The 112438-nt window shown below is 60.9% G+C and carries 111 protein-coding genes, 1 tRNA gene and 1 riboswitch (2 of these 113 cut by a window edge); of the genes, 55 read left to right on the forward strand and 57 right to left on the reverse strand.

Translation table 11 applies throughout. The annotated features are described in order from the left end of the window. The 6 genes from BLW66_RS06690 to BLW66_RS06715 form a co-directional block, all read right to left on the reverse strand. Window positions 1-197 carry the 5' end (the start) of a flagellar basal body P-ring protein FlgI gene (locus BLW66_RS06690; RefSeq protein ID WP_089946326.1) on the reverse strand. 904 nt of this gene lie to the left of the window's left edge, so 197 of the gene's 1101 nt are visible here — the first part of the coding sequence; it begins with the start codon at window positions 195-197; its stop codon lies off the left edge, out of view. Continuing rightward, complete coding sequence (locus BLW66_RS06695; RefSeq protein WP_089946328.1) at window positions 194-1204, reverse strand: flagellin; 1011 nt, start codon at window positions 1202-1204, stop codon at window positions 194-196. Before BLW66_RS06695 ends, BLW66_RS06690 begins: the two co-directional genes overlap by 4 nt. A gap of 1 nt (window position 1205) precedes the next feature. Continuing rightward, on the reverse strand, window positions 1206-2654 hold the full coding sequence (gene flgK / locus BLW66_RS06700; RefSeq protein WP_089946330.1) for a flagellar hook-associated protein FlgK: 1449 nt from the start codon (window positions 2652-2654) through the stop codon (window positions 1206-1208). A 24-nt stretch (window positions 2655-2678) separates the two neighbouring features. Further along, a complete protein-coding gene (locus tag BLW66_RS06705; RefSeq protein ID WP_089946332.1) occupies window positions 2679-3986 on the reverse strand; it encodes a flagellar hook protein FlgE in 1308 nt (435 codons plus the stop codon). A 97-nt stretch (window positions 3987-4083) separates the two neighbouring features. Beyond that, complete coding sequence (locus BLW66_RS06710) at window positions 4084-4899, reverse strand: flagellar motor protein MotB (protein ID WP_089946334.1); 816 nt, start codon at window positions 4897-4899, stop codon at window positions 4084-4086. Window positions 4900-4983: 84 nt separating this feature from the next. Further along, entirely contained in the window at window positions 4984-5406 is a 423-nt protein-coding gene (locus BLW66_RS06715; RefSeq protein WP_089946336.1) for an Lrp/AsnC family transcriptional regulator, read from the reverse strand. 134 nt (window positions 5407-5540) lie between these two features. On the opposite strand from BLW66_RS06715, the gene rocF reads away from it, so the two are divergent. The 3 genes from rocF to BLW66_RS06730 all read left to right on the forward strand — a co-directional run bounded on the left by rocF (window position 5541) and on the right by BLW66_RS06730 (window position 8252). Beyond that, window positions 5541-6470 (forward strand): arginase, encoded by a 930-nt coding sequence (rocF, locus tag BLW66_RS06720; protein ID WP_089946338.1) that lies wholly within the window; start codon window positions 5541-5543, stop codon window positions 6468-6470. Between the two features lie 33 nt (window positions 6471-6503). After that, on the forward strand, window positions 6504-7550 hold the full coding sequence (locus tag BLW66_RS06725) for an ornithine cyclodeaminase (protein ID WP_089946340.1): 1047 nt from the start codon (window positions 6504-6506) through the stop codon (window positions 7548-7550). Window positions 7551-7594: 44 nt separating this feature from the next. Beyond that, window positions 7595-7742, forward strand: a riboswitch (FMN riboswitch). 75 nt (window positions 7743-7817) lie between these two features. After that, window positions 7818-8252 carry a 6,7-dimethyl-8-ribityllumazine synthase gene (locus BLW66_RS06730; protein ID WP_089946342.1) on the forward strand — a complete coding sequence of 145 codons (435 nt, stop codon included), beginning with the start codon at window positions 7818-7820 and terminating at the stop codon, window positions 8250-8252. Here the strand turns inward: BLW66_RS06730 and BLW66_RS06735 are convergent. Beyond that, window positions 8249-9013 carry an SDR family oxidoreductase gene (locus BLW66_RS06735; protein ID WP_089946344.1) on the reverse strand — a complete coding sequence of 255 codons (765 nt, stop codon included), beginning with the start codon at window positions 9011-9013 and terminating at the stop codon, window positions 8249-8251. The two genes, BLW66_RS06730 and BLW66_RS06735, sit on opposite strands and share 4 nt — an antisense overlap. 58 nt (window positions 9014-9071) lie before the next feature. On the opposite strand from BLW66_RS06735, the gene kce reads away from it, so the two are divergent. Beyond that, complete coding sequence (kce, locus tag BLW66_RS06740; RefSeq protein ID WP_089946346.1) at window positions 9072-9995, forward strand: 3,5-dioxohexanoate:acetyl-CoA acetone transferase; 924 nt, start codon at window positions 9072-9074, stop codon at window positions 9993-9995. Here the strand turns inward: kce and BLW66_RS06745 are convergent. The 9 genes from BLW66_RS06745 to BLW66_RS06785 form a co-directional block, all read right to left on the reverse strand. Next, a complete protein-coding gene (locus BLW66_RS06745) occupies window positions 9992-11191 on the reverse strand; it encodes an NAD(P)/FAD-dependent oxidoreductase (RefSeq protein WP_089946349.1) in 1200 nt (399 codons plus the stop codon). The genes kce and BLW66_RS06745 overlap by 4 nt on opposite strands. Window positions 11192-11294: 103 nt before the next feature. Further along, window positions 11295-11684 (reverse strand): Cu(I)-responsive transcriptional regulator, encoded by a 390-nt coding sequence (cueR, locus tag BLW66_RS06750; protein WP_089946351.1) that lies wholly within the window; start codon window positions 11682-11684, stop codon window positions 11295-11297. Further along, entirely contained in the window at window positions 11681-14125 is a 2445-nt protein-coding gene (locus BLW66_RS06755) for a heavy metal translocating P-type ATPase (RefSeq protein WP_089946353.1), read from the reverse strand. The genes cueR and BLW66_RS06755 overlap by 4 nt, the downstream gene beginning before the upstream one ends. A gap of 69 nt (window positions 14126-14194) precedes the next feature. Further along, window positions 14195-15217 carry an ABC transporter ATP-binding protein gene (locus BLW66_RS06760; protein WP_089946355.1) on the reverse strand — a complete coding sequence of 341 codons (1023 nt, stop codon included), beginning with the start codon at window positions 15215-15217 and terminating at the stop codon, window positions 14195-14197. Then, window positions 15205-16629, reverse strand: coding sequence for a mannitol dehydrogenase family protein (locus BLW66_RS06765; RefSeq protein WP_089946357.1), 1425 nt, complete (start codon window positions 16627-16629; stop codon window positions 15205-15207). The genes BLW66_RS06760 and BLW66_RS06765 overlap by 13 nt, the downstream gene beginning before the upstream one ends. After that, window positions 16626-17519 (reverse strand): helix-turn-helix domain-containing protein, encoded by an 894-nt coding sequence (locus tag BLW66_RS06770; RefSeq protein ID WP_089946359.1) that lies wholly within the window; start codon window positions 17517-17519, stop codon window positions 16626-16628. Before BLW66_RS06770 ends, BLW66_RS06765 begins: the two co-directional genes overlap by 4 nt. Beyond that, window positions 17519-18349, reverse strand: a complete 831-nt coding sequence (locus tag BLW66_RS06775) for a carbohydrate ABC transporter permease (protein ID WP_089946361.1) — start codon at window positions 18347-18349, stop codon at window positions 17519-17521. Before BLW66_RS06775 ends, BLW66_RS06770 begins: the two co-directional genes overlap by 1 nt. A 2-nt stretch (window positions 18350-18351) precedes the next feature. Beyond that, entirely contained in the window at window positions 18352-19212 is an 861-nt protein-coding gene (locus BLW66_RS06780) for a carbohydrate ABC transporter permease (protein ID WP_089946363.1), read from the reverse strand. 114 nt (window positions 19213-19326) lie between these two features. Then, a complete protein-coding gene (locus BLW66_RS06785) occupies window positions 19327-20634 on the reverse strand; it encodes an ABC transporter substrate-binding protein (protein ID WP_089946365.1) in 1308 nt (435 codons plus the stop codon). A gap of 340 nt (window positions 20635-20974) precedes the next feature. Between BLW66_RS06785 and msrB the strand changes: the two genes are divergently transcribed. Both msrB and msrA (BLW66_RS06795) read left to right on the forward strand, forming a co-directional pair. Beyond that, complete coding sequence (gene msrB / locus BLW66_RS06790; RefSeq protein ID WP_089946367.1) at window positions 20975-21421, forward strand: peptide-methionine (R)-S-oxide reductase MsrB; 447 nt, start codon at window positions 20975-20977, stop codon at window positions 21419-21421. Then, complete coding sequence (gene msrA, locus BLW66_RS06795) at window positions 21418-21924, forward strand: peptide-methionine (S)-S-oxide reductase MsrA (RefSeq protein WP_089946369.1); 507 nt, start codon at window positions 21418-21420, stop codon at window positions 21922-21924. The genes msrB and msrA (BLW66_RS06795) overlap by 4 nt, the downstream gene beginning before the upstream one ends. A gap of 47 nt (window positions 21925-21971) precedes the next feature. Here msrA (BLW66_RS06795) and BLW66_RS06800 read toward each other — a convergent pair whose 3' ends face one another. The 4 genes from BLW66_RS06800 to BLW66_RS06815 are packed head-to-tail and all read right to left on the reverse strand — an operon-like array spanning window position 21972 to window position 25472. Next, window positions 21972-22712 (reverse strand): iron ABC transporter ATP-binding protein, encoded by a 741-nt coding sequence (locus BLW66_RS06800; protein WP_089946370.1) that lies wholly within the window; start codon window positions 22710-22712, stop codon window positions 21972-21974. Beyond that, complete coding sequence (locus BLW66_RS06805; RefSeq protein WP_089946372.1) at window positions 22709-23653, reverse strand: iron chelate uptake ABC transporter family permease subunit; 945 nt, start codon at window positions 23651-23653, stop codon at window positions 22709-22711. The genes BLW66_RS06800 and BLW66_RS06805 overlap by 4 nt, the downstream gene beginning before the upstream one ends. Further along, a complete protein-coding gene (locus BLW66_RS06810) occupies window positions 23643-24581 on the reverse strand; it encodes an ABC transporter permease (protein WP_089946374.1) in 939 nt (312 codons plus the stop codon). Before BLW66_RS06810 ends, BLW66_RS06805 begins: the two co-directional genes overlap by 11 nt. Before the next feature lie 9 nt (window positions 24582-24590). Further along, complete coding sequence (locus tag BLW66_RS06815) at window positions 24591-25472, reverse strand: siderophore ABC transporter substrate-binding protein (protein WP_089946375.1); 882 nt, start codon at window positions 25470-25472, stop codon at window positions 24591-24593. 153 nt (window positions 25473-25625) lie between these two features. Here BLW66_RS06815 and BLW66_RS06820 point away from each other — a divergent pair, with 153 nt between their 5' ends. Next, window positions 25626-25922, forward strand: a complete 297-nt coding sequence (locus tag BLW66_RS06820) for a DUF2218 domain-containing protein (RefSeq protein WP_089946377.1) — start codon at window positions 25626-25628, stop codon at window positions 25920-25922. A 102-nt stretch (window positions 25923-26024) separates the two neighbouring features. Next, window positions 26025-27968: a TonB-dependent receptor domain-containing protein gene (locus tag BLW66_RS06825; RefSeq protein ID WP_089946379.1), complete on the forward strand. Its 1944-nt coding sequence runs from the start codon at window positions 26025-26027 to the stop codon at window positions 27966-27968. 162 nt (window positions 27969-28130) lie between these two features. On the opposite strand, the gene BLW66_RS06830 is transcribed toward BLW66_RS06825, so the two are convergent. From BLW66_RS06830 to BLW66_RS06845, 4 genes are all read right to left on the reverse strand, one after another. Continuing rightward, window positions 28131-28206 (reverse strand) — tRNA-Thr (locus BLW66_RS06830). A 42-nt stretch (window positions 28207-28248) separates the two neighbouring features. Beyond that, complete coding sequence (locus tag BLW66_RS06835; RefSeq protein WP_089946380.1) at window positions 28249-29745, reverse strand: heme biosynthesis protein HemY; 1497 nt, start codon at window positions 29743-29745, stop codon at window positions 28249-28251. Window positions 29746-29754: 9 nt separating this feature from the next. Further along, the gene (locus tag BLW66_RS06840; protein WP_139254538.1) at window positions 29755-31032 is read right to left on the reverse strand and encodes a COG4223 family protein; all 1278 of its coding nucleotides are present in this window, start codon (window positions 31030-31032) and stop codon (window positions 29755-29757) included. A 101-nt stretch (window positions 31033-31133) separates the two neighbouring features. Then, a complete protein-coding gene (locus tag BLW66_RS06845) occupies window positions 31134-31805 on the reverse strand; it encodes a uroporphyrinogen-III synthase (RefSeq protein ID WP_089946382.1) in 672 nt (223 codons plus the stop codon). A 48-nt stretch (window positions 31806-31853) separates the two neighbouring features. Between BLW66_RS06845 and tsaD the strand changes: the two genes are divergently transcribed. The 8 genes from tsaD to BLW66_RS06885 all read left to right on the forward strand — a co-directional run bounded on the left by tsaD (window position 31854) and on the right by BLW66_RS06885 (window position 38511). Continuing rightward, window positions 31854-32951, forward strand: coding sequence for a tRNA (adenosine(37)-N6)-threonylcarbamoyltransferase complex transferase subunit TsaD (gene tsaD / locus BLW66_RS06850; protein WP_089946383.1), 1098 nt, complete (start codon window positions 31854-31856; stop codon window positions 32949-32951). After that, window positions 32948-33919, forward strand: coding sequence for an NAD(P)H-dependent glycerol-3-phosphate dehydrogenase (locus BLW66_RS06855; protein ID WP_089946384.1), 972 nt, complete (start codon window positions 32948-32950; stop codon window positions 33917-33919). Before tsaD ends, BLW66_RS06855 begins: the two co-directional genes overlap by 4 nt. Then, window positions 33891-34163, forward strand: coding sequence for a YciI family protein (locus BLW66_RS06860; protein ID WP_089946705.1), 273 nt, complete (start codon window positions 33891-33893; stop codon window positions 34161-34163). The genes BLW66_RS06855 and BLW66_RS06860 overlap by 29 nt, the downstream gene beginning before the upstream one ends. After that, entirely contained in the window at window positions 34163-34576 is a 414-nt protein-coding gene (locus BLW66_RS06865; RefSeq protein ID WP_089946385.1) for an EVE domain-containing protein, read from the forward strand. The genes BLW66_RS06860 and BLW66_RS06865 overlap by 1 nt, the downstream gene beginning before the upstream one ends. Window positions 34577-34837: 261 nt before the next feature. Further along, complete coding sequence (locus BLW66_RS06870) at window positions 34838-35833, forward strand: TRAP transporter substrate-binding protein (protein WP_089946386.1); 996 nt, start codon at window positions 34838-34840, stop codon at window positions 35831-35833. Window positions 35834-35924: 91 nt separating this feature from the next. Then, entirely contained in the window at window positions 35925-36455 is a 531-nt protein-coding gene (locus tag BLW66_RS06875) for a TRAP transporter small permease (protein WP_089946387.1), read from the forward strand. A gap of 2 nt (window positions 36456-36457) precedes the next feature. After that, complete coding sequence (locus BLW66_RS06880) at window positions 36458-37738, forward strand: TRAP transporter large permease (RefSeq protein WP_089946388.1); 1281 nt, start codon at window positions 36458-36460, stop codon at window positions 37736-37738. Between the two features lie 92 nt (window positions 37739-37830). Then, window positions 37831-38511 (forward strand): GntR family transcriptional regulator, encoded by a 681-nt coding sequence (locus BLW66_RS06885; RefSeq protein WP_089946389.1) that lies wholly within the window; start codon window positions 37831-37833, stop codon window positions 38509-38511. Between the two features lie 276 nt (window positions 38512-38787). On the opposite strand, the gene BLW66_RS06890 is transcribed toward BLW66_RS06885, so the two are convergent. The 4 genes from BLW66_RS06890 to BLW66_RS06905 form a co-directional block, all read right to left on the reverse strand. Then, window positions 38788-39129, reverse strand: a complete 342-nt coding sequence (locus BLW66_RS06890; protein WP_089946390.1) for a DUF2853 family protein — start codon at window positions 39127-39129, stop codon at window positions 38788-38790. Between the two features lie 139 nt (window positions 39130-39268). After that, entirely contained in the window at window positions 39269-39961 is a 693-nt protein-coding gene (locus BLW66_RS06895) for an extensin-like domain-containing protein (protein WP_170833416.1), read from the reverse strand. A 48-nt stretch (window positions 39962-40009) separates the two neighbouring features. After that, the gene (ahcY, locus tag BLW66_RS06900) at window positions 40010-41395 is read right to left on the reverse strand and encodes an adenosylhomocysteinase (RefSeq protein WP_089946392.1); all 1386 of its coding nucleotides are present in this window, start codon (window positions 41393-41395) and stop codon (window positions 40010-40012) included. A gap of 74 nt (window positions 41396-41469) precedes the next feature. Next, complete coding sequence (locus BLW66_RS06905) at window positions 41470-41772, reverse strand: hypothetical protein (protein WP_089946393.1); 303 nt, start codon at window positions 41770-41772, stop codon at window positions 41470-41472. Window positions 41773-41845: 73 nt separating this feature from the next. Here BLW66_RS06905 and BLW66_RS06910 point away from each other — a divergent pair, with 73 nt between their 5' ends. Further along, a complete protein-coding gene (locus tag BLW66_RS06910; RefSeq protein ID WP_089946394.1) occupies window positions 41846-42439 on the forward strand; it encodes an HD domain-containing protein in 594 nt (197 codons plus the stop codon). 168 nt (window positions 42440-42607) lie between these two features. Here BLW66_RS06910 and BLW66_RS06915 read toward each other — a convergent pair whose 3' ends face one another. Further along, window positions 42608-43480, reverse strand: a complete 873-nt coding sequence (locus tag BLW66_RS06915) for a LysR family transcriptional regulator (RefSeq protein WP_089946395.1) — start codon at window positions 43478-43480, stop codon at window positions 42608-42610. A gap of 103 nt (window positions 43481-43583) precedes the next feature. On the opposite strand from BLW66_RS06915, the gene BLW66_RS17880 reads away from it, so the two are divergent. Together BLW66_RS17880 and BLW66_RS06920 are read left to right on the forward strand one after the other, a co-directional pair. Next, a complete protein-coding gene (locus BLW66_RS17880) occupies window positions 43584-43748 on the forward strand; it encodes a hypothetical protein (protein ID WP_170833417.1) in 165 nt (54 codons plus the stop codon). Then, on the forward strand, window positions 43742-43990 hold the full coding sequence (locus BLW66_RS06920; RefSeq protein WP_089946396.1) for a DUF6552 family protein: 249 nt from the start codon (window positions 43742-43744) through the stop codon (window positions 43988-43990). Before BLW66_RS17880 ends, BLW66_RS06920 begins: the two co-directional genes overlap by 7 nt. On the opposite strand, the gene BLW66_RS06925 is transcribed toward BLW66_RS06920, so the two are convergent. The 3 genes from BLW66_RS06925 to BLW66_RS06935 all read right to left on the reverse strand — a co-directional run bounded on the left by BLW66_RS06925 (window position 43980) and on the right by BLW66_RS06935 (window position 45571). After that, on the reverse strand, window positions 43980-44312 hold the full coding sequence (locus BLW66_RS06925; RefSeq protein ID WP_139254540.1) for a hypothetical protein: 333 nt from the start codon (window positions 44310-44312) through the stop codon (window positions 43980-43982). The two genes, BLW66_RS06920 and BLW66_RS06925, sit on opposite strands and share 11 nt — an antisense overlap. Beyond that, a complete protein-coding gene (locus tag BLW66_RS06930; RefSeq protein ID WP_089946398.1) occupies window positions 44309-44863 on the reverse strand; it encodes an ActR/PrrA/RegA family redox response regulator transcription factor in 555 nt (184 codons plus the stop codon). Before BLW66_RS06930 ends, BLW66_RS06925 begins: the two co-directional genes overlap by 4 nt. A gap of 87 nt (window positions 44864-44950) precedes the next feature. Continuing rightward, window positions 44951-45571: an SCO family protein gene (locus BLW66_RS06935; RefSeq protein ID WP_089946399.1), complete on the reverse strand. Its 621-nt coding sequence runs from the start codon at window positions 45569-45571 to the stop codon at window positions 44951-44953. 98 nt (window positions 45572-45669) lie between these two features. On the opposite strand from BLW66_RS06935, the gene regB reads away from it, so the two are divergent. From regB to trxA, 8 genes are all read left to right on the forward strand, one after another. Further along, the gene (gene regB, locus BLW66_RS06940) at window positions 45670-47052 is read left to right on the forward strand and encodes a sensor histidine kinase RegB (protein WP_089946400.1); all 1383 of its coding nucleotides are present in this window, start codon (window positions 45670-45672) and stop codon (window positions 47050-47052) included. Window positions 47053-47117: 65 nt separating this feature from the next. Then, window positions 47118-48686 (forward strand): PAS-domain containing protein, encoded by a 1569-nt coding sequence (locus tag BLW66_RS06945; RefSeq protein WP_170833418.1) that lies wholly within the window; start codon window positions 47118-47120, stop codon window positions 48684-48686. A gap of 43 nt (window positions 48687-48729) precedes the next feature. Beyond that, entirely contained in the window at window positions 48730-49260 is a 531-nt protein-coding gene (tsaE, locus tag BLW66_RS06950; RefSeq protein WP_089946402.1) for a tRNA (adenosine(37)-N6)-threonylcarbamoyltransferase complex ATPase subunit type 1 TsaE, read from the forward strand. After that, entirely contained in the window at window positions 49257-50273 is a 1017-nt protein-coding gene (locus BLW66_RS06955; RefSeq protein ID WP_089946403.1) for an aminoglycoside phosphotransferase family protein, read from the forward strand. Before tsaE ends, BLW66_RS06955 begins: the two co-directional genes overlap by 4 nt. Continuing rightward, window positions 50266-50961, forward strand: a complete 696-nt coding sequence (locus BLW66_RS06960) for a nucleotidyltransferase family protein (RefSeq protein ID WP_089946404.1) — start codon at window positions 50266-50268, stop codon at window positions 50959-50961. Before BLW66_RS06955 ends, BLW66_RS06960 begins: the two co-directional genes overlap by 8 nt. Next, a complete protein-coding gene (gene addB, locus BLW66_RS06965) occupies window positions 50954-53890 on the forward strand; it encodes a double-strand break repair protein AddB (RefSeq protein ID WP_089946405.1) in 2937 nt (978 codons plus the stop codon). Before BLW66_RS06960 ends, addB begins: the two co-directional genes overlap by 8 nt. After that, complete coding sequence (gene addA / locus BLW66_RS06970; RefSeq protein ID WP_089946406.1) at window positions 53887-57225, forward strand: double-strand break repair helicase AddA; 3339 nt, start codon at window positions 53887-53889, stop codon at window positions 57223-57225. Before addB ends, addA begins: the two co-directional genes overlap by 4 nt. Before the next feature lie 66 nt (window positions 57226-57291). Continuing rightward, window positions 57292-57612, forward strand: a complete 321-nt coding sequence (gene trxA / locus BLW66_RS06975) for a thioredoxin (RefSeq protein WP_089946407.1) — start codon at window positions 57292-57294, stop codon at window positions 57610-57612. Window positions 57613-58522: 910 nt separating this feature from the next. On the opposite strand, the gene BLW66_RS06980 is transcribed toward trxA, so the two are convergent. Both BLW66_RS06980 and BLW66_RS06985 read right to left on the reverse strand, forming a co-directional pair. Then, a complete protein-coding gene (locus tag BLW66_RS06980; protein ID WP_089946408.1) occupies window positions 58523-59857 on the reverse strand; it encodes an ammonium transporter in 1335 nt (444 codons plus the stop codon). A gap of 24 nt (window positions 59858-59881) precedes the next feature. Continuing rightward, window positions 59882-60220, reverse strand: coding sequence for a P-II family nitrogen regulator (locus BLW66_RS06985; protein ID WP_089946409.1), 339 nt, complete (start codon window positions 60218-60220; stop codon window positions 59882-59884). 257 nt (window positions 60221-60477) lie between these two features. On the opposite strand from BLW66_RS06985, the gene BLW66_RS06990 reads away from it, so the two are divergent. Beyond that, complete coding sequence (locus BLW66_RS06990; protein WP_089946410.1) at window positions 60478-62679, forward strand: transglycosylase domain-containing protein; 2202 nt, start codon at window positions 60478-60480, stop codon at window positions 62677-62679. Here the strand turns inward: BLW66_RS06990 and BLW66_RS06995 are convergent. Next, a complete protein-coding gene (locus BLW66_RS06995; protein ID WP_089946411.1) occupies window positions 62676-63269 on the reverse strand; it encodes an MlaC/ttg2D family ABC transporter substrate-binding protein in 594 nt (197 codons plus the stop codon). The genes BLW66_RS06990 and BLW66_RS06995 overlap by 4 nt on opposite strands. After that, window positions 63262-64005 (reverse strand): MlaA family lipoprotein, encoded by a 744-nt coding sequence (locus BLW66_RS07000; RefSeq protein WP_244508569.1) that lies wholly within the window; start codon window positions 64003-64005, stop codon window positions 63262-63264. The genes BLW66_RS06995 and BLW66_RS07000 overlap by 8 nt, the downstream gene beginning before the upstream one ends. Before the next feature lie 204 nt (window positions 64006-64209). On the opposite strand from BLW66_RS07000, the gene BLW66_RS07005 reads away from it, so the two are divergent. The 6 genes from BLW66_RS07005 (at window position 64210) to BLW66_RS07030 (ending at window position 70748) form a co-directional block, all read left to right on the forward strand. Next, on the forward strand, window positions 64210-65946 hold the full coding sequence (locus BLW66_RS07005) for a type I secretion system permease/ATPase (protein ID WP_089946413.1): 1737 nt from the start codon (window positions 64210-64212) through the stop codon (window positions 65944-65946). Continuing rightward, a complete protein-coding gene (locus tag BLW66_RS07010; protein WP_089946414.1) occupies window positions 65943-67244 on the forward strand; it encodes an HlyD family type I secretion periplasmic adaptor subunit in 1302 nt (433 codons plus the stop codon). The genes BLW66_RS07005 and BLW66_RS07010 overlap by 4 nt, the downstream gene beginning before the upstream one ends. Window positions 67245-67256: 12 nt before the next feature. Continuing rightward, a complete protein-coding gene (locus BLW66_RS07015; protein ID WP_089946415.1) occupies window positions 67257-67721 on the forward strand; it encodes a RidA family protein in 465 nt (154 codons plus the stop codon). Next, a complete protein-coding gene (locus BLW66_RS07020) occupies window positions 67718-68473 on the forward strand; it encodes a glycerophosphodiester phosphodiesterase family protein (protein WP_089946416.1) in 756 nt (251 codons plus the stop codon). The genes BLW66_RS07015 and BLW66_RS07020 overlap by 4 nt, the downstream gene beginning before the upstream one ends. 51 nt (window positions 68474-68524) lie before the next feature. Then, window positions 68525-69709, forward strand: coding sequence for a GNAT family N-acetyltransferase (locus BLW66_RS07025; RefSeq protein ID WP_089946417.1), 1185 nt, complete (start codon window positions 68525-68527; stop codon window positions 69707-69709). A gap of 193 nt (window positions 69710-69902) precedes the next feature. Then, window positions 69903-70748, forward strand: coding sequence for a mechanosensitive ion channel family protein (locus BLW66_RS07030; protein WP_244508570.1), 846 nt, complete (start codon window positions 69903-69905; stop codon window positions 70746-70748). A gap of 53 nt (window positions 70749-70801) precedes the next feature. Here the strand turns inward: BLW66_RS07030 and BLW66_RS07035 are convergent, their stop codons facing one another. Then, window positions 70802-71290, reverse strand: coding sequence for a peroxiredoxin (locus tag BLW66_RS07035; RefSeq protein WP_089946418.1), 489 nt, complete (start codon window positions 71288-71290; stop codon window positions 70802-70804). Between the two features lie 79 nt (window positions 71291-71369). Between BLW66_RS07035 and BLW66_RS07040 the strand changes: the two genes are divergently transcribed. After that, window positions 71370-72572 carry an NAD(P)/FAD-dependent oxidoreductase gene (locus BLW66_RS07040; RefSeq protein ID WP_089946419.1) on the forward strand — a complete coding sequence of 401 codons (1203 nt, stop codon included), beginning with the start codon at window positions 71370-71372 and terminating at the stop codon, window positions 72570-72572. Continuing rightward, a complete protein-coding gene (gene rsmD / locus BLW66_RS07045; RefSeq protein WP_089946420.1) occupies window positions 72569-73135 on the forward strand; it encodes a 16S rRNA (guanine(966)-N(2))-methyltransferase RsmD in 567 nt (188 codons plus the stop codon). Before BLW66_RS07040 ends, rsmD begins: the two co-directional genes overlap by 4 nt. A 63-nt stretch (window positions 73136-73198) precedes the next feature. Here rsmD and BLW66_RS07050 read toward each other — a convergent pair whose 3' ends face one another. Next, window positions 73199-74224: a TRAP transporter substrate-binding protein gene (locus BLW66_RS07050; RefSeq protein ID WP_089946421.1), complete on the reverse strand. Its 1026-nt coding sequence runs from the start codon at window positions 74222-74224 to the stop codon at window positions 73199-73201. 197 nt (window positions 74225-74421) lie between these two features. On the opposite strand from BLW66_RS07050, the gene recQ reads away from it, so the two are divergent. From recQ to BLW66_RS07080, 6 genes are all read left to right on the forward strand, one after another. Further along, complete coding sequence (gene recQ, locus BLW66_RS07055; protein WP_089946707.1) at window positions 74422-76461, forward strand: DNA helicase RecQ; 2040 nt, start codon at window positions 74422-74424, stop codon at window positions 76459-76461. Between the two features lie 45 nt (window positions 76462-76506). Continuing rightward, window positions 76507-77301: a peroxide stress protein YaaA gene (yaaA, locus tag BLW66_RS07060; protein WP_089946422.1), complete on the forward strand. Its 795-nt coding sequence runs from the start codon at window positions 76507-76509 to the stop codon at window positions 77299-77301. A gap of 124 nt (window positions 77302-77425) precedes the next feature. Beyond that, window positions 77426-78910 (forward strand): FAD-binding oxidoreductase, encoded by a 1485-nt coding sequence (locus BLW66_RS07065; RefSeq protein ID WP_089946423.1) that lies wholly within the window; start codon window positions 77426-77428, stop codon window positions 78908-78910. 4 nt (window positions 78911-78914) lie between these two features. After that, window positions 78915-79322 (forward strand): DUF4383 domain-containing protein, encoded by a 408-nt coding sequence (locus BLW66_RS07070; RefSeq protein ID WP_089946424.1) that lies wholly within the window; start codon window positions 78915-78917, stop codon window positions 79320-79322. After that, window positions 79319-80374 (forward strand): hypothetical protein, encoded by a 1056-nt coding sequence (locus tag BLW66_RS07075; protein WP_089946425.1) that lies wholly within the window; start codon window positions 79319-79321, stop codon window positions 80372-80374. The genes BLW66_RS07070 and BLW66_RS07075 overlap by 4 nt, the downstream gene beginning before the upstream one ends. Beyond that, on the forward strand, window positions 80375-80635 hold the full coding sequence (locus BLW66_RS07080) for a hypothetical protein (RefSeq protein WP_089946426.1): 261 nt from the start codon (window positions 80375-80377) through the stop codon (window positions 80633-80635). It abuts the gene before it with no gap. A 50-nt stretch (window positions 80636-80685) separates the two neighbouring features. On the opposite strand, the gene BLW66_RS07085 is transcribed toward BLW66_RS07080, so the two are convergent. Continuing rightward, complete coding sequence (locus tag BLW66_RS07085; protein ID WP_089946427.1) at window positions 80686-81306, reverse strand: hypothetical protein; 621 nt, start codon at window positions 81304-81306, stop codon at window positions 80686-80688. Between the two features lie 133 nt (window positions 81307-81439). Then, a complete protein-coding gene (gene typA / locus BLW66_RS07090; RefSeq protein ID WP_089946428.1) occupies window positions 81440-83257 on the reverse strand; it encodes a translational GTPase TypA in 1818 nt (605 codons plus the stop codon). A gap of 476 nt (window positions 83258-83733) precedes the next feature. On the opposite strand from typA, the gene BLW66_RS07095 reads away from it, so the two are divergent. Then, complete coding sequence (locus tag BLW66_RS07095; protein ID WP_089946429.1) at window positions 83734-84357, forward strand: class I SAM-dependent methyltransferase; 624 nt, start codon at window positions 83734-83736, stop codon at window positions 84355-84357. Window positions 84358-84365: 8 nt separating this feature from the next. Here the strand turns inward: BLW66_RS07095 and BLW66_RS07100 are convergent, their stop codons facing one another. The 5 genes from BLW66_RS07100 to dapE form a co-directional block, all read right to left on the reverse strand. Beyond that, entirely contained in the window at window positions 84366-85139 is a 774-nt protein-coding gene (locus BLW66_RS07100; protein WP_089946430.1) for an L-iditol 2-dehydrogenase, read from the reverse strand. A 17-nt stretch (window positions 85140-85156) separates the two neighbouring features. Further along, on the reverse strand, window positions 85157-86515 hold the full coding sequence (locus tag BLW66_RS07105; protein WP_089946431.1) for a lytic murein transglycosylase: 1359 nt from the start codon (window positions 86513-86515) through the stop codon (window positions 85157-85159). Window positions 86516-86579: 64 nt separating this feature from the next. Beyond that, window positions 86580-88823: a ribonuclease R gene (rnr, locus tag BLW66_RS07110; RefSeq protein WP_089946432.1), complete on the reverse strand. Its 2244-nt coding sequence runs from the start codon at window positions 88821-88823 to the stop codon at window positions 86580-86582. 31 nt (window positions 88824-88854) lie between these two features. Further along, window positions 88855-89454, reverse strand: a complete 600-nt coding sequence (locus BLW66_RS07115) for a TIGR04282 family arsenosugar biosynthesis glycosyltransferase (protein WP_089946433.1) — start codon at window positions 89452-89454, stop codon at window positions 88855-88857. After that, complete coding sequence (gene dapE, locus BLW66_RS07120) at window positions 89447-90595, reverse strand: succinyl-diaminopimelate desuccinylase (protein ID WP_089946434.1); 1149 nt, start codon at window positions 90593-90595, stop codon at window positions 89447-89449. Before dapE ends, BLW66_RS07115 begins: the two co-directional genes overlap by 8 nt. 296 nt (window positions 90596-90891) lie before the next feature. On the opposite strand from dapE, the gene BLW66_RS07125 reads away from it, so the two are divergent. Continuing rightward, entirely contained in the window at window positions 90892-92472 is a 1581-nt protein-coding gene (locus tag BLW66_RS07125; protein ID WP_089946435.1) for a Hint domain-containing protein, read from the forward strand. Between the two features lie 135 nt (window positions 92473-92607). After that, on the forward strand, window positions 92608-93255 hold the full coding sequence (locus BLW66_RS07130) for a Hint domain-containing protein (RefSeq protein WP_089946436.1): 648 nt from the start codon (window positions 92608-92610) through the stop codon (window positions 93253-93255). On the opposite strand, the gene BLW66_RS07135 is transcribed toward BLW66_RS07130, so the two are convergent. Then, window positions 93252-93587, reverse strand: a complete 336-nt coding sequence (locus BLW66_RS07135) for a hypothetical protein (RefSeq protein WP_089946437.1) — start codon at window positions 93585-93587, stop codon at window positions 93252-93254. The two genes, BLW66_RS07130 and BLW66_RS07135, sit on opposite strands and share 4 nt — an antisense overlap. Before the next feature lie 126 nt (window positions 93588-93713). Here BLW66_RS07135 and BLW66_RS07140 point away from each other — a divergent pair, with 126 nt between their 5' ends. Next, window positions 93714-94760, forward strand: coding sequence for a transporter substrate-binding domain-containing protein (locus tag BLW66_RS07140; protein ID WP_089946438.1), 1047 nt, complete (start codon window positions 93714-93716; stop codon window positions 94758-94760). 5 nt (window positions 94761-94765) lie between these two features. On the opposite strand, the gene dapD is transcribed toward BLW66_RS07140, so the two are convergent. Then, complete coding sequence (gene dapD, locus BLW66_RS07145) at window positions 94766-95593, reverse strand: 2,3,4,5-tetrahydropyridine-2,6-dicarboxylate N-succinyltransferase (RefSeq protein WP_089946439.1); 828 nt, start codon at window positions 95591-95593, stop codon at window positions 94766-94768. An 87-nt stretch (window positions 95594-95680) separates the two neighbouring features. On the opposite strand from dapD, the gene BLW66_RS07150 reads away from it, so the two are divergent. Continuing rightward, window positions 95681-96493, forward strand: a complete 813-nt coding sequence (locus BLW66_RS07150) for an LOG family protein (protein WP_089946440.1) — start codon at window positions 95681-95683, stop codon at window positions 96491-96493. A 2-nt stretch (window positions 96494-96495) separates the two neighbouring features. On the opposite strand, the gene BLW66_RS07155 is transcribed toward BLW66_RS07150, so the two are convergent. The 4 genes from BLW66_RS07155 to BLW66_RS07170 form a co-directional block, all read right to left on the reverse strand. Further along, window positions 96496-97380 carry an esterase-like activity of phytase family protein gene (locus tag BLW66_RS07155; RefSeq protein WP_089946441.1) on the reverse strand — a complete coding sequence of 295 codons (885 nt, stop codon included), beginning with the start codon at window positions 97378-97380 and terminating at the stop codon, window positions 96496-96498. Continuing rightward, window positions 97353-98234 carry a penicillin-insensitive murein endopeptidase gene (mepA, locus tag BLW66_RS07160; protein ID WP_089946442.1) on the reverse strand — a complete coding sequence of 294 codons (882 nt, stop codon included), beginning with the start codon at window positions 98232-98234 and terminating at the stop codon, window positions 97353-97355. The genes BLW66_RS07155 and mepA overlap by 28 nt, the downstream gene beginning before the upstream one ends. Further along, window positions 98216-99619, reverse strand: a complete 1404-nt coding sequence (locus BLW66_RS07165; RefSeq protein ID WP_089946443.1) for an MFS transporter — start codon at window positions 99617-99619, stop codon at window positions 98216-98218. Before BLW66_RS07165 ends, mepA begins: the two co-directional genes overlap by 19 nt. Window positions 99620-99722: 103 nt before the next feature. After that, the gene (locus BLW66_RS07170; protein WP_089946444.1) at window positions 99723-100250 is read right to left on the reverse strand and encodes an acyl-CoA thioesterase; all 528 of its coding nucleotides are present in this window, start codon (window positions 100248-100250) and stop codon (window positions 99723-99725) included. A gap of 127 nt (window positions 100251-100377) precedes the next feature. On the opposite strand from BLW66_RS07170, the gene BLW66_RS07175 reads away from it, so the two are divergent. Beyond that, window positions 100378-100665 carry a YggT family protein gene (locus tag BLW66_RS07175; RefSeq protein WP_089946445.1) on the forward strand — a complete coding sequence of 96 codons (288 nt, stop codon included), beginning with the start codon at window positions 100378-100380 and terminating at the stop codon, window positions 100663-100665. A gap of 17 nt (window positions 100666-100682) precedes the next feature. Here the strand turns inward: BLW66_RS07175 and msrA (BLW66_RS07180) are convergent, their stop codons facing one another. The 3 genes from msrA (BLW66_RS07180) to BLW66_RS07190 all read right to left on the reverse strand — a co-directional run bounded on the left by msrA (BLW66_RS07180) (window position 100683) and on the right by BLW66_RS07190 (window position 103546). Beyond that, complete coding sequence (msrA, locus tag BLW66_RS07180) at window positions 100683-101333, reverse strand: peptide-methionine (S)-S-oxide reductase MsrA (RefSeq protein WP_089946446.1); 651 nt, start codon at window positions 101331-101333, stop codon at window positions 100683-100685. An 85-nt stretch (window positions 101334-101418) separates the two neighbouring features. After that, complete coding sequence (locus BLW66_RS07185) at window positions 101419-102477, reverse strand: M48 family metallopeptidase (protein WP_170833419.1); 1059 nt, start codon at window positions 102475-102477, stop codon at window positions 101419-101421. 4 nt (window positions 102478-102481) lie between these two features. Next, window positions 102482-103546: a YjgN family protein gene (locus tag BLW66_RS07190; RefSeq protein WP_089946448.1), complete on the reverse strand. Its 1065-nt coding sequence runs from the start codon at window positions 103544-103546 to the stop codon at window positions 102482-102484. A gap of 145 nt (window positions 103547-103691) precedes the next feature. On the opposite strand from BLW66_RS07190, the gene BLW66_RS07195 reads away from it, so the two are divergent. From BLW66_RS07195 to BLW66_RS07205, 3 genes are all read left to right on the forward strand, one after another. Continuing rightward, window positions 103692-104600, forward strand: a complete 909-nt coding sequence (locus tag BLW66_RS07195; protein ID WP_089946449.1) for a D-amino acid aminotransferase — start codon at window positions 103692-103694, stop codon at window positions 104598-104600. Beyond that, window positions 104597-105298 (forward strand): sulfotransferase-like domain-containing protein, encoded by a 702-nt coding sequence (locus BLW66_RS07200; protein WP_089946450.1) that lies wholly within the window; start codon window positions 104597-104599, stop codon window positions 105296-105298. The genes BLW66_RS07195 and BLW66_RS07200 overlap by 4 nt, the downstream gene beginning before the upstream one ends. 244 nt (window positions 105299-105542) lie before the next feature. After that, complete coding sequence (locus BLW66_RS07205; RefSeq protein ID WP_089946451.1) at window positions 105543-105959, forward strand: DUF7282 domain-containing protein; 417 nt, start codon at window positions 105543-105545, stop codon at window positions 105957-105959. 60 nt (window positions 105960-106019) lie between these two features. Here BLW66_RS07205 and BLW66_RS07210 read toward each other — a convergent pair whose 3' ends face one another. Then, window positions 106020-107246, reverse strand: coding sequence for an argininosuccinate synthase (locus BLW66_RS07210; RefSeq protein ID WP_089946452.1), 1227 nt, complete (start codon window positions 107244-107246; stop codon window positions 106020-106022). A gap of 155 nt (window positions 107247-107401) precedes the next feature. Here BLW66_RS07210 and BLW66_RS07215 point away from each other — a divergent pair, with 155 nt between their 5' ends. Both BLW66_RS07215 and ilvA read left to right on the forward strand, forming a co-directional pair. After that, complete coding sequence (locus BLW66_RS07215; RefSeq protein WP_089946453.1) at window positions 107402-108172, forward strand: hypothetical protein; 771 nt, start codon at window positions 107402-107404, stop codon at window positions 108170-108172. Next, window positions 108169-109416: a threonine ammonia-lyase IlvA gene (gene ilvA, locus BLW66_RS07220; RefSeq protein ID WP_089946454.1), complete on the forward strand. Its 1248-nt coding sequence runs from the start codon at window positions 108169-108171 to the stop codon at window positions 109414-109416. Before BLW66_RS07215 ends, ilvA begins: the two co-directional genes overlap by 4 nt. Here ilvA and BLW66_RS07225 read toward each other — a convergent pair. Beyond that, window positions 109413-109715, reverse strand: coding sequence for an Hpt domain-containing protein (locus tag BLW66_RS07225; RefSeq protein ID WP_089946455.1), 303 nt, complete (start codon window positions 109713-109715; stop codon window positions 109413-109415). The two genes, ilvA and BLW66_RS07225, sit on opposite strands and share 4 nt — an antisense overlap. Window positions 109716-109849: 134 nt before the next feature. On the opposite strand from BLW66_RS07225, the gene BLW66_RS07230 reads away from it, so the two are divergent. Next, window positions 109850-111166, forward strand: a complete 1317-nt coding sequence (locus BLW66_RS07230) for a SpoIIE family protein phosphatase (protein WP_089946456.1) — start codon at window positions 109850-109852, stop codon at window positions 111164-111166. 18 nt (window positions 111167-111184) lie between these two features. Here BLW66_RS07230 and BLW66_RS07235 read toward each other — a convergent pair whose 3' ends face one another. Continuing rightward, window positions 111185-111625, reverse strand: coding sequence for an NUDIX hydrolase (locus BLW66_RS07235; RefSeq protein ID WP_089946457.1), 441 nt, complete (start codon window positions 111623-111625; stop codon window positions 111185-111187). A 100-nt stretch (window positions 111626-111725) separates the two neighbouring features. On the opposite strand from BLW66_RS07235, the gene hslO reads away from it, so the two are divergent. Beyond that, window positions 111726-112438: the 5' portion of an Hsp33 family molecular chaperone HslO gene (gene hslO, locus BLW66_RS07240; RefSeq protein ID WP_089946458.1), read on the forward strand. 286 nt of this gene lie beyond the right edge of the window; the window shows 713 of its 999 coding nt (coding positions 1-713); the start codon lies at window positions 111726-111728; its stop codon lies beyond the right edge, outside the window.

The following is a 112438-nucleotide window of genomic DNA, read 5'->3' on the forward strand; positions in this document are numbered from 1 at the left end:
TTGATCATCATCTCTTCGGTGAAAGGGGAGTTTCGCAGCCCGTCCCCCGTCCCGTTCAGGCCCACGACCAACCCGTAGCCAACCAAGTCATTGCCACGTACGCCATCGAATTCGACCAGATCTTTCAACCTAACGCTGGAGCCTAACCCGACAGACGGGACAAGCAAGATCAGCAGGAACAGCGCGGCCCGGATCATCGCAGATAATCCATCAACCGCAGTTGAGACGTCCGCGCGGTCAGCACATAAAGCGCCTCAACTTGAAATTGCACGGCTTCCAACGCGCTCGCGGCTTCGTATTGATCGACGCCCGTTATCTTCGACTTGGCCGCCTCCAGAACAGCCCGCTCAACGCCGCCTGCTATGCTGGCCTCCAAGATCAACCCCTGTGTCACCCCCGTATCGCGCTGCATATCGATCAACGCTTTCTCGGCCGCAATCATGGCCAACCCGGCGTCTGACACCAGACTGCGCTTCTCGGCGGCGGTCACAGCGACCCCTCCCTCCGAGATCACCGCCGCAATTGCCAGGTTTTTCAAAGTTGCACGAAAGGCGGCATCATCGGCTTTGAACGGCAAACCGACAGACAGCGTGTCCGACAACGCGATCCCCGATTGCGCCACTGCGTCCCCACCGTAAACCAGCGTCTCGAATCCGCCGCCCGCATCACCAAACCAGGCGTCTATTTGGGTCATGAAATCTGCCGGTCCACTAGAGCCACTTGCTATGCTGCGCACATGGCTTAGGATAGTTGCTCCGTCCGGAAGCGGTTGCTGGCGCGTCGCCACGCCCGAAAACAGGAACTCGCCCGAAAGCTGCGTGTTCAGATACGCAGTGACCTGGCTTAACCGACTAGCCGCACTGGCCAGCTTGGCATCAAGCACGTCTGATTGCTCTAGGCTGGCTGCGGCGAGCATGTCGGTCCCGAACGTCGAAATTGCGCCCTGCATGGCCTCTAGGCTTGTTTGGATTCCTGTCACGCGAAGGTCGACAGATTCCCGCCCGAGGGCAAAACCATCAAGCCTGCGTAGGGACCGCTCCAACCCCGCCAAGGGGCCAAACTCCCCACGGACATGGCCGCTCAGATCAGACCGCTCCCCCGTGGTCAGCTCATTTGTCAAATGAGCGAGCGTCGTCTTCAACCCGGCACCTTGGCGCCGCAGCATCATGCTTTGTCCTAAATCGCTAATACTACTGTAGTTCATGTTATATCCTCAGCAGCGATTGGAGCATTTCGTCGACGGCTTGAATGACCTTTGCGTTTGCCGCGTAACTTCGCTCAATCAATAGTAGCTTTTGCATTTCATGGTCCGTATCGACGCCACCCGCCTGCTCTGCGTCGCGGAAGGCTTGAACACGTGCCGCTTCAAACCCTTGCCTTTCAACCGATGCCTGTCGGTCTAACCCAACCTGCGACAAGAACTGCCCTGCCAATGCGGAGCTGGAACCAGCGTCGAAGCCCACACCACTGGAGGGCAGACGCGCGCCGGATATCGACGTTCTGTATGCGTTCAAAATGTCATTGGCCGAAGCGGGGCCAGCGGTTGCCGCATTCAAGCCATCGCGTAATCTCCAGACTGCGCCGCCCTGCTCGATCAAAACAGCCGAATTAACCGAAAGTCGTGACGCAAGCCCCGCCTCCAACAACGGGTCTAGGGCGCCGCCCGCATCCGTGAATAGCCCAGCCTCTCCCGCTAATAGTGTGGGGTCAGCAGCATTCGCCCGCTCGATGAGGTCTCTCGACAAGGCGTCCAAGTTAGATTGAATCCTAGGTAGATCATCGTCTCTCAGGGCAAAGGCCGCCGCCAGAGAACCACCGGAAATTGCTTCAAGCGGGCTACCATTTACGCTTGAGGCGCCAATAATTTGCAAGTCAGACACTGCGCCGCTGGCAAGTGTCATATCCGGCGTGATCAGGTTGGTCGCCGTGAAGGTAAACGTCGCCGCTTGGTAATCTACGAGGGTTGTGCCATTTGGCGTCAGCAAAGCAATTTGACCGTGTTCGCGCGGTACGGCCTGTACTCGGATGAACGTCCCGATCTCGTCGACAGCCCGTTGGCGCTGATCCATAAGGCCCGATGGGTCACCGCCGGAGTTGACCTGCTTTCGGATTTCCCTGTTCAACCGATCAACATCCAAAAGCGCAGTATTCAGCTGCTCCACTTGTGTCGAAATTGATCCGTCAGCGACTTGGCGTTCTTGTTGAATCCGTCCAGATATCTCGTTGATTTTTCGTGCCAAGCCAACCGCACTATCCACGACGCGGCTTAGCATCGTGCTACTAGATGGGTTTGCCGCCGCGGTGATGAGGCTTTGCTCAAACCTGTCAACAAAAGCCGACAGCGACGCGTCAGAGTTGGGGGCTCCTATGACCTGCTCCACGCGCGTCAGCACTTGCGCACGCGCATCATGGTACCCCAACTCCGCTTCCGCTAATCGCCTGTCAGCGACCGCAGCTTCGTTCACGATCCGCTCAACCCCGTTGACGCGCACGCCCGCGCCGCGACCGCCGACTGTTTCCGCACTCAGGGATAGCTCCCGCCGACCGTAGCCCTCGGTCATCGAATTCGCCACGTTGGCCGACACAAGTTCAGCCGCGCGCGACACCGCGTTCAGGCCAGACAGCGCGTTGGAGAGGGATGCGGATATGCTCATCGGAGTGGTCCTTCACTACGCAAATTAACGTTTGATGTTTGTTGTTTCTTGCAGCATCTCATCAACGGTTTGGATGACCTTGGCGTTTGACGAATACGCCCGTTGGGTCTGGATCAGCGCAGTTAACTCGCCCGCCACATCCGTCGTCGATTCCTCTAACGCGTAGCCAACAATGTCGCCCGTTGGGCCATCGCCCGCGTCCCAAAGGAAAAACGACCCGCTGTCATTTGACGGAACATAGGTTTGGTTATCCATCGCGGTCATGCCGTTCGGGTTGGGCAGGTCAACAAGCGGGATTTGGTAGATCGTGCGGGTAATCCCGATATCGAAGGTCGCTTGCACGTATCCGTTGGCATCCACCTCCACCGACGTCATATTGCCCACTGGCGATCCGTCTTTGGTGATCTGGGTCGGTGCGAAACTGTCGGACAGTTGCGTCACCCCGGCCCCTGATCCCAGCTCCCCGATGGTGATTTCTAAAGGTCCGCCGTCGAGCGTAACCGGAAAACTGCCCGTGACCGGATCATAGTCCCCGCCGACAGCCGATGTCCGCGTCACGGACGCCAACGTGCCGCCACTGCCACGGGTGGCATCGAAGGTCATGGTGTATTCTCCCACGACCGCGCCCCCGCTTGCGGAGTCGCGCATTTCCATTGTCCACTGGTTGGACGCGCCCGAGGCAGGAACCACCGGCGTATAGGTGACCAGCAAGTTTTGCGACGTGCCTAGATTATCAAAATACTCAACCGAAAGTTCCAATGTTTCCCCGCTGGCCCCCGCTTCGGTCTCGGTCGCGGGTAGGTTCACACCCAAGCCCATGCGGGTCGTAGGCTCGCCTGCGAACTGGTTCGCGTTGATCTGAATCGGGCGAAGGCCGTCAGCTGTATCGCGCGGGAAGGTCGGAACCGTTCCATCAGAATCCGCGGGCCACCCCATCAGAACCATCCCCGTATCAGTCGTCAAAAACCCTTGGGAGTCTGTGCGGAATGACCCGGTGGTGGCCAACCGGAACGGAATATCTTCGCCCTGCAGATTGACCGCTGACTCTGTGGTAATGGGAAGAAACCCGCGCCCACGAACCGCCAAGTCGGTGGAGTTGTTCGTGGTTAACAGCGATCCCGCCTGATCAATCAACCGTTGTGTGGTGACCCGCACCCCGCCCGCCGAATAACTGCCACGGCCGTTCGATATAACCATCGAGTGAAACTCAGTATTCGCCCGCTTGTATCCGTTCGTCCCCGAGTTGGCGATATTGTCGGAAATGGTCGAAAGGCGGCTCGCGTTGGCCGCAAGGCCGGCCACGCCAGCGTTTAAGGAGGATGAAATTGTCATTTTGCGCCTTTCTGCAGCATATGTCTTAGCGCTCACTATGGGGGCGCTGCCTTAACAGCGCGCTAACAGGTAAAATTGAAGGTAGATTTGCATCGCTTCAGCGATCAGACCGCAGCAGTACAACCTCCAGCCGGTTGTTCCGCAGCGCCATTGGGTCCTTCAGCAGCGGTTTGCTTTCTCCGAACCCTGTAACCCGCTCCAGCCGACCGGTCTCAAGCCCATACCTCTCCATCAACTCTCTGGTGTGATGCGCACGTGTCGTTGTCAGATCCCACGCAGGGTTTTCACGGATCACGCTAGGATAGGCACTTGAGTGGCTGGCGATAGCGACACGGTTGCCCACCAATGAGAAGACCTCAACCAGCATTTTGGCAATCTCGCGCAGCACCGAATTGGGCTGTCCGGTTCGTGGGTCAAACAATGGCGCGCCTTCCAGGTCGAACACCTCAACTACGAGCCCCTCATCAGTGACATCAGTTATAATGTGCTCAAGCGCCATTTCTTTAATCAGGCTGTCACCGCCTTTGCCAACGATGCCGGTTGCAAGCTTCTCGAAGGTCAGCTCATCCTGTTCCGCCAATGCGCGCTCTTCATCGCTCTCTTCGGTCGGGATTGTCGGCATTCCGCCTTGGCCGGATTGTGGCAAACGACCCTTAATCATGATCGAATCCCCGCCAAACGCACCGTCCCCGCCGCCGGACACCCGCGCGACAGCGATGGTTGGGGTGAAGTAGTCGGCCAGGCCTTTGCGCTGCTTTTCTGTCGTCGCGTTCAAAAGCCACATCAGCATAAAGAACGCCATCATGGCGGTCACAAAGTCGGCGTAAGCCACCTTCCACGCGCCGCCGTGGTGCCCCCCGCCGCCGACAACTTTCTTACGTTTGATGATGATCGGGCGGGTGTTGTCGGCCATAGTGTCCCCGTGAAGTGTTACGCGGGGACTAAAGCAGGTTCGATTGAAACACCGGTTAACAAATAGAATTGTCCGGAGTTTTCCCTAACCGCGCGCGCGGTCCAACAGCAAGGATGTTTCGCTGCCAGTCACAGCTTGAACTTCACGCACCTGACGCAGCACACGGTCAAAATCTGGCAGGCTCGCGGTCTCTATATGCGCCACCAAATCCCAAACTCCATTGGTGGTGTGAAGATCAACGATTTCGGGCATACGGCGGAGCTGTTTGATAACCGTCGCCGTTTGGGCGCCCTTCACCTCAATCATCATAATCGCATGGATCAGGTCATCCGCCTCGCCTGCGCCCATCTCGACGGTAAAGCGCCGGATCGTGCCGTCGCGGCGCATGCGATCCATGCGCGTTTGCACCGTCACCCGCGAGACGCCCAACTCCCCCGCAAGCGTCGTCACCGATGCCCTGCCGTCGCGCTTAAGAAGCGCTATCAACTTTTGGTCTGTTGTATCCATGCATTCAAATTACTAGTCAAATTAGCAAAGGGATATAACAAAATGATAATTTAATCGCACATATTTTACATAGTGATTGTCGCAAATGTCGAAGCATCTGCCTACCATCGCCGAAACACCAAAAGGAGAGCGGAATGACCTCGAAAACTTGCACACTCATCGGCGCCCCCGTTCAATCCGGCGCCAGCCAACCTGGCTGCGTGATGGGCCCCGATGCCTACCGCACCGCACGCCTGGCCGAGACCCTGCGCGACCTTGGACATGAGGTCAGTGACCTCGGAAACGTCGCGCATGAGCCGCTGCAAAACGTCACGCACAAGAACGCCGCTATCCACGATCTGCCACAAACGGTGGCGTGGGCCGTCGCGTTGGAACAGGCCGCTTTCGATGCCGCCCAGACGTCCGAGATGCCGATTTTTCTTGGCGGGGACCATAGCCTCTCCATCGGCACGGTGCCCGGCGTGGCGCGCCACTGGCAGCAACACGACCGCCCGCTCTTCGTACTCTGGCTCGACGCGCATCCCGATTTCCACACGCTAGAGACAACAACCAGCGGCAACCTGCACGGCACCCCTGTGGCGTACTTCAGCGGGCTGCCCGGTTTCGAGGCTTACCCGAAACTCGCCGCGCCAATTGATCCGGCTAACCTTTGCATGCTTGGCATTCGCTCCGTCGATCCGGCAGAGAACGCCGCACTTGATGCAAACAGCGTCGACGTCAGCGACATGCGCGCCATTGACGAGCACGGCATCGCCGCCCCGTTGCGCGCCTTCCTAGAGCGCGTGCGCGCAGCTGACGGCGCGCTACATGTCTCCCTTGATGTGGACTTTCTGGAGCCATCCATCGCGCCAGCAGTCGGCACCACTGTCCCCGGTGGCGCAACCTTCCGCGAGGCGCATTTGGTCATGGAAATGCTCTGCGACAGCGGTCTCGTCACATCCCTCGACATGGTGGAGCTGAACCCGTTCCTTGATGAACGCGGCCGCACCGCAAGCCTGATGGTCGATCTTTGCGCCAGCCTGATGGGCCGCAAAGTGCTCGACCGTCAAACGCGGCGTTTCTGATCCAGCCCCGCCCAGAACAGAAAGAATGATACTATGACGACACCTTCAAAACTCGCTCTCGTCCCCTTCGTGTCAGTCGACAACATGATGAAGCTGGTAAACAAAATCGGCCCCGCGCAGATGATCGCGGAGATCGCCGACTACATCGAGGCAGATTTCAAACGGTGGGAGTTGTTTGACAAAACTCCGCGCGTGGCCGCCCATTCTGAGGAGGGCGTAATTGAGCTGATGCCAACCTCTGATGGCGAAAGCTACGGCTTCAAATACGTGAACGGCCACCCCGCCAACATGGCGCGCGGCTTCCAGACGGTGACCGCGTTCGGCGTGTTGGCGCGCGTGGACAATGGCTACCCGATCCTATTGTCGGAAATGACAATCCTGACGGCATTGCGCACCGCCGCAACCTCTGCGCTGGTGGCTAAATATCTGGCACCCAAAGGTTCCAAAACCATGGCGATGATCGGCAACGGGGCGCAATGTGAATTCCAAGCGCTCGCCTTCAAAACCATTGTCGGCATCGACACAGTGCGCCTCTATGATATCGACCCCGACGCGACCGCCAAGGCCGCCAAGAACCTCGCGGCGACGGGGCTTGAGGTCATTTCCTGCACCTCCCCCGAGGATGCGGTCGCAGGAGCGCAAATCATCACCACCTGCACTGCCGACAAACAATGCGCGACCATCCTGACCGACAATATGGTTGGCGCGGGCGTGCACATCAACGCCATCGGCGGCGACTGCCCCGGCAAGACGGAACTGCACCGCGACATCCTGCTGCGCTCGGACATCTTCGTGGAGTACCCGCCGCAAACCCGCGTTGAGGGCGAAATTCAGCAGCTTGACGACGACCATCCCGTGACCGAGCTTTGGCGCGTAATGCTTGGGCAGGCCGAAGGGCGACGCGATGACAAGCAAATCACCCTGTTCGACTCGGTTGGATTTGCCACAGAAGACTTCTCCGCCCTGCGCTATATCCATGATCAGTTGGCCCACCACGACACATTTGTCGAATTGGACATGTTGGCCGACCCCGACGATCCACGCGATTTGTTCGGGATGGTCGCACGCGCGGCCTCCTAGGGCGTATTTACGCTTGCACGCCCCGCAACAGCCCTGCATCTTGGGGCTGTTCTCAGGGCGGGGCGAAATTCCCCACCGGCGGTAAGCGGGTCACACCCGTAAGCCCGCGAGCGCCTTTCCACCGCGAAAGGGTCAGCAGATCAGGTGCGACTCCTGAGCCGACGGTCATAGTCCGGATGAAAGAGAACGAGCATATGGCCCCCGCATGGGGGCTGTTTGCCCGTGATCGCCTTGGGTGACGTGTCGTTGCTATAAGGAGAAATCACTATGACACCCACCCGATACGCGTTCGTCAAAGCCAACTGGCACTCGGATATTGTTGACCGAGCGTTGGAAGGTTTCTGCGAATTAATCCCCGCGTCTCAAGTCGACGTCTTCGATGTGCCCGGCGCATTCGAGATGCCCCTGCTCGCCCGCGATCTGGCGTCCACGGGAAATTACGCCGCCGTAGCATGCGCCGCGCTGGTCGTGGACGGCGGGATCTACCGGCATGACTTCGTGGCGCAAGCCGTTGTCGACGGGTTGATGCGCGCGGGGCTCGACTCTGGCGTGCCTGTGCTGTCGGTATCCCTGACACCGCACCATTTCCAAGAGACCCCGCATCACATGGCCATTTATAGCGAGCATTTCGTAACAAAGGGCCGTGAGGCCGCGCAGGCCGCATTGATGATCGGCAAAGCGAGGGCCGCTGTCGCCGCCTAGGCCAGCTTTTGCGTGTCCCCGCAGATTGAGATCGCCTGCCCAGACGTCGTTCGCCCCCGATAGGAGGCAAGAAACAAGCACTGGTCGGCAATCTGTTGCGGGGTCACGTATTCCTTTATCGACACGTGGGAAAACGCCTGCGCCTCGGTCTCCTCAAACGTTTGGCCCAGCCGCTGCGATTTGGCTTCCAAAACGCGGCGCTGACGGTCCCCCGCGACCAACCCCGGCAATATGGCGTTGGCACGAATACCATGCGGCCCCAACTCCAGCGCCAAAGACTTGGTAAACCCGATCACCCCCCATTTGGCCGCAGCGTAAGGGCTGCGCATCGCAAACCCCACGCGGCCCGCAAGCGACGACAGGTTCAGGATTGACGCGTTTCCGCTCGCCTTCAGCGCGTCAACCGCGCAGCGGGTGGTGTTGAACTGGGACGTAAGGCAAACCGCCAATGTGTCGTCCCAACCATCAGGCGCGATGTCCTCTACCCCGCCGGTTGGCCCCGCGATCCCTGCGTTGTTCACCAGACAGTCCAGCCCGCCCATGGCCTCAATAGACTGCGCCATGAACGCGGCTACGGCATCACGGTCCGCCACGTCGACCTTCGCCGCCGCCATTCCCTCCACCGTCGCCAACGCAGCCTCATCCACGTCGCAGACCGTCACAACCGCGCCCTCGCTGCGAAACGCGTCTGCGATAGCGCGCCCGATACCGCTGGCCCCTGCTGTCACGATCACACGGTGGCCCTTCAACCCTAAATCCACAGCTATCCCTTCCCTGAACCCGTTCCCTGCGACAGTATCAGCGAAAAGGAGTCCCGCAATGTCTGATCCCGTTATCATCACTGCCGCCATCACCGGCGCGATTCACACGCCCACCATGTCAGAGGCCCTACCTGTCACGCCGGAACAAATCGTTGACGCAGCTGTAGATGCCGCCGAGGCGGGCGCCGCCATTGTTCACCTGCACGCCCGAAATCCCGAAACAGGCGCCCCAGACCAAAGCCCGGAGGCCTTCGCCCCAATCCTTGGCGCGATCAAGGCGCGGGCCGATGTGGTGATTAACATCACGACCGGCGGCGCACCCACCATGACCGTGCAGGAACGCGTGCGCCCTGCGGAACACTGGCAGCCGGAACTGGCCTCACTCAACATGGGGTCAATGAACTTCGGGCTGTTCGGAATGCTGTCCCGCTTCCCCAATCTGAACCACCAGTGGGAGGCCGATTATCTAGGCAACCACGACATCATTTTTCGCAACACCTTCCAAGATATCGGCTTTGTTCTAGATACGCTTCAAAGTGCCGGAACGCGGTTCGAGTTTGAATGCTACGACACCGCCCACCTCTATAACCTCGCGCATTTCCGCGACGCGGGTAAAGTTAGCGGCCCGTTGCTGATCCAAACCGTGTTCGGCCTGCTGGGTGGCATCGGCCCACACCCCGACGATGTGGCCCACATGAAGCGCACCGCCGACCGCCTGTTTGGCGATGAATACGTCTGGTCAGTGCTGGGCGCAGGACGTCACCAAATGCCAATCGCCGCGATCTCTGCCGCGCAAGGTGGCAATGTTAGGGTCGGTTTGGAGGATTCCATCTGGTTGGAGAAAGGCGTGCTCGCGCCGTCCAGCGCGGCGCAGGTCACCAAGGCACGTGAGATTATCGAAGGCTTGGGCCGTCGCGCCGCCACCCCCGCAGAGGCCCGCGCGAAGCTGGCCCTGAAAGGTGGCGACAACACCGCGTTCTAGATCACTGCGCGCTCCACAAAGGTGTCGCGGTTCTCGATCCGCTCGAACCCGAACGACGACAGGTCAAGCGACCGGTACTCCCCGTAGGTGATCCACTCCGCAACACCGCGCCCCATCGCAGGGCTTTGCTGCAACCCGTGCCCAGAGAAGCCGTTCACGAAGATAAAGTTGCTGACCCGCGTGTGCGGACCGATAATCGCGTTTTGGTCAAACACGTTGTAATCGTAATGCCCCGCCCATGAGTTCATCAACTTGATCGCCTCAAACGCGGGCACGCGGTTGGCAAGGGTAGGCCAGACTTTCTCCTCCCAAATCGAATGATCCTGCACGAAGTCATCAAACTCCACCGCTGGGTCATCGTCAGGTGGGCACCCCGCAAGATAGTATTTCCCCTCGCTACGCATGTGAACGCCGCTAGGGTCGATGGTCAGCGGAAGGTCGCGGTCCAACGGCGTCTGGGCCGAGAAGATGAAGGTGTAGCGCTTGCGCGGCTCCACCGGAATGTCCAAGCCAGCCATACGTGCGGTGTGCGCCCCGCGCGGGCCAGAGCAGTTTACCAACATGCCACAGGACACCACATCACCCGACGCCAAAGTGACGCTTTCGATACGGTCGCCCGTTGCGTTTTTGGTTATCTCCAGCACTTCGTTGTGTAGGTACTCCGCCCCTTGGGCGCGCGCCTTTCGCCGCCACCAATCAAAAATGGTGCCGCCGTCAAAGTAACCCTCGTTGATCAGGTTGTGATTGCCGCCAATGATCCCGTCTAGGTTGTAAAACGGATAGGCGGCGTGAATTTCATCCGCCGTCATATACTTGGTCCCCGCCCCCAACCGTTGCTGGGTTTTCTGGCTGTCCTTCAGCGTGGCGGCGAACGCTTCGTTGTCAGCTAGATACAGGTAGCCGTAGCTTTGCAAAACGATCTCCGGCGCTTCATCATCTTGCATAAACTCTTGAAAGCCATGAATAAACTCGGCCCCGAACTGCGAAATCTTGATGTTCACTTCCGCAGAAAACTGTTGGCGGATGCAGCTGTTGGTGTGCGACGTCGACGAAAACTCATACGTGGGGTCGCGCTCCACCACGAGGATAGAGCCGTCAAAATCCGGATTGCGCGACAACCACCACGCGACCGAGGAGCCGTACATAGCCCCCCCCACGATAACCACATCATAGCTTGTTTTCTGGGGTGTCTGCATCGCCAATCATCCTTTGGAACCCGCGGCCAATCTTAGCCGTCACCAAAGCATCAAACAGACGAAGAAACGGTTTGGCAATACTCTGTGAACACCGCCCTAACGATTATCTAGGCTCCTCTAGGCCGCGCAGGATCGGGCAGTCTGGCCGCCCGTCGCCCGCACAATTTTGCACAAGGCTGCCCAACGTGTCGCGCATGGATTGCAGGTCCGCGATCTTACGGTCGATCTCGGCCAGATGCTCTCCCGCGATCCGTTTCACGTCAGCGCTGGCCCGTGACTGATCTTCCCACAACGCCAACAGCGCGCGGCAGTTCTCAATCGTAAACCCAAGCGCGCGTGCGCGGCTCAGGAATGTCAGTTTGTGCAAATCCTTGTCGTTGAACGCGCGGTAGCCGTTGGCATCACGGTCGGGCCGGATCAGCTTGATGTCCTCGTAGTAGCGAATGGTTTTTGCAGGCAACCCTGCCCGTTTTGCGGCGTCGCCGATGTTCATGACATATCTCCCATGCGCCGTAACCGCAGCGCGTTGCTAACCACGAAAACGCTGGATAGCGCCATTGCCCCTGCCGCCAACATCGGTGACATCAGCACGCCCCAAGCCGGATAAAGAATACCCGCCGCAACGGGGATAAGTGCGGTGTTATACGCGAATGCCCAAAACAGGTTCTGGCGGATATTGCGCATGGTCCGTCCGCTCATCTCGATAGCACGCAAAACACCCGAAAGCGCCCCAGACATCAGCACCACATCCGCCGTCTCAATCGCCACGTCCGTCCCAGTGCCAACCGCAACCCCAACGTCAGCCGCCGCCAGCGCAGGCGCATCGTTGATCCCGTCCCCGACAAAGGCGAGTGTGCCGGACTTTTTCAACTCTGCTATCGCGTCGGCCTTGCCGTCCGGCATCACGCCTGCAACCACCGTCTGAATACCGATCTTACGCGCTACCGCATCTGCCGTGTGCTGCGTGTCACCGGTGATCATAGCCACCTGAATGCCCATTTCGCCCAATTTAGACACGAGGTCCGCCGCCTCGGGCTTGATGGGATCCGCCACGGCAATCGCACCAGCGATCACACCGTCCAACGCGATGAACACGGGTGTCTTGGCCTCTTTCGCCCATTCGTCCGCCTGCGCGGCGAACGTGCCCAGATCAATGCCCTCTCGCACCATGAGACGGTCCGCGCCGACCAAAACCTCGCTGCCACCCACACGCCCGCGCAGCCCCAACCCCGTGATCGACGCCACATCCGTGGCGCTCAGGATGTCCAAGCCACGCGCCTGCGCATCGCGTACGATAGCTGCGGAAATCGGATGCTCGGACACCGCTTCCACCGCGGCAACTTTCGCAAGCACGTCCACCTCACTCTGGCCTTCTACGACCTGCAAATTGGTAACCTCTGGGCGCCCCTCCGTCAGCGTTCCTGTTTTGTCAAAAGCCACCGTTTTCGCCTGTGATAGGGTCTGCAATGCGGAGCCTTTGCGAAACAACACACCAAGCTCAGCCGCCCGCCCCGTACCGACCATGACGGAGGTAGGCGTGGCCAACCCCATGGCACATGGGCAGGCCACAATAAGCACGGAGACCCCAGCAACCAACGCGTGGCTCAGCGTCGGCCCAAAGACCAACCACGCCACAACCGTCGCGCTCGCCGCCAGCAAAACCGCTGGCACAAACCAGCGCACGACTTGGTCCACCGTGGCTTGAATCGGCAGTTTGGCGCCCTGCGCCTGCTCCACCATGCGCACAATGCCCGCTAGAACAGTGTCGCCCCCGACGGCTGTTGCCTTTACCTGCAACGCCCCCGTGCCATTGACCGTACCGCCAATTACCGTATCACCGATACCGTGGCTCACCGGAACCGGCTCCCCCGTTATCATGCTTTCATCAACGAAGGATTGCCCCTCCACCACATCGCCATCGGTCGCGATGCGCGCGCCGGGGCGGACCAGAACAATGTCGCCACTGGTGATTTCCGAGATCGGTACCTCCACCCAGTCGTCGCCACGCCGCACATCAACCACGGTGGGCTGCAGCCCCAGCAAGGACCGTATGGCCGAACCCGTTTGCACCTTAGCCCGCGCTTCCAGCCAACGCCCCACGAGGATCAGCGTCACGATGACCGCCGCCGCCTCGAAATACACGTTCCGGCTGCCCGCTGGCAGCAGAAGTGGTGCGAACAAGGCCACCGTCGAAAACAGCCACGCCGCCGAGGTTCCCAATGCCACTAGCGCATTCATCTCTGGCGCGCCGCGCAACAAGGCCGGAAAACCCTCCCTGAAAAAGCGCTGCCCCGGCCATGCCAGGACCAGTGTGACCAACACCCATTGCAACATCCAGCTCGCGGGTTGCCCGATGGTCCGCGCCACCAAATCCGCCATTCCCGGGACAAAGTGGCTGCCCATCTCCAACACAAACACCGGCAACGTCAGTGCCGAAGCAATAAGCGTGTCGCGCCACAAAGCCTGCGCCTCCGCCTCGCGTTTGTCGTCAATGGTTGGGGTGTTGTTGCCCGCGTCCAATGCGGTCGCGGGGTAGCCCGCCGCAGTCATCGCGCGGGCCACATCCTCCGTTCGCTGGCTGCCCTTGAGCCATGTCACCGAGGCGGTAGAGGTCGCTAGATTAACCGATGCCGCGACGACGCCTTGCAAGGCCAGCACCGCGCGTTCTGCCCGCCCGACGCAGGAGGCGCATGTCATGCCGTCCACGCTAAACTGCGCGCTCTGTGTCACCGCTGGGTAGCCCGCCGCGTCCAGTGCTGCCGTCAGAGGGGCAGCATCAGCGCCATCCCAAGTTACCTCCGCGCGCGATGTTGCAAGGTTAACCCCAGCAGCCGCAACGCCCGGCACCGATTGCAACGCACGCTCCGCCCGCCCCACGCAGGACGCGCAAGACAGGCCTTCAATTTCGAACGATAGACTTTGGGACGTCGCCATATTGCGAGACCTCTGAAAAGTGTCAGGGACTCGCAATATGGGGCTTCCATTAACTGGAAGGTCAAGGCCTCAACCGCGTTTAGAAAGCCCATCCGGCGAAAAGACGTGCAAACGCTCTGGGATCGCGGTGAAATGCAGCGTGTCGCCATAGGCTTCTGCTGGCGGTTTCTCCATTTTGGCGATGAATTCCGAACCTTGAGCTGTGATCAGATGCGCCAGCGCGTATTCGCCCAACTGCTCCACCAGCTCCAGCTTGCCCGACACCAGTGCAGCGCCCGCGTCACAGGCAATCAGATGCTCCGGACGGATGCCCAGCGTGTCGCCGTCCACATAACCCGCAGGCCCCGTGGCGACATCGCCACCCGTGAAGAAGTTCATCTGTGGGCTGCCGATAAATTGCGCCACAAATGAATTTGCGGGCCGCTCGTACAGCTCAATCGGGGAGCCCACCTGCTCCACTCGCCCATCGCGCAGCACCACGATTTTGTCTGCCAAGGTCATTGCTTCGACTTGGTCGTGCGTCACATAGATCATCGTCGACTTCAAACGCTCGTGCAGGCGTGCAATCTCCAGTCGGGTCTGAACGCGCAAAGATGCGTCCAGATTGGACAACGGCTCATCGAACAAAAACACCTCTGGGTCGCGAACGATGGCACGGCCAATTGCAACGCGCTGGCGCTGACCGCCCGACAGGTTGCGCGGGCTGCGCTCCAGATAGTCGTTGATCTGCAAAACCTCTGCGGCAGAGGTCACGCGGCGGTCGATTTCGTCCTTCGGCGTCTTGGCCTGTCGCAACCCGAAAGCCATATTTTCATAGACCGTCATATGCGGGTAAAGCGCGTAGGTCTGGAACACCATCGCCACGCCACGCTTGGACGGGGCCACATCGTTCACTTCACGGTCGCCAATGGACACCGTCCCGTCAGAGATTTCCTCCAAGCCCGCGATCATGCGCAGCAGCGTGGATTTACCACAGCCCGACGGCCCCACGAACACAACGAACTCGCCGTCCTCAATATCAAGGTCGACCCCGTGCATGACCTGCACGTCGCCATAACGTTTCACCAGATTGCGAATTGTTAAACCGGCCATGTTAGCTCCATTTCTGTGATTGCGCCGCGCAGGGCGGTGGAGAAGTCTTGAAAGCGTTCAGGCATATCCGCCCAAAGAAGTCGCGATGTGCAAAAGGCGTCCAGTCCGGAATCGCCCTGCAACATAGCGTGAAGCGTGTTCCAGCTTGGCTCAAGGTAGGTAAACGGCATCTGCCCCGCAGCTGTGTGCTTGGCAAAGACATACCAGCTTGCGACCGACCGCAGCCCTGCATGGGGGATGATCCCCTGCTCAAAGCAGCCTTCCAGCGTGGGCCGGATGAAAATCGGGAATTTGGCCATACCATCGGCACAAATACGCTCCACAGAGTCCGCGATGGCGGCGTTGCCGAAGCGGTCCGCAATGCTTTGCAGATAGGCGGCACGGTCGAACGGCAGGTCCAGCGTCAGCGCGGGCAATACTTCGTCCCGCTCATAGGCCCAGAAATGTGCCTTCAACTCTGGGTCATGCATCGCGGCGTCAAAGGTTTTCAATCCACGCAGCGCCGCCATATACGTCAGGCAGGTGTGGCCGCCATTCAAGATGCGTATCTTGGCTTCCTCGAACGGGTGAACGTTCGGCGTGACGGTCACGCCCGCAGCGGCCAAGTCCGGCATCACGCCCGCAAAGTCATCCTCCAGCACCCATTGAACGAAGCTTTCGGCAATCACTGGCGATCCCGCGTCAGCGCCAAACAGCGCTTTGATTTCGGCATGCAGATCAGTAGTGCTGCGCGGGGTAATCCTGTCCACCATCGAGCAGGGAAACGTCACATTCGCCGCCACCCATGCCGTCAGGTCCGCGTCGTCGCGCAGCGCAAGATACGCCAGAAAGTTCGCCCGAAGCTTGATTCCATTCTCGCGAATGTTGTCGCAGCACAAAATGGTAATCGCTTCGCCGCCCGCCGCCATGCGCGCCCGTAGCCCTGCCGCCAGATAGGCGTAGACTGTCGTGGGATCGCCGCCAGCCACTTCCGCCGAAATTGTGGGATCAGACGGGTTCAACGCGCCCGCGTCGTCGGTGTAATACCCGCTCTCGGTTACCGTGATCGTAACGACGTGAACGCTTGGCAATGCTAGCAGCGCCTCTGCGTCAGCTGCGTTCTTGCTCCAGTCCTCGAAGGCCACATGCGACCGCACACGGCGAAAGCTCACTTGCCCGTCGGGTGAGATGGACTTGATGATATACCCATCCGCCTCTGCCGAGTGCTGCGCGAAGCTTTCCGCCTCAGCAGCCCGCAAGTTTACTGTGGCGATGCCCCAGCGCAGATCGCCGGTGGCCTCCATCATGTCGTCCACATATTGGGCCTGATGGGCGCGGTGAAACGCGCCAAACCCCAAATGAACCATGCCAACAGCACAGGCCGTCCGGTCGTAAGTGGTGGTATAAAGGGCCGCTTGGCTAGGTTTATTCATGACGCACGCGCCCCGTTAGAAACCAGTTCCCGCCGCGCAAACTCGCGGTAGGACGAAGGCGTCATGTCCTTCATCTTCAAAAACTGGCGGTTGAAATTGGCAAGGTTCTGAAACCCCACGTCGTAGCAAATTGAGGAGATCGGCTCGTCCGTCGCATAAAGCATCCCGCAGGCTTGCCCGATACGTACGCGGTTCACAAACTCCACGAAACGGTGGCCGGTAACAGCCTGAAAGTTGCGCGAAAATGAGGTCGCACTCATGCGCGCCCTTTGCGCCGCAAGCTCCACCGAAATGTCATCAGCATAATTCGCGACGATATGGTTGATCACATCCGCAATCCGCGTCTGCTTGCTGCTGCCCTCGGGCTGCACAATCTTCATCACAGACAGCGCTTTCTTTTCGGCATGCTCGTTCACGCGGATCAAGAAGCGCAGCAGCGCAACAATGCGTTCCGGCCCTTTGGAATCGCGGATCGCCTCTAGATGCCCCTTGGCGAACGTCGGGTTAAAGCCGACGAACTCGATGCCCGACTGGGCCAGCGTCAGCATTGGCCGCAGGTCCAAAAACTCTGGGAACGCGGTGGCGAGGCGGTCCAAGCTGCCCTGACTGAATTGCACCATCATGTCGCGCACCTCGACGGGCTTTTTATAAACCTCGTCGGTGATCCAGTTGTGCGGTAGGTTGGGGCCGGTCAGGAACAACGCGCCAGCGCTAAAGTCACCGATATAATCCCCGACAAAAGCCTTGCCACGGGTGGCGGTGATCAGGTGCAGCTCGTACTCGCGGTGGCTGTGCCAGCGGCACAACTCCGTGGGCCAGCCGTGCTCCAGATAGCGCACGCTTTGCGTGGCGCGATCAACGACTTCGATTTCCGGTTGGATAATCGACATTACTTCACCGCCCCGAAGGTCAAGCCTTGCACCAGCTGCTTTTGCGCCATCCAGCCGAACACCACGATGGGCGCGCAAGCCAGCGTCGACACAGCGGAAACCTTGGCCCAGAACAGACCCTCCGGTGCTTGGAAAGATGCCACAAAGGCGGTCAGCGTGCTGGCGTCCGTGGTGGTCAGAACGATCGACCAGAACGCTTCGTTCCAGCACAAGATAATCGACAGCAACGCGGTGGAGGCGATCCCGCCCCACGCCAGCGGCAGCACGATCTGGCGGATTTCGTTAAAGGTTGATGTGCCGTCCATCCGCGAGGCTTCCAGAATTTCCTTCGGGATTTCGCGGAAGTAGTTGAACAAGATCAGCATCACGATCGGCAGGTTCATCATCGCATAGATGACCACCAGCAAGGTGCGCGTGTCGAACAGGTCAAACTTCTGCGCCAGAAAGTAGATCGGCATCATCACGCCAACCGCTGGCAACATTTTGGTCGACAGCATCCACATCAGCACGTCTTTGGTGCGGTGCGTTGTGTTGAAGGCCATCGCATAGGCCGATGGCACAGCGATCAAAAGCGCCAGCAAGGTGCCGCCAAACGCAGTCACGACAGAGTTCATGGCGAATTTTGCGTAGTTCGTGCGCTCTTGGATTTCCAGATAGTTCTCCAAGGTCGGCTCAAAGATCAACAGAGGGGGCACTTGAATGGCCTGCCCTTCGGTCTTGAAGCTGGTCAAAACCATCCAGAAGATCGGGAAGAAGAACACGAGCGCGGCGATCCAGGCAGCCGTAACAGCGGCGCGGTCGATCCAGATTTGGCGTTGTCTATCTGTCATGATTACACCGTCAATGTTTTGCCAACGGCGCGGATCAGGAACAGCGCGACAATGTTGGCGAGGATGATTGCAAAGACACCACCGGCAGAGGCAACGCCCACGTCAAAGGCTTGCTGCGACTGGATGTAGATCAGGTATGTCAGGTTGGTTGACGACACGCCCGGCCCACCGGAGGTGGTCACGAAAATCTCGGCGAAGATCGACAGGTGAAAGATCATCTGGATCAGCAGCACGATAGAAATGGGGCGCGCAAGATGCGGCAGCGTCAGGTTCCAGAACTGGGACCAGAAGCCAGCGCCGTCCAAAGTGGCGGCCTCCTTCTGCTCTTGATCTTGAGATTGCAGCGAGGTCATGAAAATCAGGATTGCAAAAGGCGTCCACTGCCAGCTGACCATTACGATGATGGAAAACAGCGGGTATTGTGCCAGCCACTCAACGGGCTGCAATCCAAGCGCTTGGGAAAACGCCGCGAACAACCCGTTGTTGGGGTCCATCAGCATGTTTTTCCAAACCAGCGCCGACACGGTTGGCATAATGAAAAACGGAGAGATCAGCATCACGCGGGCAATGCCGCGGCCCCGAAACGGGCGGTCGATCAGAATGGAAATCGCCAGACCCAGAACGATGGTGATCACCAGAACGGACCCCACAAGGATCAGCGTGTTGATCAGCGCGGGACCAAACGACGGGTCCGTCGCAAAGAACCGGTAGTTATCAAGCCCGATAAAGCCCGTCCGCTCTGGGTACAGAAGGTTGTACCGGATGGTAGAGAAGTAGACCGTCATGCTCAGCGGCACGATCATCCACAACAACAGCACGAAAATGCTGGGGGCCTGAAGCCATCTAACAAGTGTCGGGTTCATGGGTATGTCCCTTGGTTGGGCGGGGTATAGCGGGGATGGGTAAGGCGGCACGTTGTCCGCCTCACGGATCTTGAATGTAGGGTGGGGGTTGCCCCACCCTACGGGTGCCTGGGCTTAGTAGTAGCCGGCTTTCTTCATCTCACGGTCCGCAGCCGCTTGGCTGTTCGCCAAGGCTTCTTCAACCGTGATGTTGCCTGCCAAAGCGTCGGTCATTTGCTGACCAACAGCCGTACCAATCGCTTGGAACTCAGGGATCGCAGCGAACTGAACGCCCACATATGGGGATGGGTTCAGGGTGCTGTCTTCTGGGTTCGCCGACAGAATGGCTTTCAGCTCTGCTTCGTCAAAGGTGGCAGCTTCTTGGAAGTTCGGGTTGTCGTATGTCGACTGACGTGTGCCTGTCGGCACGGCGCCCCAACCGTTCTTTTCAGCAACCATTTCGATGTAGGCTTTGGAAGTCGCCCACTCTACGAAGGTTTTCGCGTCTTCGCTTTGCTTGGTGCCAGCCGGTACAGCCAAGGACCATGCCCACAGCCAGTTTGCACCTTTGGTGGTCGCTTTTTGTGGCGATTGAGCGAAGGCGATCTTGTCTGCAACTTTGGACTGCGCAGGGTCGGTCACGAAGGATGCCGCAATCGTCGCGTCAATCCACATGCCGCATTTGCCTTCGTTGATCAAAGCAAGAATCTCGTTGAACGAGTTACCTTCAGAGCCGGGAGGGCCCGATTCATTCAGCATATCAACATAGAAGGTCACAGCGTCATTCCATGCGGCGGAATCCAGCGCTGGTGTCCAGTCTTCGTTAAACCACTGCGCACCGAAGGAGTTCGCCATGGTCGTGATGAACGCCATGTTGTCGCCCCAGCCCGGCTTGCCGCGCAGGCAGATGCCGTAAACGCCTTCGTCTTTGTTGGTGATCGCTTTGGCAACTTCGCGAACGTGGTCCCAAGTCGGGTTGTCCTCGATTGTCATGCCAGCCGCGTCGACCAGGTCCTTGCGGTACATGATCATCGACGATTCGCCGTAGAACGGTGCCGCGTACAGTTTGCCTTCATGGCTCAAACCGCCGCGCATCGCTGGCAGGATGTCCTCAACATCGTACTCAGCGTCGAACGTCAGCTCTTCCAGCCAACCGCGTGCGCCCCAGATCGGCGCTTCATACATGCCGATTGTCATAACGTCGAACTGGCCACCCTTGGTGGTGATGTCCGTTGTGACGCGGGACCGCAGGGTGCCTTCGTCCAAAGTCACCCAGTTCAGGGTGATGCCGGGGTTGGCGGCTTCAAACTCCGGGGTGAATTTTTGCATTTCGACCATGTGGCCGTTGTTTACAGTTGCGATTGTCAGCTCGCCGGCGGCTGCGACAGAAGCGCCAGCTACACCAAGGGCCAAGCCCAACGCGGTATTGCGAAGAGATTTCATGTTTTCCTCCCTGAAATCACGGTCAATTAATTCCGTAGTCCTATGGTGCTGGGTTCGCCTTGCGTCAGCCAATACCATTTTTTCAAGTCATGATACTTTTTCGACTCTATCAGGTCAAAAAAGCCGTATATAGCGCTATAATAATACAACTCTGACATTCAACTGCCTAAGTATAGCCTGATTCTCACCAATCCCCGCGCCCGAATTCGAGCCACTTAGTGCCCCGATATGTGGGGCCATGAGGGGCCGGTCACAAACTCTTGAAATGGCAGAATGGTAAATCAGACGCCAAGCCCCTACTTTCGGTACAACCAACGACAAACACCCTAGGAGCCGCGCAATGAAGTACGCAAAATCCGACGAAGCCATATCCAAGCTGTCCCCCGAACAATACCGCGTCACTCAGGAAAGCGGCACGGAGCGCGCGTTCACCGGCCCCCTGAATGACAATAAGGAACCTGGCATCTACGTTGATATCGTCTCGGGTGAGCCGCTGTTTGCCTCCTCCGACAAATACGATGCCGGCTGCGGCTGGCCAAGCTTCACCAAGCCTATCGTCACCGAGCACGTGACGGAACACACTGACGACACCCTCGGCATGGTGCGCACCGAAGTGCGTTCCCTGCACGGCGATAGCCACTTGGGCCACGTGTTTCCGGACGGCCCCGCCGACCGTGGCGGGCTGCGCTACTGCATCAACTCCGCCAGCCTGCGGTTTATCCATCGTGACAACATGGTCGCGGAAGGCTACGGCGACTTACTGAACCAAGTGGAGGAAGTAGAATGACAACTCGTGCTGTACTCGCAGGCGGCTGCTTTTGGGGTATGCAAGACCTGATCCGTAAGAAACATGGCGTGATCTCTACCCGTGTCGGCTACACCGGCGGCGACGTGCAAAACGCGACATACCGCGACCACGGCACCCACGCCGAGGGGATCGAGATCACATTTGATCCCGACATCATCAGCTACCGCCAGCTGCTGGAGTTCTTCTTCCAGATCCACGACCCGACCACAGAAAACCGCCAAGGCAACGACCGCGGCATGTCTTACCGCTCCGCGATCTACTACGTGGACGAGGACCAAAAAGCCGTGGCGCTGGACACGATCGCGGACGTGGATGCCTCCGGCCTCTGGCCCGGCAAGGTCGTGACAGAGGTAGAGCCGGTTGGCGACTTCTGGGAAGCGGAGCCAGAGCATCAGGATTATCTGGAGCGCCTGCCCAACGGTTACACCTGCCACTTCGCCCGCCCCGATTGGGTCTTGCCCAAACGCGCGGCGGCTGAATAAGCGAGCAGTTACCACAGAACACTTAGGTTAGGGGCACCGCCTCTAACCTACACCTGAACCAAAGGCCGCCCGTCGATCTGATGCACGGTCGCCCGCGTCCCGAAAACATCCGCCAGCAAGTCTTCTGTCACCACGTCAGCAGGTGTGCCGACCGCGTGAATGCGGCCATCCTTCATAGCCACGATCTGATCCGCATAGCTGCTGGCGTAGTTGATGTCGTGCAGCACGATCACCACCGTGCGCCCAAGCGCCCGCAACATCCGCATCAACGACCGCGACGCCGCGATATCAAGGTTGTTCAACGGCTCATCCAGCAGCACATAATCGGTGCTTTGCGCATGGATCATCGCCACCTGTGCCCGCTGGCGTTGCCCGCCCGACAGCGTGTCCAGCTGTCGGCCTGCCAGATCATTCAACCCGAACCGGTGCAACGTCTGCGCCACGATCTGCGCGTCTTCCTCCGTGCCGCGCCCCTTGTGGTAAGGGTAGCGCCCAAAGCTGACCAAATCGCGCACCGTCAGACGCGGCGCCGCATCCGCACTCTGCGGCAGGATCGCCAGTTTGCGCGCCAGTACATCCGACGGACAGGCCCCGATGGTCAGATCATCCACCGTGATCGACCCGCTTTGCAGCGGGATCAGCCGCGCAATAAGGGACAGCAACGTCGACTTGCCCGCGCCGTTAGGCCCGATCAGCGCGGTCACCCCACCCGCTGCCAGCTCGACACTGACATCAGACAGGATCGTGGCCCCGCCAATCCGGTGCGTCACATGAGAGACCTTAATCACCTGCTCATCCCCTTTAGAAGTAACCCCAAGAACACCGCCCCGCCGAGCAGGTCGATCACCACCGAAAGCGGCGTCGACAACGCCAGAACCCGCTCCAAAACCGTCTGCCCCCCGATCAAGGTGATCGCGCAGATCAACACGGCGCAGGGCAGCAAAACCGCGTGGCGCGCGGCGGGGGTGACTTGATGCGCAAGGCTCACCACCAGCAGTCCAAGGAACACAATCGGCCCGACCAAGGCCGTCGACACCGACACCAAAGCCGCGACGATTACCAAAACCTGCAACGTTGCCCTCTGCGGGGTTTCCCCCAAATTCGTCGCCGTATCGTGCCCAAGCTCCAACACGTCCAGCCGGTGCCGCATGCGCCACGCAAATGCCAAGGCGATGCCCGCAAGGACCGCTGCAATCAGCAGCAGGTCAGTCTCGATCCGGCCAAACCGTGCGTAGGAATTCACCTGCACCACCGCGTACTCGTTCGGGTCAATCATGCGTTGTAGAAAACCCGTGACCGCACGAAACAGCACCCCGAATATGATCCCCGTCAGGATCATCCGCATTATGTCTTGGCGGGCTTGCGACAGCAGCGTGCCGAACAGCACCAGCGCCGCCCCCATCAGCAGCCCCACGTTCAGAACGAACTGCCCGATCACAGGCAGCCGCACGTACTCCTGCCCGCCCAGCACGAAAATCAAGGCCGTCAGTATCAGCACATACAGCGCGTCAAACCCCATGATGGAGGGCGTCAGAATTCGGTTCTGAGTAATCGTTTGAAACAACACCGTGGATGTCGGAACAGCCAATGCCACCAGTAGCAACGCCGCCAGCTTTGCGCCCCGAAACGGCAGGACAAACCCCCAGCTGCCCTGCGCCCCAAGGGTCATATACCCCGCAACGCAGATCGCCAGCACCGCCGCTAAACCGATTAAACGCCTAGGGTACATGACGCCTCGGAACGTACAGCAGCCACAGAAACACCCCTGTCCCGATAATCCCGAACACGGTGCCAACCGGTATCTCATAAGGGTAGCGCAGCAACCGGCCCAGAATATCGCTCGCCAACACGAAAGCCGCCCCCGTGAAGGCAGTCACGGGCAAGGTGGTGCGCAGGTTTTCACCGTAGAGGCGCGAAATGATGTTCGGCACCACCAGCCCCACAAACGGGATCATTCCGACAGTCACCACGGTCAACGCGGTCACAACCGATATGGCCACCAGCCCGATGAGCACAACCTGACCGTAGTTCAAGCCAAGGTTCACGCTGGCCACTCGCCCCATGCCAACAATTGCAAACTGGTCGGCTGCAAAGTAACTGGCGGCGGCGACAATGGCGGCGACCCACAACAACTCGTAACGCCCCTGCAAAACGCCAGAGAATTCTCCGTTCATCCAAACATCGATGTATTGCAACAAGTCCGCCTGAAACGCGACATAGGTGACCCCTGCCCCGATGATGCCCCCGTAAATAATGCCCACCAAGGGCACCAGCAGCGGCTGCGTCGGTGGCAGGCGGCGCACGATGGCAAGAAAACCAAGGCTACTTCCCAACGCCGTCGCAGAGGCCAGCACCATCTTCACAAAGATGGAGGCCTGCGGCGCGAACAACGTCACCAGCAAGATACCCAAAGCTGCGCCTTGCCCTGTGCCCGACGTCATCGGCTCCACAAACCGGTTGCGCACCAGCATCTGCATAATCGCCCCGCAAATGGCCAGCCCCGCACCCGTGATAAGCACCGCGATGGTGCGCGGCACGCGACTGATCACCAGCACCTGCCACGCCTTGGCGTCGGCGGTCAGATCAATGACCCCGACGCCAAGCGACAACAGACACAAGATTAGCAGCGCAAACGCCGCCCAGAAAACGCGGAGCACCTAGTCGCCTCAGAACGCGGATTCGATGTCTTTCAGGGTTTGCGTCATAGACTGGATGCCGCCCCCTGCGATGTAAATCGGGGCGGGATTCAGATAAAGCACATTGCCGTTCGCCCACGCCTTTGTCTCATGAACCAGCGCGTTATCAAGCGTCGCCTTGGCATTATCGCCGTCCGTCCCGATGGCAGCGAGACGGTCGACGATCAGCAGAATGTCAGGGTTGGCATCGCGAATAAATTCGAAGCTGACCGCCTCGCCGTGGGTGGATTGCGCCACCCCGTCCACGGCCTCCGGCAGGTCCAACGCGCTATGCAGCCAGCCAAAGCGCCCACCGACACCGTAGGTCGACACCTTTGGCCCGTTGGTCATCACGATCAGCGCCGTGCCCTTATCCGCCACCGCATCCTTGGTCGCTTGAAGTTGAGCCTCAAAACCCGCCTTCAACGCGGCCGCCTCATCTGCCTTGTCAAAAATGGCACCGTAAGCTTCCAGTCGCGCCAACCCTTCGCCAACGACGTCATCATAGATTGTCATGTCGAGTGTCGGCGCAATTTTGGCCAGTTCCGGCACCTGCTCGGACGACCGCCCGCCCGCAATAATCAGGTCCGGCTGCATGGCGTTCACCGCCTCGAAATCCGGCTCGAATAGTGATCCCACGGCGGTGGTGCCCGTCGCCGCGCTTTCCAGATAGGGCAGATAGACCGGCGAAACCAAGCCGTCGACCGCGACGCCCAAGGCCTGCAATGTGTCCATCGCCGCAAGGTCGAACACGGCGATCTTGTCGGGGCTCGCCTCGACACTCACGGAGCCTGTGAAGGTTTCCACCTCAACGGTTTGTGCGATGGCTGGGCTGGAAAGCCCAATAAGAACAACGGCTAGCTGCTTTAGCATAGGACAACTCCTGTCATGCTGCATGGCTAGCACCGGACCCGTTTGGCTGGGGTGGCTTGGCTTTGCGTTAACGATTTGACCTTCCTTAGAACCTGCCATATGTGGTGTCCAGAGATTCCTTACTCTTTTAATCAGTTACTCAAGGAGACCCACATGCCCAAGACAATTGGACGGGTTGAGACGGCGAATAGCTCCAAATACCTGCAACAGCTTTGCAAGCATTTTGCGCATAAAATTACCGTCGAGCATGACACCCATTCCGGCCGCGCAGAGTTCTCGCTTGGTACGGCAACGCTGAAGGCAGACGACGATGTGCTGACCGTGGAATTCGACCTTAACAGCGCCGAAGACACCGCCATGGCCCACCGCGTCATCGACAGTCATCTCGAAAAATTCGCGTTCCGCGAACAAATCACTGGGCTTGATTGGTCCACACCAGCCGCTGGGTAACCCCAGCGCCAAATCAACCCACGACCCCCTAACTCTCGGCAGCCAAGGCGACGACGCCCCAGCAACCTATACCTCCACTTCCTGCGTATAAGGTGCCGCACCATGAAGACCCTTCCCATATTTATTCTGACCTCCACGGGTCTGGCCGCGACCGGCGCATTCGCGCAGTCCGGTGAGCCGTTTGAACTCAACACAATCACCCTAGGCGTCAGCGCTGAAACCTCGGTCGACGTCACCGCCGAAGACATAGAGCGTCAGAACCCCGCCGACCTACAGGATCTCTACAAAAGTGAGCCATCCGTCGCCGTTGGCAGCTCCATCCCCGCATCTCAGAAACTCTATGTAAATGGGGTGGAGGAAACGAACCTGTCGGTGTCTATCGACGGCTCCCGCCAGAACAACAAAATCTTCCACCACAATGCGACAACCCTCATTGATCCGGCCCTGCTGAAAGCCGTCCGCATCGAACCCGGTGTAGCGGCGGCGGATGCCGGTCCCGGCGCGCTTGCCGGCTCCGTCGCCTATGAAACCAAAGATGTTGCTGACCTGCTGGACCCAGACCTGACATTCGGCGGTTTCGTCAAAGGCGAATACGACAGCAACGGCAACGTGTTTACCAACAGCACGTCCCTTTACGGGCGCAATGGCAACTTCGAATACCTCGGCTTCTTCAAGGTTGCGAACGGGGGCCTGCGCAAAGATGGCGATGATCTCGATATCATCGGTTCCGGCACCGGCATGTTCAGTGGCTTGGCCAAGGCTGCCTACACCACGGACACCGGCCACCGGTTTGAGTTGTCCTACGAGAAGGTCAACGACGACGAAGCCCGCCCCTACCGCGCCAACATCGGGCAGATCATCGGCGGGCGCCCCGTGCCGCTGACCCGCAATTACGACTTGTCCCGTGAGAACGTGGTATTCACCTACAGCAACGACCAGCTGGGTGGCATCTGGGATCCGACCGTCACGCTGGCCTATAGTGCCACTGATCTGGATATCGTGGAGACAAGCCAAACCAGCCGTGGCACCACACAAAGCTTCAATGGCTCGATTAAAAACCGGTTCGCGTTGGACGGCGGCTCTGTCACGGCGGGGCTCGACTTCTATTCCGATCAGGCGGAGCTGGACTACCGCTCCGCCTCAGCCACGCAAACCCCGTCGGAGAAATCCAGCAACATCGGCATTTTCGCGCAAGCGCGCTTGGACCTGTCGGACCGCGCGCGCGTGTCGTTCGGCGGGCGCGCCGACTTTCAAAGGCACACCGGCATAGACGGCACCAAGTCTAACGACAACGGCCTGTCCGGTAACATCAGCGGTGAGTTTGACCTCAACGACGTCGTCACCCTCAGCGCGGGCTACTCCCATGTTTGGGGCGGGGTAACGCTGGCCGAAAACTTTATCATGAACCCCGCATGGACCTACCCCACGGACGGCATAGAGGCGGCCACATCCGATAACCTGTTCGTCTCGGCGCGGGCCGACTTTGGCCACTGGGATGTGAAGGGTAAGCTGTTTAAAACCGACGTAGATAACGCGCGGACACCGTCCTATAGCGGCGGGCCAGACGGCACCACCAGCTTCACCTCTCGCGGGTTCGAGCTGGGGTTCGGCTACAACTGGGATAACGGCTTCCTGCGGCTGGGTTACGCGAACATCGACACAGAAATCGAAGGGCGCGTCGCGGATTCCTACACCGGCAATTACCTGACCACCCCCATCGGCGAAATCATCACCATTGAGGCCGTGCACGCCCTGCCGCATCATGGCCTCACCTTCGGGGCAGACGCGCAGATCGTGCTGGAGGAAACCAACACCTATAGCTCTGCTGGTGGAAATGGTCCGGCCTTGCCCTCCTACGAGGTGGTGAACGCATTTGTTGAGTATAAGCCAAGCCGGGTAAAGAACCTGTCCCTCCGCGGCGAGATCAACAACATGTTCGACGCAAGCTACGCCAGCCGCGCCACCTACGGCCAAGAGTACGGCACGGTCGTGCCACTCAACGAGCCGGGCCGGTCCGTCAAAATCAGCGCGACGCTGAATTTCTAAACACGCAGAGGTGGGGGCACCCCCACCTCACACCCGCGACAACTACTTAAGAGCCGCTAGGGGACCAAGCCGGTTGACAGAAACCACTGTGAGGCAAAGGATCACCGAAAACCCCTTAAAGAAGGGCGTATCGCATACCATCGGTCAAATTGTGCAGCAAACTGGTGCCCCATGACGGACTTGAACCGCCGACCTTGTCCTTACGAAGGACCTGCTCTACCAGCTGAGCTAATGGGGCTTCGGCGCGGGAAATAGCACCCTGTGCGCCGTGGGGGAAGTGTTATTTTTGCCCCTGATCCGCAGCTTTTTCGGCCGCATCATCATCCAGCTCCACGACGATCACCTCGTGGTCAGGAACCACTTCGGCGTCCTCCGCCGCAGGCGCGTCGGGCGTGTTATCCAACGCCCCGACAATCAGCGGCAACATCGCCGTACCGGCTGGCATAGAGACTGAGGTTTCCGGCGCATCCGTCCAGCTTAGCGTGTCCAAGCTGCCGCAGCCCGCGCAGGTCGGCGCCCAATGCGCATGCACGTTCTGGCACTTCTCGCAGACCCATTGCGGACCGCGCGGTGCCGACAAAGCCCGCGTCAGCCAGCCGCGCACCACGGCGTCGTCGGCACCCTCGCCGCGTTCCACCGCCGCCATGATCGTCAGTACCCGTGCGGTCGGCGCGGTCTCGACTAAATCCCCGATAGCGCGACGCGCGGCGGGGAAGTCTTCGGCGGCAATGTTCAGCTCTGCCAGCAGCATCTTGGTTTCCGCATGCTCCGGCGATACCCGCGTCAACACGCTGAACCGTTTGATACGCGCCTCCGGCGACTCGTCAGGGGCAATCTCGGCAAAGACGGCGGCCAGATCGGGATGCGGCTGCGCGCCCCATGCCTTCTTGATCACACGGGCCGCGTATTTCGGTTTGCCCTGCTCGATATAGCCCCGCGCGGCCAGAACCGCGGCAGGGATCAGATCCGGCGACAGGCGGTTGGCCTCGATCGCGGTTTCGCGCGCCTCAATGCTGGAGCCCTCCAACATCACGTCCTTTGCCTCCGACAAGGCCAGCACCGCGTCACGGCGGCGGTGCACGTCGCGTGGCAGGCTGCCGTGCTTCAGCTTCGCGTTCAGCGTCTTGCGCGCGCCGGTCCAATCCTCGGACTTCGCTTGCAGCGACAGCAGCACGTCTTGCGTGTCTTCATGTTTCGGCTTCAGCGCAAACGCTTTCTCCGCCAGCTTCAGCGCAGTGTCTGTGTCGCCCTCCGCCAGCTTCTGCTTCATGATCCCGCGCACCCCGACAAAGCGCGTGCGCTCGTCGGTCAGCAGACGTTTGTAAACCTCTTGCGCCTTCTTGCTGTCGCCCGCCGTCTCAGCCGCCTGCGCGGCCAGAAGGTTGGTCAACTCGGGGCGGGCCAGATATTTCTCCGCTTTCGCCGCCTTCGCCATCGCGGTGCGGCCTTCGCCGGACGCCACCGCCATCAGCCCATCCGCCAAAGCCTCAAAGCCTTTGCGCTCGCGGTTACGGGTGAAGTAGCGGCTGATCGCGGTCTCGTCGCCGTTCAGGAAATGGAACGTGGCGCTCAGCAGTCCGATGACCTTGAGCAAAACCCAAAACGCCGCCAGCATCGCGACAAGGCCCAGAATGGTCATCAACGGGGTGAAGGTGAACTCCGTGTTGGCCACCGAGACCCGCACACCGCCGCTGGTTTCCAGCAACATGCCCAAGCCCCAAGTGATTGCCACGATGACGCCCACAAACAGCAGAATTTTAATAAGAGACCAAAGCATATAACTATCCTAATTCGCGTTCAGCGCGTCTGTGAGACCTTCAAATGCGACAAGCGCATCACGCCGCGTCGCCGCGACACCCGCCCAATCGTCCAGCTTGGCCCGACCGGCCTCCGGCAGGGCGTCAATCGTTGTCAAAGCAGTGTCCAGATCACCGGCTTTCGTCGCAGCTTCGGCGCGGGACAACACCGCGTCAGGGTCATCCCCGTCGCGCGGCGTCAAGGAGCGCGCACCAAGCTGGTCCTTCAAGAAGAACGTCAAACGCTCCGTCGTGCTGTCGCCCGCCGTAGCCTTCAATGACGCCGATAAGGCCGCACGCGCACCGTCCGCAAACTGGCCCTCCACGGCGGCGGCGGTTGGAATGCCCGTCTCCGCGTTGGCGCTCAGCACGTCCGGCACGTTGGTCGCGGCGGCAATGTCTGGGATCACGGACGCATAGGGCGCGCCCGTCTCTAGGGCGGATCGCAGCGCGTTCAGCGCGCCCCTTGCCTTCACACGCGCTTCAGCTTCGGCGGCGCTTTCCTGTTGTGCCTGCGCGGTGGCGATCTGGTCTTGCGTCAGGGACCGCATCTTTTCCAGATTGGCCTCCAGCGCTTCCATCTCGGCGCGCTGCGCGTCCAGCATGGCTTGCACATCGTCTGGCAATGGCGCGGCGCTTTGGGTCGGCAGCGCGTCGATACGCGCGCCTAGCGCTTCGTCGGCGGTCACGCTGTTGGTCTGCGCCACGTCCAACGCGGCTTGCAGGGCGGCAATGGTTTTGGCCTGCTCTACGAACATCGCGTCGACGTCAGCGCCGTCGTTGAAAATCGGCCACTCCGCCGCTTTGAAATAGATCGCCCCGCCAAAGCCGATCACCGCCGCCAAGGCGCCGCCCATCAACGTCGCCCAAAAGCCGCCGCGCCGCTCCACCACGGTGGGCGGGGTGGGCACAATCGGGGCCGTGATCACAGGCTCTGCTTCGGGCCTGGCTTCGGGCTTCTCATCGCCCTTATCTTCAGGCATGTCCTCGACGATCTCCGCCTCCGGCACGTCCTCTGGCTCAGACTCCGGCTCAGACTCAGACTCATTCGAAGCCGTATCCACCTCGACATCCTGCGCCACACCGTCTTCAGGCGCATCTTCCGGCCCGCCTAGCGCCACGCCCTCCACCTTGGTGTCGGCCATCGCGGCGTCCAACTCGTCAAATTCCGCGCCTTTTACAACGCCGGATATCGCGCCAGCTTTTGACGACCCCGCTTTTGCATCGGTTGCACCAGTCTTGGACGGGGTATTCTTCTTACGGGCCAAGCGCATATTCCTTTTCGCTTCAATCGCGGGGCGACTCTCTAAAATATGGGCCGCCACGTCTGACCTTAGACCAACAGCCCGCTAACGCTCAAGCAGAACACCTACCCTCGGGCGTCCTGAATGGCGTGTAACATCGCCACGGCATCTGGCGCATCCGCTACCCGCGCCACGGTCAGACCAGCGCTCCGCGCCACCTCTGCCGCTGCGTCGCTGATCACAATGACATGCAGCGCCGCAACCTCGTCACCCGTTAACTGTTTCGCAAACAGCGCCACGCTTCGCGGGGAAAACAACGGCACGATAACCGTGCCCTCCGTTCGCAGCACGCCGCGTGCCTCTGCCGATAGGGCCAGCGGGCGTTGCTCATAGACGGTCAGGGGCGTGGCCCCCATGTCCACATCGCCCGCAACATGCCGCCCGCGCGGATGCACAAGGCGCAGCCCTTCGGCGCGTGCCGCCAGCAGCCGGTTCAAGTCGCGCAAATCGCCATCCGCACTTTCCGCGTCGAACCCAGCGCCCTCAGCCTCCGCTGCGGTTCTGCCGCCCACGCAAAACGCCCGCCCGCGCCATGCGTGGCCGCGCACAAATCCGCGCACGCCGTTCTCCGAGGTGAAAACCACCGCATCCGGCGCTTGCTCCAAGGGGGCGAAATCAAGAAACACGGTTTCCATCAACGGCGACAAGATCACCGGCGCGTCCAATTCGGCGGCAAAGCGCGTCGCAGCCGCCAAGGGCCGCGTCAGAAGCACGGGGGGTGGGATTGTCTGGGCCATGCCAAAGGTGTTACCCGTTGCCAAAGCCCCGCACAACAGGCCGAACCCTTGGCAAAAACCCTCACCATCCTAGGCATCGAAAGCAGCTGTGATGACACCGCAGCCGCCGTGGTCCGCCACACTGACGGCCAACCGCCCGAAATCCTGTCGAACGAGGTGTTCGGCCAGACAGACCTGCATGCCGACTTCGGCGGCGTGGTGCCTGAAATCGCAGCCCGCGCCCACGCCGAAAAGCTGGATGTGATGGTGGAGGCCGCCCTTGCAACGTCCACCCTGTCCTTGGCCGATATAGACGCCATCGCCGTCACCGCTGGCCCTGGCCTGATCGGCGGTGTCATGTCCGGCGTGATGTGCGCCAAGGGGCTGGCCGCAGGGGCTGGCAAGCCCCTTATCGGGGTGAACCATCTGGCGGGGCACGCCTTGACGCCGCGCCTGACCGATCAGTTGGAGTTTCCCTACCTGATGCTGCTGGTCTCCGGCGGTCACTGCCAGTTCCTGATCGCCCATTCCGCGACCAAATTTCAACGCCTCGGCGGCACCATCGACGACGCCCCGGGAGAGGCATTTGACAAGGTCGCCAAGCTCATCGGCCTTCCCCAACCCGGCGGCCCGTCGATTGAACATGCCGCAAAATCCGGCGATGCGAAATCCCACAAGCTGCCCCGCCCCATGCTGGACCGCGACGGCTGCGATATGTCCTTCTCCGGCCTCAAGACCGCAGCCCTGCGTGCCCGCGATGCGTTGGTTGGGGCGCAAGGCGGGCTGCACCCGCAAGATCAGGCCAACCTGTCCGCCAGCTTCCAAGCCGCCGTCACCGACGTGCTGGCAGAGAAGACCCGCCGCGCCTTGGCGCTCTATCTCGAACTTGAACCCAAGGCCCCCGCCATCGCCGTCGCCGGTGGCGTCGCCGCCAACCAAACCATACGCGCCAGCCTGCAGGCGCTGGCCACGGACCACGGCGTGCGCTTCACCGCGCCGCCGCTAAAGCTGTGCACCGATAACGCCGCCATGATCGCATGGGCGGGGATGGAGCGGTTCCGCCTTGGCCTGATAGACGATCTGGCTCTCGCCGCGCGTCCGCGCTGGCCGCTGGACACCGCCGCCCCCGCCATGCTGGGATCCGGCAAAAAAGGAGCAAAGGCATGAGCAAGATCACCGTCGCTGGCGCAGGGGCGTTCGGCTCCGCACTCGCTGTCGCGCTCGATATGGCTGGGCGCGAGGTCACGCTTGTGGGCCGCAACGTCGATGCCTTCCGCAGCAGCCGCGACAACCCGCGCCTGAAAGGCGTGCCGATCCCCGAAAGCATCACGCTGGCCACCGAGTTGAACGTGACGCGCGACGATATCCTGCTGCTGGCTGTGCCTATGCAGGCGCTGTCGGGGTATCTGGAGCAAACCCGCCCCACCCCGAAGGCCGCTGTCGCGTGCAGCAAGGGTGTGGACCTCGCCAGCGGACGCGGCCCCACCGCGATCATCGACGATCTGCTCGACGCGCCCTCCGCCATTCTGACCGGACCCAGCTTCGCCGCCGACATCGCGCGCGGCCTGCCCACGGCGCTGGTCATCGCCACGCGAAGCGACACGGGCGCGGACCTGCAAGAAACACTGTCCACCGACACGCTGCGCCTTTACCTGTCCGACGATCCCATCGGCGCGGAACTTGGCGGGGCGCTCAAGAACGTGATCGCCATTGCCTGCGGCATCTGTATCGGCGCGGGGCTTGGGGAAAGCGCACGCGCCGCCCTGATGACACGCGGCATGGCGGAAATGCTGCGCATGGCCGTCGCGATGGGGGCCAAGCCGGAAACCCTTGCCGGTCTGGCGGGCTTCGGCGATTTGGCGCTGACCTGCACATCCGCGCAATCGCGCAACTTCTCCTTCGGTCTATCGCTAGGCGGAAAAGGCCCCGCGCCCACCGCCACCACCGAGGGCCGCCACACCGCGCGCGCCATTGTGAAGCTGGCCGAGACCAAAGGCGTAGATATGCCCATCGCCAAAATGGTAGCAGGGATGGTAGAAGGGGACTTAACACTGCAACAGGCGCTGTCTTTGCTCCTGTCGCGCCCGCTGACAAAGGAATGGCCATATGCTTATCGCACTGATCTGCACCGATAAACCCGATCACTTGGAGACGCGCAAAGCCAACCGTGACGCGCATGTGGCTTATCTGAAGTCGTCGGGATGCGTGGTGCAGGCTGGCCCGTTTCTTGATGAAAGCGGCGATATGTACGGCTCCCTCGTGGTGCTTGATCTGCCCGATATGAACGCCGCCCATGCATGGGCGGCCGCCGATCCCTATGCCAAGGCCGGTCTCTTCTCCGAGGTGCGGTTGGAGCAGTGGAACAAGGTGATCGGCTGATGCGCTACTGGCTGTTCAAATCGGAGCCCTCCACATGGTCTTGGGACCAGCAGGTTGCCAAAGGCGACGCGGGCGAGGAATGGGACGGCGTGCGCAACTACCAAGCCCGCAACTTCATGCGGGAGATGAAGCTGGGGGACCTCGGCTTCTTCTACCACTCCCAAAAAGACCGCGAGATCGTCGGCATCGTGGAGGTCTGCGCCGAGGCGCACCAAGACAGCACCACCGATGATGACCGCTGGGAATGCGTCAACATCAAGGCCGTGGAGCCGCTGAAAACCGGTGTCACCCTCGCGGACATCAAGGCCGACGGGCGCTTTGACGAGATGGCGCTGGTCAAAAGCTCCCGCCTGTCGGTGCAGCCCGTCACAGCCGACGAATGGGCGATGATCCGCAAAATGGGCGGCCTCTAACCCCGCCACCCCACACGCAGCAAGACTTACACGCCGCAGAGAAGGACGAATCGCCGTCCGCCAGCGCCGTCTTTGCGCGTGCTCACGTCTCCCGTGCACCTCCAAAGCCCTTCGCCGTAAGGCACAACTCAAATAAATTGACGCAAAATTCTAATTGGTATACTAGAATACATTATGCGATTAACACGCCCTTGGCAGAGGAGGAAATCTGCCAAGCCAGCGATGACCCGCACATAAAACCAGACGATCAGGGAGGATCGAATGACATTTATCTCAAAGTTTAACACAACAGTGGCCAGCGCGGTTGTAGGCGGCTGCCTTGCCGTTGCCGCAACAACGGCCAGCGCCGCCGAACTGCGCGGCTGGAACATCCACGTCGAAGACTACCCCGTGTCCATCGCGATGGAATCCTTCATGGCCGAAGTGGCCGAGAAGACAAACGGCGAAATCACCGGCAAAACCTATCATAACGGCGTGCTGGGCAACCAACCTGACGCCATCGAGCAGATCCGTCTTGGCGTGATCGACTTCGGTGAATTCAGCCTTGGGCCAATGGGCCAGTCAGTGCCTGAAACCAACGTCGTGTCCCTGCCCTTCATCTTCAAAAGCATCCCGCAGATGTACAAGCTGATGGACGGCGAAGTTGGCGAAGCCATCGGCGCTGGCATGATGAAAAAAGGCATGGTGCCGCTCGGTTGGTACGATGCGGGCGCGCGCTCCTTCTACAACTCCAAGACGCCGATCAACACGCCGGCTGACGTTGAGGGCCTGAAAATCCGCGTCATGAGCAACGACCTCTTCGTCAAAATGGTTGAATCCATGGACGGCAACGCGACGCCAATGGCGTTCGGCGAGGTCTACCAGTCGATCAAAACCAGCGTTGTGGATGGCGCGGAAAACAACCCGCCCTCCTACGAGTCGACCAACCACTACGAGGTCGCCAAGTACTACTCTCTGACAGAGCACCTGATCATTCCGGAATGCCTGTGCATGAGCCTAAAAACTTGGGAGAAAATGACACCGGAGCAGCAAGCGATCCTGAAAGAAGCAGGCCAGAACAGCGCCGTAAAACAGCGTGAGCTGTGGCAGGCCCGCGAAGCCGCAAGCATGGAAACAGTCAAAGCAGGCGGCACGATTGTGAACACAATCGCCGACAAAGGCCCGTTCCAGGCCGCTATGGCGCCCGTCTACGACGGCTTCCTTGCAGCCAATCCGGAGCTGACCGATCTGGTCAACATGATCCGCAACGCGGACTAATGTGACCTGCTGACAATTGGCCCGCTGTATCTCTTGTGCGGCGGGCCTTTTGCACCTCAACACCCCATACCCCATCAGCGCGGAGACTGTGATGTCCGACCAATCCCCCTTCATTCGACGGTTAGAGCAGGTCTTGGACTGGGCACGGTCTTTTTGCATCCTCATCTCGTCGCTCGCGCTTGTCACCTTGGTCACCACCTTCGGCTGGCTGGTCTTCGGGCGCTACGTGCTCAACGTGACCCCCACGTGGGTGGAGCAACTGGCCCTGCTGCTGATCTGCTACATCGCCTTCCTTGGTGCTGCGGCAGGTGTGCGCGAGGACACGCACATCGGCGTCGCGCTGTTTCGTGACATGATGCCTTTCACCATCCAGAAAGTCGTGATGGTCGCCATCGACCTCATGCTCGCCGCATTCGGGGCCATCATGCTGATCGCAGGGATCACGCTGATGAAATTCGGGTGGGACACTGCCCTGCCCATGCTCGAAATTCCAGAAAGCTTCCGCACTCTGGCAATCACTTCCTGCGGCGCGCTGATCTTTATCTTCTCCGGCTCTCGCGGGCTCATTCGTATTCTTACTTTTCGGGCGTGGTCGCCTGAAGCTGACTTGAAGGACCTCTAAGCGTGGGACTAGCTATTCTTCTTTGCGTCTTTGGCGTGGGCGTCGTGATCGGCGCACCTGTTGCATTCGCCATGGGTATCGCCGCCGCTGCGGCCTTCTGGTACGAAGGCTTCCCCCTTCTCATCACCTTCCAGCGGGCGACGGCGGGCGTGTCGGTCTTCTCGCTGCTGGCGATCCCCTTCTTCGTCTTCGCGGGTGAGATCATGCTTCACGGCGGCATTGCCCGCCGCTTGGTCAAGCTGGCGTCGGCCTTGGTCGGCCACCTCAAGGGTGGCTTGGCGATGGTCAACATCTTCTCCAGCATGCTGTTCGGTGGCATCTCCGGCTCCGCCGTCGCGGATATCTCCGCGCTTGGCTCGCTGCTGATCCCTGTGATGAAGGAACGCGGCTACCGCCCCGACTTCGCGGTCAACGTCACCGTGACCTCCTCCATCGCGGGCATCGTGATCCCGCCCAGCCACAACATGATCATCTTCGCAGTGGCTGCTGGTGGCGGCATCTCCGTGTCCAAGCTGTTCTTGGCGGGCGTCATCCCCGGCATCTTGATGTGCGTCTGCCTCGCCATCGCCGCCTACATCCTGTCGATCAAGCACAACTACCCGTCAGAGCCATTCCCCGGTTGGGGCGAGGTTGGGCGCAGTGCGGCCGACGCCATCCCCGGTTTCATGACGGCGGTGATCATCGTAGGCGGCACCCTGTCGGGCGTCTTCACCGTCACGGAATCCGGTGCCTTCGGCGCCATCTACGCGGTGCTGCTAACCAAGTTCTACTACCGTGACCTTAGCTGGCAGTCCTTCGTGAGATCCGTCACGGGCGCGGTGCGCACGACGGCAATGGTGATGATCCTCATCGCCTTCGCCAGCTCTTTCGCCTACCTGCTGGCGCTCTATCAGGTTCCGGCCAAGCTCAGCACCTTGCTGGTGTCGATCTCTGACAACCCGATCATGATCCTGCTGATGATCAACCTGATTTTGCTGATCCTCGGGATGATCATGGACATGGCCGCGCTGATCCTGATCTGCACACCGATCTTCCTGCCCATCGCAAAGGGCTTGGGCATGGACCCGACGCAGTTCGGCATCATGATGTTGATCAACCTCGGGCTGGGCCTGTGCACGCCCCCCGTCGGCACCTGTCTCTTCGTCGGCTGCGCCGTGGGCAAAATCAAGATCGAGCAGGCGTTGAAATCAATCTGGCCGTTCTACGTCGCCATCTTGGGCGCGCTGCTTCTGGTCACCTTCGTGCCGCAGGTGTCGCTCTGGCTCCCGTCGCTTTACGATTGATCAAACAGAGGTCAGCCAGAGGTCACGGGCGGCGGTAGATTCACCGTGGCTTCTGGTATACGTAGCCGTCAATTCTATGGTGGGACAACGACATGACACAGCTAACAAACGCAGCGGAGCGCCGCACCAATGTGGATGAGGTCTTCGAGGCGTTGCACCACGAGATCGTGACATTGGAGCTGATGCCGGGCACCAAGATTTCCGAGGCGGAGATCGCCAGCAAGTTCTCTGTCTCGCGCCAACCCGTGCGCGACGCCTTCGCGCGGTTGGGCAATTTGGGGCTGCTGTTGATCCGCCCGCAAAAGGCCACGGTGGTGCGCAAGTTTTCCATGCCAGAGATTTCGCACGCCCGCTTTGTGCGCACCGCGATAGAGGTGGAGGTGCTGCGCAACGCTATCCACAAGTGGCCAGACATCGACACGTCGGACATTCGCGAAAACATGAAGCGCCAAGCCGCCAGCGTCGCCGCCAAAGACACCGTGCTGTTTCACGAGCTGGACTATGAGTTTCACAAAAGCCTCTGCGTCGGGGCGGGATTTGAGCTGGCGTTCGAGACGATCTCGGAGATGAAGTCCAAAGTCGACCGCCTGTGCAGCCTGTCGCTGGCGGAGCCCACTGAAATGGAAATCCTGCTCGCCGATCACACCCGCATGATTGCGGCGCTGGACGACGGCGACGCCGCCGCGTTGGAAACCGTCATTCGCCAGCACCTTGCGCGGCTCGACACAGTGGTGGACCGCATTCAGCAAAAGCATTCGGAATACTTCGAGTAACCGCCACCCGACCGCCAAAATGAAAAGAGGGTTCCGACCCCCCGGAACCCCCTTCTACCCCACGTGTTTGGTTACTCGCACCACGTGTCTTGGAAACTGGATCCGGCCCTACTGGCTCGGCATGCTTATGGGTAGCGACGGCGCGGCGGCATTGCAAACAAACTCTGCGCGCAATTCGAACCCCATTCCTGTCAAATTTTCCGCACCCCTCGGGGAACAGAAAACGCCCGCGCGAAAATCGGCGGGCGTTCAGATCGCGTCAGCCTGTGGTGCGGCTTAGCCGTACACGGACTCTTTGTTGAAGTGCTTGGTCAGCATGTAGTAGACGACCGCGCGGTATTTGTTGCGCTCGGACTTGCCGTATACTTCGATGACCGAATTGATGGCTTCCATCAGCTGCGGGCTGTCGGACAGGCCCAGCTTTTTGATCAGGAAGTTGTTCTTAACAGTTTCCAGTTCCTCGGCTTGGCTGCCAGCAACTGTGGATGCGTCTGCGTTGTAGATTGCAGGGCCGCAACCGATTGTGACTTTCGTCAACAGATCCATATCGGGCGTCATGTTGCATTTGTTTTTCAGATCGTCCGCATAGATTGCGATCAACTCGTCACGTTTTCCCATTGAAATATCTCCCACCAATGTTCGGGCCAACTGCCCCTGTTACAGCCCGTCAAAACGGGCCTTGAAGCGGACAATACTGGCTAAATCAGCCAATCCAAAGGAAAAATGCAGTGACTTTTCCCCGCAGGCGACAATGGGCCTAGCGGCAGGTCCCCCAGCCGTTGTTTTGCATGTGGAAGTGGTCGGCGTGCAGCGCGTTATACTCCGGACCCAGCACAGTGGAGAACCACTGGCACCCGCTATCGCGCAACTCTTGGAAGAACGCTTTTTGGGCGGGCGGGCCGGTCCAGCCCGACAGCAGATCAATCCGCGTCCCATCGGCCAGAACCACGCCGCGTATATCAATGGAGGCCGCGGTGGCATGGGTGCTCATCCGTGTTCTCGCCCCGCGGATAGGGCGGCAATTGTAGCTGCCGATGTGGCGCAATTCTTTGACACCCTGCCCGAAATGCGCCTCTGCCGCCGGTTGCACGCCGTGCTGTTCCCACATCGCGACCCTGAGGGCGGTCTCGCAAGAGGTCTCGACCGCGCGCAGTCGCGCAGCCCCCACGCCGGACAGATCGACACGGTTGGCGATGCCGCAGCGCTCCCCCTCCACCAGTGGCGGCATTGATTGGTAGCGCCCGCCTTGCGCCAAGACTTGCAGGCAGATGTCAGGGTCATCCAAGACCCGCCGCAGCTTGAAATGCGTCACCGGCGTCACGGGATCGGTCACCACCAATTCGCGCAACGGGTTCCATTCGCGCGGCAACGGGCTGCTTGGGTCGGTAAAGGCCCAATGAACGCCAAACGCCACCGCAGCAAAGGCTACGGTGGCGCTTAGAATACTCAAGACGACCCGAAAGGCCGTCATCGCGGGATGGGCTTTCAACCCGCGACCCTAGTAACGGTAGTGCTCTGGCTTGAACGGGCCGTCAGGCGACACGCCGATATAGTCGGCCTGCTCTTTGTCCAGCTTCGACAGTTTCACGCCGATGCGATCAAGGTGCAAACGCGCGACTTTCTCGTCCAGATGCTTGGGCAGGATGTAGACCTCGTTGTTATACGCGTCGTTGTTGGTCCAAAGCTCCATCTGCGCCAGCACTTGGTTGGTGAAGGAGGCGGACATCACGAAGGACGGGTGGCCCGTGGCGTTGCCAAGGTTCAGCAAACGGCCCTCGGACAGCAGGATCAAGCGGTTGCCGGATGGCATCTCGATCATGTCGACCTGTTCTTTGATGTTGGTCCACTTGTGGTTCTTCAGCGCGGCGACTTGGATTTCATTGTCGAAGTGGCCGATGTTGCCGACGATGGCCATATCCTTCATCTCGCGCATGTGCTCGATGCGGATCACATCCTTGTTGCCCGTGGTGGTGATGAAGATGTCAGCGGTGGACAACGCGTCCTCCAGCAGCACAACCTCGAACCCGTCCATAGCGGCTTGCAGGGCGCAGATCGGGTCAACTTCGGTGACCTTCACACGCGCACCAGCACCGCGCAGGGATGCGGCGGAGCCTTTGCCAACGTCGCCGTAGCCCATGACCACAGCAACTTTACCGGCCATCATGGTGTCCGTGGCGCGGCGGATGCCGTCGACCAGCGATTCCTTACAACCGTATTTGTTGTCAAACTTGGACTTGGTCACGCTGTCGTTCACGTTGATCGCTGGGAACGGCAGCTGGCCTTTCTTCACCAGATCATAGAGGCGGTGAACGCCGGTCGTTGTCTCCTCGGAGACACCTTTGATCTGGTCGCGCATCTTGGTGAACCAACCCGGGCTGGCTTCCATACGCTTTTTGATTTGCGCCTGAATGGCGACTTCTTCCTCGGAGGTCGCAACGCCGAATTCTTCGCCGCCCTCGATACGCGCACCCAACAGGATGTAGAGCGTGGCGTCGCCGCCATCGTCAAGGATCAGGTTCGGGCCTTCAGGGAACATGAAGGATTTGTCGAGGTAGTCCCAGTGCTCCTCAAGGCTTTGGCCTTTGATCGCGAACACGGGCGTGCCGCCAGCCGCGATGGCCGCAGCGGCGTGATCTTGTGTGGAGAAGATGTTGCAAGACGCCCAGCGCACGTCGGCGCCCAAAGCGACCAGCGTTTCGATCAGCACGGCGGTCTGGATGGTCATATGCAAGGAGCCCACGATCCGCGAGCCAGCCAGCGGCTTGCTTTCGCCGAACTCTTCACGCAGGGCCATCAGGCCCGGCATTTCGGTTTCTGCGATGTCGAGTTCTTTGCGGCCAAAGTCAGCCAGATTGATGTCTTTGACGATATAGTCGTTAGCCATTTCCTAATGTCCTCATGGGAATTTGCGCTCCGCGTAGCAGTTAATGGGCGCAATCTCAATGGGGCGCGGGACGGCTAGCCTTGGCCGTAAGGCAATCCGGCGACCAAAGAACCGGCGTCCATGTTGGGCGTCCAGTTGTCGCCCTGCGCCAAGGCGCAGCTTGTGCCGTTCTCGTTGTAGCTTACCACGGTCCAAGACCCGCCAATGCCGGAGGCCCAGACGATCGTACCGTCGTCGTCCATCACGGCAGGGGTTTCGTCGTACCAATCGACCAAAGCGGCTTCCATTTCGTCCGTTGGCATACAGACGGCATCATCTTGCGCGACAGCAGGCAAGGTGCTCAGAAGTAGGGCGGCGGCAGTAAAAAGCGGTTTCATCGTTTTCTCCTTCGGGGGTACAACCCTAAAAAGGTCACGAGGTTCCAAGTGATCACGGAAAGGTGGGCAGCGCGTGAAGAAACAACCCAGAGCATGGCAACGTATGTTGTCCGGCCGCAGGCTGGACCTGCTGGACCCGACTCCGATGGACATAGAGATAGAGGACATCGCCCACGGGCTGGCCTTCGTCGCGCGTTGGAACGGGCAAACCATGGGCGAATTCGCCTATTCCGTGGCGGAGCATTCCGTTCTGGTGGAGCAGCTTTATTCCGCCGCAAACCCGAATGCGCCGGTCAAATGGCAGTTGGCCGCGCTGCTGCATGACGCGCCCGAGTATGTGATCGGCGATATGATCTCGCCGGTGAAGAACGCGGTGGGGCCGGACTACGCCGTGCTGGACGACCGGCTCGCCGCCGCGATCCACATCCGTTTCGGGCTGCCTGCCGCCATTCCGGTGGCCGTGAAAAAGCAGATCAAGAAGGCCGACAAGCTGTCCGCATGGCTGGAGGCGACGCAAATTGCGGGGTTCTCAGTGGAGGAAAGCAACAAGTTTTTCGGCAAGCCAAACGCCGATGCACCCCTGCCCGCCAAGCTGGTGCCGCGCCCGCCGATGCAGGTAAAGGCAGAGTTTTTGCACCGCTTCGAGACCCTCTCCGCCGCGCTTTAGGGGTAACCCATGGGTTACTTTCCTCCCGCTGCACCGTAGCGGGCGTTAACCATCCTATGCCACGCCAGAACACTATGCCGGATGCTGCGTTTACACCTATTTGCATCCGGTTAATTTAATCGCATCAAAAGTCGTGGGGATTTGAGGCGATTAGCATTGACCGCCGCGTCACCCCGCCGCCGTTTTCAGCCACCTGATAAAGGTTTTGAGCGCGTCGGAGCGCGGCACGCGGCGCGTGACTAGGTAGTAGCCCAAAGACGACAACGGCGCCTCGTGCAGGCACATCAGATTGCCCTTGGCCAAATCGCCCTCCACCAGTGCCCGCGCCTGTATCGACAGCCCGACACCCGCCCGCGCCGCCGACAGCACCAGCGAATTGGTCGGCACATTGCTGACCGATGTGGCGGACAGATCCAGCCCCACCTCCTGTGCCCAGACGCGTTGCTCCAGCCGGTTGGTTTCGAACACCCACGGGAAACTGCAGAGGTCGCGCATAGACGCGCCCACCGCCTTGGCCGCCAACTCCGGCGCGCCGACGACCACGTAGTTGGCGTTCACCAGCAGCTCTACATCCAGTCCGGGCCAGATGCCGTGACCGTAGCGGATGGTCAAATCCAGCCCGTCGCGGCGCATATCGACCACCGCGAAGGATGGCTGCAACGTCACCTCTATGTCGGGATGCTGGGTCCAGAAGCCACCAATACGTGGCATTAACCAGTTCTCTGCAAACGTCGGGGTCATGCCGACGATCAGCGGGCGGTCGTGGCGCAACGCGCGGATGTCGCGCACGCCGGATGCGATGGTGGCGAACCCCTCGCCCAGCGACAGCGCAAGGCTGCGCCCCGCGTCGGTCAGCCCCATGCCTGCCCCTTGACGAAACACCAGCTCGCAACCGAACTCCGCCTCCAGCGCCCGCACATGCTGGGAGATCGCCGCATGGGTCACGTTCAACTCCCGCGCGGCAGCGGAAAAGCTGCTGAGCCGCGCCGTGGCCTCAAACGCCTTGAGCGCGGCAAGCGACGGGATATCGCGCCAGTCCATTACAGATATGATAGTTCAGCTAACATGTATGAAATCATACTGACGTGCATAGCAAAGGCAAGAGACGCAATATGAGGCATCACTTCATAGAAGGACTATAACCATGTTCGACTTAATCGCACGAAGCCTACACGCCGCCCTGATGCGCCGGTCCGAATTTCCTGACCACCTGAAAGAGCACTCCGACCGTCACACGCCTCGGTCGCGCAGACCGCAGTATGACCACAGCACACGCCGCGCGGAACGCTACGGGCGGGACCTATGGTAACCCTTGCCGCCAAACGCCCGAACGCCGAGGCCGCCACCTTTGCCCTGAAATGGGCGGCGTCCCTGATCCAGATCGCGGGCTATGCCACCACAGCCTTCGGGATGACTCCGTTGAACGTCTATTTGTTCGTCGTCGGGTTGGTGGGATGGTTCGCCGTCGGGGTGCTTTGGAACGACCGCGCGATCATGCTGATCCACGCGGTGGCACTGGCGGCGATGGTGGCGGGGCTGCTTAGCAGCTAACCCCCGCCTGCCCCTGAGCATTGGCCCAGCCGCGCAACGCGCCTGCGGCGAAAACCAGCGTGGTGCCGTCGGGCCAGTCAACGGCCTGACGGCCCTGCGCACAGTCGCGCGGGGCTGCGGGCGGCTGGCCCACAAGTTTGGTCATGGCGGGGATGGTGGAATGATCCGTGCGCCCGAAATCAATTCGCTGGGCACGGTTCACCAGTTGAACGCCGTTGCTATCGAGCGTGTAGGGGATCGGCGTTGCGCGCGGGGCCGTGGGGGCCGACGGCGCGCAGGCCGTCAGCAACATGGCCACACCAAGTCCTAACGCATACCTCATTTGGGCGACCGCTTGGCGAGGATGCGTTGCAACGTCCGGCGGTGCATGCTCAGGCGGCGCGCGGTCTCCGAGACGTTGCGGTCGCACAGCTCATACACACGCTGGATATGTTCCCACCGCACGCGGTCCGCCGACATCGGGTTTTCGGGTGGCGGGGGCAATTCATCGCCCGTGGCCAGCAGCGCGTTGGTGACGTCATTGGCGTCAGCGGGTTTGGACAGGTAATCCGTCGCCCCGATTTTGACCGCAGCCACAGCCGTAGCAATCGCGCCGTATCCTGTGAGCACAACGATTTTGGCGTCGGGGCGCTTCTCTCGGAGGACCTCCACCACATCAAGGCCGTTGCCGTCGCCCAGCCGCAAGTCAATCACCGCATAGGCGGGGGGGCGGGCCGTCGCGATGGCGCGGCCTGCCGCAACTGTTTCGGCGGTTTCGGGGGCGAACCCGCGCTTTTCCATGGCGCGGGCAAGACGGCGCAAAAAGGGTTCGTCGTCATCGACCAGCAACAGGGTGTTGTCCTCGCCGATTTCTTTTAGCGCGTTCTCAGCCATGGCAAATTCCCCGAATTGCTGCTCCGCTACAAGATGTAGGTTGCATGCAAGGGCGCGTCAAATGTTACCGCGTTACGCGTTTCTGGCCTAGCTGCCAGCCTGCGCGTAACACGCCACAGCGTCGGCGATTTTCTCAGGGCTGTCGTCGCGGCGGAAGAATTCCACGAAACCGGACTCTGGCAGCACCAGATAGGTGAAGGTGGAATGGTCCACGAGGTAATATTCCGGATCACCCGCCTGCTTTTTGTAGTAGGTCTTATAGGCCTGCGACGCGGCTTTTACCTGCTGAGGCGACCCTGTGAGGCCCAGCATTCTGGGGTGCATCACATCGGTGTATTCCGCTACCACTTCTGGGCTGTCGCGCTCCGGATCGATGGTGATGAACAGCGCGTTTGCGTTGATGCCGCGCTCCTCCAGCACGTCCAGCGCCTCCGCGTTGCGGGCGGCATCCAGCGGGCAGACATCAGGGCAGAAGGTATAGCCGAAGTAAACCAGCGTCGGGTCGGTGATGACGTCGGTGTTTGTCACGGTCTCACCGGTTTCGCTGACCAACTCGAACGGGCCGCCAATATCGCCGCCAGCCACCGCAGAGGAGCTACAGGACGCGAACTTGTCGTCGCCGCCCTTGTTCATCATCACATACGCAGCGGTGCCGCCCAGCATTGCGACGACCAGACCGATTGCGGCGACGGGGTAAATCTTGTTCATCAGGCGACTCCGAGGGTGAATTTCATTGCCCGAGTTGATCCACTATCTCGGCCCATGTATCAATCAGTCATTATGACGCTGACACTCACATCTTCGAGATGGTAGACACCTCCCTTGGCCTGACCTCCGGTGGCCCACGTGACGGCGTTGTCCGGCTGCGCACGCTAATTATTTTGCGGTGGTTTGCCGTGGTCGGCCAGATCAGCGCCATTGGCGTGGCCAACCTGTACCTTGGGCTGCACATAGCGCTTGGCCCCTGCTTCATGGCCATCGGCGCGTTGGTTCTGACGATCATCGTCGCCCAAGTCGTCTACCCCGAAAACCGCCGCCTGCCAGAGCGCGAGGTGCTGATTACCCTGCTGTTCGACATCAGCCAGCTGGCATTGCTGCTGTATCTGACCGGCGGGTTGAACAACCCCTTTGCCCTGCTGATGCTGGCCCCTGTCACGGTCTCCGCGATGACGCTGCGGGCGGGGTCCACGTTTTTCCTTGGCGGGTTGGCGGTGGTGTTCGTCAGCTTGCTGGTGTTTTTCTACATCCCGCTGCGCAGCGACCTTGGCTTCGTGTTGCGCATGCCGCAGTTGTTCGTCGCGGGGTTCTGGGTCGCTATGGTGATCGGCATCGGCTTTCTGGGCATCTACGCCGCACGGGTCACCGCCGAGACCACATCCATGAGCAAAGCCCTGCTGGCCACGCAGATGGCCCTATCCCGCGAGCAAAAGCTGACCGACCTTGGCGGCGTGATCGCCGCCGCCGCGCATGAGCTGGGCACACCGCTGGCGACGATCAAGCTTGCCAGCTCCGAGCTATACGACGAGTTGGAAGACCCCGTTTTGCGCGAAGATGCGGCGCTGATCCGCGATCAGGCCGACCGCTGCCGCGACATTCTGCGCTCCATGGGGCGGGCGGGCAAAGACGATCTGCACCTGCGCACCGCGCCGCTTAGGTCGGTGATTAAGGAAGCCGCCGAACCCCACGCGAACCGCGGCAAGGAACTGCACTTTCAATTTGACGCGGAAGGCGACACCACAGACCCCAGCGCCTACCGCCTGCCGGAGGTGATCCACGGCGTGCGCAACCTTGTGCAAAACGCGGTGGATTTCGCGGCGGACCATGTGTGGGTGGAAACCAAATGGACCCAAGACACGGTGACCGTGCGAGTGATCGACGACGGGCCAGGCTACCCCTACGACCTGCTGGGCCGGATCGGCGACCCGTTCATCAAGCGTGGCGGGCGGCGTGAAAAGGATGCCTCCCGCCCCGAATATGAGGGTATGGGGCTGGGGCTGTTCATCGCCAAAACGCTGCTGGAGCGGTCCGGCGCTCGGGTAAGCTTCGCCAATGGCTCCGGCCGCTCCAGAGACCCCGCCGAGCCGCACTACGGCGCGATTGCCGAAGTGATCTGGCCCATCGACGCCATTCTGGAGCCCAACGGCGGGCCGTCAAAACCGCTGGGCGAGAACAAACCAATTCAGATTTAATCAAGAATTAATGACTCTGCGGTCAGTGTGTCGGCATGGCAATGTCAGCATTAAGGGCGGCAGTGATGGCACATCTATTCGTTGAATTCGCGGTGACGCTGCTGCTGGGCGCACTTTTGGGCGCGATGGCGTTCTATTCGTGGACCCGCCTTTTCAAGCCGCCCCAGCAAGCCGCCAATCGTCAATTGGAATTCCACTTTCACAACCGCGAACTGGTGGGCGCCTGCCCCCATGCGCGGCGCTCCCTAAGCTTGGAAGACCTTGACGAGGACATTTACCACCAGCTGATTGACCGCTTGTCAGGCGTGTTTCCCGACCTGCAAACCCGCCTGTCGGAAGCCGCACCGCGCGGGGCGAAATTTACCCTGTGCGAGGTGGTCAAGAACGGCCCCGCGACATTGCACGTGGAGGTAAAAGGCGGCAACTTGAAGCTGCAATTGTCTGGCCTTGAGGCCCCGCTTTCGCGCAAAATACTGGTCGATAGCGACCACGCCGCCGCCGTTGCCTCCGAAGTCGCGGTGTTGCGAGCCAGCACCGACTCCGCGCCCTACCTGTCGTGGCGCGAAACTGCGGACGGCACCGTCGACTGGATCAACCAGACCTACGCCGCCACCGCGCAGGACGCGGACGTGGAACATGGTGCCAACCTGTGGCCGCCCACCCGCCTGTTTACCGGCGGGCCAGTCACCCCAGCAGGTGCCGCGCCGCAAAGCAAGCGCTCCACCTTGGTGATGAAATCAGGGGGGCAGAAAACCTTTGAGGTGACACGCTTTGGCAGCGACACCGGCACCATCAACTTCGCCGTTGATGTCGATGCCACCGTGAAGGCGGAGGAATCCCTGCGCAGCTTCATGCAAACCCTCACGCAGACCTTCGCCACGCTGCCAATCGGGCTTGCGATCTTTGACCGTTCAAGGGCGCTGATGATGTTCAACCCCGCCCTGACGGACCTGACCAGTCTGGAGCCGCAATGGCTGGCCGCGCGACCGACACTATACGACTTCGTCAACCAGTTGCGCGAAAAGCGCATCCTGCCGGAACGCCGCGACTTTGCCGATTGGCGCAAGAAAATCACCGAACTGGAGCAATCCGCCGCCGATGGCAGCTACTGCGAAACATGGACCCTGCCCACCGGCCAAACCTACCGCGTGACCGGCCAGCCACACCCGCAAGGGGCCGTGGCCTTCCTGCTTGAAGATATCACCGCAGAGATGAGCCTGACCCGAAAATTCCGCCGCGAACTGGCGTTGAACCAAACGATGCTGGATCACCTGCCGGAAGCCTTGGCGCTGTTCGCCGATGACGGGGTGATTTGCATGACCAACGCCGCCTATGACACGCTGTGGGACGCCGACCCCGAAGCAGCACTTGATCAACTGACGATCACCGACGCCTCAAAGCTGTGGCAGGCCAACAGCGTTCCGACACCGATCTGGGGCGACGCGCGGGATTTTGTGACCCAGCGCGGCGACCGGTCCGAATGGACCGACACCGCAACGCTGACCAACGGGCTGGTGGTGACCTGCCGGTTCCAACCCCTGGCGGGCGGCGCGACGCTTGTGGCCTTCACCCGTTGCCAGCGCACGGCGACACCACCGCCACAAACAACGCAACTTACGGCGGTTTCTTCCTGATGAACGCTTGAAGGCAGTGCCCGTTGGCGTAAGACTGCGCGCCATGACACTGCCCACCCCTCCCTGCTCCGACGCTGTATCCGAGCGGTCCACATGGTCCGCCGATCTGGCCTCCATCGACGCCACCGCCCAGTTGGCCCGCGCCTTTGCAGCGCTGGCCCAGCCGGGCCTGTGCGTGTTGTTGAACGGGCCGGTGGGCGCGGGCAAAAGCTTCTTCGCGCGCAGCGTGATACAGACGCTCATGGCGAAAAACGGCGCCATTGAGGACGTGCCATCCCCCACATTCACGCTGGTGCAAACCTACGATCTGGGCGTGCTTGATGTCTGGCACGCAGACCTGTACCGGCTGGGCAACCCCGACGAGTTGATCGAACTAGGGCTGGACCAAGCCTTTGAAGCCGCCATGTGCCTGATCGAATGGCCGGACCGGCTGGGCGACATGCGCCCCGACGCGGCCACCTGCCTGACGCTGACCCCGCACCCCACGGATTACGACCGCCGGCACGTCGAAATCACGGGGCCGCGCGACCTGATAACCCGCCTTGAGCAGGCGATGGAGACATCTGCGACATGACCAAATCCCGCACCGCCCTTGCCGCGGACTTTCTGGCGACAACCGACTGGAAACACGCGCGCCTCAGCCCGCTGGCCGGCGATGCATCAAACCGCAAATACGACCGCGTCGCAGCGGAAGGGATGCCGGCCGCCGTGCTGATGGACGCCCCTCCCCAGAAGGGTGAAGACGTACGCCCGTTTGTCAAAATCGCCAAACATCTAGCCGCGCAGGGGCTCAGCGCCCCGACGGTCTACGCCGAGGACGCCGTGCAGGGGTTCTTGCTGCTTGAAGATCTGGGCGACGACCTGTTCGCGCGGGTTTTAGAGGACAAGCCGGAGCTGGAAACCACACTTTATCAAGCCGCAGTCGACGCGTTGATTGTGGCGCAAAACGCTAGCCCGCCACCACTTGCGCCCTACGACGCCGCCGCGATGTCGGGGACCGCGCGGCTGGTCACCGAATGGTACCTGCCCAACGTCACCGGCGCGCCGACCAACGATAGTTTGAGTAAAACTTATGACGCATTGGTCGCGGATATGTTGGCGCGGTTAATGACCGGACAACCGGTGATGGTCCAACGGGATTACCATGCGGAGAACCTGCTGTGGTTGCCGATGCGCGAAGGCGCTGCGCGTGTGGGGTTGCTGGACTTTCAAGACGCGATGCTGGGCCATCCGGCCTATGATCTGGCGTCGCTGCTGAAAGACGCGCGCCGCGATGTCAGCGATGATGTGCAACGCGCGATGCTGGACTATTACATCGCCAACACGGGCGTGGAGGACCACGCGTTTCGCGCGGGGTATGCGGCGTGCTCCGCACAGCGCAACCTGCGTATTCTGGGCGTCTTTGCACGACTATGCGTGCGGGATGGCAAGCCAAACTACCCTGATCTGATGCCCCGCGTCTGGCGCAATTTGATGGATGATTTGCAGCACCCCGAACTGACAGAACTGCGCGCCTTTATCGAGGACCACGTGCCCGCGCCGGACGCGGACATCATTGCGCGCATCAAGGCCGCCGCCGATGCATAAGCCGAGCGCAGCCATGATCTTTGCCGCTGGATTTGGCACCCGCATGGGGGCCTTAACGCAGGACCGACCGAAGCCGCTGATCAAGGTCGCGGGGCGGGCGTTGCTGGATCACGCGCTGTCCGCGACCCACGCAGCAGGCGTGCGTGCCGTGGTTAACGCGCACTATAAGGCGGACATGGTGGCGGCGCATTTGCGAGCGCACCCCAACGCCACGCTGCGGGTGGAGCAGCCGGAGATATTGGACACTGGCGGCGGATTGAAAGCAGCCTTGCCAGAGTTGGGGGCCGCGCCCGTGTTTACCTTGAATTCGGATGCGGTTTGGGCGGGGCCAAACCCGCTCGACTGCCTGCAAGACGCTTGGCGACCGGACGACATGGGCGCGTTGCTGCTGCTGGTGCCGCTGGCGCGCACGGTGGGCTACACCCGCTCCGGAAACTTCGCGGCGGACGCGCAGGGGCGATTGACGCGCAGCCCTGACGGCATGGTCTATACCGGCGCGCAGGTGCTGCACACGGACGGGCTGGCCGAGATTGACGAAACCTGTTTTTCGCTGAACCTGCTGTGGGACAAAATGCTGGACGGGCAGCAGATTTACGGCGTCGAATACCCCGGATACTGGGCCGATGTGGGAACACCGCAAGGCATCGCGTTGGCCGAGCAAATGCTGGAGCGACATGCCGATGTTTGACCCGTCAGACCGTAGCCGCGTTTTCGCCCTGCCGATGGGCGTGGATTTTCCTGCGGCCTTGGTCGACGGGCTTTGCACGCGGATGACAGACGCCGCGCCGCATGAGATGGCGCATGTAGAGTTGTTCGTGAACACCAGCCGGATGCAGCGCCGGATTCGCAGCCTGTTCGCCAAGAAAGGCGCACGCTTTCTGCCGAAGCTGCGGCTGGTCACGGATTTGGGCCGCGATGACATTGGCCGCGACTTTCCCGATGCGGTGAACCCGTTGGTGCGGCGGCTGGAATTGGCGCAACTGGTGCGCGGATTGATTGAGGCAGAGCGGGACTTTGCCGCGCGGTCCCATACGTTTGATCTGGCCGACAGTCTTGCCGGCTTGATGGAGGAAATGCAGGGCGAAGGCGTCCACCCTGACGCGCTGGGGGAGCTGGACGTGGAGCGTCACTCCGCCCATTGGGAACGCAGCCAGAAGTTTTTGAAACTGGTGACGAAGTTTTTCGGTGACGACGCGCCGCTGAATGCGGAAGCGCGCCAACGTGTTGTCGTGAAGGCGCTGATTGCGCGGTGGCACACCAACCCGCCTGCGCATCCTGTGATCATCGCGGGCTCTACCGGATCGCGCGGCACCACGCGGCTGCTGATGGAAGCGGTCGCCAAACTGCCGCAGGGCGCGTTGATCTTGCCGGGGTTCGACACCGATATGCCGGACCACGTGTGGACGCAGCTGGATGATGATCTGACCAGCGAGGACCACCCGCAATACCGTTTTCATGCGCTGCTGCGCGCGCTTGATCTAACACGGAACGATGTGCCGTTGTGGGACACGGCACGCCCGGCCTCGGCCGCGCGCAATGCTTTGATTTCCCTTGCCATGCGGCCCGCGCCTGTCACCGATGAATGGTTGTCGGAAGGCCCTAAACTGCGCGATTTGGCCGAGGCCACCCGCGCGGTCACGCTGATCGAGGCCCCCACACCGCGCCACGAAGCGCTGGCCATTGCACTGCGCTTGCGCAAGGCGGCGCAGGACGGGCGCAGTGCTGCGCTGATCTCGCCGGACCGGATGTTGACGCGGCAAGTGACCGCCGCCCTGCAACGCTGGGGGATTGAGCCGGACGACAGTGCGGGCATTCCGTTGCCGCAATCCCCGAGCGGGCGGTTGCTGCGCCAAACCGCTGAACTGATGGGCCGCAAGCTGCCGTCTGACAAACTGTTGGCGTTACTCAAGCACCCGCTGGTGGCGCATGCCGTCCGTGGCCGCCACCTGAAACACACCCGCGATATGGAGCTGGAGTTGTTGCGCGGCGGGCCACCATTCCCCACGCGCGCGGACGCGTTGACATGGGCCGCGGCGCGCAAGTCGGACGAGGACACGCAAGGCTGGATCAACTGGCTTTGGGATGCATTGGACGCCCTTGCCGCCTGCGCCGCCGCACCGTTGCCCGACCTTCTGGAGCGCCACGTCGCCCTAACCGAGCAGCTGTGCGCGGGGCCGGATGCGGGTGGGGCTGGCACCTTATGGGAAAAAGCCACGGGCGAGGAGGCCACCAAAGCCGTCACCGAATTGCGCGACGCCGCCGATGCGGGCGGGGAGATGAGCTGCGCGGATTACGGCGACCTGATCCACTTTGTGCTGAACCGCCACGAGGTCCGCGACCCGAATGCGCCGCACACGGGGATCATGATTTGGGGTACGTTGGAGGCGCGGGTTCAAGGCGCTGACATGGTGATCCTGGCGGGGTTGAATGACGGCGTTTGGCCGGAGCTTCCCAGCCCTGATCCATGGCTCAACCGGCAGATGCGGCGCGACGCGGGGCTGCTTTTGCCGGATCGCCGCATCGGGCTATCGGCGCATGACTTCCAACAGGCGGTGGCCGCGCCCGAGGTCTGGCTGACCCGCGCCAAACGCAACGCGGAGGCCGAAACCGTGCCGTCGCGCTGGATTAACCGACTGACCAACCTGCTTGGCGGGTTGGACGGGGACGGCACCCAAGCGCTGGCCGATATGAAAGCACGCGGCGCGGAGTGGATCGCCTTGGCGGCGGCGCTCGATCACCCGCGCAGTGACGTGCCGCCTGCGCGGCGCCCCTCCCCCGTGCCACCTGTGGAGGCCCGCCCGAAGAAGCTGCCGGTCACCCAGATCGAAACCCTGATCCGCGACCCTTACACGGTTTACGCCCGCTATGTGCTGCGGCTGCGCCCGCTTGATGCGCTTCACGCCGCCGCCGACGCGCCGCTGCGCGGGTTGGCCCTGCACGAGGTGTTGGACCGCTTTGCGAAAGATACGGCGGCGCACCTGCCCGACAACGCGGTGGAGCTGCTGATCAAGATGGCGGACGACGTGTTTGACGAGATGGTGCCGTGGCCTGCGACCCGTGCGATGTGGCAAGCCAAGCTGGCGCGGGTTGCGCCGTGGTTCATCGACACCGAGCATACCCGCCGCCAATTTGCCCGCCCTCTGCGCCAAGAGGATAAGGGCGCCGTGGCGCTAGACGGGTTGGACTTCACCTTGGAAGGCCGTGCCGACCGCATTGACGAGGCCCCCGACGGCGCGTTGATCCTATACGATTACAAGACCGGAACACTGCCCAGCAAACCGCAGCGGGAGCATTTCAACAAGCAGCTGCCGCTACTGGCCGCAATTGCAGATAGGGACGGTTTTAAGGGTCTAATCAGGCGCAAAGTGCTTGCGGCGGATTACATCGGCCTCGGCTCTGACCCTCGGCAGGAGGGGGACCGGTTCGAGCATGGCGATCTGGACAAAATCTGGGAGGAGCTGACGACGTTGATCAGCGCCTATCTGGAACCGGATAAGGGGTTTTCCGCACGGCGCGCGGTGTTTGAGACGCGGTGGGAGCAGAACTATGACCACCTTGCGCGCTTTGGCGAATGGGATGAAACGGATGATGCTGTGACGATGGAGGTGGGCCAATGAAGCGCGACGCAGCCACGGCGGCGCAGGTCGCAGCCGCTGATCCCAAGGCCTCCACATGGTTGGCGGCGAATGCGGGATCGGGCAAAACGCGGGTGCTGACCGACCGCGTGGCCCGCCTGTTGTTGGACGGGGTGCCGCCGCAGCGCATTTTGTGCCTGACCTATACCAAGGCCGCCGCCTCGGAGATGCAAAACCGCCTGTTCCAGCGGCTTGGCGATTGGGCGATGATGCCCGACAGCAAGCTGCGCGACAGCCTGACGGCCTTGGGCGCATCAGAGATCGCGCCGCAGGTTCTGGCCGACGCACGGCGGCTGTTTGCCAAGGCGATCGAGACGCCAGGCGGGTTGAAAATCCAGACCATCCACTCGTTCTGCGCGTCACTTTTGCGCCGCTTCCCGTTGGAGGCTGGGGTGTCGCCGGCCTTTGCGGAAATGGACGACCGCGCCGCCAAAGCCCTGCGCGAAGACGTGATGGAGGAGGTCGCCTTACACGCGCCTAACGCCATGGCCGCTTTCGCACAGCACTTCAGCGGTGCGGAGATGGACGGATTTTTGCAGGAGCTTTTGGGCCGCAAAGAGCTGTTCGCCGACGCGTTGAGCGACGACGCCCTGAAGGCCGCGGGCGGGCTGGACGCGAGCATATCGGAAGACGTTATTTTGCAATCCGTATTCCACGGCGGTGAGGCGGAATTACTGCGCGACGTCGGCGCAGTCTTGCAAGGCTGCACAGGCAAATCGGACGTGCAATTGGGGCAAAGTCTGTCGCTGCTGGATTGCACGGCGCCAAGCCTCGCACTGTTGGCACAGTTTGAAAAACTGTTCCTTGGGGCGTCCGGCAAGTCGGCGGGGTTGCCCAAGGGCTACCCCCCGACGAAAGGCGCGAAAGAGGCGCTTGGCGCCTTGTTAGACCCTTTTGACGCACTGCGTATGCGCGTGTCGGAAGCCCGTCCGTTACGACTGGCCCTCTCCGCGCACGCCAAAAACGCGGCGCTGCACCGGTTTGCGCAGGCCTACCTGCCGCGCCTAGAGGCGCATAAACAGGGCCGCGCGTGGCTGGACTTTGACGACCTGATATTGAAAGCCCGCGCCTTGCTGACCGACCCCAGCGTTGCGGCGTGGGTGTTGTTCCGTTTGGACGGCGGCATTGACCACATCTTGGTTGACGAAGCCCAAGACACCGCACCGCGTCAGTGGGATGTGGTGCGCCTGTTGGCGCAGGAATTCACCGCAGGCCAAGGCGCGCGCGCCGACACGGAGCGCACCATCTTCGTGGTGGGGGACCAAAAGCAGTCGATTTACTCATTCCAAGGCGCAGACCCTGACGCCTTTGAAGCGATGCGCGCCCACTTCGACGAGGCGCTATCTGCCATTGGCCATCCGCTGAAACGGCAGGATTTGCTGCATTCGTTCCGGTCCTCCAAGGCGGTGCTGGATCTGGTTGACGCCAGCTTTACCGGCGACCTGAAGCGCGGCATGGGCGACCGTGTGGAGCACGTCGCGTTCAAGCAAGACCTGCCTGGCCGTGTGGACCTATGGGACTGGATCGAGGAGACCGAGAAGGCCGACAACAAAGACTGGTTCGATCCGGTTGATACGGTGGGCGACGACCACCATTCGGTCATTCTGGCGCGACAGATCGCGGCCACGATCAAGGACCGACTGCTGCATGGGCAGATCACCGAAGTGAAGCGCGTAGACGGGCGAGACGAGCAGGTGACGCGCCGGATCGAGGCGGGGGATTTCCTGATCCTTGTGCAGCGCAGATCGACGCTATTTCACGAGATCATTCGCGCCTGCAAAGACTTGGGCCTGCCCATGGCGGGCGCGGACAGGCTGCGGATCGGGGCGGAACTCGGGGTGAAAGACCTCACCGCGTTGATGCGGTATCTGGCGACGCCGGAGGATGATTTGTCGCTTGCGGCGGTCCTGCGCTCACCGCTGTGCGGATTGTCGGAGGCGGAGCTGTTTGATCTGGCCCATGGGCGCGAGAAATATCTGCGCGGGGCGCTGGAACGTCAGAAAGCGCGGTTCAAGCCGATCTATGACATGCTGCGCGACCTGCGCGACAACGCCGACTACCTGCGGCCCTATGATCTGTTGGAACGCGCCCTGACCCATCACGACGGGCGCAACAAATTGCTGTCGCGCCTTGGTGTGGAGGCGGACGAAGGCATCGCCGCCTTGCTGGATCAGGCGATGGCTTATGAGCGGGCGGACATCCCGTCGCTGACGGGGTTTCTGGAATGGCTCGCGCGTGATGAGGTCACGATCAAGCGCCAGATGGACAGCGCGGGCAACGCCATCCGCGTCATGACCGTGCACGGGGCCAAGGGGCTGGAAGCACCGATTGTGATCCTGCCGGACACCGGACAGGTGGCGAATTCCGTGCGCGACGACATCCTGAACCACGACGGCGTGGCTTTCTGGAAGGTCTCCGCCAAAGACATGCCGCAGGTGCAGGTGCAGCTAAGCGACGAGATCAAAGCCCGCCAACGCGAAGAACGGATGCGGCTGCTTTACGTGGCGATGACGCGGGCGGAAAGCTGGCTGATCATTTGCGGCGCGGGCAAGCCCGCCAAGTTCGAGGACGGCGGCTGGTACGCGGTGGCGGAGGCCGGAATGGCAGCCCTTGGGGCCGACGACGGGCGCGTCGCGCATCTGGACTGGCCGCAAGACCTCGGCCCGCGGGCGGCAGAAGCCGCAGTTGTGCGCGCGGCGTTGCCCGACTGGGTGCTGTCCAACGCGCCGCCGCCGCCCGCCACTTCGGAGCCTATGTCGCCGTCCAAGCTGAACGGGGCTAAGGCCCTGCCGGACCCAAGCGGCACCGCGCTGTCGGAAGAGGACGCAAAGCTGCGCGGCACGGTGCTGCATCGCTTGCTAGAGCACCTGCCCCACGCCGAAGACCCGATGGATCTGGCGAACCGTTTGGGCCGCTATGGCCCCTTTGAGGAGGATTTGTTCCCGCTGGCGCAACGCGTGGTCGACACGCCCGCGCTGGCCCACATCTTTGCCCGCGACGCGCTGGCGGAGGTCACCCTGACCGCCAAACTGCCGTCACTGGGCGGGCAATCCATGCTTGGCACCATCGACCGGCTGATCATCGGGCCGGACCGAATCCTCGCGGTGGATTTCAAGTCGAATGTGGTCGTCCCCGACACGCCGGAAAAAACGCCGTCCGGTATTTTGGCCCAGATGGGGGCCTATCTGGAAATGCTGGAGCAGCTCTATCCGGAAAAAACTGTAGAGGTAGCAATCCTTTGGACGCAATCGGCGCAGTTAATGCCCCTCCCACACGACATCGTGAGGTTGGCCCTAGGGGCTGCCCATACATCTTGACGCCACTGGCTGGGGTACCTAGGTTCTGGTCAACGTCAATCACACACATTTTGGAGGGCTGAACACATGGCCACCGTCGCAGCAACTGATGCAACATTCGATGCCGAAGTCCGCAACTCGGACATTCCTGTCATGGTCGATTTCTGGGCCGAATGGTGCGGTCCTTGCAAACAAATCGGGCCAGCTCTGGAAGAGTTGTCTGCCGAATACGAAGGCAAGGTTAAGATCGTCAAAGTGAACATCGACGAAAACCCGAATGCCGCCGCCGCCGTCGGCGTGCGCTCCATTCCGGCCCTGTTCATGTTCAAAGACGGCGAAGTCGTCTCGAACAAAGTGGGCGCTGCCCCCAAGTCCGCCTTTGACGGCTGGATCAAAGAAACTATCTAAGCTGTCGGTCACATCGACTGAACGAAGGGCGCATCCGTTTGGGTGCGCCTTTTTTTGTGGCTGGTTCAAGGTAGTTGGACGGCAGTTAGGAGCACATACCTACTGAGTTTCTGCCTGATGACGAATGTCAACTTACCATGTCACAAGACGCAACTCTCCCATGCACCGGAATCCGTTGCCAGAAAACTACTGGTCAGTTCAAAAAGGGGGAAGCTAGCGGGTTACTTCTGGTCAAACCACTTGGCGATAAAGTGCCATATGGCACTCGCCAAGAGACTGCCCAGAAACCCGAGAACGAGGGTTTCCAGCATCAGCTATTCCTGTGCTTGAGAAGCGTTCATACAAACGCAAAAGACCCCACAGGAAAGACCTATGGGGCTACGAAAAACCCCGCGTCCTGCACGTCAGCAGAAAGCGAGGTTATCTCTATACGGAATGCCTAAAATGCGCGGTGCGCGTTAAAGCCTTAGGCAGTGCGAAATTATACCTGTTGTGACAGAACCATTAAGTTCCGTCTGTTCCCGATTATACCGTCAGGTGCGCCACGCGGCGGAGAAATCCTGCTCACTCGTGCAATTCGGTTAGGCGTATTTAGTCACCGCTAGAAGTACTCATTTTGTTCTACACCGTCAACCATTGATGCAAACACGAAAAAACCGCCAAAGTTGGAGTGGGCGCGTCTCTACCCATAAGTAGTTTTTCACCCTTTTGCGTTTCCGCGCAACCTCACGCATTGCAACAATCCAAGAACAGATTCCTCAAAGCGGCCACCCATCTCTCGCACTGCGAACGGCAACTCTGCCCGCATAGCGGACCTCCAAAGCTACAGACGCGCGGTGGGTGTTGGGCCCAACGAAAAAGCCCGAACCGTTTCCGGTCCGGGCTTGGTCTTTGAGTGTTGGCTCGGAGCTTAGTTGGTGAACTCTGGATAGGCTTCCATGCCCAGCTCTGCCATGTCGAGGCCCATGACTTCCTCTTCCTCGGTCACACGGATACCGACTGTGGATTTGAGGATGAACCAGATCACGCCGGAGACAACGAAGGTGAACACACCGACCACGAGGATTGAGTAGAGCTGCACCCCGAGGTTGGCCGCGCTGTTGGTGAAGACAACCGCGATTGTGCCCCAGATACCGGCGAAGAGGTGCACCGGAATGGCGCCGACCACGTCGTCGATTTTCAGCTTGTCGAGGAACGGCACCGCGAAGACCACGATCACACCGCCCACCGCGCCGATCAGCGTTGCTGCACCCAAGGACGGGGTCAGCGGCTCTGCGGTGATGGACACCAGACCGGCAAGCGCGCCGTTGAGCACCATCGTCAGGTCGACCTTCTTATAGAGCAGCTGCGTCAGGATCAGTGCCGCAACCGCGCCACCGGCCGCAGCCGTGTTGGTGTTGGCAAAGATGCGGCTGATGTCGCCGACTTGACCCGCTGTGTTCATGTACAGCTGCGAGCCGCCGTTAAAGCCGAACCAACCGAGCCACAGGATGAACGTCCCCAGCGTGGCCAATGGCAGGTTGGAGCCCATGAAGGGAACCGTGCGGCCTTCTTTGTATTTGCCCAGACGTGGCCCGAGGATCAGCGCGCCAGCCAATGCGGCCCAGCCCCCGACAGAGTGCACAACTGTGGACCCCGCGAAGTCTTGGAAGTCGATCACGCCGTCGATGCCCGGAGCCAGAAATCCGCCGCCCCATTTCCAAGAGGCTTGGATCGGGTAGATGAAGGCTGTGAGCACGATAACGAAGAACAAGAACGGCCACAGCTTGATGCGCTCTGCCAAGGTGCCGGACACGATTGATGCCGTCGTGGCGCAGAACATCAGCTGGAAGAAGAAGTCAGCGCCGACGGACGAATAGGTCAGATCAGGCGTCGCACCTTCCATGCCAACGGGCTCCAAGCTAGCGGTCGAGAACGCGCCGAGGATGCCGTCGATGGTCCAACCGTCGCCTGGGTACATCAGGTTATAGCCGATCAGGTAGTAGGCAATCGCCGCGAGCGAGAACAACGCGATGTTCTTGGTCAGCTGCATGGCCACGTTTTTGGAGCGCACCAAACCGGCCTCCAGCATGGCGAAACCAGCCGCCATCCAGAAGACGAGGAAGCCCGCCACAAGGAACATGAAGGTGTTAAAGATAAAGCCGACCTCGGAGGAGATCGGAAGGACCTCCGCGTCTTGGGCCAGACCCATCGTTGGCAACGCGGCAAGCGCGGCAACAACGGGCAGAGTTCTAGTGAGTTTCATTGGTCAATTCCCCTTTGCGACGCCTTACAGCGCATCTTCGTTTGTTTCGCCGGTGCGCACGCGGACGGCATGCGTCACGTCCAGCACCAGAATTTTGCCGTCGCCGATTTTGTCGGTCTTGGCGGTGGTGGCGATCGTCTCGACGACCTGATCGGCCATCGCGGCGGACACCGCGATCTCCAGCTTCACCTTCGGCACAAAGTTCACGGCGTATTCAGCGCCGCGGTAAATTTCGGTGTGACCGGACTGCGAGCCAAAGCCCTTAATCTCTGTCACCATCATCCCGCGCACGCCGATGGCGGTCAGTGCTTCGCGGACCTCCTCCAGCTTGAACGGCTTGATTGCTGCAATGATCAGTTTCACTGTCTTCCCCTTCGCTTCCGCCCCACAACCCGAGGCATGTCTGACGCCAGAACAGTCGTTAGAGCGGGCCACAGCAACGGAAGCGGCCCTGTTTTTGAGCGAATTGCTGCCTTGCGGCATTATTTTTTGCACAATTTTTAGCCGTTGCTACATTATTGAGCAAAATTGAGACCGATGGTGACGAGACTCCCCCTCCACATCCGGATCGTCCCGACCTATATTGAGGGGAACAAAAAGCAGCTTTGAAGCGCAGGTACATGAGCAACTCCGGACGTAAAAAGCCCACCTTGGTGGCCGATAAGCGCTACACCAAAGCGCCAGCGAAACCCAAACCGAAGGCTACGAAGCCGAAGCCGCGCGTGACCAAGCGCAAGACTGCGCCCAAAAAGCGTGGCCTCATCGGGTGGATCCTGTTCCCGTTTATCTGGACCCTGCGGCTGATCTGGCGGCTGACATGGCGGATCACCGCCGTTGGCGCCATCCTGCTGGCGGCGGCCGTCGCCTATACCTACGCGCAATTGCCACCGGTGGAGCAACTGCTGGACGGGCGGACACGCGGGTCTGTGACCCTATTGGACCGCGAGAACGTCGTGTTCTCGTGGCGCGGCGATAACTTTGGCGGCGCGATCCGTGCGGAGTCCGTGGCCCCTGCCCTGAAGAATGCTGTCGTCGCCACAGAGGACAAACGGTTCTACTGGCACCTTGGCATTTCCCCGCGCGGCATCGCGTCGGCCATGCGCATCAACATGCGCGAAGGCCGCAAGCCGTGGAAGGGCAACGGCGGCTCCACGCTGACGCAACAAACAGCCAAGCTGCTGTGCCTTGGCGTCGCGTTCGACCCGACAAAATGGAAAAACGAAACCGAATACGAGGCGGACTGCCGCCGCACCACCCTTGCCCGCAAAGGCAAGGAGGCGCTGTATTCGATGGCGATGGAAGCCAAGTATTCCAAGAACGATATCCTGTCTATTTACCTGAACCGCGCCTATCTGGGCGGCGGCGCGCGCGGCTTTGAGGCGGCGGCGCAGCTGTATTTCGGACGCAGCGCCGCGCAGGTCAGCATCCCAGAAGCCGCCATGTTGGCGGGCCTGCTGAAAGCGCCGTCGGTCTATTCGCCAACCAACGACCTGCAACGCGCCCAAGACCGCGCCGCCACGGTTCTGAAGCTGATGCGCGAACAGGACTATATTACCTCTGCCGACGAGGCTGCCGCGAATGTCGCGCCTGCAACCCTGTCCAAAGCCGCGCAAGCGCGCGCCGGTGGGTACTTCGTTGATTGGGTGATGGACACCGCCCCCGGCTTCCTGTCGAGCGAGACGACAGAGGACGTGGTGATCCGCTCCACCTTTGACACGCAGTTGCAAAAGGCTGCGGAAGACGCGTTGGACTACGTTTTCGAGAACAAGGTGAGCAAAAGCTCCAAGGCGCAGGCCGCGATTGTGGTGATGTCTGCCGACGGTGCTGTGCGCGCGATGGTGGGGGGGCGTCAGTCCAAAGTGTCCGGCGCGTTCAACCGCGCGGTACAGGCCAAACGGCAAACCGGCTCCGCGTTCAAACCCTTCGTTTACGCCGCCGCGATGGACTTGGGCTTCCAGTACGATTCCGTAGTTGAAGACAAAAAGATCTGCATCAACACGCCGGGCTCCGGCAATTGGTGCCCCGAAAACTACACCCGCAACTTCAAGGGTGACATGACCCTGACCGATGCGCTGGCACAGTCGATCAACACGGTCGCGGTCAGCGTATCCGAGGCCGTCGGGCGCGAAAAAGTGCGCGACGTGGCGGAGCGGTTCGGCATCGACAACGAGCTGGCCGATGGCCCCGCACTGGCGCTCGGCGCGTCTGAAAGCACGCTACTGGAAATGACCGGCGCATATGCGGGCATTCTGAACGGCGGGCGCGCGGTGTCGCCCTATGGCATCCGCGAGTTGCGCCTTAAAGGCGACAGTGACCCGCTTTTGGGGCAGGACGGCGGCTACGGCGAGCGCGTTATTACCGAGAGCGCCGCGAACCAGCTGACCTATATGATGTTCCGCGCCGTGAACGACGGCACAGGCAAACGCGCCAAACTGGATGACCGCGAAGTCGCGGGCAAAACCGGCACAACCAGCGCAGCGAAAGACGCGTGGTTCATCGGCTTCACCGCGCAATATGTGGTGGGGGTCTGGATGGGCTACGACGACAACACGCCTTTGAAAGGCGTGACGGGCGGCGGGCTTCCTGCGGATATCTGGCGCGAAACCATGACGCGGGTGACGTCTGGGCTGCCGGCGGAGCCGCTGCCAATGATCCGCCCAGCCAAGCCGCCGCGCGTGTCACGGCCAGAGCCTGTGCAGCAACCCCAAGTGGCGCAGCGTCCACGCGGGAACGGCAATGGTCAGCAAAATCTGGAGAACGTCACCGAGCAGATCATCCGCGATGTGGGAAGTCTGCTCGGCAAGTTGTTGGGCGGGAATTAACCCAGCTTGTTAAGGTCGGCGGTCAGCGCGCCGATATCGCCGCGGCGCTTATCGAGCATCGCGCCGATTTCGGCCCGCTCGGAGGTCAGCGTGTTCACGCCTTCAATGATGATATTGAAGATCTTCGGGCTGCCGGACTTATCCGACACCAACCACGTCACCTTGAACGGCGCGGACCCGCGCAGCTTGGCGGTCGACTGAACCTCCACGTTGCTTTTGGACGCGCGGGAGCCTTCGACGATGATCTGACCACCCACGAATTCGTGGAACCGCTTGCCGTATTTGCGGGTGAAGTAGCCTTTGAAGGCCTTCACGAATGCGGACACCTCTGCCTTGCTGGCAGAGCGGCGCGCAGGGCCAAGCGTGGTCAGCGCGATGATGTTCACATCAGCGTAGCGTTCAAACACACGCTGAAAATCGCTTTGCATCGCACGCTCCGATTTGCCGGACGCGATGATCTTGTTGATGTCGGCCACGGCGGCGTTCACCAAGGACTCCGCGGCTGAGCCGGAGAGTGCAAAAGCGGGAAGTGGCAGTGTGAGCGCAGCAAGGCTTGCGACAACTGCGCGGCGGGAAAACTTGTTATTCATTTCCGTAGACGTCCTCATAGGGGTCAATGTAATCAGGCTGCGCCCCGCCCGAAAGCTTGAAGCGGCGGCTTTGCAGATACAAAAGCCGCGCTTGGGAGTAGCTGTCCTCGCTCTCATATAGGACAGAATCGATCAAATCCGAATACTGGTAGCGATCACCAAATCGTGCAGCGACACTGGCGCCCGTCGCGGCCGTCTTCAAAGAGCCTTCCGCGCCGAAGTTCAGCGGGTTCATCAGCAGATCCACGATGCGGCCAGCCGCGTGGCGTTCCGTGGACGGACCAACCAACGGCAACTCCAGATACGCACCCTCTGGTGCGCCCCAAACGTGCAGCGTTTCGCCAAAATCAGTGAAGCGGTTGTCCAGCCCCGCGTCGGTCGCCACGTCCAGCACGCCACCGAAGCCGAAGGTCGTGTTTACCAAGAAACGGAACGCGTTGTGCCCCGCGTTCTCAATGCGGAATTGCAGCAGGTTGTTGAGCACCTGCCCCGGCAAATTCAGGTTGGATGCAAAGTTGGACACCCCCGTGCGCACAGGCATCGGCAGCGCCTTGCCGTAGCCTTTGGAGGCGGGGCTAACGAAGGCTTTATCAATGGCGCGGTTAACCGAATGCGTGCCACGGTTTTGCGTCTCAATCGGGTCGTTCACGCCCACGCCGATGGGCGCCGCAGTGCAGCCGGCGACCGCAACAGCCAGCGAAACGGCACAGAGACGTTTGATCAAAACATTTAGCATTCTATCCATCTTTCCCACGTTAGGGTCTGCCAGAGCACGAATATGGCGCTATATGGGCGAATTTTGCAAATCACCAGTTGTTCAAGCCACGTGTTCTCAATCTTTTGGTCATAGAGGACTGAAAGGCACAATCTTGCGTCGTTTTCACCAAACGGTTGCACAACAGTGGCGTAGTTTACGCAAAATGAGGTTACTACAAAACCTATGAGAAAAGAACCAAACCACCTTGGCACCGCAGAGCTGCGCGCCGCCCGTCGCGAAAGCCGCCCGCTTTTCATTGCTGCCTTTGTGTTCAGTATCTTCGTCAACCTGCTGATGCTGACTGGCCCGCTTTACATGTTGCAGGTCTATGACCGCGTGCTCGGCTCGCGCTCCGAGGAGACATTGGCCGCGCTGTCGATACTGGTGGTTTTCCTTTATGCGATGATGGGCCTTCTGGATTACGCCCGTGGGCGCATCCTGTCGCGGATCGGCGCGCGCTTTCAAGACAAGCTGGACCGGCGCGTGTTCTCCGCGATGCTGCGCAAGACCAACCTGATGCCAAAGTCCGGCGACAACAACACGGGCTTGCGCGATCTGGAGGCGGTGCAAACGCTGCTGTCCTCCCCCGCGCTGCTGGCGCTGTTCGACATGCCGTGGACGCCGTTTTTCTTGGCCGCGATCTTCATTTTCCACCCGTGGCTTGGCTATCTTGCCGTGGCCGGTGGCGCATTGCTGATCGTGCTGACCGTGGTGAACCAACGCATGACCCGCCAGCCGCAGATGGAGGCAGGGCTGTCCGGGCTGCAAGCCAACCGCCTGTCCGATGAGATCATGGACGAGACCGAGATCATCGCGGGACTTGGCATGCGCGAAGCCAGCTTTGACCGCTGGCAAAAACTACGCTCGGAATCGCTGTTCAAATCCATGCAGAAATCGGACCGCGCGGGGGCGATCACCGCGACCACCAAAACGCTGCGGCTGTTTTTGCAGTCGGCGATGCTGGGGCTTGGCGCCTATCTGGTGCTGCAAAACGAGATGACGGCGGGCGCGATGATTGCGGGCTCCATCCTGCTGGGCCGCGCCCTTGCCCCCGTAGAAATGGCGATCGGCCAATGGGCCTTGGTGCAGCGCGCGAAAATGGGGTGGGACAGCTTGAAGGCCCTGCTTTCGGAAGTCGCCAACTTACCCAAACGTACCCCGCTGCCCCGCCCCGAGGCGCACCTGCGCGGGGAGCAAGTCACCGTCATCCCCGCAGGGGAACGGCAGGCCACATTGCGCATGATATCTTTTGATCTGCCTGCAGGCCAAGCCATGGGCGTGATCGGGCCGTCGGGCGCAGGCAAATCAACCTTGGCCAAGGCGCTAACGGGCATCTGGCCCACGGCAGGCGGCAAAATTCGGCTGGGCGGTGCGGCACTGGACCAATACGATCCCGACACGCTGGGCAGCCACATCGGATACCTGCCCCAGAAGGTGACCCTGTTTGACGGCACAATTGGCGAGAACATTGCGCGGCTACAACAAAACGCCGACCCTGCCGCGATCATTAAAGCGGCACAAAAGGCCGACGCCCATGAGCTAATTTTGCGCCAGCCACATGGCTACGACACGCAAATATCAGCGACCCGTGGGCGTCTGTCCGGCGGGGAGTTGCAACGCATCGGGCTGGCCCGCGCGCTTTACGGTGACCCCGTTTTGCTGGTGCTGGACGAGCCGAATTCAAACCTCGACAATGACGGCTCCCTTGCGCTCAACACCGCCATTCGCGCGGTGAAAGCCGATGGCGGATCGGTGATCATCATGGCGCACCGCCCGTCGGCCATCGCCGAATGCGAGTTTTTGATGGTGTTGGAGCAAGGCCAGCGCCGCGCCTTCGGGCCGCGCGACGAAATCCTCAAAGGCACCGTCGCCAACCACAAGACCATCACCGAGACCAGCAAACCGGGAGGTGTGACATGAGTGACGCGAAAAAATGGTCCGCCCGCGCACCTATCACATTGGGCCTGCTGGCCCTGCTGATCCTGCTGGGGGGCTTCGGCATATGGGCGGTGCAGGCCAACATCGCGGGGGCGATCATCGCGCCGGGCCGTATCGAAGTCGACCAGAACCGGCAGGTTTTGCAGCACCCTGACGGCGGCGTGGTCTCTGAAGTGGCGGTGCGCGAAGGGCAGCGGGTGGAGAAGGGCGACGTGTTGGTGCGCCTTGATGATACCCGCCTACGGTCCGAGCTGCTGATCGTGGAGGGCCAGCTTTTCGAGATCATCGCCCGCAACGGTCGGCTGAAAGCCGAACGCGACGACGCGGCGGCGATTACCTTCGACCCTATCCTTCTGGACGCCAGCAAAACCCGCCCCCAGCTTCTGGAACTGACCCAAGGCCAAGAACGGCTGTTTGCCACGCGCCAAAGCTCCGCCGCGCAATCCATAGAACAGCTGGAAAAACGCAAAGCCCAGATCGGCAACCAAGTGGACGGCGTGCGCGCGCAGCAACAAGCCTTGGAGACACAGCTGGCGCTGCTGCAAGAAGAGCTAACAGCGCAGCAAGGGCTGCTTGATAAAGGGCTTGCGCAAACCAGCCGCGTTCTGGCGCTGCGCCGCGAAGATGCCCGCCTGCGCGGAACGGTGGGTGAGTTAACTGCCTCCGTCGCGGAAAATGAGGGCCGCATTACCGAGATTGACTTGGATATTTTGCGGCTGGCAACGCAGCGCAAAGAAGACGCCATCACCCAGCTGCGCGACCTGCAATACCGCGAGTTCGAGTTGCGAGAACAACGCTTGTCCCTGCGCGAACGCCTGTCGCGACTGGACATCACCGCGCCGGTTTCGGGGCTGATCTTCGGGCTGACGGTGTTCGCCGAACGCGCCGTGATCCAACCCGCCGAGGCCCTGATGTTCATCGTGCCGCAAGACCGCCCGATGGTTATCACCGGCGAGGTGGAGCCTATTCACGTGGATGAGGTGTATCTGGGGCAGGATGTGACGCTGCGCTTCTCCACATTCGACGCGCGAACCACGCCTGAGGTATTTGGCACAGTGTCGTCGATCTCTGGCGATGCCTTCCGCGACGACACGACGGGCCGCAGCTATTACCGCGTGGAGATGACCCTGAAAGACGGAGAAATGGACCGGCTAGGCGACGTTGACCTTGTGCCGGGTATGCCGGTTGACGGGTTCATTCGCACGGCCGACAGATCACCGATGACATATCTGCTGAAACCTTTTACCGATTACTTCAATCGCGCCTTCCGCGAGACCTGAACGGAGATCATCATGTCGCATCACGAAACCCGCCTTGCCGAAATGGGCGTCACCCTGCCCGACGCCCCCGCCCCCGCCGCCAATTACGTGCCATACGTGGTGACTGGCGACACGGTCTACATTTCCGGCCAGATCAGCCAGAACGAAGACGGTTTTATCACCGGCAAAGTTGGCGCGGACCTGACTGCCGTACAGGGTGCTGCCGCTGCGCGCACCTGCGCAATTTCACTGCTCGCCCAACTGAAAGCAGCCTGCGGCGGCGACCTGAGCCGTCTGGTGCGCGTTGTCAAACTGACGGGCTTCGTGAACTCCACCCCCGATTTCACCGAGCAACCCAAAGTGATCAACGGCGCGTCAGACTTCTTCGTTGATGCGTTGGGCGATGCCGGAAAACATGCGCGCTCCGCCGTCAGCGCTGGCGCGTTGCCCTTCAACGTTGCCGTCGAGATCGAAGGCATTTTCCAGATCAAGCCGTGACCCTGCCCGCCGCGTTCTTTGAGCGTCCGATTACGCACCGCGGGCTGCACGACAGATCGAAGGGGGTGATTGAAAACTCCCTCTCTGCCTTTGAGGCCGCTATCACTGGCGGCTACGGGATCGAACTGGATGTGCAACTGTCCTCCGATGCGGAAGCGATGGTGTTTCATGACTACGACATGGCCCGCCTGACCGGCGAACGCGGCGCGATCCAGACCCGCACCGCAGATGTGGTGCGGGGCATGACGTTGACGGATAGCAGTGACACGATCTTTGACCTTCCTGCGGTGCTGGATCTGGTCGACGGGCGCGTCCCGCTGTTGATCGAGCTGAAGGACCAAGACGGCGCGATGGGGCCAAACATCGGCCCGTTGGAACGGGCCGTCGCGGATGCTCTTCGCGGCTATCAGGGGGAGGCGGCGTTGATGTCATTCAACCCGCATTCCACCAAGGCGTTGGCGCAGCTGGCCCCCGACCGACCCCGCGGGCTGGTGACCAGCAGCTATGACCCCGAGGATTGGGCGCCCCTGCCCGCGCGGGTTTGTGACCACCTGCGCGACATTCCTGATTACGCCGCGAGTGGGTCGTGCTTTATCTCTCATGAAGCCCATGATCTGCAGCGCCCGCGCGTTGCGGAGCTGAAAGCCGAGGGTGCCGCCATCTTGTGCTGGACGATCAAATCGCAAGCGCAAGCCGACGCCGCCCTCGCTATTGCGCAGAACATCACCTTCGAGGGGTTTATCCCCGCTTGACCCTGCCCCCTGAACACCCATCTTACAGTCATGGATGACGGGACCGAAGACATGACGCAAACGCAGGTGGAGATCAGTGTGATCCCCAGCCTGAGCCACGTCGACGCCGCCGATTGGGACGCCTGCGCCTGCCCTGAGGCCGCGGATGGCCGCCCCATTGACCCGTTCACCACACACCGCTTTTTGCTGGCGCTGGAGCAATCGGGCTCCGTCGGGGCAGGAACAGGGTGGCAGCCGCAGTACCTTCTGGCACGGCAAAACGGCAGCCTGATCGGCGCGGCCCCGCTTTATGCGAAAAACCATTCGCAGGGCGAATACATCTTCGACCACAATTGGGCGCAGGCCTATGAGCGCGCGGGCGGCGACTACTACCCCAAGTTGCAAATGGCGGTCCCGCACACGCCAGCCACAGGGCGCAGGCTTTTGGTGAAGCCCGCCCACGCTGCATTGGCGCAATCCGCATTGGTGCAGGGCGCTGTGCAACTGGCCGCGCAGAACCACGTATCGTCGCTGCACATCACCTTTTGCACCGAAGAGGAGGCCGAGGCTGGGACGCAAATGGGGCTGATGCCGCGCCTGAGCCAGCAGTTTCACTGGGTCTCGAACGGCTACAACAGCTTTGACGACTTCCTTGCCTCCCTGTCTGCGCGAAAACGTAAGAACATCCGCAGGGAGCGCGCGCAGGCAGCGGAGTTTGGCGGCACCATCCACGCGCTGACGGGTGACCAGATCCAGCCGGAGCATTGGGATGCCTTCTGGACGTTCTACCAAGACACCGGCGCGCGCAAATGGGGCACGCCCTACCTGACCCGCGCGTTCTTTGACGCGGCGCAGGAGAGCTTGCGCGACGACATGCTGTTGCTTTTGGCGGAACGGGACGGGCATTACATCGCGGGGGCGCTGAATTTTATCGGGCGCGACACGCTTTATGGCCGCTACTGGGGCTGCATCGAGGATCACCCCTGCCTGCATTTCGAGCTGTGTTACTACCAAGCCATTGACTGGGCGATCAGGCACGGCATCACCCGCGTCGAGGCCGGTGCGCAGGGGGCACACAAACTGGCGCGGGGCTATTTGCCGATCGCCACGCATTCCCTGCACTGGATCGCCGACGACGCGTTTCGCGACGCGGTGCAGCAGTTTTTACACGCCGAAAGCGCCGCCGTGGATGAAGATATAGAGGTGCTGACGGACTACGGCCCCTTCAAGAAAACCGCCTCTACGGTCGATCCGTAAGCGCCTGCAAAAATAATTCATAAAAGTCGGGAACCTTCCAGCCTCCCGCAGAGTTGGTACCCCGTGCCGCAACCCATGCGGAAAAGCAGGTCCCGTGTTCCTTAGGGGTCGCACGCTCGGCAAGATATAGCCCCGTTTTTCCCTGACAGACATTTTGCTGGCGCGGGAAACGGACTGATTGCGAGAAAATAACGTGGAAGACCTACTGAATACCGAAGTTTGGAACGGCAAAAGCGTTGCCGACTACCTCACCCTAGACATGATTGTATCCGTTGTTGGCAGCCTTGCCAGCGCGATTGTCATTCTGGTCATCGCTCTTGTGGTGTCCGGCTGGGCCAGCCGCCGCATCCGCACCATTGGCGAGACCCATGCGAAGCTGGACGACACACTGTTCAACTTCCTGTCCAACATCGCCCGCTACGTCATCATGGCCTTCGCCATTTTGTTCGTCCTCAACACCTTTGGCATCCAGACCACATCCATGGTCGCGGCGATTGGTGCCGCAGGTTTGGCGATTGGCTTGGCGCTGCAAGGCACGCTGTCCAACGTGGCGGCAGGGGTGATGCTGATCTTGTTCCGGCCGATCAAGGTCGGGGATTTCGTCGAGATTAACGACAAGAGCGGCACCGTGAAGGATGTAACGCTGAACTATGTGGAGATGGCGTCGCTGTCGAACACCCAAGTGATCGTCCCGAACTCCGAAGTGTGGGGCAACACGATCGTCAACTACTCCGTCTATCCAACGCGCCGCGCGGAATGGACGTTTGGCGTGGGCTACGGCGTGAACCTCGCCAAGGCGGAGGAGGTTATTTTGAGTACCATCATGGCCGACGACCGCGCCCACGCCGACCCAGAGCCGTTTATTCAGGTAACGAACCTCGGCGGCAGCTCGGTTGATTTTCTGGTGCGTGTCTGGTGCGACCGGACAGAATACTTTGCCTTCAAGGCCGACATGACCCGCAAGGTGAAAGAGGCGCTGGATGAGGCGGATATCAACATCCCGTTCCCAACGCGCACGATCATCGCAGAATCGTCGTAACGCAAAAGGCCCTGCCATTATCCGGCAGGGCCTTCGCTTTTGGTCTTGGTGTTTTAGAGGCTGTCGAGCAGCGCCTCGCCGCCGGATACGTCGCAAGCGCCTGGGTTTTCTTCGGCTTGCAGCACCTTCACCACGCCGTCCTCAGCATACATCGCGTACCGCTTGGAGCGTGCGATCAAGCCAGCGGGTGGCGCGTCAAAGTCCATACCGATGGCTTTGGTGAATTCGGACCCTGCGTCGGACAGCATGGTCAAGCCAGCCTCGGTGGCGCCAGTGGCCTCGCCCCATGCGTTCATCACAAAGGGGTCATTCACCGATACGCAGATGATTTCGTCCACGCCTTTGGCGTCAAAATCACCCTTGGTGCGAATGAAGCTTGGCACATGCGCGGAGGAACATGTGGGGGTGTAAGCCCCGGGAACCGCGAAAATCACGACCTTGCGGCCCTTGGTCAGGCTGGACAGTGAAACCGCTTCGGGGCCTTCAGCCCCAAGGCGGATAAGGTTTACGTCGGGCAGCGTGTCGCCAGTAGATATCGCCATGTCATATTCCCTGATTGAGTTATGGTTCCTCCTGCATATAGGCTCCCCGCGAACGCTAGACCAGAAGAAGGCAATCTGAATGAGCCATATTATTGTGATCGGGGCCGGCCAAGCCGGATCATCTTTAACAGCCAAGCTGCGCAATTCAGGCTTCGACGGTGATATCACGCTGATCGGTGCGGAGGCTGTGCCCCCCTACCAGCGCCCGCCGCTGTCCAAGGCTTACCTGCTGGGCGACATGGAGAAAGAGCGCCTGTTCTTGCGACCGGAGAAATTTTACGACGACCAGAACATCACCCTGCGCCTTGGCGCGCCGGTGACCAAGATCGACCCCGCCGCCAAAACGGTAAGCCTTGCGGGGGAGACGCTGTCGTATGACCAACTGGCCCTGACGACGGGATCAAACCCGCGCCACCTGCCCGCGAGCATCGGCGGCGCGCTTAACGGCGTGCATGTGGTTCGCAGTCTGGACGACGTGGACGCGATGGGCGCGGACATGGCCCCCGGAAAACGTGCGTTGATTGTCGGCGGTGGCTACATCGGGCTGGAGGCCGCTGCGGTGGCCTCAAAGATGGGGCTTGAGGTCACGGTAATCGAGATGGCCGACCGCATCTTGCAACGGGTCGCAGCACCAGAGACGTCGGGCTACTTTCGCAAACTGCACGAGGCGCATGGCGTCGATGTCCGCGAAGGTATCGGCCTCGACCGGCTGCTGGGCGAAACCCATGTCAGCGGCGCGCGCCTGACCGACGGCAGCCAGATGGACGTGGATTTGGTCATCGTCGGTGTTGGCATCACCCCCGGTGACGCCTTGGCGGCGAACGCAGGGCTGACCATCAACAACGGCATCGAGACCGACGCGCATGGCCGCACCTCCGACCCGAACATCTGGGCAGCGGGCGACTGCGCCTCCTTCCCGTGGCAGGGTGGGCGGATCCGGCTGGAGTCTGTGCAGAACGCCATCGACCAAGCCGAACTGGTTGCCGAAAACATCATGGGCGCGGGCAAGGACTACGTGCCGATGCCGTGGTTCTGGTCCGATCAGTATGACGTGAAGCTGCAAATCGCGGGGCTGAACACCGGCTACGACAAAATCGCCGTGCGCCACACCGACGACGCGGTGTCCTACTGGTACTACAAGGGCGATATCCTGCTGGCCGTTGACGCGATGAACGACCCGCGCAACTTCATGATCGCCAAACGGCTGATCGCGGCGGGCAAAAGTCCCTCTGCGGATGCTGTGGCCGACCCCGACACCGATATGAAAGCCCTGCTGAAATGAGGATCATCGGCGGCATCCACCGCTCCATTGCCCTGACGCCTGTTGGCAAGGGCGATGAGGCGGGACACCTGCGCCCGACCACCGACCGCATCCGCGAAAGCCTGTTCAACGTGCTGGGCGGCGGTCGCTTCGGGGATCCGCTGGACGGCGCACGTGTGCTGGATCTGTTCGCGGGAACCGGTGCTTTGGGGCTGGAAGCTCTGTCCCGCGGGGCCGCGCAAGTGTGCTTTATCGAGAAGGGGCGCGCGGGCTACAAAATCCTAAGCAAGAACATTGCCAAGCTGCGCGCGGCGGAAGTCACCAACGCTCTGACATGGGACGCCACGCGTCTGGCGGCCAACCCGTACAAGCCCTTCGACTTGGTGTTCCTTGACCCGCCTTACGGCAAAGACCTTGGCGCAAAGGCCCTGACCTGCGCCAAGGAACAAGGCTGGATCGCGGATGACGCGCTGATCGTCTGGGAGGAAGAAACCCCGCAGGCCGCACCGCAGGGATTTAACGTGCTGGAGCATAAGAAATACGGCTCCACCCACATCACCTTCCTAGGCGTTGCCGACACTTAGGGCATAAAAAAACCGCCCCGACAGGATCGGGGCGGCTGGGTAACATACTCTTTACACGGGTAATTACTTGCTCTCGGCGACGAACGCCTGCGCGTCTTTCACAAGGGCCGCGCCATCAAGACCTTTCTCGGTGGCCTCGACGATCCATTCGGCCGTGACCTCTTCGCCAAGCGCTTTCATACGGGCGGTTTCTTCCGCGGACAACACCCCGATTTCGTTGCCGTCAGCGACCATCACCTGTTTGCCAACAACATCGCCCTCGTCATGGGCACGCCCCGCCCAACCGGACGCATATTCGCCGGAGTTGGCGTCAAGCACCGCCTGAAGATCCGCAGGCAGGCTGTTGTATTTGTCCTTATTCATCGCCCAGATGAAATAGAGGTTATAAAGCGCCTGATCGCCTGCCACATCGGTGTGGCTGTCGGTCAATTCGTCCAGCTTCAACGACGGCGACATTTCCCAAGTGATCACGCCACCATCGACCACACCTTTGGCCAAGGCCTCGGGGAAGGCAGGTACGGGCATGCCGATTGGCGTGGCGCCCATCTTGTCCAGCAACAGCGTCGCGGGGCGCGACGGGCCGCGCAGTTTGAGGCCTTTGAAGTCCTCTACCGTTTTGATCGACGGGCCTTTCTTGTGCACCAGACCGGGGCCGTGCATGTGCGCGGCAATCACGTGGACGTCTTTGAAGTCATCCATCAGGTATTTTTGGGTGAATTTCCAAGCGGCAATCGACGCCTCTTCGCCGGACTTGGTGGTCATGAACGGCAGCTCCAGCGCTTCCGCCTCTGGGAAGCGACCGGGCTGGTATCCGGGGATCACCCAGCCGCCGTCAATCGCGCCGTCGCTGATCAGGTCAAACTGGTTCGGGGCTTTGCCGCCCAGCTGCATGAAAGGGTAAAGTTCAACCTTGATGCGACCGCCAGAGTCCTTCTCGATCTTCTCGGCCCAAGGCTGCATAAAATAAGTTGGGTTCGCCGACTTGGGGGACACGAAGTGCTGGAAACGTAGTGTCACTTCCTGTGCCAAGGCAGTAGAGGCGCTCGCCAATGTGAAAAGCGCAAAAGTTGTCGTTTTTAGAAAGGTCATCCAAGGACCTCCTTTTAATAAGTACGGTAGCGAGGCTTTAACCTCTTCGTGGCCTATATGTAAGTACTTGCAGGGCTAGTTGCAAATCACTCGCAAAAATGATGACTACATCTGGTGGTGTCGGGGATTGTTTGCACAAGCAAAATATGGGAGATTTCGCCAAAATCGAGCATAAAACCAAAATAGGCATGACCCACATGAATGACCCGCAAAAGCTGCTGGCCGATATCTTTGGATTCGACGAATTCCGCCCCGGCCAACGTGATATTGTGGATGCCGTCTGTGGGGGTAAAAACACGCTCGCCATCATGCCAACCGGCGGAGGCAAGTCGCTGTGTTTCCAACTTCCCGCCCTTGCCCGGGACGGGCTAACCGTCGTGATCTCCCCGCTTATTGCGTTGATGCGCGACCAAGTGCGCTCCCTTCGGGCGGCGGGTGTGTCGGCGGGGGCGCTGACCTCTGGCAACACCGAAGAAGAAAGCGACCTTGTCTTTGATGCCTTGCGCAGCGGGTCGTTGAAACTGCTCTATATCGCACCGGAACGGCTGGCCTCCAGCGGCACCCGCGACATGCTGGCCCGCGCCAATTGCACGATGATTGCCGTGGACGAGGCGCATTGCGTCAGCCAATGGGGCCACGACTTCCGCCCCGATTATCTGCGCATCGGCGAGCTGCGGCGCGCCTTGAACGTACCACTGGCGGCCTTCACCGCCACAGCCGACGCCGAAACCCGCGAAGAAATGGTCACCCGCCTGTTCGACGGCGAACAGCCCGAAACCTTCATGCAAGGGTTTGACCGGCCAAACCTCCATCTGGCCTTTGACGTCAAAGACGGTCCGCGCCGCCAAATTCTGGACTTCGCAGCTGCGCGCCGCGATCAGGCTGGCATCGTCTACTGCGGCACCCGCGCAAAAACAGAAACGCTGGCGCAAGCCCTGCGCGAGGCGGGGCATTCTGCCTGCCACTACCACGGCGGTATGGACCCCGATGATCGCCGCGAGGTGGAGCGGCGTTTCTCCCAAGAGGACGGGTTGATCGTTGTAGCAACCGTGGCCTTCGGGATGGGCGTCGACAAGCCCGACATCCGCTGGGTCGCCCACGCCGACCTGCCGAAATCGGTGGAAAGCTACTACCAAGAAATCGGCCGCGCAGGGCGCGACGGCACCCCTGCCGACACGCTGACGCTCTATGGGCCCGACGACATCCGCTATCGTCGACAACAGATCGACGAAGGCTTGGCCCCCGACGACCGCAAAGCCGCCGACCACGCCCGCCTGAACGCGCTTTTGGGTCTGGCGGAGGCACTGGAGTGCCGCCGCGCGCCCCTGCTGGAATACTTCGGCGACACCGACATCACCTGCGGCAACTGCGACCTCTGCGAGAAGGCGCCTGAAACGTTCGACGGCACCGTTGCCGTGCGCAAAGCGCTTTCCGCAATCTTGCGGACCGGCGAATACTTTGGTGCTGGGCATTTGATCGACATCCTGCTGGGCAACTCCACCGACAAGGTGAAGGCGCGTGGCCATGACGAATTGCCGACCTTCGGCATCGGCGGCGAATACGACAAACGCGGCTGGCAGGCGGTGTTCCGCCAGATGATGGGGCGCGACCTGATCCGCCCCGATCCATCGCGCCACGGGGCGTTCCGCATGACCCAATCCGCCCGCCCCATTCTGCGCGACGAGGCGACGATCACCCTGCGCAAGGACACCATCCGCAAGGGCGCGAACCGCCCCGCCGTCAAAACGCTGGTGTCCGACGAAGACGCGCCGTTGCTGTCGGCGCTAAAGGCCAAACGCCGCGCCTTTGCAGAAGCGGCGCGCGCGCCGGCTTATGTAATCTTCAACGACAAAACCCTGATCGAGATGGCCGAAACCCGCCCTGCGACGCTCGACGAGTTCGCCCGCATTTCCGGCGTTGGTGCAAAGAAGCTCGAAAGCTTCGGGGCGGCCTTTCTAGAGGTGATTAACGGTGCCCCCGCGCCGGAACTACACCCCACCCGTCGCAAGCTGGCGGGGCGCGAGAGCGGCGCGCTCTACGATCAGTTGCTAGAGGCGCAGGCGAACCTGTCCCGCGGACCGGATGGCTATGACAAGCCGCTTAGCTGTTCCGCCTCCCTGATCGCCAAGGTGGCCGAAATCAAACCCAGCGACACCGGCTCCATGGCCCGCATTTTAGGGGAGCGACGCACGGAACGTTTTGGTGAGGCATTCCTGAATGTGCTGAAAGCCTCTTGAGGCTCATGCGCTGACCACTACATTGATCCCCAAAGGAGACCGCATATGCTGACCGTCATTTCCCCCGCCAAGAAGCTCGACATGTCCGCCGTAGACGTCACCCCGACGACGCCGGAATTTCAGGCGCAGGCCAATGAGTTGGCGCAGGTTGCGCGTGATCTGTCGGTGGATGATCTTCGCAAGTTGATGCATATCTCTGAGAACCTGGCGACGCTGAACCGCGACCGCTTCCAAAGCTTTGCGGACAAAAGCACCGCCGACAATTCCAAAGCTGCGATGTATATCTTCGCGGGCGACACCTACACGGGGCTGGAGGCGAAAAGCCTCGACGGCGACGAAGTCACATTTGCGCAGGACCACCTGCGCATCCTGTCGGGGCTTTACGGGTTACTCAAACCGCTTGATGCGATCCAGCCCTACCGCTTGGAGATGGGCAGCCGCCTGAAGACCGCGCGCGGCAAGTCGCTCTATGATTACTGGGGCAGCACGATCAGCGAGGCGTTGAACGCGCAAGCCGAGGCGCAAGGTACAGACACATTGATCAACTGCGCCAGTCAGGAATACTTCGGCGCGGTTCAGCCCGACGCCCTGTCGCTGAACGTCGTCACCCCGCAGTTCTACGAGGACAAACCCGGCGGCCCCAAGATCGTCAGCTTCTACGCAAAACAGGCACGCGGTGCGATGGCCCGCTTCATCATTCAGAACCGCCTGACCAAGCCGGCGCAAATCCGCGACTTCGACACGGGCGGCTATGCCTACCAGCCCGATCAGTCAACGCCGGACCGCCCTGTTTTTCTGCGCAGCGACGCCGCAGAAAACGCGCTGAAAAAGGCGTCTTAGCGCGCTTGAGCAACGGCTTTTGCCAACGGCGCGCAAACCCCTTAACCTGCCTCCAACCCTTATAGAGTCCGCGCCCCTTTGGTAGGCGACGCGGATCAGCACCAATCGGGGACAGAGGATTAGGATGAGCAACACAAGACGCGCATTTTTGCTCGGCACCGGCGCATTGGCGGGCGCATATGTAACCCGCAAATACTACACGACCCCTGACCCGTCGGGCCGGTTGCTTGGCACCGTGTCCGGCGACCCGCTGATCCTGAACGATGCGTCGGAGCTGTCCCCGACCCGCGTCGCCAAGCACCTGACCCTGACCGAACGCTTCAACGCGCCCCAGATAAGCACCCTCAGGGCGGAGCTTGCAGACGCGAAACGCTCAGGCCGTCCCGTCATCGCATCTGCTGCGCGCCATTCCATGGGCGGGCAAAGCATGGCCGTCGCGGGCACCACCCTCACAGTGGCCGACGAATGGGTCGAACTCGACAAAACCGCCATGACCTATCGCTGCGGCGCAGGCACCCGCTGGTCCACCGTCATCGCCAAGCTGGACGCCGAAGGCTACTCCCCCGCCGTGATGCAATCCAACAACGACTTCAGCGTCGCCGCCACATTTGCGGTCAACGCGCACGGCTGGCCGACGCCCTATTCCGGCATGGGGGCCACGGTGCTATCCCTCCGGATGATGCTGGCGGATGGCACTCTGGTCACTTGCTCGCGCGAGGAAAACGCCGACATATTCTTTGCCGCGATGGGCGGCTATGGCCTGCTCGGCGTGATCACCGACTTGACTGTCAAGATGGTCGCCAACACCCGTCTGAAACCCACCTTCGAGAAAATGGATGCCGCGCAATTCGGCACGCGCTTTGTGCAGGCGGTCAAAGGGGCCTCTGGCGTGCAAATGGCCTACGGGCGCCTTGATGTCAGCAAGGATCGGTTCTTTGAGCAGGCGGTGATGATCACCTACCGCCCCACCCAAGACCAAAGCGACCTGCCCGCCGCGCGTGGCTCCGGCTTCATGTCAAAGGCTGCGCGGTCAATCTTTCGCGGGCAGCTTGGCTCCGACAGCGCGAAGCACCGCCGCTGGTGGTTCGAGGCAGGGCTGGGCCCGTGGATTGGCGGCGCAGAGACGACCCGCAACACCCTACTGAACGAGCCGGTGATCACGCTCGACGACCGCGACGACACCCGCACTGATATCTTGCACGAATATTTCATCGCCCCTGAGAAATTCGCGGGCTGGGTCAGCGCCTGCCGCGACATCATCCCGTCAAGCTATCAGGATCTGCTCAACATTACCCTGCGCTATGTGGCCCAAGACGGCGAAAGCTGGCTTAGCTACGCCCCCGCAGACCGCATAGCCTGCGTGATGCTGTTCTCTCAGGAAAAGACCCACCGCGCGGAAGAAGACATGAGGCGCATGACCCAAGAACTCATCGACCGTACGCTTGATCTGGGCGGCAGCTACTATCTGCCTTACCGCCTACACGCACGGCCCGACCAAATGATCCGCGCCTACCCCGGCCTGCGCCCCTTCGTGGCCAAGAAACGCGCCATGGATCCCACCAACCTGTTCCGCCACGCAATGTGGGACACCTATATGGTAAGGGCCTAATCCCATGACCACTTTACGCCTTGTCACCTTCGGATACTTCATCGCGTTGCTGATCGCCGCGTCGCTGAACTACCTGCCGATCCCTGGCATCATCGACGACCAAGGCTACGCCTTTGGCATTTTCGCGCTCGACGTGTTCGACGACCTGCTCCACATCGCCTCCGCGCTTTGGGCACTTGCGGCAGCGTTGATCTCGCACCGCGCCAGCCGCACATTCCTCACCTATTTCGGCGCGCTCTATTTCGTCGACGGGCTGCTTGGCCTTGCCACGGGGTCGGGGTTCTTGGACGCGGGCATCCTGATCTACGGCTTTTATGAATACTCCAGCTTCCTTATCAAACTCGCCGCAAACATCCCGCATCTTTTCCTTGGCGGTTTCGCGCTGGCCTGCGCGTATTTTGGCCGCAAATGAAGCGGTTTCTCAAATGGCTCGGGCTGGCGTTTCTGGCGCTGATCTTGCTGATCGCCACCCCCATCGCCTACACCGAAACCATGTGCCGCGGCACACCGCTGGAACAAGCCGAGGCCGCGCATATCACCGACCCCGCATGGCAACGCGCGGAGGCACGCACCTATCTGACCTACCCCGAATGGTACATCGTCTACGCTTACGAGGGCTACGCGGAGGTCTTGCGCAGCGCCCCGCCGCATGGCTTCCCCTACACCACAGCCATCACAGGCTTTTGGTCATCGCTTTGCGCGCTAACGCCGAAAGCGGATGAGCTGGGCGCGGCAGGCGTGGATGCCAAACTGACGATCTACACCATCGGCGCCAGCTTCACGCTGGAGATGTTATTCAAAGCCGCCTATGAGGAAACCATCGGGCGCATCGTCTCTTGGACCGCCAGCACCTCCCCGCAAGACAAGGTGGAGGCAGCAATGGCCGCCGACTACGCCACCTTCCTGCAAGAAACCCCGTGGTACAAATACGACTTCAACGGCTGGCACGCCAAACTCATGGCCGCGCCCACAGAAGGCATCCGGTCCCTTGAGCGCCGCATCGCGCTTGGCATCGAATGGAAGGCCAAAGCCGCCTACGCCCGCGTCATTGCCAAGGCCGCCGGCGCGGTGGGCGCGGATGAGCTAACCATGCGCATTGCCCTCCAAGGCGTCACGCCCGACTATCTAGAGACCTATCCCGAAATCACCGTAATCTCCGGCACGGGTGATACCATAATCGCCGAAGTCCCCCGCTACCGCACCTTCACCAAACTCGTCGAAAAGCTCCGCGTGAATAACCCGCGGGCCCGCATTGCCGAGATCGCGGGCAATGATGACATTCTGATCAGTCTCGACGCCCCCGCAAACGCCTTCCTGCCAGACAGGTTGAACGTGCTCTCCGTCACCCCTCGCGTTGGCTTTCCCGACCGGTCCCGCGTGCTGATCGCCACAAAAACCGACCAACTGCTCGACGTCGCGCCCGCACCGAACCAGATGCGGGTGGAGCACATATATGACTACTGAATGCGCCCGTTCCTGATCATATCAACCATCGCCGCCGCATGGCTCGCCTTGGCCCTCGCCGCAATGCTGACCGGTTCAATCGCGACGGCAGCGGTGCCCAAAGGCACCCGCATCCCGCCAGATATCGCGATCATCGGCACCGCGCCCGGCTTGCTCATTTTGCGCAGCGATGATCCGGATTACGTGGCGAAGCTCTACGCCGCAGGCGCGGCATTCGTGCTGCCCGCCCGCCGTAAAACCTGTCTCGACCTGCAACGCTGAGGGCAGCGCGGAGCCCCCATCTCCATTTGGTCACAAATACTCAAATTCCGTCAGCAGCCGAAAAACCCGCAGTCGCGGTACTTCAAAACCACGTCAAATGTCTTGGGCAGGGTCTGCGACGGCTGCAAAATCTCAACCGTCGGGATCACCAGTTCAACCATCGTCCGGTCCTCGGAAATCGTCCCGTTGGAGCTTTCAATCTCCAACGCACGCAAGCGCATCACAATCTCGGAGCCCTCCAATCCCCCCGTAATCATGCTGAACATCGGGTTGTCGTCGGTCAGCTCGGACGGCTTGCCCTCAATGTTCTCAAAATCCAGCGGCAGAGATATTTTCAGCCGTTCGTCGTCCAGCTTGGCGAACTCCATCTCGCTCAGGAACGGGTCATCCTTCTTGGCGGTGTTGGCCTGCTCGATCGCCTCGTCGATCGTCATCGTCTCGCGGCTTTTGCATGAGACGGTCTCCGGCGTCTCGACGCGCTCCGCATCGGCGGGGCACAGGGCCGCGCCCTGCGGACCCATCATCTGCATCATGTCAAACAGTTGACGCCCCAAAATCATCGTCGTGTCCGCGCTGATGACTTCGTCTTCCCCAACGGTCACATCGGATTCAACATCAAGACAAGCCGCCAAGGGCAGCATCAATACAAGGGCAATTCGGTGTAGGCGCATTATGAAACTCCAAAAACTATGCAGCCAGTTTGCCCGAGATTGCACCCTTTGGAAAGCACACGCCCTGCACCCCGCATATGAAAAAGGCCCCGGCATATCTGCCGAGGCCTCTCATCAAATTATCGCCGTTCCCTTAAGCCGAACGCGACGCGCGTTTGCGCTCGTGTGGGTCAAGGTGACGTTTGCGCAGACGGATGGCGTTCGGCGTAACCTCAACCAACTCGTCGTTGTCGATGTAGGCAATCGCCTCTTCCAGCGACATGCGCACAGGCGTCGTCAGGCGCACAGCCTCGTCCGTGCCAGAGGCCCGCACGTTGGTCAGCTTCTTGCCTTTCAACGGGTTCACTTCGAGATCGTTCTCGCGCGAATGCTCGCCGATGATCATGCCTTGGTAAACGGCCTCTTGGCTGCCGATGAAGAACTTGCCGCGGTCCTCAAGGTTGAAGATCGCGTAGGCCACGGACACGCCGCTCTCCATGGAAATCAGAACGCCCGCACGACGGCCAGGGATGTCGCCTTTATGTGGCGCCCATTCTTGGAACACGCGGTTCAGAACACCGGTGCCGCGTGTGTCGGTCAGGAACTCACCGTGGTAGCCGATCAGGCCACGCGAAGGAACGTGGGCGATGATGCGGGTCTTGCCAGCGCCGGCGGCTTTCATCTCTGTCAGGTCGCCCTTGCGGGTGCCTGTCAGCTTCTCGATGACCACGCCGGAATACTCGTCATCCACGTCAATGGTGACTTCCTCTATCGGCTCATGACGCACGCCGTCGATGTCTTGGAACAAAACCTGCGGGCGCGAGATCGACAGCTCGAACCCTTCGCGGCGCATGTTCTCGATCAGAACGCCCATTTGCAATTCGCCACGACCGGCAACCTCAAAGGCGTCGCCGCCAGGGGTGTCGGTGATCTTGATCGCAACGTTGGATTCAGCTTCTTTCATCAGGCGGTCACGGATAACGCGCGACTGCACTTTCTTGCCGTCCTTGCCAGCCAGCGGGCTGTCGTTGATGCCAAAGGTCACGGTGATGGTTGGCGGGTCAATCGGTTGCGCAGGGATCGCGTCGTTCACGTCCACCGAACACAGGGTATCCGCAACCGTCGCTTTGGTCATACCGGCAAGCGAAACGATGTCGCCGGCTTCCGCAACCTCGATAGGCTCTTGCGCCAGACCGCGTGCGGCCAGAATTTTGGTGGCGCGGAACTGCTCGATCTTTGTGCCGTCACGCGACAATGCTTTAACCGTCTCGCCGACTTTCAGCGTGCCGGTTTCAACGCGGCCTGTCAGCAAACGACCAATGAACGGGTCAGCACCCAATGTGGTGGCCAGCATGGAAAACGGCTGGTCGCGTTTTTCAACTTGCTTAGGCGCAGGCACGTGCTCAACGATCAGGTCCAGCAGCGCGGACAGGTCTTTGCGCGGACCGTCAAGTTCCATATCGGCCCAGCCGGAGCGGCCAGAGGCGTACATGGACGGGAAGTCCAACTGCTCGTCGGTGGCGTCAAGGCTGGCGAAAAGGTCGAAGCACTCGTCCAGCGCGCGATCCGGCTCGGCGTCGCCTTTGTCGACCTTGTTCAGGACCACAATCGGGCGCAGGCCCAAGGCCAGCGCTTTGGAGGTCACGAATTTGGTTTGTGGCATCGGGCCTTCCGCCGCGTCCACCAGCAGCACAACACCGTCCACCATGGACAGGATGCGCTCCACCTCGCCGCCGAAATCGGCGTGGCCAGGGGTGTCGACGATGTTCATACGAATGCCCTTCCACTCCACCGAGGTGGCTTTGGCAAGAATCGTAATCCCGCGTTCGCGTTCCAGATCGTTACTGTCCATGGCGCGTTCGGCCACAGCCTGGTTCTCGCGGAACGAGCCAGATTGCTTAAGCATTTCATCCACCAGCGTCGTTTTGCCGTGGTCAACGTGAGCGATAATCGCAATATTGCGAAGGTCCATTAGACTAACCTTGTAAGGAGTGTTTGCGCGCGGCCTAACGCACCCGCCCTACAAAAGCCAGCCTATTCGCTGCAAAGCGGCAATTCTGGCCCCTTCAAGCTCAAAAACGTTGCTTTAGGGACGAAAACCCTGCGTCACGGGCCGCAACGAAGACTTCACACCGCCCCAACCCCGAGTGCCTTCCGCAAGAATTTGCCGTGCGCCCCAGCGCGCAGAATATTTTGATGTGATGTTGACGACGCCTAGGGTAGTAAACGACTATCTAACGGTCAATTGCGACCAAACCTGAACAGCCGCGGTAGGACCATGACGCAGATTTTGAACCAACCCATTTGCACGGCGGCCCCACGTTTGCCCTAACTCACATCACCCCCAGCCCCCGCGCGCGAGCCGCGTGAACGTCACGAAACGTTCACCTCGGCGCGACAAGCTGGCCCATAATTACCCACTCAATTTAAGACCCAGAAGGACACAGCATGGAACTTAGCGCAGTCAAGAATTCATACGCGCGGTGGGCTCCGGTCTATGACAAGACATTCGGCGCGATCACCAAAGCGGGACGGCGCGCGGCCGTGGACTTTATCAACTCTCAGAACGGCGAAACCACGCTGGAGGTTGGCGTCGGCACCGGATTGGCGCTGCCCCACTACCGCGCAGACCTGAACGTCACGGGCATCGACTTCAGCGACGAGATGCTGCGCAAGGCCCGCACCAAGGTCAGCGAGCTTGGCTTGAACAACGTGCAAGAGCTTCGCCAGATGGATGCGCGCTATCTGGATTTTGCCGACAACAGCTTTGACACCGTCGCCGCCATGCACATCATCTCCGTGGTGCCGGAGCCGGACCGCGTGATGTCGGAAATGGCCCGCGTCTGCAAACCCGGCGGGAACATCGTGATCACCAACCACTTCGCCCGCCAAACCGGCTTTCTGGCGCGGGTCGAGAAGCTCTCCGCGCCCTTCGCCAACATCTTGGGGTGGCACTCCGACTTTGCGATTGAAACCGTACTCGGTCAGCCCGATCTGGCATTGGTGGAGCGCAAGGCCCTGCCGCCCATGGGCATGATGACCTTCCTAGTGCTGAACAAGCCGCACGCCTAGGCGGGCGGTCAGCTCATCCACTGGCCGCCATCGACGTTATACGTCTGGGATACGATGTAATCTGCGTCGGGTGACGCCAAGAACACAGCCATCCCCGTAAGATCCGCAGGCACCGCGAAGCGGCCCGCAGGCACGCCTGCCTCAACTTCGGCCTTCTTCTGGCCCAGCGGCTTGCCCTCCAGCTTGGCGAACATCGCGTCCACGTGCTCCCAATGCGCCCCGTCCACCACGCCCGGCGCGATGGCGTTGACGTTGATCCCGTGCTCGATCAAATCCAGCCCCGCCGACTGCGTCAGCGATATCACCGCCGCCTTGGTGGAGCAGTAAACGGCGACCAAAGCCTCGCCACGACGGCCCGCTTGCGACGCCATGTTGATGATCTTTCCGCCATGCCCCTGCGCGATCATCTGCCGCGCCGCAGCTTGCAAGGTGAACAACGTCCCCGCCACATTCACCGCGTAAAGCTTCTCATAGCTGGCGCGTGTGATATCGACCGTCCGCGACGCGTCAAACAGCGCCGCGTTGTTGATCAAGATGTCCAGCTTCCCCGCACGCTCCACCACCGCCGCAATCGCGGCGTCGATGCTGTCTTGGCGGGTCACGTCCATCTCCACGGCATAGGCCGCAGAGCCAATGTCCTTGGCGGCGGCCTCGGCAGCCTCAAGATTCACATCAGCAATCGCCACAGTGGCGCCCTCGGCGATATACGCCTCGGCAAAGCCGCGCCCGATGCCACGCGCAGCACCTGTGATCAGCGCCGATTTTCCATCCAGTCGTTTCATGTCAAACCTACCACCGGCTACCGCAGCCGCTTTAATATATCCAAAGACGCATACCCGTCCGGCACCAACCCGACAGAGCGCTGGAACCCGCGCACCGCCTCAATCGTCAGCGGGCCGATCTTGCCGTCGATCTTCTTGGTGTCAAAGCCCTTGGCCGTCAGAAGTTGTTGCATCTCCTTGCGTTCCGCGAACTTCAACGCGCGGTCCCCGCGCGGCCAGTCCGACTGGATCGCGGGTTTGCCCTTCAGCCGATCCGACAGATGCCCCACCCCGATCACATAGGCATCGGCGGTGTTGTACCGCTCGATCACCGCGAAGTTCTTGAAAATCATGAACGCGGCCCCCTTGGCCCCTGCCGGCAGCAAAATGGACGCCTGCCCGTGGTTCGGCACCGTTTGCCCGTCCATGCCCTTGATCCCCATCGCGCCCCACTGGGCGGGGGATTTCATAATCTTGCGGTCCGCCAACGCGTAATCGAACCCGCTGGGCACCCGCACCTCAACGCCCCACGGCTGGCCTTTGACCCAACCGAATTTCGCCAGATAGTTGGCGGTGGAGGCCAGCGCATCCGTCGGATCATCGCCCCAGATGTCACGTTTGCCATCGCCGGTGAAATCCACCGCGTAATCCAGATAGGACGTCGGCATAAACTGCGTGTGCCCCATCGCCCCCGCCCAAGATCCGGTCATCCCGCGCGGGGCCACATCCCCCGCCTGCAAAATCTGCAACGCGGCGATCAACTGCTGCTCAAAGAACTTGGCGCGCCGCGCGTCGAACGCCAGCGTCCCAAGCGAGCCCACCAGATCGCTGGAGCCTTTGAACGTGCCATACGCGCTCTCCAGCCCCCACACGGCGGCGACGACTTCCTTGTCGACGCCGTAGCGCGCCTCGATCCGGTCCAGCGTCGCGCGGTGCTTGGCAAGCGCCGCCTTGCCGTTGGCAATGCGTACGTCGCTGGCAGCGCTGTCCAGATACTCCCAAAGCGTTTTGCTGAATTCCGACTGGTTGCGGTCGCGCTTGATCACGTCCGGATCATAGCGCACGCCACGAAACGCCGCGTCGAAGGTGGCGCCCGATATCCCTTGCGACATGGCACGCGGGCGAAACGCTCTCACCCAAGCCTCGAACCGCGCGTTCGATACCGCCAGCTCTACCGGTGGCGCACCCGCTGGCGCGGCCTCGCGGACCACGCCGCGCAGCCGTGGACGCAGCGATCGCTCCACCGCAAATGCGGAGGTTGTCGGCGCAATAATCAACCCTGCCTGCACCACAGTCGCGCCCAGATCAGGGCGCACCATTGGCCGCTTCGACGCCTCGGTCGCGTCAGCGCCCTGCGTCAGGAAAATGGCCGCGATAGCCGCACCAAAATATCTCATGTTGGACACCTGCTCGTGTTCTCGATTTGGAAACAGTCTACCCAGATTCCCAAGCCGAGGAAAGCTACGTGCGCTTGCGTTTCAGCTTCTTCTTCAGCTTGGCGCCTTTGGCTTTGAATTTGCCGGTCTTACGCCCTTCGGGTGACCCGCCACGCCCGCGCCCGCCCGTTTGCGGCAAGGCTTTGCCCTCTAGCTCCAGCAGTTCCAGCACCAATCCGCCGGTGATCGGCGTGGCCTCCGCCAAACGCGTCAAAACCCGCGCACCTAGGCCAATAACCACGCCGGACTTCTCGCCGCGCAGGGTCTGCGCGTCGCGGTCATAGGCAAAGTATTCCCGCCCCAACGTGCCAATCGGGATCAACCCGTCCGCACCGGAGCCATCCAGCTTCACAAACATCCCGAACTTGGCGATCCCGCTCACGCGGCCCTCCATCTCGGTGCCCACACGGTCCGCCAGATAGGCCGCCAGATAGCGGTCGGTCGTGTCCCGCTCCGCCACCATGGAGCGCCGCTCCGTCATCGAAATATGCTCGCCCGTGGACTTCAGGTCATCATCGACCAAACCATCCTTGCCGAACTTATGGGCCGAGATCAGCGCACGGTGCACAATCAAATCCGCATAGCGACGGATGGGCGACGTGAAATGCGCATAGTCGCGCAACGCCAGCCCGAAGTGCCCGAAGTTTTGCGGGCCGTAATACGCCTGCGTCATCGACCGTAGCGCGGAGATGTTGATCAACTCCGCCTGATCGGTGCCCGCCGCCTGCTCCAGCAGCCGGTTCAGATGCCGCGTTTGCAGCACTTGCCCCTTGGCCAGCCTCAGGCCACTGGCTTGCACAATCTCGCGTAGGGTCTCCAGCTTTTCGGGGCTGGGTTCCTCGTGAACACGGTACAACAGCGGCGTGTTACGCGCTTTCAGCTCCTCCGCGGCGCAGACATTCGCCAGCACCATGAACTCTTCAATCAGCTTATGCGCGTCCAGCCGGTCGCGGAAGGCCACGGACGTGACCTTGCCCGCGTCGTCCATCGCGATTTTGCGCTCCGGCAGGTCCAGCTCCAGCGGTTGCCGATGCTCCCGCGCGGTCTTCAACGCCTCATAGGCGGCAAACAGCGGCGCAATCACCCCCTCCATCAAGGGCGCCACCTTGTCGTTCGGAGTGCCGTCCTGGCCCTCTTGCACTTCCTCATAGTTCAGCGCCGCGGGGGAGCGCATTAACCCGCGCGTAAACCGGTGCGACAGCTTCGTGCCGTCCGCACTCAGTACCATGCGCACCGCCATGCAGGGGCGTTCCACCCCCTCATGCAACGAGCACAGATCACCCGACAATGCGTCCGGCAGCATCGGCACCACGCGGTCGGGGAAGTAGGTAGAATTGCCGCGCTTGCGCGCCTCTATATCCAGCTTGGAACCGGGCGTGACGTAATGCGCCACATCCGCAATGGCGACCCACACAACATGCCCGCCCTTGTTCTTCGGGTCATCATCCGCATGGGCATAGCACGCGTCGTCATGGTCGCGCGCGTCGCTGGGGTCGATGGTTACCAAGGGCAGGTCGCGCAGGTCCTCGCGTTTGCCCAGCGCCACTGGCTTCGCGGCCTCGGCCTCCGCCACCACATCCTCAGGGAAGGCATCAGGGATGCCGTGCTGGTGAATGGCGATCAGGGATACCGCGCGCGGCCCGTTCGGGTCGCCCAGACGCGCCAGAATGCGGGCCACGGGCAAGCCCATGCGTGATTTGGGGCCAGTTTGCTCCGCCTCTACCAACTCGCCGTCCTTCGCGCCGGACATAGCGCCCGCAGGCACCCGCCATTCCTTGCCGTCGCCCTTGTCGATTGGCGTCACGCGCCCGCCATCCGCCCCTGCGCGGAAAATGCCCAGTATCTTGTCAGGGCTTCCCGCAATGCGGCGGATCAGCCGCGCCTCATAGGCGTAATCCTCGCCCGTCACCTTGGTCAGGCGGCACAGCACGCGGTCGCCCTCGGCCAAGGCCGGATCGCCGTCCTTGTCAATGAACAGCACGCGCGGCGGCGTGTCGCCCGCCTCTACCGGCTCTAAGAACAAGTCGCCGTCGCCATCTGCGCCCGTGACACGGCACACCGACACTGGCGGCAACGCGCCATCCTCGCGGTAGGTCTTGCGCCGCTTCTCCAGATGCCCCTCGTTTTGCAGCTCCTTGAGCATGCGCTTCAGGTCAATCCGCGCAGCCCCCTTGATCCCGAAGGCGCGGGCGATGTCGCGCTTGTTGGTTTTCGTGGGATTGTCCTCGATAAAGGACAAGATATCGGCTTTGGTGGGAAGGTTTTTCATGGATACCGCCTAGCATGCCCCGCGCGGGACGTCATTGCTTCATCTTGGCATAAATATTCAAAGCGCCTAGGTCCGCCACAGTGTCGACGTCCCTTAGGGTATCGACATAGGCCACCCGCGCCCCCTGTAAAGACGCAACACTGTCGGCCAGCGCGTGCTCTGTGGACCAGCGCACCCCGTCAAACAGCCCCGCATGTCGGCGCAACCGCTTGAGCCCCACCAGCCAGAACCCGCCGTCCGGCGCGGGGCCGAACACCGCGTCACTGCGGCCCAACTCCGCGAAGGCTTTGGCAATACGCGGCCGCGTCACCTCGGGGATGTCCGCACCAATGATGCACACGGGGCCTTCCGGCATCGCGTCGAAGGCAGCCCCCATCCGGTCGCCCAGATCGCCGCGCCCCTGCGCCCAGCGCGGCAGGTCCGCAGGCCACACCCGCGATGCCAGCCCCTCGGCGTCCGGCGCGACGGCCAACACCAAGTCCCAGCGCGGGTCACGCAAGCGACGCAGCAAGCTGCGCGTCTGATGGCGAAACCACCACGCGGCCCCGACCATACCCAAATCCCGCCCCAGCCGCGTTTTAACACGGCCGGGATGCGGCTCTTTCACCATGACAACTAGGGTTTTACGCAAAATAGTCCTGCAAAATCCGGGTGTAGATACCCTTCAACTGATGCACCTGCTCCACCATCACCCGCTCATCCACTTGGTGCATGGTTTTGCCCACCAGCCCGAACTCCACCACGGGGCAGTGGTTCTTGACGAACCGCGCGTCCGACGTCCCGCCCGATGTCGACATCTCCGGCACAACGCCGGTCTCCGCCTCTACGCTTTTGGCAACCATCGCGGACAATTCGCCCGGTGGGGTCACGAAGCTTTCGCCCGACACTTGGGTGGTCATCTCAACCGTGGCACCGCTCTCGCGTGCAATCTTGTCCGCCTCCCCGCGCAGCCACGCAATCAAGCTGTCGGAACTGTGGTCGTCGTTAAACCGGATGTTCACCGTGGCGCGGCACTCCGCAGGGATGACGTTGTTGGCCGCGTTGCCCGTGTCAATCGTCGTGACAGCCAGCGTGGAGGCATCGAAGTGGTCCGTCCCCTCGTCCAGCACATGTGACGCCAAGCGGTCGACCAGCCGCGCCAACACCGGCACGGGGTTTAGCGCACGGTGCGGGTAGGCGGCATGCCCCTGCACCCCTTTAACGGTGAAATAGGCGGTCATGGAGCCACGCCGCCCGATCTTCATCATCTCCCCCATCTCGTTGGGGCACGTCGGCTCACCCACAAGGCAGGCGCTCATCGCCTCGCCTTGGGCGTCCATCCACTCCAAAAGCGCCACGGTGCCGTCCACCGCCACGCCCTCCTCGTCGCCGGTGATGGTCAGGATGATCGCGCCGTCCGGCGGCGTGTTGGTCACGTAATCCACCGCCGCAGCAGCAAAGGCAGCCACGCCGGATTTCATGTCCGTTGCGCCGCGCCCATAAAGGTAGCCGTCCTTAATTTCTGCGCCAAACGGGTCCACCGTCCACGCCGCCACGTCGCCCACGGGCACCACATCCGTGTGCCCGTTAAAGCCGAAGCTGCGGGCGTGGCCCTTGTCGCCCCAGCGGGCAAACAGGTTCGACACCTCGCCGCGGTCCACCCGCGTGCAGTCAAATCCTGCGCCTTCCAGCAGCGTTTGCAAGGTCACAAGCGCGCCGCCTTCCGCGGGGGTTACCGAGGCGCAGCGCACCAGCTTTGCCGTGAGGTCAACGGGGTCGATGGGTGGGGTCATGTCGTTCTCCGCTCAATTTGCCCCCTTCTACCGCGCCCGCAAGGTGCGGCGCAATCGCAACAGGCTCTTTGAAATTATGGCTAAAATTCGGGCAAATCACGGCGCTGGCCAAAAAAACCTTCCCTCGACGTGAAGCTGCGCGTTAACAAAGATTTAATAATATTAAGCCCGAGGCAGGGTATGCGGTCCGCAAAAGGGCCGTTCGAGCGTAAGTTTACAGAGTTCCAGTTTATATCGGGGGAGTGTCTTTCCCCTTTGTGTCTACGCTTGCCTGATCTCCGGATACGGAGGCAGTAATGGTTGCAGCATCGGAACTTCCGATCAACGAGGGCGCGTCTGCGGTGCAGATGGCCAACGAAATATTCGGCAACGGCGCGACCGTGGTCGGCGCATCCTATTCGGGGTGGTCGCAGTCATCCGGTATCTACTACAACGGCGACAGCGTCGCGCCCGGCGCGACGCCATCCGACACCGGTGTGATCCTGTCCACCGGCCGTGCCAGCCACTTCACCAACTCGCGCGGGCAGGCCAACCAAGACACCAACACCTCCACCAACACGCGCGGCCCAAACAACGACGCGCAGTTCAACGCGTTGGCGGGTACCAACACCTATGACGCGTCCATCCTGACGGTCGACTTCATCCCCGAAGGCGACACTATGTCGATCCAATTCATCTATTCCTCAGAGGAATACCCAGAGTACGTCAACTCGATCTACAACGACCTTGTGGGCGTCTGGGTCAACGGCGCGCCCGTGTCCTTGGCGGTAGGGGACGGCGATAGCGACATCGGCAACGTCAACGCCACCAACAACATGAACCTGTTCCAGAACAATTCGAACGACGACTACAACACCGAAATGGACGGCTTCACGGTGACGCTCACGCTGACGCTGAACGTTAATCCCGGCGTGGTGAACTCCATCCGCATCGGTATCGCCGACGTGGCCGACAGCAACTACGACAGTAACCTGCTCATCGCCGGCGGCTCCATCCAAAGCGATGTGTTGGCCTATGATGACGACTACGACGTGGTCCAGAACGGCAGTACGACGTTTGATGTGCTCGCCAACGATGTGGAGGGCGATGGCGGCACGCTGACCATCACCCACATCAACGGGCAGGCCGTCACCGCGGGCAGCACCGTGACATTGGCGAGCGGCGCGCAGGTCACCCTGAACGCGGACGGCACATTCGGCTATGAAAACGACCTCGATATCGAGGAAGTCAGCTTCACCTATACGACTGAGAACTCCGCAGGCGTGTCCGATACCGCCTTCGTGACGGTCAACACGATTCCCTGCTTTGTGGCAGGCACCTTGGTGCAAACCCCCTCCGGTCTGCGGCAGGTGGAGCAGCTCCAGCCCGGTGATCTGGTGACCACCAAGGACGACGGCCCGCAGCCCGTGCGCTGGATCGGCTCGCGCACCGTGGATGCCACCGCCGCGCTGGCCCCGATCCGCATCGAGGCAGGCGCATTCGGCGATCACGGCACCCTGTCGGTGTCGCCGCAACACCGCGTCCTGATCACCGATGAGATGGCCGAGGTTCTCTTTGGCTCCAAAGAGGTGCTGGTCGCCGCCAAAGACCTGATCAACGACAAAACCGTGCGCCGTGACACCACCCTGCGCGAGGTGACTTACGTGCACATCCTGTTCGACACGCATCAGGTGATCTACTCCGAGGGCCTTGCAACAGAAAGCTTCTTGCCGGGGCCGCAATCCCTGCAAAGCTTCGAGCATGACGTGATTCACGAAATCTGCACTATTTTCCCCGAGATTGACCCCATGACAGGACATGGGTACGGCGCCGCGGCGCGAACATCTTTGAAGGGCTATGAGGCGCAAGTTCTCATGGCACAGGGTTATGCCGCTTAGGATTACACCCAAATATGGCAACAATGCCGTGATTGTTCCACGGAATGACCACGCATTGCACATGCTTTGGGCACCAACGGGCGCTACTTCTTATCCATGCAAAGGTCATGTTGACCATGTGTGGGGTAGTAACGAATGAAACGTGTAAGTGTAAAACTGGAAGGGCAGGCCGCAGATTTTGGCCGTTTTGCCATGTCCGAACGAATTGCCATGCGGGCGAATGATCGCACGACCTACGGCGCGGATGTTCAAACCGCGTTCTCCAATATCAACGATCTTCCGCAGGCGCCCGCCAACACGGGTATGATGGCCCACACGCGTGTGGCCTCCCCCGATGGGCCGCGTCGCATTGACGAACTCAAAGCCGGTGCTTTGGTGCTGAACGCGCAGGGGCAAACCACCACGGTGCGCCACGTGCTGACCACGGATGCGCCGCGCAACTCCTTCATGATCCGCGCGCCTTACTTTGGGCTGGATCAGGATCTGGTGCTGGCGCCGGAGCAAAAGATCGTCATCTCCTCCGTCATCGCAGAATATCTGTTCGGGGAAGAAACCATCATGGTTCCAGTCTGGGCGCTGAACGACGGCACCAAGGTCGGCCACTATGAGACGCGCAAATCCGACCGCATGTATCAACTGCAACTCGACTCCCCCGCGCCGCTGGCCATCGGCCGCTGCGAGGTGTCCGCCCTGCACAAAACAGGCGCGACCGACGGCTACGTGCTAAGCGACGCTGAAGCCCGCTGTTTTGCCACCGAATACCGCACCGGTTTCCACAACTAGTTGCTGCCACCCTCATAGAACGCCGTAGTCTGCGCCACGACGACAGAGTTCTCGTCCAGCGCGCGCTGCATCAACGCCCGCTCTTCGTCCTCAATGTCATGACCTTCCGCCAAACGGTCATTCAGCGACCCGTAGCCCGTCACATCCAACGGAGCCAAACCGGCCTGCTTCATCAAGGCCACGGTTTCGCGCACGGCTTCCGCCTCATCCACACCGCTGGAATAGCACATCAACGCCGCACCCGACGCATGCTCCGGAAGCCCGTCCCCGTCCTTGCGGCCCACTTCGATCAGCAGGGTGTAAACTTGGTGTTTCGACTTTTCCTTGACCACGACCTGTCCTTTTAGCTTTTGGCCTCCGGTTCTCTCAATCGCAGTGAGGAGTCAAGCCACTTGCAATTATGTGCCTTCACGGTCCATCTACAGCGTCACCCAGATACCATCCACAAGGCGACCCAAATGCGCGCTCTTCTCACTGCCCTGTTGCTGCTCATGCCGCTCGCCGCGTCGGCGCAAGACCCGCTGACCATCGCCACCGTGACCCGCGCCCCCTTCTCCATGGAAAACAATGGCCGCGACACGGGGTTCGCCATCGAGCTATGGGAAATGGTCGCCAAGGATTTGGGCTTGGAATACACCTACCAACGCGCCAACAGCTTTGGCGGGATGCTTGACCTCGTGACCAGCGGCGCGGCGGACGGCGCGATCGCCAATATTTCCGTCACCGCAGAGCGCGAAGCCAAAATGGACTTCACCAAGCCCATTTTCGACAGCGGCCTCCAGATCATGGTCCCCAATGATGAGCAAGGCAGCGCCCTGCTCTCCGCGTTGGTGACCCGCGATATCGCCCTGTCCCTCTTGGCTGCCGCGGCGCTGCTCTTTGGTGGCGGCATGCTCATGTGGGTGTTCGAGCGGGGCCGCGCCGGTTACTTCGACCGCCCTGCCCGCGACGCCATGTTTCCGGCCTTTTGGTGGGCACTCAACCTTGTGGTGAACGGCGGGTTTGAGGAACGGATCCCCCAGTCACGGCCCGGTCGTTTCTTCGCCGTGGTCCTTGTTGTGGGATCTTTGTTCGTGGTGTCGATCTTTGTGGCGCAGATCACCGCCACCATGACCGTCACCGCCCTGCAAAACAGCGTCGAGTCGCTGTCCGATCTGGAAGGCAAGCGCGTCGGCACCGTCACAGGCTCCACCGCCAGCGCGTTCCTCTCGGCCCGCGACATGCAGCACGCCAGCTACGACGATCTGGACGAAATGTTAGATACGTTCAGCGAAGGCGAGTTGGACGCGGTGTTCTTCGACAAACCGATCCTCGCCTATTACGCCGCCAATGACGGGTACGGGAACGCGCGCCTGATAGAGCGCACGTTCAAGCCGGAAAACTACGCGATGGCGCTCCCAACCGGCAGCCCCTTGCGCGAGCAGATTGACCAAAGCCTGCTAAGAATACGCGAAAACGGTGAATATGACCGCCTTCGCGCAAAATGGTTTGGCACGGCCCGCTAGGCCGCTTAGTCGCGCAGCAACTCGTTGATGCCGGTCTTGGAGCGCGTCTTGGCGTCCACCCGCTTCACGATCACGGCGCAGTACAGGTTCACACCGTTTTTCGACGGCATGGAGCCCGCAACAACCACCGAGTAAGGCGGCACTTCGCCGTACATCACTTCGCCGGTTTCGCGGTCCACGATCTTGGTGGATTGGCCGATAAACACGCCCATGCCCAAAACCGCGCCTTCGCGCACGATGCAGCCTTCAACAACTTCGGAACGCGCGCCGATGAAGCAGTTGTCCTCAATGATCGTCGGGCCAGCCTGCATAGGCTCCAAAACGCCGCCGATACCAACACCGCCGGACAGGTGCACGTTCTTGCCGATCTGCGCGCAGGAGCCAACCGTGGCCCATGTATCAACCATCGTGCCCTCTTCGACGTGGGCCCCAAGGTTCACGAAGGACGGCATCAACACCACGCCCGGCGCGATGTAGGCAGATTTGCGCACGATGCAGTTCGGCACAGCGCGAAAACCTGCGGCTTTCCACTGGCTGTCGCCCCAGCCTTTGAACTTGCTGTCGACCTTGTCCCACCAGCCAGCGCCTTGCGGGCCGCCGTCTTGCTGCTCCATATCTTTGATGCGGAAGCCCAGCAGAACGGCCTTCTTGGCCCACTGGTTTACGTGCCAAGACCCGTCGTCCTGCTTCTCCGCCACGCGCAGCTTGCCGCTGTCCAGCGCGTTCAGCGTATCTTCGATAGCGTCACGTGTTTCGCCGGTTGTGGCGGGCGTAATCGTGTCACGTGCCTCCCAAGCGGCCTCGATAGCAGTCTCTAGCTGAGCGTTGGACATATGCGGTTCCCTCAATCGTGTCTGGTTTCAACGGTTGATCGCCTATAGACCAAAAAGACGCACACGCGCAATGAAGAGGCAGACGATATGAAAGACGACAACCGCAAGCACCCCATGCGCCACTCTCGGCAGGACATGGAGGAGGTCAAGCAGATCCCCGACACGCCGCAAACGCGGTCCCCTGCCTATGCCCTTGCGTTTACCGACAACGACTTCATGTGCCGCGACGAGCTGCGCCCCGTGCGGTTGCAACTGGAACTGCTGAAACCCCAGCTGATGATGGACGAGGCCGGCATCGAGTCGACAATCGTTCTGTTCGGCGGCGCCCGCATCCCAGAGCCCGCCAAGAAGTCCACCGCCCGCACCTCCACATTGGCGGAGCTGTCAAAATACTATGAAGAGGCCCGTCGTTTTGCGCAGATCATGACCGCGCGCTCCGACGGGACGCGCAACGTGATCTGCACCGGCGGCGGCCCCGGCGTTATGGAAGCAGGCAACCGTGGTGCGCTGGATGCAGGCGGGCGCTCCGTCGGTCTAAACATCGTGCTGCCGCACGAGCAGGCCCCGAACGAATACGTCACGCCGGAGCTATGCTTCAACTTCCACTACTTCGCGATCCGCAAGATGCACTTCCTGATGCGCGCCAGCGCGGTCACCGTGTTCCCGGGCGGCTTCGGCACGCTGGATGAAACCTTCGAGGCCCTGACCTTGATCCAGACCGGCCGCATGCAACGCGTGCCGTTCGTGCTGTTCGGGGAGATGTTCTGGCGCTCTATCATTAACTGGGACGCCCTGTCAGAGGCAGGCACCATCGCCGCCGAAGATCTGGAGCTGTTCCACTTCGTGGAAACCGCCGAAGAAGCCATCGCCATCATCGACGCGCATCAGGCCAACACCTAGGCTCACTGCACCAGACGGTACTCCACCAGCTCTGTGCGCTGGAAAAACTTGAAGTTGTCGTCGGATATCATCGTCACACGGATCACCCCTTCGGGGGTGGCCCACACCGCCAGACCTTCCAAATTGTCATGCGTGCCCGGCGTGGTGCGCAAAATCTCGCGCTCATCGCTCAGCGCGTTGCGCTCCAGCTTGAAGCTGCGCACCCGCGACGCAAACCCGTTCAGTCCCGCAAGCTCCCGCTCCAGCAGATACAGCCGCCCGTCGGGGCCGAAGTCCGCCCCCACGGGCAGAAACCCGTCGCGGCGCGGGATGCTCAAGGCTCGGTCCCAGCGTCCGTTGCGCAGGCGAAACACAGGGAACGGACGGTTCAGATCGCCAGACCGTTCCGGCATGGTGTAAAGCACCCCCGCGCCGTCAATCGCCAAAGCCTCCAGCGACGAATTGCTTTGCAAAGTGCTGCGCCAAGGCAGCTCCGGCAGGGCCTTCGCCGCGCCTTGGGTGCTGTCATACGCCAAGACGCGGTGCGTCCCCTCGAACGAAATATAGATCGTCCCGTCCGGCGCAATCGCCAGCCCTTCGGCGTCGGTGCGGTAGCTGCGCAGCGGGGCACCGTCGGTGTTTTGTATCCGCTCGAACCGCAGGTTATCGACGCCGCGAATACGCCCGCCATCGCGCACGATCCGCCCCTCCGCGATCATCCCTTTGTCCGACGTCGTGGTAAAGCTGGTGCCATCGCGCGTCAGCTCCAGTGACGAAAACCCGCCGAACCCGTCCACAGGATCATTCCACACATACCGGCTCACGAACTCCAGCGACTGCGCCCCCGCAGCCCCCGCAGTCAGCCAGACAGCAGCAACAGCTACTTGGAGTTCAGAACGCCAACACATGCTTTTGGCAAATCCGCTAACCGCAATTCACCGCGTTTTTTGGCGGTGGCTTTAGGTGGGTTTTTCGGTGGGGGCGGTGGGTTCAGGATGTTGTTCACCCACTGCTGCGCATCCGCGCACCCGTCGCCCGGTGGCGGTGGCGCTTGGTCAACACACCCGCGAGAGCCTTTGGGGCAGCTCAGGCGCACGTGAAAATGGTAGTGGTGCCCCCACCAAGGCCGGATTTTACGCAGCCAAGCGCGCTTGCGTTTGCTGCGCGCCTTCTCGTCTTTGCACATCTGCACCTTCGCGCCGGGGAACACAAAGATACGTGCAACGCGCGGGTCGCTTGCCGCGGCTTTCAGAATTTCATGGTGCGCGCGGGTCCATTTGTCGTTCACAAATGCCCCGCCCGCCCGACGCATCGAAATCGCCGAGATGTTTTCGCGCTGGTTGCGGTTCAGGTTCACGCGGCCAACAGGGTTCATCCAGATGTCAGCGTCCAACCCCAATTGGTGGCTGCGGTGCCCCGTCAGCATCGGGCCGCCCCGTGGCTGCGAGAAGTCGCCGAAGTACAAGCCCTTCCAGCCTTGTTTGACGGCAACGCGGCTCAGCTTAACGGAAAAGTCGATCAGGTCCGGATGGCCCCAGTTGCGGTTGCGCGACAGGCGCATGGATTGCCACGTGGGGCCGGTTTCGGGCATTTGTACCAAGCCGGCGGCGCAACCTTTGGCGTAGGATCCATAGGCCGCCGCTTTCTGGGCAGAGCCATCCCGCTGGGCGCCGAAGTACTGCTTGGCCAGCTTTTCTGCGCTGGCGGTTCCGGCCATGCAGACCACCGCCAATGCCGCCCCTATCAGATGTCGGAATCCCATACTGCGTCGTCCTCTCCGTCTGGTTTCACCCAGAGTAACAGGACCAGCCCCAAAAGAAAGAGCCCGATAAGCGGAGTCACGCCAATCCGTTGCGATCCCGTGATCATCGTCACCAAGGCGATCAACCCCGGCGCCAGGAAAGACGTCGCCTTACCCGCCAGCGCATAAAGGCCGAAGGCCTCGGTCATGCGGTGCGGGTTGGCTTGGCGCACCATCATCGTGCGCGACGCGGATTGAATGGTCCCGCCCGCAGCGCCCACCAGAATACCCGCCAGATAAAACGCAATGTCAGACGCCGTGCGCCCCGCGATCAGGCCCGCGTCCGAAACCGGCACGCCGTAGATCGAAGTCGGCGTGATCATCACGATGGAAATCGCGGCAATGATCAGCCAGAAAATCGACACAAGGATCACTGGCTTCGGCCCTTTGCGGCTGTCCGCCCGACCGCCCACATAGGCCGCCAACGCGCCCGCGATCACCGCTAGAATGCCGAACACGCCGACGTCCACAACGCTCCAGTCCAGCACACCCACGGCGTAGACGCCGCCGAAGGTATACATGCCGTTCAACGCGTCGCGGTACAGCATGGAGGAGCCGAGATAGCTCGCAAGGCTCGGGCTTTGCGGCAATTTGCGAATCGTGCGCACAAGGCTGCGCAACCCCGCGGTGATAACGCCTTTGGTGCGCACGGGCCGGTCTTTGGGGTCGCGGACCCAAACGAAGAACGGCACCATGAAAACAATGAACCACAAGGCCGAGAACACCCCAACAAAACGTGTGCCCTCCCGCGCGGCGGGGTCCAATCCGCCCAGCGGTGCAATGCCGATCAACGTGCGCCCTTGGCTGTTCTCCGCCAGAAAAACCAAGGCAAGGATCAGCGCCAGAAAGCCGCCCAGATACCCCATTGCCCAGCCGGAGCCGGAGATGCGCCCGATCTCTTCGCGGGTGCCCAGTTCGGGTAACATCGCGTTGGTGAAGATCGTGGCGAACTCCATGCCGACCAATCCGACGATGAACAGCCCCATGACCAACGGCAGGTGAAACCCTTGGGGGTCCGCCAGCCATGTGCCAGCCGCGCCGATGACATAAAGCAGCGAGAACACCCAGATAAACGGCATCCGGCGGCCGGTGCTGTCGGCCACGGCCCCCAGCACCGGGGCGGAGAACGCGATAAGCAGGCCGGAAATCGTCAGCGCCCAACCCCACAGGCTTTGCGCGTTGGCTTTGGCAAGCTTTTCCGACATGCCGCCAAGCATGTATTGATTGGTCACGACCTCGGCGAAGAAAGGGCCGAAAATGAACGTCAAAAGCAAGGTATTATACGGTTGGGAGGCCCAATCGAACATAAACCAGCCCCAAATACGCTTGGTCGCAGACGTCGCCATATCGTCAAAATTCCTAGTTTGTCACCCTTGACCTACGGCCATCGGGCGACGTGAAGCAAGGAATAACTTACCTTGAAAAATTGACGTAAACGTAAACCAGAACCTAAAATGGCGGCCACGGACGGGTAGATTCGGCCTCGATCCACGCCTTTATCCAAGCGGGCGTTTCCGGCGTATCCATCGACAGTTCCAGCGCGCCCATAACCTGTTGCGGTGGGACGATGCCGTTTTTGCCCGTCACGGCAGAGCGGTACAACACATGCGACGTGGCTTCGCCGCGTACCCGCATGGACTGCTCCAGATACAAAAACTTGTCGTCCCAGCACACTGCCCGCGACCGCATCTCAATGCGGTCAAACATGCGCACGCGGCGGCGATACCGCACCGAGGCCCCCGCCATCGTCAGCCCCCAACCGTTTGCCTTCAGCACCTTGATCAGCCCGACACGACCGGCCAGCGGCAACCGCCCCAGATCGTAAATGGTCAGCGTCCGCCCGTTGTTCAGCTCGCGCCACAGGTCCAGATCCCAAGGCCAGCAAATGTGGTGGGACACATGCGTGTCGAGCGGCCCCAAAGGCGCGTCATTCCGGTGGCGGAAAAATTGATAAATCAGGCGGATAAATGGAAACATGTCGACTCCTTCGTTGCGCCGACACATGCCCTAATTGGCACCAACGTCAACCAAGACATCGCGTCACACCTTGCGCGTAGGGGCCACCGCGCTTACCTAGTCCGCAACCTTTAAGCGGAGTGCCTGAATGACAAGCCTGTTCCAAATCCTGATGATGATCCTCGGCGTGGTCCGCACAGTGATCATCATTCATTTCATCATGAGCTGGCTTATCAGTTTCGGCGTCCTCAACATCCGCCAGCCTGTCGTCGCCCAAATCTGGGACGGGCTGAACCGCCTGCTGGAGCCGCTCTACGGCCCGATCCGCCGCATGCTGCCGCAAATGGGCGGGATTGATCTAAGCCCCGTCGTCGCCCTTCTGGGCATCTACGCGATCCAGATCATCCTGACCAACAACGCCGCGCTATTCTACTAAGCGCGGCGCGCTAAGCGTTAGTGGGCAAAGGGCGCGGCTTTGCCCCATAGCTGTTTCACCCGCTGATCGCGGCCACAGGCGTCGCGGTACTTCTTGTACGCCACCGCCTTGGAGCGCGGGCCGAACCGCGTGATGATGATCTTGTCCTGCTTGTAGTAATCCTGATGATAGGCCTCCGCCGGATAGAAGGTCGCCGCGTCGCGGATAGGGGTCACGATCTTCTGGCCCAGCGCCGCCTCCGCGTCCGCCTTGGAGGCTTCCGCCGCCTTGCGCTCCGCCGCGCTGCTCACGAAAATTGCGGTGGCGTAGCTTTCGCCACGGTCGCAAAACTGCCCGCCCGCATCCGTTGGGTCAACGGAGCGAAAGAACAGATCATAAAGCGCCTTCGGGTCGATTTTGGACGGGTCGTAGTCGATCTCCACCGCTTCCAGATGGCCCGTGCCGCCGCCCACAACCTGCTTGTAGCTGGGGTTCTTGACCCGTCCGCCGGTAAAGCCGGAGACCACTTCGTTCACGCCTTTGACCGTCTCGAAGTCACTTTCCACGCACCAGAAGCAGCCCCCCGCCACGGTAATTTTCGCGGCCTCGGCCTGTTGGGCGGACAAGGTGCCGATTGAGGTAACGGCAAGGATCGCGGCGCTGCGCAACAGCGTGTCGGTTAGGTGCATGGGGCTCTCCTAAAGGGGTGCGGATGCGCTGAGAGCTACACCGCCCGCGCCCCAAATCAACTAAAGTCGTCGTGAGGTGACGTGATCAAAGCCCGTCGATATAGGCGTCGATCGCCTCGACCCGCGCCGCACTGGAGGGGTGGGTGGACTTCCATTGCGGCGGCTCGCTATCGCCAAATCTGCCGTCCAACTCCTTGAAGAAGCGCTTCAGACCCGCAGGATCGAAACCGGAGGCCTTCGACAGCTTCAGCCCGAATTCGTCGGCCTCGGTTTCCTGCGCGCGGCTGAACGACAGCGACAGCAGCACGTTCCCCTCCAGCACCACATCCTCAAGGATCGGCCCGACGTCCCCCGCAAGGAAGGCGATCAGAACATACATGCTCAGCGACCGGTAAATCCGTTTCAGCCCGTGCTGCTCCACCACATGCCCGATCTCGTGGCCCAGCACGCCCGCCATCACGTCCGTGTCGGGGAAGTCCTTCACGAAGGCGTCTGTCATCAACATCGTGCCGCCCGGCAAGGCGAAGGCGTTCGGCCCCATGCCTGGCACATCGCGGAACAGCAATTCAAAGCTGTGCGTGCGGCGCACATCGTCCGGCAAGGCGTTCACCAAGCGTCGGTACACCTTTTCCACGTCGCGCTTTTGGGTGTCGGTTAGTTTGGAGGGCGCGGCCATGGTGAAATCCATGGTCTGCATGGTGCCCACGTCAATCTGCTCAATCACGGCGGGCGGGGTCACGGCAATCGCGGCGGCGGCCATGATGTCCAACCCGTAGCGCCACAGCACCCACGCCGCGGCCAAGCACAGGGCCACCACGCCGAACAGGCGGGAATTGAAGCCCTCGTAGTGATGCAGCAGTGATCCCCGCGTCTGGCCGGTTAAGGCCTCAATCGCGGCGTGGTCCGTGGTTTCGAACACCGCCCCGTCGGGGAAGGTCACTTTGCGCGGGGCGCTGCCCAGCGGCGGGTCAATCACCAAATCCGACAGATAGGCGCTGGCCAGCACCGCACGCTCGTCGTTTTGCATATCGACCCAAAGGTCTTCGCCGCCCTCGCGTGTGACAAGTCGCGCGGGTTGGCGGTACGAGGAACGCGCCGCAAATGCGTGGCCACGAAGGCCCGGAAGATGCGGCGCGTTTCTCATTGGCTTAGATCGGCAGGCCGACGTCGATGCCTTCAAGGTCGGTGTAGGCATCCCCGATTGCGCCGCCAGCTTCTTGCTGCTGGGTCACGAAGTCATCCATGGAGCCGCCCGGAATAAAGCCCGTGTGCGACGCCAGATAGCGCGACATCCGCACCTGCGCCCAAGGCAGCATCAGGAACAACGTGAACACCACGACGATCATATTCGTCACGGCCAGCCACAACAATTGCGGCGCGGTCACATTGGACGCGAAACGGTGGCCGCCTTCCAAGGTTGTGTTGTTGTAAACGACATTTCGGGTCATCGCTTGGTAGATGAACGCGGCGGGCAGGAAGGCAATGAAGAACAGCAGGTAGAACAGGCCTACAATGGCAGCCCCTTGACCGGGATCATTGTCCATACTCTCCATGGCATATGCGAACTCTGCAAAGTTGAACCCTGTCAGCAAGACGCCGATAAGCCCTGTAACGATGATCCACGCGATGGCCACAAGGAACGCCTTGTAGAACGGCCCAAGGGCCGCATCCATTTTGAACTTCGCCTGACCCAGCTTGTGGTTGTCGATTGAGAAGCGCTTCATCGCGCGATCCCAGATCGGGAAGGTCGTATAAAGCGTCAGCGCCATGAGCAGCGGGTACACAAGGAACGTCATAAACGCCTGCCCGACAGTGCCCACAAACCCGAACCGCACGTTGGAAAAGCTGGTCATTCGCGCATTAAAAATCATGGAGCGCACGATCAGCCACGGGTAGGCGAACAGCAACCCGATCAGCAAGATCAGGCCCAAGGCGGGCAGGATCGCAGTGATAATCTGAAACACCACCACCGCGGCAATCACGATCAAACGACCGATCAGGATTTGTTTGCCTGTGGCGTGGTAGTCGAAGTTGCGGCCTTCGACGTAGGTGTGGTTGTGAAAATACTTCTTCGTGCGGACTTTGGCCCAAGCCGAGTAAATCCCCAGCGTCACGATGCTCAAAAGCAGGTTAACGATCCAGATGCCGAACCATTCTTTGGCGTTCCCGGTAAACTCGAACGGCTTTGCGTCCGCTGGTAAACTCTCACTCATTGTAAAATGCCCTTTGGCTAATAGGAATAATATCCCCGATTAATAGCCAAGACCAAGCCGTTTGGGAATCCCCTAAGCTTGCCGTGTATTTTTCTGGCCCCCGCAGAACTTTCGCGCTTTAGTCCCGCTCAACAGGAGGCCCTATATGACTGATCACCAAACCACCCACCAAGCCGAGGAAGACGCCCGCAACGACAAGATTTTGATCTACGTGGATGGCCAGTTGAAACCCAAGGCCGAGGCCACGGTGTCCGTCTATGACAGCGGCTTCATGCTGGGGGACGGCGTTTGGGAGGGGCTCCGCCTTTATAATGGCACATGGGCCTTCGTGGACGAACACATCGACCGTCTGTTCGAGGCCGCCAAAGCCATTGATCTGGACATCGGCATGGACCGCGACGGCGTCATCGCCGCGCTGGAGCAAACTCGCGAGGCCAACGGCATGACCACCGACGCCCACGCCCGCCTGATGGTCACGCGCGGGGTCAAGCACCGCCCGTTCCAGCACCCTGCCCTGTCACGGTCCGGCCCGACGTTCGTGATCATCATGGAGCATTCCAAACCCAAACTGCCCCGCCCGATCCGGCTGGCCACGGTGCCGCACCTGCGCGGCTTGCCCATGACGCAAGACCCGAAGCTCAATTCCCACAGTAAGCTGAACTGCATCCTTGCCTGCATCGCCGCCGAAAAAGCTGGCGCCGACGAGGCGCTGATGCTGGACGTGAACGGCTTCGTGAACACCACCAACGCCTGCAACTTCTTCATCGTCAAGAAAGGCGCGGTTTGGACGTCAACGGGCGACTACTGCATGAACGGCATCACCCGCCAGAAGGTCATCGACCTGTGCCATGCCAACGGCATTCCGTGCTATGAACGCAACTTCTCCCTTGTGGACACCTATGCCGCCGAGGAGGCGTTTTTGACCGGCACATTCGGCGCGCAAACACCCGTGTCCGAAATCGACGGGCGCGTGATTGGCACGGGGGAGCTTGGCCCCGTCACAACGCGCCTTCGGGCGCTTTACAAAGAGTTAATCGAAAGCACAGCCCCATGAAAATCGCCATGTGGTCCGGTCCGCGCAATCTGTCGACGGCGATGATGTATAGCTTCGGCAACCGCCCTGACTTCACCGCCGTGGACGAGCCGTTTTACGGTGCCTACCTGCATGCCACGGGGCTGACACACCCGATGGGCGCGGAGGTTATCGCGTCGCAAGAGACCGACCCCAAGCAGGTCGCCGCAGCCTGCGCGGCGGACCCCGCACAGCACCGGTATATGAAGCACATGCCGCATCACATGCTGGACGGCGTGCCGCTGGACTGGACGCAGGATTGCGTCAACGTTCACCTGATCCGCCACCCCGCCCGCGTCATCGCCAGCTACGCCGCCAAGCGCGAGAACCCGACGCTGGAGGATATAGGCTATGTCCAGCAAACCGCGCTCTACGACAAGATCGGCGGCTTGGTGATCGACAGCCACGACATTCGCGAAAACCCTGAGGCGGCCCTGCGGGTTTTATGCGATGCGATCGACCTGCCGTTTGATGCGTCTATGCTGCATTGGCCTGCGGGGCCGAAGCCCTTCGACGGGGTTTGGGCGTCGCATTGGTACGGGGCGGTTCACCGCTCCACCGGCTTCGCAGGGGCGGAGGGACCGCTGCCCGAATTGTCCAGCGACGCCGCAAAACTATGCCAAGAGGCCTTGCCGCATTACGACGCGCTGAAAGCACGCAAACTGCTAATCACCTCATAAAACGCGGGGTTTTGATCCGATTAGATTTACCGTTCAGCAACACCTGTAAACGCTGGGCGGGAATATTCAGCCAGATCAACCGAAGATAGTTAACGGCAATTCGTCCAAGGTAACCCATGGGTTACCAGTGCGTCGGGTGGAAACCGCGAAGTTTTTTCACGAAACTCTGAAACTTCTGCGCGCCAAGGTCCGTGTCTACTAAACACTCCCAATCTTTGGGCGTGAGACAAAGGAGCTACGACACATGAAATTCCTCATCACTACGACCGCCGCCGCCCTTATGATTACCAGCGCCGCATTGGCCGACGGCCACGCGCCAACGCCGATGGTGAACGCCATGGATCAAGATGTCTCGAACGGGATCGTCTCGGCCGCTTCCGTCACCGCTGGCGAAAACGGCTGGCTGGTCGTCCACCGCACAGACGCCGAAATGAAGCCCGGCCCTGTCGTTGGCTACGCCCCCTTGCGGATGGGCGACAATGACGACGTGGTCGCGATCCTGACCGAGCCAGTGGCGTCCGGCGACATGCTGATGCTGATGGTTCACGCCGAAAAAGGCGGCATGGTAACGGGCGGGTTTGAGTACACATTGGGCGCCAAAGAGGACGGCCCGATCAAGCCCGACGGCAAGCTGGTGATGAAGGTCATCACGGCCAAATAGGTTCGTAACGAGTATTCAGTTTCAGCGGCGCCCCGACCAACATCGGGGCGCCGTTTTTTATTAGGACTTCAAACGCTTGTCGCGGGCTGCCAACAGCTTCAACCGCAGCGCGTTCAGCTGAATGAACCCTGCCGCATCCGTTTGGTCGTAAGCGCCTGCGTCTTCCTCGAAGGTCACATGCGCTTCGGAATACAAGGAATGATCCGACCAACGCGCCACGGTGCGCGCGGAGCCTTTGTAGAGCTTGAGGCGCACGGTTCCGGTCACGTGCTTCTGGCTTTCGTCGATCAACGCTTGCAGCATTTCGCGCTCTGGCGAGTACCAGAAACCGTTGTAGATCAGCTCTGCGTATTTTGGCATCAGCTCATCTTTGAGGTGCGCCGCGCCGCGGTCCAGCGTGATCGACTCGATCCCGCGGTGCGCTTCCAACAACAATGTGCCGCCCGGTGTCTCGTAGATGCCGCGTGACTTCATGCCGACGAAACGGCCCTCAACCAGATCAAGACGGCCACAGCCGTGCTTGCCGCCCAGCTCGTTCAGCTTGGTCAGGATCGTGGCAGGCGACATGGCTTCGCCGTTGATCGACACCGCGTCGCCAGCCTCGAAGCCGATTTCCACCATTTCCGGCTCGTCCGGCGCGTCCTCTGGATGAACTGTGCGCTGGTAGACGTAATCGGGCGCTTCTACGCCTGGGTCTTCCAGCACTTTGCCTTCGGAGGATGTGTGCAACAGGTTCGCGTCCACGGAGAACGGGGCTTCGCCGCGTTTGTCCGTGGCGATCGGGATCTGGTGCTGCTCCGCGAATTCGATCAGCTTGGTGCGCGAGGACAAATCCCACTCGCGCCACGGGGCGATCACTTTGATGTCGGGGTTCAGCGCGTAGGCGGCCAGCTCGAACCGGACTTGGTCGTTGCCTTTGCCCGTCGCGCCGTGCGCCACAGCATCCGCGCCGGTTTCGGCGGCGATCTCGACCAACCGCTTGGAAATCAGCGGGCGCGCGATGGAGGTGCCCAGCAGATACAGCCCCTCGTAAAGCGCGTTGGCGCGGAACATCGGGAACACGAAGTCGCGCACGAATTCCTCGCGAACGTCTTCGATGAAGATATTCTCGGGCTTGATCCCCAGCAGCTCGGCCTTCTTGCGCGCTGGCTCCAGCTCCTCGCCTTGGCCAAGGTCGGCGGTGAAGGTCACGACTTCGCAGTTATATTCCGTCTGCAACCATTTCAGGATGATCGAGGTATCAAGGCCACCGGAATAGGCGAGCACTACTTTTTTGGGGGCGGACATTTGGGCGTCTCCGGCTAAGCTAAAGGTCGCCAACGGCGATAGCGGCAATGTCACAGGGGTGCAAGGGCGTGCATGGTCTTGATTGACCCCAGTGCCGTTTGACCGCAGGGTCTGGACAACGAATACGACGGGCGAAATAGCGGGCACTCGGCACTATGCAGCAAGCGATCAACTTCTACGTTTACGGGCTCAAGCAGCTGTTTGACAACCTCCCCACGGCCCTGCGGCTGACGGCGGTTGTCTGGGTTGGCGCCAGCGTTTTGGTGCTGATCCTTGGCGCGCTTCTGGTCGGCCAACCGGTAAGCGGCGGCGATGTGCGCCCCGACGCCGAGGGGCAGATGCCCGCCTTAACCGCCACCTTCACCATGCTGTCCTTGGTGATCAACGTCATGGCCGCCGCATGGGTGTCCCTGATCTGGAGCCGCTTTTGCCTGGGCGCCGACACCCCGCGCGGGGTGGTGCCATCGCTGAAAGGCCTGCCGTTCAGCAACTTCCTGATCACCGTGCTGTTGGTGGTGGTTGTGGTCGGCGGGGCTGGCCTGATCCTAAACATCCTTGAAAATATGGTCATCATGCATCTGCCCTTGCTGGTGTCGATGATCGCCCTGCCGCTGATCAGCACCTTCCTGATGACGTGGTTGTTGCTGCGCGTCGGCGCGGCGCTTCCGGCAACTGCGGCGGGCCAAGTGTTGTCCTTGGTGCAGGCATGGGTCGGCGCGCGCGACAAATCTATCTGGGTGCTGGCCATTCTGGCCGTCGTGACCACCATCCTGTTGGTGCTGCCCTCCATGCTATTGGCGGGCCTTATGGGGGCAAACATGCTGCTCCACAGCCTGATCGGAGTGGTGACCTCATGGCTGCTGATCCTGATCGGCACGGGCTGGCTCGTCGCCATCTTCCGCTCCATCCCGCCGATGTCGAAATGAGCGCCTTTACCGACGCCGCCCGCGCCGCCACCGATGCGATGCGCGCCCTGTTTGAGCCGACGCCCCTTCAGTTGAACGAATACCTGTCGGACCGCTACGGCGCGCAGATTTATCTGAAGCGCGAAGACCTGTCGCCGGTGCGGTCCTACAAGATTCGCGGCGCGTTCAATGCGATGTCGAAACGGCGCGTAAGCCACCCCGACCAGCGCAACTTTGTCTGCGCAAGTGCGGGCAACCACGCCCAAGGCTTCGCCTTTGCCTGCCGCCATTTCGGCGTCACCGGTGAAGTGTTCATGCCGATCACCACGCCGCAGCAAAAGATCGAGAAGACCCGCGCCTTTGGCGGTGACTTCGTGAAAATCCGGCTGACGGGTGATTACTTCGACCAGACCCTTCGCGCCGCGCAAGACCACTGCGCGGACATTGGCGCGCATTTCCTGTCACCGTTTGACGATCCTGATGTGATCGAGGGACAGGCCTCCGTCGCGGTGGAGATCGAGGCAGAGCTGGGCACCCCGCCTGACATGTTGCTGTTGCCCGTTGGCGGTGGTGGTCTGTCCGCCGGTGTGACGCGGTATTTCACCGACAGCGCGGCTGGCATTTCCTTCCGCTATGTCGAACCCGCAGGCGGCGCATCGCTGACGGCGGCGCTGGCGCAGGGCAAGCCGGTGACGCTGCCCCATATTGACACCTTCGTGGACGGCGCGGCCGTTGCGCGGATCGGGGCGCACACCTTTGAGGTGTTGAAAGACGTCGACCCCGCCCACGTTTTGCTGGCGCCGGAAAACCGCATTTGCGGCACCATGATCAAACTGCTCAACATCGAAGGCATCGTGCTGGAACCCGCAGGCGCGCTGGTGATCGACGCCTTGGACGACTTGGCGCAGGACATCAAAGGTAAGACCATCGTGTGCGTGACATCCGGCGGCAACTTCGACTTTGAGCGCCTACCGGAAGTGAAAGAACGTGCGCAGCGGTACGCCGGCCTAAAGAAGTACCTGATCCTTCGCATGCCCCAACGCCCCGGCGCGTTGAAAGATTTTCTGGCCCTGCTTGGCCCCGACGACGACATCGCGCGGTTCGAGTACCTGAAAAAGTCGGCCCGCAACTTCGGCTCCGTCCTGATCGGGATCGAGACGAAGGAGCCTGACGCTTTCGCGCGCCTGTTCCAGTCCATGACCGAAGGCGGGTTCGAGCACCGCGACATCACCAACGACGACGTGTTGGCGGATTTTCTGATTTAGACCCCCTTTCCCGCCAGAAATGCGGATTTGGACTGCTGATAAACCGACTGCAATTGCCCTGCCGCGAATTGATCGGGCTGGTGCTCCATCTGCTCGCAGGTGGCGCGAAACTGCTCGAACCCGAGGTTCGCCGCGCTGCCCTTTAGAAAGTGCAGATCAGCGTCGTGATTATTGGCGCCTGATGATGTCAGGTCGGATAATTTCTCCTCTACCTCCTCCAGAAAAAGGGCGACGATTTCATCGAAATCCTCCTCCCCCAAATCGGCTTTCAACGCGTCGACCCGCGACCAATCCAGCATCACATCCCCTTCGCGTTAAATCTTGATGCGGGCAGCATGAGCGCCAGTCGTTAAGGAAATATGATTGCTAGAATTGTAGTAATTCCAATTGGAGGCTTCATCCTCTCTTAAGTGTTTGGCCCTCAGTTAGGCCCATGCTTAATTCTGTACCGTCGCCCCAGTTTGACCCTGATCACACGTCACAGCCCGCACTGGATTGGGAGGGCGTCAGCGACACCAACCCTGACGTGCCACAACGGGTTTTGGTGGTCGATGACAGCCGCATGCAGCGGCGGCTGCTGGCCACGCGATTGCGCAAATGGGGGTACGAGGTTTGGGAGGCGGATTCTGCGGCAGAAGGGCTGAAAATCTGCACGGACCACGACGTGTCCCTTATCCTAAGTGACTGGATGATGCCCGAAATGTCCGGCCCAGAATTTTGCCGCGCGTTCCGCAACTTAGGGCAAAGCAACTACGGCTACTTCATTCTGTTAACCAGCAAAGGCAGCAGCGATGAGGTGGCGGAAGGCTTGAACTCCGGCGCGGATGATTTCCTGACAAAGCCCGTCACGTCAGGGGAATTGCGCGCACGGCTGCGCGCGGGGGAACGGGTGCTGCGTATGCAGGCCGCGCTGATCGACAAGAACGAGATCGTAAATTCCACGTTAAAACGGATCGAAAAGCTGTACGACGCCCTGAACCACGACCTGTCGGAGGCGCGTCACCTGCAGCAGTCACTGGTCCGCGACACGGACATCCAGTTTCCGGAAGGGAAAATCGGCCTGAACCTGACGCCCAGTGGCCATGTGGGCGGCGATTTGGTCGGATATTTTCGGGTAAGTCGCCATCAGATTGGCCTGTTCTCGCTGGATGTGTCCGGCCACGGGGTGACGTCTGCGCTGATGACTGCCCGCCTTGCGGGATACCTGAGCGGGTTCACCCCCAGCCAGAATATGGCGCTGCGCAGGGTTGGGGACGGCAAGTTTGTTGCGCGCGATCCGGCGGAAACCGTCAGCGATCTGAACGAGTTACTGCTGAGGGAATTGGAGACGGAGCATTATTTCACCATCGCGCTGAGCATCGTTGACCTGCAATCAGGGCTGATGCGCACCGTGCAGGCAGGGCACCCGCATCCGGTCCTGCAACGCCGCGGGCAGGCAATTGCGCTGCTGGGTGACGGCGGCATGCCAGTCGGGCTGATTCCCAAGGCGGAGTTCACGTCATTCGAGACGCAGCTAAAGCCGGGTGACCGCGTGATCCTGCATTCAGATGGCATCACGGAAGCAGAGAACCCAGCGGGGGTGATGCTGGAAGAAGATGGGCTGAACTCCTTCCTAGACGCCGCGCGGGACATGCCCGCCCCAGTGATGATGGACCGCCTTCTGGAGACATTACAAGCCCACACCAAGACCAGCGATTTCGGCGACGACGTGTCAATACTGGTGTTTGACTATGACGGGCCTTGCGCATGACAGCGCTGCGCGGAAAAGCTACAGCCCAAACAGGGTTTTCACGAAATGACGGTCGCCGTCATTGCCAAGCAGCTGCGCGGCGTCCGTGGGCGACATCCACACGGCTTCGTGGTCCGGCTCCAGCGGTTGGCTGCGCTGCATCACGGGGCGCGCGATATAAACGCTGCAAAGCTTTTCGGCCCAATAGCCATATTCCGGCATGTAAACGAACCGGCGAAAGGCACCCAATTTGCGGGGGGCGGTCATGGTCCAGCCGGTCTCCTCCATTACCTCGCGGTGGAGCGCGGGGATCGGGTGTTCGCCCGCGTCAACACCACCGCCGGGCAGCTGTACATCAGGGACATCGCGACCTTGAACTGTGGTCAGCAGATCAACGCCATTCCACAAAATGGCGTAGGCACCAGGGCGCAAGCGGTAGGGTTTGCCGTGTTCATATCTCTCGCCAAAACGTCTGATCATTGTGCAACTCCGTCATGTATTACGCACATACCCCTTGGGGAATGGATTGTCGCGCCTATGTAGACGCGGTATGCCAAGCCCCTAGGCGTAAGGAAACCCCATGACCCTTGGACAAAAAATCGCGTGGGACGACACCGTCCTGCCCTTCCAGTTGGACAATATCGACATCCGTGGCCGCATCGCGCGGTTGGATGGCGTGCTGGACAGTGTGCTGGAACAACATGACTATCCACCTTTGGTGGAAGCAATGGTGGCCGAAGCCGCCTTGCTGACGGCGATGATCGGACAGACGGTCAAGCTGCGTTGGAAGCTGTCGCTGCAAATCCGCGGCGACGGTCCTTTGCGGCTGATCGCGACCGATTACTACGGCCCGACGGAAGACGGCGAGCCTGCCCGTATTCGCGCGTATGCGAGTTACGACGCGGAGACCATCGACCTTGACGCGGACCCGTTCAGCCAGATCGGAAAGGGATTCTTTGCCATTCTGATCGACCAAGGCAACGACATGAAACCTTACCAAGGCATCACGCCTTTGGCGGGGGGCAGCCTTGCGGCCTGTGCGGAGACGTATTTTGCCCAGTCGGAGCAGTTGCCGACGAAGTTTTCGCTGACCTACGGGCGCTCCACCGAACCGGGGGCTGACGAAAGCTGGCGCGCGGGCGGGTTGATGCTGCAACATATGCCCAAGGCCTCGCCATTGATGGCGAAGGACGATGCGATCGGCGACGATGGGTTGCTGGCAGCCGAGGACATTCTGGACGGCGACGAAGCGGAAAACTGGAACCGCGCCAACATGCTGCTGAGCACGGTGGA

This window comes from Litoreibacter albidus (genome assembly GCF_900107015.1).
In the GTDB taxonomy this organism is placed as follows: Bacteria; Pseudomonadota; Alphaproteobacteria; order Rhodobacterales; family Rhodobacteraceae; genus Litoreibacter; species Litoreibacter albidus.

Excerpts from the sequence above, each read along its gene's own strand:
- kce (WP_089946346.1), top strand. The coding sequence starts at position 9,072 with ATGTCTGATCCCGTTATCATCACTGCCGCCATCACCGGCGCGATTCAC.
- ahcY (WP_089946392.1), bottom strand. The coding sequence starts at position 41,395 with ATGGCTAACGACTATATCGTCAAAGACATCAATCTGGCTGACTTTGGC.
- BLW66_RS07125 (WP_089946435.1), top strand. The coding sequence starts at position 90,892 with ATGGTTGCAGCATCGGAACTTCCGATCAACGAGGGCGCGTCTGCGGTG.
- BLW66_RS06915 (WP_089946395.1), bottom strand. The coding sequence starts at position 43,480 with ATGGACTGGCGCGATATCCCGTCGCTTGCCGCGCTCAAGGCGTTTGAG.
- BLW66_RS06785 (WP_089946365.1), bottom strand. The coding sequence starts at position 20,634 with ATGAAATCTCTTCGCAATACCGCGTTGGGCTTGGCCCTTGGTGTAGCT.
- BLW66_RS06755 (WP_089946353.1), bottom strand. The coding sequence starts at position 14,125 with ATGGCGACGTCCCAAAGTCTATCGTTCGAAATTGAAGGCCTGTCTTGC.
- BLW66_RS06945 (WP_170833418.1), top strand. The coding sequence starts at position 47,118 with ATGGCACATCTATTCGTTGAATTCGCGGTGACGCTGCTGCTGGGCGCA.
- msrA (WP_089946369.1), top strand. The coding sequence starts at position 21,418 with ATGACAACTCGTGCTGTACTCGCAGGCGGCTGCTTTTGGGGTATGCAA.
- BLW66_RS06815 (WP_089946375.1), bottom strand. The coding sequence starts at position 25,472 with ATGCTAAAGCAGCTAGCCGTTGTTCTTATTGGGCTTTCCAGCCCAGCC.
- BLW66_RS06875 (WP_089946387.1), top strand. The coding sequence starts at position 35,925 with ATGTCCGACCAATCCCCCTTCATTCGACGGTTAGAGCAGGTCTTGGAC.
- flgK (WP_089946330.1), bottom strand. The coding sequence starts at position 2,654 with ATGAGCATATCCGCATCCCTCTCCAACGCGCTGTCTGGCCTGAACGCG.
- BLW66_RS07140 (WP_089946438.1), top strand. The coding sequence starts at position 93,714 with ATGCGCGCTCTTCTCACTGCCCTGTTGCTGCTCATGCCGCTCGCCGCG.
- typA (WP_089946428.1), bottom strand. The coding sequence starts at position 83,257 with ATGGACCTTCGCAATATTGCGATTATCGCTCACGTTGACCACGGCAAA.
- BLW66_RS07075 (WP_089946425.1), top strand. The coding sequence starts at position 79,319 with ATGAAGCGGTTTCTCAAATGGCTCGGGCTGGCGTTTCTGGCGCTGATC.
- BLW66_RS06860 (WP_089946705.1), top strand. The coding sequence starts at position 33,891 with ATGCTTATCGCACTGATCTGCACCGATAAACCCGATCACTTGGAGACG.
- rsmD (WP_089946420.1), top strand. The coding sequence starts at position 72,569 with ATGAGGATCATCGGCGGCATCCACCGCTCCATTGCCCTGACGCCTGTT.
- BLW66_RS06960 (WP_089946404.1), top strand. The coding sequence starts at position 50,266 with ATGCATAAGCCGAGCGCAGCCATGATCTTTGCCGCTGGATTTGGCACC.
- BLW66_RS07185 (WP_170833419.1), bottom strand. The coding sequence starts at position 102,477 with ATGAGAAACGCGCCGCATCTTCCGGGCCTTCGTGGCCACGCATTTGCG.
- BLW66_RS06730 (WP_089946342.1), top strand. The coding sequence starts at position 7,818 with ATGACACCCACCCGATACGCGTTCGTCAAAGCCAACTGGCACTCGGAT.
- BLW66_RS06930 (WP_089946398.1), bottom strand. The coding sequence starts at position 44,863 with ATGGCTGAGAACGCGCTAAAAGAAATCGGCGAGGACAACACCCTGTTG.
- BLW66_RS07065 (WP_089946423.1), top strand. The coding sequence starts at position 77,426 with ATGAGCAACACAAGACGCGCATTTTTGCTCGGCACCGGCGCATTGGCG.
- mepA (WP_089946442.1), bottom strand. The coding sequence starts at position 98,234 with ATGGGATTCCGACATCTGATAGGGGCGGCATTGGCGGTGGTCTGCATG.
- BLW66_RS07080 (WP_089946426.1), top strand. The coding sequence starts at position 80,375 with ATGCGCCCGTTCCTGATCATATCAACCATCGCCGCCGCATGGCTCGCC.
- BLW66_RS06825 (WP_089946379.1), top strand. The coding sequence starts at position 26,025 with ATGAAGACCCTTCCCATATTTATTCTGACCTCCACGGGTCTGGCCGCG.
- BLW66_RS07175 (WP_089946445.1), top strand. The coding sequence starts at position 100,378 with ATGACAAGCCTGTTCCAAATCCTGATGATGATCCTCGGCGTGGTCCGC.
- BLW66_RS06890 (WP_089946390.1), bottom strand. The coding sequence starts at position 39,129 with ATGGGAAAACGTGACGAGTTGATCGCAATCTATGCGGACGATCTGAAA.
- BLW66_RS07015 (WP_089946415.1), top strand. The coding sequence starts at position 67,257 with ATGTCGCATCACGAAACCCGCCTTGCCGAAATGGGCGTCACCCTGCCC.
- BLW66_RS07205 (WP_089946451.1), top strand. The coding sequence starts at position 105,543 with ATGAAATTCCTCATCACTACGACCGCCGCCGCCCTTATGATTACCAGC.
- BLW66_RS07095 (WP_089946429.1), top strand. The coding sequence starts at position 83,734 with ATGGAACTTAGCGCAGTCAAGAATTCATACGCGCGGTGGGCTCCGGTC.
- BLW66_RS06885 (WP_089946389.1), top strand. The coding sequence starts at position 37,831 with ATGACACAGCTAACAAACGCAGCGGAGCGCCGCACCAATGTGGATGAG.
- BLW66_RS07195 (WP_089946449.1), top strand. The coding sequence starts at position 103,692 with ATGACTGATCACCAAACCACCCACCAAGCCGAGGAAGACGCCCGCAAC.
- addB (WP_089946405.1), top strand. The coding sequence starts at position 50,954 with ATGTTTGACCCGTCAGACCGTAGCCGCGTTTTCGCCCTGCCGATGGGC.
- BLW66_RS07050 (WP_089946421.1), bottom strand. The coding sequence starts at position 74,224 with ATGACCTTTCTAAAAACGACAACTTTTGCGCTTTTCACATTGGCGAGC.
- BLW66_RS06745 (WP_089946349.1), bottom strand. The coding sequence starts at position 11,191 with ATGCAGACACCCCAGAAAACAAGCTATGATGTGGTTATCGTGGGGGGG.
- BLW66_RS07165 (WP_089946443.1), bottom strand. The coding sequence starts at position 99,619 with ATGGCGACGTCTGCGACCAAGCGTATTTGGGGCTGGTTTATGTTCGAT.
- BLW66_RS17880 (WP_170833417.1), top strand. The coding sequence starts at position 43,584 with ATGTTCGACTTAATCGCACGAAGCCTACACGCCGCCCTGATGCGCCGG.
- BLW66_RS06805 (WP_089946372.1), bottom strand. The coding sequence starts at position 23,653 with ATGTACCCTAGGCGTTTAATCGGTTTAGCGGCGGTGCTGGCGATCTGC.
- BLW66_RS07130 (WP_089946436.1), top strand. The coding sequence starts at position 92,608 with ATGAAACGTGTAAGTGTAAAACTGGAAGGGCAGGCCGCAGATTTTGGC.
- msrB (WP_089946367.1), top strand. The coding sequence starts at position 20,975 with ATGAAGTACGCAAAATCCGACGAAGCCATATCCAAGCTGTCCCCCGAA.
- BLW66_RS06865 (WP_089946385.1), top strand. The coding sequence starts at position 34,163 with ATGCGCTACTGGCTGTTCAAATCGGAGCCCTCCACATGGTCTTGGGAC.
- BLW66_RS06765 (WP_089946357.1), bottom strand. The coding sequence starts at position 16,629 with ATGAATAAACCTAGCCAAGCGGCCCTTTATACCACCACTTACGACCGG.
- dapE (WP_089946434.1), bottom strand. The coding sequence starts at position 90,595 with ATGACCCCACCCATCGACCCCGTTGACCTCACGGCAAAGCTGGTGCGC.
- rocF (WP_089946338.1), top strand. The coding sequence starts at position 5,541 with ATGACCTCGAAAACTTGCACACTCATCGGCGCCCCCGTTCAATCCGGC.
- BLW66_RS06715 (WP_089946336.1), bottom strand. The coding sequence starts at position 5,406 with ATGGATACAACAGACCAAAAGTTGATAGCGCTTCTTAAGCGCGACGGC.
- BLW66_RS06710 (WP_089946334.1), bottom strand. The coding sequence starts at position 4,899 with ATGGCCGACAACACCCGCCCGATCATCATCAAACGTAAGAAAGTTGTC.
- dapD (WP_089946439.1), bottom strand. The coding sequence starts at position 95,593 with ATGTCCAACGCTCAGCTAGAGACTGCTATCGAGGCCGCTTGGGAGGCA.
- BLW66_RS07225 (WP_089946455.1), bottom strand. The coding sequence starts at position 109,715 with ATGCTGGATTGGTCGCGGGTCGACGCGTTGAAAGCCGATTTGGGGGAG.
- BLW66_RS06995 (WP_089946411.1), bottom strand. The coding sequence starts at position 63,269 with ATGAATAACAAGTTTTCCCGCCGCGCAGTTGTCGCAAGCCTTGCTGCG.
- rnr (WP_089946432.1), bottom strand. The coding sequence starts at position 88,823 with ATGAAAAACCTTCCCACCAAAGCCGATATCTTGTCCTTTATCGAGGAC.
- BLW66_RS07010 (WP_089946414.1), top strand. The coding sequence starts at position 65,943 with ATGAGTGACGCGAAAAAATGGTCCGCCCGCGCACCTATCACATTGGGC.
- BLW66_RS07085 (WP_089946427.1), bottom strand. The coding sequence starts at position 81,306 with ATGCGCCTACACCGAATTGCCCTTGTATTGATGCTGCCCTTGGCGGCT.
- yaaA (WP_089946422.1), top strand. The coding sequence starts at position 76,507 with ATGCTGACCGTCATTTCCCCCGCCAAGAAGCTCGACATGTCCGCCGTA.
- BLW66_RS07070 (WP_089946424.1), top strand. The coding sequence starts at position 78,915 with ATGACCACTTTACGCCTTGTCACCTTCGGATACTTCATCGCGTTGCTG.
- BLW66_RS06770 (WP_089946359.1), bottom strand. The coding sequence starts at position 17,519 with ATGTCGATTATCCAACCGGAAATCGAAGTCGTTGATCGCGCCACGCAA.
- BLW66_RS07235 (WP_089946457.1), bottom strand. The coding sequence starts at position 111,625 with ATGATCAGACGTTTTGGCGAGAGATATGAACACGGCAAACCCTACCGC.
- BLW66_RS06835 (WP_089946380.1), bottom strand. The coding sequence starts at position 29,745 with ATGCTTTGGTCTCTTATTAAAATTCTGCTGTTTGTGGGCGTCATCGTG.
- BLW66_RS06855 (WP_089946384.1), top strand. The coding sequence starts at position 32,948 with ATGAGCAAGATCACCGTCGCTGGCGCAGGGGCGTTCGGCTCCGCACTC.
- BLW66_RS06845 (WP_089946382.1), bottom strand. The coding sequence starts at position 31,805 with ATGGCCCAGACAATCCCACCCCCCGTGCTTCTGACGCGGCCCTTGGCG.
- BLW66_RS06705 (WP_089946332.1), bottom strand. The coding sequence starts at position 3,986 with ATGACAATTTCATCCTCCTTAAACGCTGGCGTGGCCGGCCTTGCGGCC.
- BLW66_RS06775 (WP_089946361.1), bottom strand. The coding sequence starts at position 18,349 with ATGACAGATAGACAACGCCAAATCTGGATCGACCGCGCCGCTGTTACG.
- BLW66_RS07155 (WP_089946441.1), bottom strand. The coding sequence starts at position 97,380 with ATGTGTTGGCGTTCTGAACTCCAAGTAGCTGTTGCTGCTGTCTGGCTG.
- BLW66_RS06780 (WP_089946363.1), bottom strand. The coding sequence starts at position 19,212 with ATGAACCCGACACTTGTTAGATGGCTTCAGGCCCCCAGCATTTTCGTG.
- BLW66_RS06925 (WP_139254540.1), bottom strand. The coding sequence starts at position 44,312 with ATGAGGTATGCGTTAGGACTTGGTGTGGCCATGTTGCTGACGGCCTGC.
- BLW66_RS07025 (WP_089946417.1), top strand. The coding sequence starts at position 68,525 with ATGACGCAAACGCAGGTGGAGATCAGTGTGATCCCCAGCCTGAGCCAC.
- BLW66_RS07005 (WP_089946413.1), top strand. The coding sequence starts at position 64,210 with ATGAGAAAAGAACCAAACCACCTTGGCACCGCAGAGCTGCGCGCCGCC.
- BLW66_RS07170 (WP_089946444.1), bottom strand. The coding sequence starts at position 100,250 with ATGTTTCCATTTATCCGCCTGATTTATCAATTTTTCCGCCACCGGAAT.
- BLW66_RS07190 (WP_089946448.1), bottom strand. The coding sequence starts at position 103,546 with ATGAGTGAGAGTTTACCAGCGGACGCAAAGCCGTTCGAGTTTACCGGG.
- cueR (WP_089946351.1), bottom strand. The coding sequence starts at position 11,684 with ATGAACATCGGCGACGCCGCAAAACGGGCAGGGTTGCCTGCAAAAACC.
- BLW66_RS06955 (WP_089946403.1), top strand. The coding sequence starts at position 49,257 with ATGACCAAATCCCGCACCGCCCTTGCCGCGGACTTTCTGGCGACAACC.
- BLW66_RS07100 (WP_089946430.1), bottom strand. The coding sequence starts at position 85,139 with ATGAAACGACTGGATGGAAAATCGGCGCTGATCACAGGTGCTGCGCGT.
- BLW66_RS07230 (WP_089946456.1), top strand. The coding sequence starts at position 109,850 with ATGCTTAATTCTGTACCGTCGCCCCAGTTTGACCCTGATCACACGTCA.
- BLW66_RS06990 (WP_089946410.1), top strand. The coding sequence starts at position 60,478 with ATGAGCAACTCCGGACGTAAAAAGCCCACCTTGGTGGCCGATAAGCGC.
- BLW66_RS07210 (WP_089946452.1), bottom strand. The coding sequence starts at position 107,246 with ATGTCCGCCCCCAAAAAAGTAGTGCTCGCCTATTCCGGTGGCCTTGAT.
- BLW66_RS06760 (WP_089946355.1), bottom strand. The coding sequence starts at position 15,217 with ATGGCCGGTTTAACAATTCGCAATCTGGTGAAACGTTATGGCGACGTG.
- BLW66_RS07200 (WP_089946450.1), top strand. The coding sequence starts at position 104,597 with ATGAAAATCGCCATGTGGTCCGGTCCGCGCAATCTGTCGACGGCGATG.
- BLW66_RS07040 (WP_089946419.1), top strand. The coding sequence starts at position 71,370 with ATGAGCCATATTATTGTGATCGGGGCCGGCCAAGCCGGATCATCTTTA.
- BLW66_RS07105 (WP_089946431.1), bottom strand. The coding sequence starts at position 86,515 with ATGAGATATTTTGGTGCGGCTATCGCGGCCATTTTCCTGACGCAGGGC.
- addA (WP_089946406.1), top strand. The coding sequence starts at position 53,887 with ATGAAGCGCGACGCAGCCACGGCGGCGCAGGTCGCAGCCGCTGATCCC.
- BLW66_RS07215 (WP_089946453.1), top strand. The coding sequence starts at position 107,402 with ATGCAGCAAGCGATCAACTTCTACGTTTACGGGCTCAAGCAGCTGTTT.
- tsaE (WP_089946402.1), top strand. The coding sequence starts at position 48,730 with ATGACACTGCCCACCCCTCCCTGCTCCGACGCTGTATCCGAGCGGTCC.
- BLW66_RS06820 (WP_089946377.1), top strand. The coding sequence starts at position 25,626 with ATGCCCAAGACAATTGGACGGGTTGAGACGGCGAATAGCTCCAAATAC.
- recQ (WP_089946707.1), top strand. The coding sequence starts at position 74,422 with ATGAATGACCCGCAAAAGCTGCTGGCCGATATCTTTGGATTCGACGAA.
- BLW66_RS06980 (WP_089946408.1), bottom strand. The coding sequence starts at position 59,857 with ATGAAACTCACTAGAACTCTGCCCGTTGTTGCCGCGCTTGCCGCGTTG.
- BLW66_RS06905 (WP_089946393.1), bottom strand. The coding sequence starts at position 41,772 with ATGAAACCGCTTTTTACTGCCGCCGCCCTACTTCTGAGCACCTTGCCT.
- regB (WP_089946400.1), top strand. The coding sequence starts at position 45,670 with ATGGTAGACACCTCCCTTGGCCTGACCTCCGGTGGCCCACGTGACGGC.
- msrA (WP_089946446.1), bottom strand. The coding sequence starts at position 101,333 with ATGCACCTAACCGACACGCTGTTGCGCAGCGCCGCGATCCTTGCCGTT.
- BLW66_RS06870 (WP_089946386.1), top strand. The coding sequence starts at position 34,838 with ATGACATTTATCTCAAAGTTTAACACAACAGTGGCCAGCGCGGTTGTA.
- trxA (WP_089946407.1), top strand. The coding sequence starts at position 57,292 with ATGGCCACCGTCGCAGCAACTGATGCAACATTCGATGCCGAAGTCCGC.
- BLW66_RS07035 (WP_089946418.1), bottom strand. The coding sequence starts at position 71,290 with ATGGCGATATCTACTGGCGACACGCTGCCCGACGTAAACCTTATCCGC.
- BLW66_RS07150 (WP_089946440.1), top strand. The coding sequence starts at position 95,681 with ATGAAAGACGACAACCGCAAGCACCCCATGCGCCACTCTCGGCAGGAC.
- BLW66_RS06935 (WP_089946399.1), bottom strand. The coding sequence starts at position 45,571 with ATGAACAAGATTTACCCCGTCGCCGCAATCGGTCTGGTCGTCGCAATG.
- ilvA (WP_089946454.1), top strand. The coding sequence starts at position 108,169 with ATGAGCGCCTTTACCGACGCCGCCCGCGCCGCCACCGATGCGATGCGC.
- BLW66_RS06725 (WP_089946340.1), top strand. The coding sequence starts at position 6,504 with ATGACGACACCTTCAAAACTCGCTCTCGTCCCCTTCGTGTCAGTCGAC.
- BLW66_RS06695 (WP_089946328.1), bottom strand. The coding sequence starts at position 1,204 with ATGAACTACAGTAGTATTAGCGATTTAGGACAAAGCATGATGCTGCGG.
- BLW66_RS06920 (WP_089946396.1), top strand. The coding sequence starts at position 43,742 with ATGGTAACCCTTGCCGCCAAACGCCCGAACGCCGAGGCCGCCACCTTT.
- BLW66_RS07000 (WP_244508569.1), bottom strand. The coding sequence starts at position 64,005 with ATGCTAAATGTTTTGATCAAACGTCTCTGTGCCGTTTCGCTGGCTGTT.